This is a genomic window from Streptomyces sp. NPDC001153 (genome assembly GCF_053598315.1).
Window position 1 is genome coordinate 1 of record NZ_JBSFJZ010000036.1, and the last position, 110,045, is coordinate 110,045.

Consider the following 110,045-nt stretch of genomic DNA (forward strand, 5'->3'; position numbering starts at 1 on the left):
AGCTACCTCGCCGGCCTCCACCTCCGTGCCTCGATGATCTGGATCAACGACCTCCTGAAGGCAACTACCTGATCACAACATCACACAGGCCCTAGGGCGGTTGAGGAGTCCGTGCCGGTCCGCGAGGGCCTCGATGATGCGCTGACAGTGCGATCCAGTGCCATCGGACTGTCACATACTGCCTTGAACTGCCGCGACGTCCGTATCCCTGCCAGACAGCCTCTGGCAGAGCGAGGGGGCGACACACCTGCCCTACGCCCTGCCTGCCCGGCCAGGACTTCGAGGCCGTTGCCGCCGCGGGCGGACACGTGGCGAGCACGATGCAGAGGGGCGGCGACAAAGGCCGATCAGCACCCCATCACGTGCTCTTGGATGGCGTGGGTTTGCGTACCGGTCTCGGACGCGCTCGAATGACGGAAGAGCGGAGCCGTCTGCCCGCATCGGTTGGTCGGATGAAGCGGCGGTGCCCGCCAGAGCCCGCCTCGGGCCCTCGGCCCGCCGACGAGGAGCCGACATGGCCAAGGCCGGATCCGCCTGGGCGGTCGGCTGTGAATGAACGCCCTGGCATCCTCCCACTCTCCGTTGCTGCCGGAGATGCTCAGACCGCGGCGACGCCGGTGATCGACGCCCCGCCGTCGCGCCACGTGCGCCGGGCGGCCGATCTGTCGCGGCTGCTCGTCTCCGGCGCCGTGCTGGTGGTGACGGTGCTGCCGGCCGTCGCGGCGCACGTATCCACCCGCAGGATGCAGCAGGGGCTGCTCGACGCGACGACCGCCCTACCGCTGGGACTACGCGATGGTGTCCTCGGGGCGGTGCAGGTGGTTGCTGTCGTCGCGCCGGTGGTGGCCGTCGGCGTACTGGTCGTCCGGCGGCGGGACGACGCGATCTTGCGGGTCGTGCCGGCGGCGGCGCTGGGCGGGCTGCTTTCGTGGTCTCTCGCCTACCTGGCCATGACTCGCAGCAGACCGGGTGTATGGCCACAGGTGCTGGTGGGGCGGGGCGCGCTGGTGGCTGCCGGCTGGCCGCCGGCATCGTATCTGGCCGCCTGCGCTGCGGCGGTCGTGGCGGCAGGCCCGTGGCTGGACACGCGTCTGCGGCGGACATGGTGGACGCTGATCGTCGTATGCGCCGGGCTGAGCGTCGCGGCCGCCGCCATCTTGCCGCTGGAGACAATCGCCGCGCTCGCCATAGGAGGTGTGGCCGGATCTGCCGTGCTGCTGCTGGCCGGAGCCCCGGCGGACCGGCCGGCCCCGCAGGCGGTCGCCGACGCGCTCGTCGCGTGCGGGATCCCGCTCGCCGCGCTGCGGGAGACGCCGTCACCCGATCAGCGCCCCGAGGAGGGGGTCGACTACGGCGCCGAGACCACCACCGGTGCGCGGCTCACGGTACAGGTGCTCGGCCCCGAGGACCGCAACCGCGATCTCTTTCACCGGCTGGCCCGGCTCGCGCTGCTGCGCCACCCCGCCGACACGGACGCGCATACCCCACTCGCCGCGGTCGAGCACGAACTCCTCATGCTCGTGTTCGCAGGCCGTACCGGCGCCCGGGCGGCCGAGCCGGTGATCGCGTACCCGGTGGCCAGGGGCGGCGCACTCCTGGTGACGGTCGAGCACGCCGCCCGTCCGCTGTCCGCATTCCCGGGCGAGGAGATCACCGACCAGATACTCACCGGCGTATGGACGTCCGTGGCCCGCCTCCAAAAGCACCGACTGGCGCACCGGGCGCTCCGCCCGGAACACATCCTCGTCGAGCCGGACGGTGCGTCCCGGCTCATCGCGTTCGCACGCGCCCGGCTGGGCGCCACGCCCGACGCGCTCGGCAGCGACATTGCCGAACTGCTGGCCACCACCGCGACACGCATGGGGGTGCCGCGCGCCACCCAGTGTGCGTTGACCGGCCTCGGCCCGCGGCTGCTGGCGACAGCCCTGCCCTACCTGCAGCCGCTCGCGCTGCTCGGCCCCGCACGACGCGAGGTCGCCCAGTACGACCGGGCCCGCGCTCGTGCGGCGGGAGCGGGTACCAAGCGGCGCGCGGTGCGCCCCGGCGGCCGCCCGAGCCTGCTGCGTGACCTCTCTGCCGCGGTCGTGGAGGCGACCGGTGCCGAGCCCGCTCCCCTCGCGCCCCTCGCACGCTTCACCTGGAAGACCATCTTCGGCCTGGTCGGTGCATTCCTTGTCCTGCACTTGGTGCTGCCGCAGTTCGCCAGTGCCCCGGCGGTGGTGGCCGCGTTGCGAAAGGCCGACTGGTGGTGGGTGCTCGCGGCACTGCCCGTCACCTTCATCTCCCAGGTGTTCTCCACCTGCCTTCAAATGGGCACCATTCCGGCCAGGTTGCCGTTCGGCCCCACGTACGAGGTGCAGTTCGCCAGTTCGTTCCTGAACCGGATCACTCCGAACAACGTCGGCGGCATGGCGCTCAACCTGCGCTACCTGCAGAAGACGGGGATCGAGACCGGGGCTGCCACGGCCTCCGTCGGCCTGCAGAGTCTCCTCAGCGCCGTCTCCAACGCCGTGCTCGCCGCCTGGTTTTTCGCCTGGGCCGGACGACACCACACCGGAGTGCACCTGCACGTGCCGGCGGGCCGGTATGTGCTGCCGGCCATCGCCCTGGCCCTCGCGGCAGGGGGTCTGCTCGGTGTCACCCCGGCCGGACGGCGCTTCCTCCGCGAGAAGGTTTGGCCGTTCCTGCGGGCGGCGGCGTCGACTGTGACGGGGGTCGCCTCCGATCCCGCCAAGCTGGCTCTCCTCGTCACGGGCGCGCTGGGCCTGCCCCTCATCCAGGTCGTCGGACTCGCGTTGAGCGTGCGCGCGTTCGGCGGTGATCTTCCCTTCGTCCAGGCCGGCGCCGTCTACATGGCGGCACGCCTCGTCGCCAACGCGGCTCCTGTACCTGGCGGACTGGGTGCCCTCGAAGCCGGCCTCATCGCCGGTCTCACCGTGCTCGGCGTCACGGCCGGCGCAGCCACCTCGGCCGTGCTCGTCTACCGGCTGCTCACCTTCTGGCTGAACGTCCCACTGGGCGCCCTGGCCCTGCGCGCCGTACAGCGCAAGGGCTACGCCTGACGCTGCCGCCATCGCCGGCCTCGGGCCCCAGTCGGGCGGGTATCCGGTGGATCGCCGTCTGCGCAGATATCGAGTTGCGAGGCCTTCATGGAGCTGGACTGCAGGGGTACTGAGCTGCTGTTCAGGTGCTGACCGAACGAGGGGAGAAGAACAGCGTCGTCATCGGCTCCAACGAATCGTTCGGCTGGACCAGGACATTCACCGATCCGCGGCTCTGCGCGGCCATCGTGGACCACCTCACCTTCGGCGGGAACATCATCGAGACCGGCACCGAGTCCTACCGGCTCGCCAGCACCAGGGCAGCCCGAGAGCAGGACACCACCGCCAGCTACTCGAGCAGCGCGTCGACGTCCGCGGCCGTGGGGTCGCTCCACTCACCGGGGAGCCGTACGCGGATACCCAAGCCGCTCTCATGCCGTCGAGCCACGGCGAGAGCGAGGGACTGCTGTCCGCCGGGCGTCCGGGGCCGGTGACGGGGCGCAGGTTGCGTGATCCCGCCACCCAGAGGACGTTCTGAGCCGCTTTGCCCGATTCGGCTATTGGCCCGGGTCAGGAGGACTGGTGGGCTGGGGAGTCCGGGTGGGGCCGCATCAGTAACAGGTCCTCGCCCCAGGCGACGAACGCCGCGAAATCCAGCGTCACGCCAGGTCCTTGCGCATCAGCGTGCACATCGTCTCGTACCGCTGGAGCGAGCCGTCCTCGGCCTCCACGTCCCAGGAGTCGAGCTCGCGGCCGAAGGCCTGGTAGCCCAGGCGTTCGTAGAGGGCGCGGGCGCGCGGGTTGCTCTCCTCGACGCCGAGTTCGGCGCGGGTCAGGCCCCGGGCGCCGATCCGCTGCTCGGCGGAGCGGATCAGCAGCGTGCCGATCCCGCAGGACTGCAGGGCCGGGTGGACACCGAGTTGCCAGAGCGTGCCGGCGCCGGGCTCGACCGTGTAGTCGATGCCGCCAACCGCCACCGGGAGCCGCACGGGCGTGCACACCTGCTCGGCGCGGCGGAGGGAACGACCCTGCTGATCGACGGAGCGGCAGGCGGCGTCGGGAGCATCGCCGTACAACTGGCGGTGGCGCGCGGGGCCCGCGTCATCGGAACGGCTCGCCCCGAGAGCCACGCGTTCGTCTCCGGTCTCGGCGCGACACCTGTCAGCTACGGTCCGGGCCTGGTCGCGCGGCTGCGTGCGCTCGGCGTCGCGCGGGTAGACCTGGCACTCGACGTCGCCGGAGCGGGCTCGCTGGATGAACTCGTCACCATCACCGGCGAGGCGGCGACGGTGGTCACCCTTGCGGACTTCACCGGACCGGGTCGCGGGGTGCGGCTCTCCCGCGGCCAGTACGCCGGCGAGGCGGACGGACGCCACGGACTCGCCCTTGCCGCCGCGCTCTCCCGCCAAGGACGCTTCCGCGTTCCCGTGCAGGAGACCGTCCCCGCCGCACGGGCCGCCGCGGCTCACGCAGCCGCCGCTCGGAGGCCTCGGCAGGGCAAGATCGTCCTCGACCTCGCCGGGCTTCCCGGTGCAGGCTGACGGCGGCGCGCGGTGGCGCCCTCGTTCCCGTCCTGGTGTTCAACGGAAACGCCCTGCGCCTCGTTACCGGTTCAGGATCCGGGCGGAGAGCAGGTTCGGATCGGTGGCGGTGAAGTAGGCGGCGTTCGCGATGTACACCGTGTCGCCGCGGCGGGCAAGGGAGGTGGGGTTCTGCAGTCCGTCGTCGGCGGTGAGGACCACGGTGTGCGAGCCGTCGGTGCGGACGAGTTCGACCTCGTTGCCCTGGTTGTTGGTGACCAGCACGTCATCGTCGTCGCCGGTGAAGGCGAAGTCGTCCACCGTGCCCAGACCGGTGGCGACGGTGCGGACCGCGCCGGGCCCGCCGTGGCAGCCGATCGGGATGCGCAGCAGTGTTCCCCGGTCCATGTTGGTGACCCAGACCGCGTCGTCGCGGATCTTCAGCCCGTTGGCACCGAAGTTGCCGGGGCCGGCCGCAAGATCAGGGGATTCCTGCCAGACGGTCGCTGCTCCGCCGGTGAGCGGGATGCGCCAGACGGCGCCGAGGGCGGAGTCGCTCGCGTAGAGGAATCCGTGGTGCAGGGCCAGGCCGTTGGGGACACTTGTGCCGGGCATGGCGGCCACCCGGCTCGGGCTGCCGCCAGGCGGGATCCGCCACAGCCCGGTGAGGTCGTCGGTGCCCGCCGAGTACAGGACGTACAGGGTGCCGTCCGGGAGACGGACGATGCCGCCGACGAAGGCGCGGCCAGTGAGCGGCGCACTGGTCCCGTCCGGCGGGGCGGGGAGAGTGGCCAGGACGTCCAGGCCGCCGTCCCGGGTGAGCCGGTCGATCTGGTGGGAGAAGGACATGGTCAGGTCGATGGAGCCGTCCGGCTCGATCGTCAGGTTCTCCGGCTGCCGGCCGGCCGCCAGGTCGAGGTGCCTGACCACCCGGACGTCGTCGAGCGGTGGAGTGGCCGCGGACGCCGGTACGGCGAGGCCCGCGACGGCGGCGGTCAGTGCCGCAGCGAGGATCGAAGTCCTGCCGATGTTGTGCACGGGGTCGTCTCCTTGGTCGTCCCGCGCCCAGGGCGATGCGGGAAGTAATGAGGTGAGGTGGTCGGCGGGTGTCGGCACGGCAGTACCGACACCCGCCGGGCCCTGGTTCGGACGGCATCCCACCCAGTGGGGCCGGTGAGTTCTCAGCGCTTGCCGTGGGCTTCGACCGAGAGCGGCTCCCAGCTGCGCCAGGTCTCCAGCCGCGTCCGGTACTCGGCGGTCGCGGTGGCGAGTGGTCCGTCACCGAGGAAGACCCGCAGCGGCGGCTCGGCCTCGTCGACGAGCCGGAGCACGGCGGCCCGGGTGGCGGCCGGGTCGCCGAGCGTCCCGTGGCGCCGCCGCCTGACCTGCTGAACGTGCGTCAGGAGCTCGGTGTACGCCGGGTGGGGAGTCGCGGTGCGCACGGACGGGCCGCCGAAGTCGGTGGCGTACGCGGCGGGTTCGATCAGCGTGACCTTGATGCCGAACAGTGCGACTTCCTGAGCCAGCGACTGGCTGAGGCCTTCCAGGGCCCATTTCGAGGCGGCGTACATGCCGGTGTTGGGGAAGGCGCAGACGCCGCTGATCGAGCTGACCTGCAGGATGTGTCCCGAGCCCTGCGCGCGCAGGAGGGGCAGCGCGGCCTGCGTGACCCAGAGGGCGCCGAACAGGTTGGTGTCCAGCTGGTCGCGGGCTTCGGACTCGCTGATTTCCTCGATCATGCCGAACTGCCCGTAGCCGGCGTTGTTGACGACGACGTCGAGCCGGCCGAAGTGCTCGTGCGCCGCCCGCACGGCCGCGAAAGCGGCGGCGCGGTCGATGACGTCGAGCCGCTGCGGGAGGACGAGGTCGCCGTACGCCGTGGCGAGGTCGGCGAGTGCGGTGGTGTCCCGGGCCGTCGCGGCCACCCGGTCGCCGCGTTCGAGGGCGGCGGTCGCCCACTCGCGCCCGAAGCCCCTTGCGGCGCCGGTGATGAACCAGATCTTGCTCATGTGTGCTCCAGTTACAGGTGGTGTGCTGGCTCGGGCAGGCCTGCGCCTGTGTCTGGCGGCGCGGATGAATGGCGGCGGTGGGCGGGGCCGGCCGGCCTCGGCGTGTCAGGCGACATCCGCCATGTGCGCGGCCTCGGCCGCCCGTACGGCGTCCGCCGACGCCTGGGTGCGCGCCGTCCACTGGCCGTGGGCCCACATCAGCAGGCCGGCCAGCGGCAGCACCGTCCCGAAGGTACAGACGCCGGACCATCCGTAGGCGGTGTGCAGTGCGCCGGCGACGGCGGAGGAGGTCGCGCCGCCGACGAAGACGGTAGTCATGAAGACGGTGTTGATCCGGGCTCGGGCATCGGCGCGCAGGGCGTAGATCTCGGCCTGGCTCAGCACCTGGTGGCACTGCACGGCGAAGTCCAGCAGCACCGCGGCAACGGCGAGCAGCGGCACGCTGCCGTGCCCGAGCGCGGCGAGCACGAACGCGCACGAGGCGAGCAGCAGCGCGACGCCGCTGGCGGTTCGGCCGTGCCCACGATCGGCGATCCGCCCGGCGACCGGCGCGGCGGCAGCACCGCCGGCACCGACCAGCGCGAACAGGGCGATCTGGACCTGGCCGAAGTGGTGCTCGTCGATGAGCTCGTAGGCGATGGTCGTCCAGAACGTGGTGAACGCGCCGAACATCGTCGCCTGGCACAGGGCCCGGCGACGCAGCACGGGCTCGCTGCGCACCAGCCCGCCCAGGCTGGCCAACAGCGCGACGTAGCCGGCCGCGTGGTCCGGGGCGCGCTGCGGCAGCAGCCGGCGCAGGACGACGGCGAGGGCGAGCATCACGACCGCGGAGATCACGTAGATCGCACGCCAGCCGAGCAGGTCGGCGACCAGGCTCGACACCGTCCGCGCGAGCAGGATGCCGGTCAGCAGACCGCTCATGACCCGGCCGACGACCTTGCCACGCTGGTCGGCTGGGGCCAGGTGAGCCGCCAACGGCACGAGGACCTGCGCGACCACGGACGTGGTCCCCACCAGCACCGAGACGGCGAGGAACATCCCGAACACCGGGCTCGCTGCGGCGAGCAGCAGCGCGGTCGCCGTCACGAGCAGCGTCCGCGTCGCGAGCCTGCGGTTCTCGACCAGGTCGCCGAGCGGCAGCACGAACAGCAGGCCGAGGGCGTACCCGGTCTGGGTCAGTGTCACCACGGTCGTGGCCGCGCCCTGGCTGACGTCGAAGGAGCGGGCGACGAGGTCGAGCAGCGGCTGCGCGTAGTAGAGGTTGGCGACGGTCAGCCCGCAGGCCACCGCCAGTACCAGGGTCAGCGCGGGATTCATCCGCCGCGGTGCGGCCTTCTCGGGCACACCCACCAACTGACGCATATCTGTTCACCTTCCGGACGTTGTTCCGGAAGCAACGCTAGGAAGGCGGCGGCCGACGAAGAAGGGTGTGTTGCACCCCCTCCCAGCCAGGGTGCGACACACCCAGGCTCTCCCCCTGAAGGCGGCGGTACCGTTGCGGGTATGACGAGGGCGAACGAGCTCGGCAACTTCCTGCGCGCCCGTCGCGACCTGGTCTCGCCGGAGCGGGCGGGCCTGCCGTCGCACACCTCCCGCCGGGTCAAGGGCCTGCGACGGGAGGAGGTCGCGCTGCTCGCCGGGGTCAGCACCGACTACTACACCCGCCTCGAGCAGGGGCGCGAACGGCATCCCTCGGAGCAGGTGCTCGGTGCCGTCGCCCGCGCCCTGCACCTCGACGACGACGCCGCCGCGCACCTGTTCCGGCTGGCCCAGCCCGCGCCGCGAACCGCCGCCGGCCCGGTGACCACCGTCAGCCCCGAGCTGCGGCGGCTGATGGACCACTTCCTGGACCTGCCGGCCTGCATCGTCGGTCCGGCACTGGACATCCTGGCCGCCAACCACTCCGCCGGGCAGCTCTTCAGCGGCTTCGCCCGGATGGACAACCAGCTGCGAATGCTGTTCCTCGACCCGGCCGGCCGCCGGTTCTACCGGGACTGGGACCGCGCCGCCCGCGGCCTGGTCAGCAGCCTACGCGCGCAGGCTGCCCCCTTTCCTGATGACCCGCGCGTCGCCCAGGTCATCGGTGAACTCTCGTTGCGCAGTCCGGCCTTCGCCGACCTGTGGGCCCGGTACGACGTCCGGCCGTGCACCAGCGACGACAAACCGCTGTGGCACCCGCAGGTCGGCGAGATGTACCTGCACTACGAGGCGTTCACCGTCGCCAGCGCCCCCGGCCAGCGACTGCTGGTCTACTCGGCTGAACCCGGCACCCCCAGCGCCGACGCCCTCGTCCTGCTGCGCGCTCTCGCCGACGACCCCCGCCCCGGCCGGCCCGCACGAACGGCAGCCAAGGCACCCACCGCGCGCACAACCTGATGACGGAGGGAAAGCTCCTCGCCTGAACTGCGGCCGGTCGGCCCGGAGCCCCCCGGTCGCCATCGATCACCGGGGCTGACGCCTACAACCGCCTGGAGTCGACCGTGGCGGGGCGGCAGGTCGTGAACGAAGACGTGGTCAACCTCCCCAACTGGCTCTTTCTCCGGTTCCGGGCGCGCCGCACGGACGGGACGTGGAGCCCGTGGTTCTCCCCCGGCACGCACACCCTCCTGGACCACCGGCACACCCTGGATCTGCGCCGAGGCACACTCGCACGGTCCTCCCGCCACCGGAACGACGAACTGGGTGTGCTCAACGTCGAGCAGACCCGCCTGGTGCACATGGAGGACCCGCACCTGGCCGCACTGCGGACGGTATTCACGGCCGAAGACTGGACCGGGCAGATCGAGATCGAAAGCTCTCTCGACGGTGATGTGATCAACGGCAATGTGCACCGCTACCGCGCCCTCGACCGCCACCACCTGAACCACGTGCGAACCGGCGCGCAGGAACCCCACACCATCTGGCTGTGCTGCCGCACCAGCACATCGGACATCACCGTCGCCCTGGCCGCCCGGACGACGGTCCGCGCGGACGAGGCTCCCGTCTCATCAGTGCTCCGGCCCACCCGCCACCGCGCCGTCCACCGTCTGGTCGTCCCGATCTCCCGCGGCAGGCCCGTCACCGTGGACAAGACGGTGGCACTGCACACCTCGCGGGACACAGCGATCAGCGATGCCCTCGGCGAGGCCGTCGAGCGGGTGTCCGTGGCGGCGGACTTTCCGGCCTTGTTCGACTCCCATGTCGCGGCCTGGGAGCGGCTGTGGCGACGCACGGACGTACAGGTGCCCGGAGAGGCCGGCCGCATCCTGCGCTTCCATCTCTTCCACGTCCTGCAGACGCTGTCACCGCACACGGCGGAGCTGGATGTAGGCGTGCCTGCCCGGGGTCTGCACGGCGAGGCGTACCGGGGTCATGTGTTCTGGGACGAGCTCTTCGTCCTCCCCTATCTGAACCTGCACCTTCCGGAGGTGTCCCGGGCGCTGCTGAATTATCGCCACCGACGCCTCCCCCGGGCCTGCGCGGCGGCGAGCGCGGCCGGCAGGGCCGGGGCGATGTATCCGTGGCAGAGCGGCTGCAACGGGCGCGAGGAGTCCCAGGAATGGCATCTCAACCCCGCCTCGGGCCGCTGGCTGTCGGACCACTCGCGCCTCCAGCACCACGTGGGTTCGGCGATCGCCTACAACGTCTGGCAGTACTGCGAGGCCACCGGCGACACGGAGTACCTGCACACCAAAGGCGCGGAAATGCTGCTGCAGATCGCCCGCTTCTGGGCGGACCTGGCGGTCTTCGACCATGAGACGCGCCGCTACCGGATCCGCGGTGTCGTCGGCCCCGACGAGTACCACGACGGCTATCCCGGTGCCGCGAAGCCCGGGCTGGACGACAACGCGTACACCAACGTCATGGCCGCCTGGGTCCTCACCCGCACTCTGGTGCTCGTGCGGCGCCTTCCCGCATGGCGGCGTGAGGAACTGTTCCAGCGGGTCCGGCTGAGCGCCGACGTCCTGCCGGAGTGGGAGGAGGTCTCCAGACGCCTGCGGGTGCCCTTCCACCAAGGCGTCATCAGCCAGTTCGAGGGCTACGACGACCTCGCCGAACTCGACTGGGGCGCCTACCGCGCACGCTACGGCACCATCCGGCGGCTGGACCGCGTGCTCGAGGCCGAGGGCGACACGGTCAACCGCTACAAGGCGTCCAAGCAGGCCGATGTCCTCATGCTCGGCTACCTGTTCTCGCCCACGGAACTGCGTGCTCTGTTCCGGCGTCTCGGATACCACCTGGACGACGAGATCTGGCGCAGCACCGTCGACTACTACCTCCAGCGCACCAGCCACGGCTCGACCCTCAGCGAACTCGTCCACGGCCTGGTCCTCGCCAGAGCCAGACGTGCCGACGCATGGCAGTACGTCCACGAAGCCCTGGAGGCGGACATCGCCGACATCCAGGGCGGCACCACGGGCGAAGGGATCCACCTCGGTGCCATGGCCGGAACCCTCGACCTGATCCAGCGCGGCCTGACGGGACTGGAAACACGCGAGGACGCCCTCTGGCTGGACCCGGTGCCTCTCCCAGCGCTGTCCGAGTACGGATTCCCGCTCCACTATCGCGGTCACTGGGGTGTCGGCGTGCGCCGCCGAAGCGGGCAACTGGAGATCGCCGTACCCGACTCGGAAGAGTCGGCGATCCGCGTGGTGCTGGCCGACCGAGCAGTGACCATCGCCCCGGGGGAGACGTGCACGCTCCTTCTGCCGAACGACTGACGCTGCGGCGGTCGCCGGCTCGGCCACCATTAGGATCTCCACTCGCAGTTCGTTCTCCGGTGGCTACGGGCCGGGGCTGCCGCGTCGTTCCGAGTGGCGTGGCGGGGAGCCCGACGTACCGGTATGGAGGGTGATGGCGAGCCAGCACGCCCAACCGACGGGTTGCAGGGCCCAATAGCTGACGGCGCGGTACAAGAGCGTCGCGGCGATCGCCGGGCCGGGCCGGAGACCGTACAGCACGAGCAGTGCGGACAGGCTCGTCTCCACGATGCCGAGGCTGCCCGGGGTCAGGCGCAGGCTGCCGGGGATCTGGGTGAGGACGTAGGCGAGCAGCAGGCTGTGCCAGGGCACGCCGACGCCGAGCGCCCACAGGCTGGCAGCCAGACAAGCGACGTCGAAGACCCAGTTCAGCAGCGCGAACGCGAACGGTCGAAGCCAGGGCCGCAGGCCGGGTTGCAGACCGCGGGCCTGTGCGACCAGCCGGGCGAGTGCCTCCTGACCTTGCTGGATGCGGCGTGAGCGCGTCCCGGCACTCGTCCAGACTCGTCCCGCCGCATGGCGGAAGCCCGAGAAGCGGGATGCCCCGACGACGGCCAAGGCGATCCCCAGGAGCACCAGCGCACCGGCCACGGGAAGCAGAACGGTGCGCAGCCCCGCCGGTCCCGCCGCGACCACGCCGGCGACGAGCAGGACGGCCAGACCGAGTACCGCCAGCGCACCGGCCACCACCAGCACGGCGGCCGCGAGTACCTGCTCCACGCCCCTGCGGCGCAGTTGCCGGAAGACCCAGGCGGCCGAGAACGCCGCCCCTCCGGGCAAGGCACCCGCCACGGCGTTGGCGGCCACCACGATCGCCGTCGTGCGCCGCAGGCTCCAGCAGGTCCCGCCCGCCCCGAGCAGCCAGCGGTACATGGCGGCGAAACACACGATCGACAGCACCTGGCACACCACGGCGCCCGCCATCGGTAGCGGATGCACTCCCGCGATGAGGTGGTAGGCCTGCGCCAGTTCACGCCGCCGCAGGATTGCGATGAGGACCACGGCCGCCGCGAGGAGAACGGCCACCGACCACCACAGCGGGCCTGGTCGCGCGGGACGTCCCTCCGCCCACCGGGCACCGCCCACCGCTTCGGGCTCCTGCCGCCCGGACATCGGCCATCACTCCCGCCAGGCAGCGTGAGGGTTCGGATGCCGAAGGTACGCGACGACTCGGGCCGGCACAGCGCGCCTCGCCGCGGTCACCCGGCACCGCGGTCCCGGTCCCCCGGGCTCTTCCCTGACGTACCCGATGGATCACAGACGCGTCCTCAACATCGCCACACTGATCACCAGGTGCCGAACACGCCCCACCGCATCCATACGGTGCCGGCGGCCCCAGCGGTCGATCGCGTGGCAGACGGGAGCGCACAGCACTCCGTCGGAGACATCCAGTCCGCTGTCACAGCCATTCCGTGCGCGGTTCGCTGCCCAAGCCGAGAACGACGAAATCCGCGTGGAGCACCCATGGAAGAAGTTGCCGTGCCGGAACCGGCTGATCCACGCACGAAGCTCTCCTGCCGGCTTCCTCGCCGCAGTGGGCCGGCACCGGCTCCCCGGCCCACCGGTGTCTCGAGGTCCGACATTCTGATCTCCAGGTGACCGCCTGGCTCAGGATCTGGACACCATGGCTGCACGGATGAGCCTGGTCGCGCCGCTCTCCGCATCTACTGGGCACGGTCGTGAATCACAATCCGCCACCTGCGCCCGGGACTCCGGCTTCATTCCCGAAGTCACCAGGCCCCGTGGCAGGAGCACGGCGCCCGCCGCGCCGTCAACCAGTGCCCGGCCTGGCCATGCGTCTCCAGCATCGCGTGTGGCTCCTCCCGTGAAGACAACCTGCGCCTACCTGCTGTGCGGGGCAGGCAAGTCCGAACTCGCACTGCTGCTGTGCGTGGTGAAGGAGCGCGGTTCTGCCAATCGCCCGCCTCTGGGTCAATGTGGTCGATATCGTCGACTGATACCGGCCGATACGTCACACTGAGCGGCGGAGGGGGACGGGCGCGGCGGCGGTGCGGCGGCATGCCATTCCGGAGTACGCGCTGCCTTGGGGAAGGCGGTGTCGGGATCAGCAGGGGGACGCGTGACACAGTCGCTGCCGGGACAACGGCCTGCCCACGAGCAGGGGTTCACTGGCCGTGCGGGGCTTCCGGTCGTCGTGGTCGGGGCGGGTCCGTACGGTCTGTCGGTGGCCGCGCATCTTCGGGCGGCCGGGGTACCGGTCCGCATCTTCGGTGAGGTGATGGGCAGTTGGCGGCACGCCATGGCCACGGGCATGTTCTTGAAATCGACTCCGGACGCGACCGACCTCTCCGCACCGGAGCCCGGTGGGCGCCTCGCGGACTTCCGCCGGATGCACGGTGAGCCGGAGCTGACCGAGCTGACGCCGATCCCGTGCGACGTGTTCGTGCGGTACGGGATGTGGTTCCAGAAGCGGTACGTCGGCGAGGTGGACCCGGGCCGGGTCGTGACCGTCGAACGGGCCCCGGCAGGTCGAGGGTTCCTCGTCCGGCTGGATGACGGACAGGAACTTCCGGCCGCCGCCGTCGTGGTGGCGACCGGCCTGAACGGGCTCGCCGAGATCCCCGAGGAACTGCGGGCTCTCGCCCCCGAGGGACCTGGTCCGGCTGCCCTGGTCTCGCACACCAGCCACCACACTGACCTGTCTCCTTATGCCGGTCAGCACGTCGCCGTGGTCGGCGGTGGCCAGTCCGCCCTGGAGAGCGCCGCGTTGCTGCACGAGGCCGGCGCCGAGGTACAGGTGCTGGTGCGGGAACCGCGCGTGCTGTGGGGGACTAAGCCGGATCTGGTCCGGCCCTGGACACAGCGGGTGGCCCGGCCGGCTTCGCCCCTGGGTACGGGATGGGTCCTGGCCGCGGTCTGCGCAGCCCCGGGAGGAGTACGCAGGTTTCCCGCGGCCGCGCGCATGCTGCTCTTCCGCCGCGCGTTGGGACCGTCGGGCGGATGGTGGCTGCGGGACCGGGTCGAGAACATGGTGCCGGTCCGTACGTCCACCCGCGTCATCCGGGCGGAAGCGGAGGGTACCGGAGTACGCCTGGAACTCTCCGGGCAGGGCGGGGCGGAGACGGCGCTCACCGTGGATCACGTTCTCGCGGCCACTGGCTATCGCCTCGACCTGGACGCGGTCCCGTTCCTGGCGCCCGCGGTGCGCGCCACCCTGGCCTGCGTCCGCGGCTCGAAGGCACCCAAGCTGTCCGCATGGCTCGAGTCGTCGGAGCCGGGCCTGTACTTCACCGGTTCGCTCGCCGCCCCGATGTTCGGCCCAATGATGCGGTTCGTGGCAGGGACGGAGTTCGTCGCCAGGCGCATCACCCGGCACGCCTCCCGGCTCTCCGTACCCGGCTGATCGACGGCGCCGAGAGCGAGACACGCCGTACCGTCGGGTCAGCGAAAGGCGGAACCCCTCGCACAACCAGCGTTCGCGAGCCGGGCGTCACGATGCCTGTCGTGCCGTGAGGCGCCGACGTACGCCGTAGGCCGCCGCTCCAAGGGCGAGCACCGCCGCTCCCCACGCCACCGACGTCGCGGGCAGGGTGAAGGCCAGGACCAGGCAGCCGGCCAGCCCGACCGCGGGGATGACGCGCGGCGGCTGGTTCTCCTCCTGGGTCAGGGTCCAGGCGGAGGCGTTCGCCACGGCGTAGTAGGCGAGCACGCCGAACGACGAGAATCCGATCGCGCCGCGCACGTCCGTGGTGGCGGCCAGGACCACCACCACGGCGCCCACCAGCAACTCCGCTCGATAGGGCACCTTGAACCGTGGATGCACGGCGGACAGAGCATGAGGCAGGTGACGGTCCCGGGCCATGGCCAGCGTGGTCCGCGAGACGCCCAGGATCAGCGCGAGCAACGACCCAAGTGCCGCCACCGCCGCCCCTACCCGAACCACCGGGACCAGCCCCGGCACCCCGGCCTGCCGTACTGCCTCGGCCAGCGGCGCGCTCTCCCGTGCCAGCCCGTCCGGGCCGAGGACGGCCAGCACGGACACCGCGACCGCCGCGTACACGATCAGCGTGATCCCCAGGGCCAGGGGAATGGCCCTGGGGATCGTGCGGGCCGGGTGCTTCACCTCTTCGCCCAGGGTCGCGATCCGCGCGTACCCGGCGAAGGCGAAGAACAGAAGCCCAGCCGCCTGCAACGCCCCGGTGACGGAGGCGTCCGATCCGATGTCCAGCCGCCCGGTCTGTGCAGTCCTGGAGGTCAGGCAGGCCACCACCACGGCTGCCAGCACGGTCAGGACCACGGCGACGATCGCCCGCGTCAGCCACGCGGCCTTCTGCACACCCACGTAGTTGACGGCGGTCAGCGCCACCACGGCAGCCACCGCGACGGCGTGCGCCTGGGCCGGCCACACATATGACCCCACGGTGAGTGCCATCGCCGCGCACGAGGCGGTCTTGCCGACCACGAAGCCCCATCCGGCGAGGTAGCCCCAGAACTCGCCCAGCCGCTCACGGCCGTACACGTACGTCCCACCGGACTGCGGGTAACGTGCCGCCAGCCTGGCCGATGACGTGGCGTTGCAGTAGGCCACCACGGCGGCGACGGCCAGCCCCACGAGCAGTCCCGAGCCCGCCGCCCGCGCGGCCGGCGCCAGGGCGGCGAAGACCCCCGCACCGATCATCGAGCCCAGCCCGATGACGACGGCATCGAAAACGCCCAGCCTCCGCTCCAGCACAGCAGTTCCACCGCCCTGCGACGCCTGACTCATTCCACACCACCATCTGCCGACATCCGGGACCGCGAGACGATACCTGTCGGGGATGAACAGCAGGTCGCGCGCGTCGTGCTCCTCGACCTGCGAAGATCCGATCGGAGTTGTCCTCGCTCCCGGAGGCAGTCACGAGCCAGACACGAGTCGGCCGGGCATGGTGCTGCTGACCTGTCTGCTCCTGCTGACGGTGGCAGCGGCCGCATGTGCCTGCCGGCTTTACGCTTCCAGTCTCCGGCCGGTGTTACTGCACTCCACGTGCGCTATCGCCATATGCGACCCGGGTCTGTGACCCCGATGCCTGAGTTGCGGCGTGGATCGGGTCCCGGCAGGCTGTAGCTGGCGATCGACCTTGATGACGTGAGGAGGTGATCGGGTTGCAGGACCATGCGCGCCCGTTCAGCCCTCCGAAACGTTGGTGTGGGTGACGTGTGCCGCCCTAATGGCCGGTGTCCCGGTGGGTCCGGTCGTGATTCTGCAACGACCGGTCAAGCCCGGGTATCAACCGGACGAGACCCGGCTTCGCAATCCCCGTCCCGCTCCGGAGCGGATGCGTGGAGTGCTTCTTTGTGAATGCACTGCGGACTCGCCGTTCGATCCGTGGTGTCCGCTGACCATGTGGTCGGCCGTAACCCAGATGGGTGACGTGTACGGCAACGGTCGCCACACCTACCGCCGGCGACAAGGAGCCGCAGAGCATGGGTGGAGAGCAAAAGACACTCGTCATGCTGGCCGGAGCCGCGCTGGCAGCTGGACTCACCAGCCCCGCTTTCGGGTCCGGCGCCGCTCACTCGCCGTCCCCGGCCACCGCGGCCACGAGGTCAGGGACCTCGGTCGTGGAATGGAACCGCGAGCTCATCACCATCCTGGGCGATCCGAAGGCGCAGCCGGCCACCGTCCAGCCCACGCGCAGCTTCGCGCTCCTTCAGGCTGCCGAGTACGACGCGGTGGTGTCGATCACCCGGTCCGGCCCCGCCTACGTGTTCTCGGTTTCGGCACCGCGAGGCGCTCGTCCCGATGCCGCGGCGGACCAGGCAGCCCACGATGTGCTGGTCGCCCTGTACCCGGCCGAACACGCAGGCGTGGACCAGCGGCTGAGCAGCCAGTTGTCCGCGGTTCCGGACGGCCCGGACAAGCAGGCGGGTATGACGGTGGGAGCCACTGTCGCCCGCCGGCTGATCAGCCTGCGGTCCCACGACGGGTCCTCGGCGAAGCCGCCTCGCTTTCGTCCCGGCGACAAGGCCGGTGACTACCGGCCCACCCCTCCGGACTTCCCAACACCGGTGTTCACCAACTGGGGCTCGGTCAAGCCGTTCGTGCTGACGAGCGGACGCCAGTTCCGCCCGGCACCGCCACCGGCCGTGAGCAGCGCCGAATACGCCACCGCCCTGAACGAGGTCAAGAACCTGGGGAGCAAGTCCAGTAGCACCCGCGCCCCCGATCAGACGGCAGCCGCGAAGTTCTGGGCGGCGGCGCCCGTCTGGAACGTCTGGAATGAGATCGCGCAGAACCTCGTCACTTCCCAGAACGCGAGCCTGGACCGGGCGGTGAAGGTCTTCGCCCGGCTCGACCTCTCCCTCGCCGACACCACGATCGCGCTGTACGACGCCAAGTACGCCTACCGCGTATGGCGGCCCGTCAGCGCCATACGGCTCGGCGGTACGCACTACAACCCGCACATCGTCGGCGATCCCCACTGGACCCCCTTGGTGACGACCGCCCCGGACCCGTCGTATCCCAGCGCCCACGCCGCCCTCAGCCAAGCGGCGGCAACGACGCTCACCAGGCTCTACGGCGCGCGGCATCGTCTCGCGGTGACGTCGAAAGGCACCACCCGAACCTATGCCGGCTTCCAGGACGCGGCCACCGAAGCGTGGCTCAGCCGGATCTGGTCCGGCCAGCACACTTCGATCGACAACCGCGCGGGCCGACAACTCGGCTTCCAGGTGGCCGACTTCGTGGCAGGTCACCTCTGACCGTCCGCACCGGGCGACATCGATGCGCAGCACGGCGGCGGCCGGAGGCCGGCGGCAGCGGGAGCCCCGGCACCGTTGGCAGGGCCACGCTGCACATGGGAACTCCTGTCCGGTCCGAATCAGTCAGGGCGGGACGCGGAGAAGGGAGCGCAGCCGTGGCCATCTCTCGTCGTGACGTCCTCAGGCTGTGTGGCGTGTCCGCGCTGGCCGGAGTCGGTACCGGCGGGGTCGCCGACCGCTACTCGCGGGCAGCGACGAGCGCTGCCGTTCCTCCGGAGAAGGCGGACTACACCCTGCGGATCGCGACCGGTCAAGTCGAGCTCGCGCCGGGCACGATCGTGTCGACCACGACGTACAACGGCCAGTTCCCGGGGCCGCTGCTGCGGTTCACCGAAGGCCGCCCGGTCGTGGTCGACGTGCACAACGACACCGGCACCCCCGAACTGCTGCACTGGCACGGCCAGCGGGTTCCCGCCGACGTCGACGGGGCCGCCGAGGAGGGCACTCCGTACATCCCCGCCCACGGGATGCGGCGCCTGTCGTTCACCCCCGGACCGGCCGGTTTCCGCTTCTACCACACCCATGTGGCAGCGCTCGGTGACCTGACCCGGGGCACGTACTCCGGACAGGCCGGCCCCGTCCACATCGAGCCGAAGGCCGACCCCGGCGCCTACGACCAGGAGGTGTTCCTGACGCTGAAGGAGTTCCAGCCCTCCCTCAGCCACGGCGGGGACATCCCGCAGACCTTCCTGGCCGGTTCCCCGGTGCCCGCGCTGAAACGCAAGGGCGAGCAGGCCATGGCCGACTCCCTGGCCCGGGGCATGCCGCGCGGTTACGAGGTCGGCTACCGCGCCTTCGCCGTCAACGGCCGCAAACTCGGCCACGGCACTCCGGTCAGGGTCAGGACCGGACAGCGCGTGCTGTTCCACGTCCTCAACGCCAGCGCCACCGAGATCCGCAGCCTCGCCCTGCCCGGCCACACCTTCAAGGTCGTCGCGCTCGACGGCAACCCGGTACCCCGCCAGGCCGACGTACCAGTGCTGTGGATCGGCACCGCCGAACGCGTCTCGGCCGTCGTGGAAATGAACCACCCGGGTGTCTGGGTGCTCGGAGACACCTCGGACGACGACCGGAACGCCGGCATGGGCACGGTCGTGGAGTACGCCGGCCGCAGCGGCACTCCGCGGTGGAACGCGCCACCCTCATTCACTTGGGACTACCGCACTTTCGCCGACCCCGGCTCCACGAATCAGCGACCCGACCACACGATCGACCTGCTGGTGGAGAAGCGCAACGCCGCCGAGAGGGGATTCAACATCTGGCCCCTCAACGGCGTCCCCTTCTCACTGGACACCGACAGGCCGGTGCTGGACGTCGAGCGCGGCAAGCGGTACCGGATGCGGCTGCGCAACGCCTCCGACGACATCCACCCCGTCCACCTGCACCGCCACACCTTCGAGGTCACCCACATCGCCGGCACCCCCACCCGCGGCCTGCGCAAGGACGTCGTCATGCTCGGCGGCTACCAGACCGTTGCCCTTGACTTCACCGCCGACCAGCCGGGACTGTCCCTGTTCCACTGCCACCAGCAGCTCCACATGGACTACGGCTTCATGATCCTGCTGCGCTGCTCCTGACCATCCCAGGCCGCTGGCCACCCGCCAGAGAGTCAAGGTGCGCACCGGCACGCCGAGTGCTCCGGCCACCGGATCGAGGACGGCGTGCACGACCGGCATGAACCGTCGGAGCAGGACCACCTTGGCGTACCCGTAACGGTCCAGGAATACTTCCGCTTGGCCCGCCCCCGCTCGAAGGCGGTGGATGCGCACTCCAGGGAGAGCGACGCGGCGGAGCGCACGACGACCCGGCTGGCACCACCAAGGTGTCGCCGGGCAGTAAGAAGCCGCCGCTTTGGCCGCCGTTACCGGCCCGCGTCACCCTGCTGCCGACCGGACCGGGACAGCGGCTTCCCGCTGAATCCGGCGACGATCGGGAACCCTCTACGGCAGACCCCTACCGCTGGTAAGGGCCACTCACTGAGCGACGTCCAGTTCCGTGTACATCCCGGCCGCGTAGTGACCCGGGACATTGCACAGCAACTCATAGCGACCCGGTCGCAGCGTGACCGTGGTCCAGGCAGCCGCACCAGAGGCGATGCCGTCTCCAGCGCCACTGCCACAGGTGCGGGACGCCTCGCCAAGGCTGCCGGCTTCCGATACCCGGCCGTCGGAGCCGATGGCACGTTGTCCTGCGGCCTGCCCCGCCGGCAGCGGCAACACGATCGCCTCGTGCGTGAGGGTCCCCGCATTGATGACGCGCACTGTGACCTTTCCTGCCGGAACGGTCGAGGGGTGGGCTACCAGACGCATCATGCTCATGCCGTACCAACCTGGGTGGCCGTTGTTCGGCGCGGGCCAGTTCGGGCCCCGCATCATGCGTCCCGTGTCCCACACGGTCACGTCGACCGCACTGCCTGTCGCGGCCGGCGCGGCGCATCGCGCGCCCTGCGCTCGCCAGGACGCCGGTCCCGCCCTGTGAAAGGCGCCGGACGCAGCCATCAGACTTGTCGTGGCGACACCCAGCACCAGGGCCGCCGCGGCGATGGCGATCGCCGCCCAGACCTCTCGGCGGCTATGCGGATTCATCGGTGCTCCCGAAGCAGCGCGAGCCGGCGTTTGTAGTCGTCCTCGTCGATCTCCCCGCGCGCAAACCGCTCGGCGAGGAGGCTCTCGGCCCGTCGCTCCTGCCAGTCGCCAGCGCCAGGCGGTGGGGGCGAGCCCGGCTGCTGATGACGGGCACCGGCGAGGTAGCGCACGAGTGCGACGAGGCCAACGATCAGGACGGCCCACCATGGTCACTCCTGCCGGTGGCGGGCCCGGCGGAACCTGTCCAGGCCCTCGGACAGGTCCACGATCGGGTCGGGGTAGTCGAGCGCGGCGCGGTCCGCTCCGGACAGCTTCCACGGCTCGTGCACTGCGGGCGCGTCGATATTCCTCAGTTCGGGCACCCAGCGGTGGACGTAGGTGCCGTCGGGGTCGTACCGCTTGGCCTGGACGACGGGGTTGAGGACCCGGTTGGGCCGGGTGTCGGTCCCGGTACCAGCCACCCACTGCCAGTTGAGCTGGTTGTTGGCGATGTCACCGTCGACCAGCCAGTGCAGGAAGTGGGCGGCGCCGATGCGCCAGTCGACGTAGAGCGTCTTGGTCAGGAAGCTCGCGGTCAGCAGGCGGGCCCGGTTGTGCATCCAGCCCTCGTGGCGCAGTTGCCGCATCGCGGCGTCGATCACCGGGTAGCCGGTACGGCCTTCCCGCCACGCCTCGATGTCGGCCTTCGCCGTGCGCTCGGTGCGCCAACGGTCGCCTTTGGTGCGGTAGTCGGCACGGGCGGCGCCCGGGCGGGCGGCGAGCACCTGACGGTGGAAGTCGCGCCAGGCGAGCTGCCGAACCAGCGCCTCGGCGCCCCGTCCGCCGCGGCGACGGGCCCGGTGCACCAGTTCTACTGGGGAAAGGGTACCGAAATGCAGATGCGCGGAGAGCCGGGAGGTGGCGTCTGCGGCCAGGTCATCCCGGGTGTCGTCGTAGGCGTCCAGGCCGTGCCGCCAGTAGGCGGTCACCCGCTTGCGGCCCTCGGTCTCTCCGCCGGGCTGCAGGGCGGGCGAGACCCCGGTGACCTCGCTGCGGGCGGGCACCGGCTCGCCCTTCACCTGGTCGGGCACGTGCACGTGGCGCGGGGCGGCCACAGCCGTGCGCAGGCGGGCCTGTGCCCACTGCCGGTAGTACGGAGTGAAGACGGCGAAGTGGTCCGACAAGGAGGGGGTCACCTCGCCGGGCGGCACGGCCACGGTGACCGCGTCCTGGACGAACAGGCGGCGGCCGCCGGACTCCAGGGCCCGCCGGAGCCGGTGCTCCCGCCGGGTGGCGAAGGCGCTGTGCGCCGCCGCCATGTACACCTCGTCGGCGTCCGCCTCCCGCACCGTACGGCACACCTCCTCCACTAGGTCGCCGGAGCGCACCACGAGGCGTCCGCCGCGCTCACGCAGGGAGGCGTCCAGGTCGGCCAGGCAGTCGGCCAGGAAGGCGCTGCGGTTCGGCGTGGCGAACCCGGCAGCTTCGACGGCCAGGTCGCGCACGAAGAGCGGGACGACCGCGTCGGCGGACTTCAGCGCCGCGTGCAGCGGCGGGTGGTCGTGCAGGCGCAGGTCGGAGGTGAACAGGACGACCGAGACGCGCATGGGCTTCAATTTCTCTCCACTGTCCTCCGGCGGCGCGGCGCTCCCGGAAGCGGCGCGGCCGGCCGTGAGGGGCTCATCTGTGCGGGGCATGATCGTGCTGGGCACGGGCGGCGGCGCGGACGATGTTACGGGCCATGCCTCCGAAGACGACCGCGTGGAAGGGCGAGACGCTCCACCAGTACAGGTGACCCAGCAGTCCACGGGGGTGGAACAGCGCCCGCTGCCGGTATCGGACAGATCCGCCGCCGTTGCCGTCCACGCGCATCTCCAGCCAGGCCAGACCCGGCAGCCGCATCTCGGCGCGCAGCCGCAGCAGCCGGCCGTACTCGATCTCCTCCACCCGCCAGAAGTCCAGCGAGTCGCCCACCCGCAGCCGCCGGGCGTCCCGTCGGCCCCGGCGCAGGCCGACGCCGCCGACAAGGCGGTCGAGCCAGCCGCGCACGACCCAGGCCAGTGGAAAGGAGTACCAGCCGTTCTCACCGCCGATGCCCTCGATGACCTGCCACAGCGCCTCCGGCGCCACATCCGTCTCGCGTTCGCGGATGTCGGCGTACAGGCTGCCGCCTGCCCAGTCCGGGTCGGTCGGCAGCGGGTCGCTGGGGGTGCCCGGCACGGAAGCCGAGGACCAGCGCGTGGCGACCTGGGCCTCCCGAACGCGCTGCAACGCAAGGGCCACTGCCTGGTCGAACCCGAGCGGATGGCCGGGCGGACTGGGCAGGTACCGGTCGATGTCCCGCTCCCGGCAGACCACTTCGTGGCGCAGGGACTCCGTGAGCGGGCGGGCGATCGAGGCAGGCACCGGGGTCACCAGGCCGACCCACTGACTCGACAGACCAGGTGTCAGCACGGGCACGGGCACGATGAGCCGCCGGGGCAGCCCTGCGACGGCGGCGTACCGCTGGATCATCTCCCGGTAGGTGAGCACCTCCGGGCCGCCAATGTCAAAGGCGCGGCTGACGTCGGCGGGCAGACGGGAGCAGCCCACCAGGACGCGCAGGACGTCCCGCACAGCGATGGGCTGGATACGGGTGTACACCCAGCGCGGGGTGACCATCATCGGCAGCCGCTCGGTGAGATAGCGCAGCATCTCGAAACTGGCCGAGCCGGAACCGATGATGACGGCGGCGCGCAGGACGGCGGTCGGCACACCCGAGTCGAGCAGGATGCGGCCCACCTCGGCGCGGGAACGCAGGTGGGGGGAGAGATGCGACTCGGCGACCCCTTCGGGGGTCAGCCCGCCGAGGTAGACGAGGCGGCGGACGCCGGCCCGGCGGGCCTGCTCGCCGAAGACGCGGGCCGCTTCACGGTCGGTCTGTTCGAAGTCGCGGCCGGTGCCGAGCGCGTGCACCAGGTAGTAGGCCACGTCCACGCCGTCCATCGCCCGTGCCACCGACGCGGCGTCGAGGACGTCGCCCTGGACGACCTCCGCCCGGGCGGCCCACGGATGGTCGCGCAGCTTGCGCGGCGTGCGCGCCAGGCAGCGTACCCGGTACCCGGCGTCCAGCAGCTCAGGCACGAGCCGACCGCCGATATAGCCGCTCGCGCCGGTAACCAGACAGGTCGGCGCCTCGTGAGCCGTCGCCCCGTCCCCGGTCGTCGTCCTGGTCGCCTCGTCCGCCACGGGTACCGTCCCTGTACTCGCTCGTGCGCCGGTGCACCGCATCGCGCTCTCCTGAACTTCTACAGTGCTGGCCGCCCGGCCGGATGCGCCTCGTGCGCACGGTGATCGGGTGACGTCCGCAGCCATCAGCGCCACCGGGGAAAGGACCGCCCTGCACGACCGGACCGGCCCATGCATCACGCCGCACCCGGCCGGCACGCTGATCACATGGCGTCCGACCTCAGTACGCCGCACGCGCGCTGCGCACCCCGCTCACGCCGCAGCCCGCCGCCTGGCGTGGGGCCGGCTCCTCCCACGGCCCGGTCCGGGCACTGCTGGCCGTGCCGACCGGCGCGTCTGCGAGGAGATCGCCGCGCGTCACTGGCCGCGCGCGGAACAGGTGGTGCCCCGGCTGAGGCGCAGCGCCGACCACGGGCTCTGTGGTTCGGTGTCGCGACCGGTATGGCCACGTTCGGCGGGCGGACGCGGTGGCAGGCCGCCGTCCGCGCCGTCGCGTCGCCAGCCGTGGCCTCGGCCACCGTGAACACCCTGGCCAAACGGTCCGCGGGGCGCACCCGCCCGCCGCTGGATGGTGTACCGGCGGTGCGGCACCTCCCCCGCCTGCCGTTCACCACATCGTTTCTGCCCTACTACCAGGACGTGTACGACCACGTCCTCAGGGCCACCGGGTGGACCGAATCCCTGCGGCATGGTCACATCCATCATGGAGACCAACCTGACGGTTCAGGGCAACCGCATGAACCTGATCATGAAGAAGGTGACCAGTTGGGCCTCGATTGTGGCCGTACCCACGGCCGTCACCGGTTTCTACGGCCAGAACGTCCCGTATCCGGGCGTCAACAGCCATGCAGGATTCCTCACTTCCACCGGTGTCATAGTCATCGCGTCCGTGCTGCTCTACTGAGCCTCCTTCAAGCGCAAGGACTGGATCTGAGCTCTTGCCGCAGCGAGGGCCCTGCCCGTTCCGGCGCCTTACCCGCCCCGCCGACTTCCGCCACCCGGCGCACCGATGGCGTGCCCTGCCCGAACCAGGGGCAACCGGATAGCGAAGGGACAGGCCGGACCGGGGGCGGCCCGGCGATGACGGCACCGAGGAGGTCGTGGCGATGCAGTGGTGGGGCTTGATGGTCCTCCTGATCGCGCTGGCGGGTCTGCTCACAGCGGCGACGCTGGCAGTCCAGGCCAAACGCCGCGGGGGAACGGTGATCGCGGTGCGCTCGGCCCGCTATCCCCGCCGGGAGGGACCGCGGTGATCACCCTCATTCTCGCGTCGGAACTGACCAAGCGGGTGGTCGTGACGCTGAGCGGCGACGCCGTCGCCCAAGTCCGGGACACCGTGTTCGACGCGCGGGCGGGCCGGATCAGCGGCTTCACCTTGAGCGGGCGCGGTCTGCTCGCCGGCCCGCTCAAGAAGAGCCTGCCGTTTTCCGGGGTGCACGCCATCGGACCGTCCGCCGTGATGATCCCCAGCGAGGCCGTCGTGGAGGAGTCGGACGTGGTCGTGGGCGCCGGCGAAGCCGACCGCGGCCAGGTCATCGGCGCACCTGTTCTCACGGATCACGGAACCGCGATGGGCACAGTGCTGGACGTCGTGATAGAGACCGGCACGAGCGGACGAGTCATCGGCTTCGAGATGGCCAGCAACGAGAATCCGGACCACCGCAAACGGAAGGCGTTCGTCCCGCGCGGCGAGACACTGGCCGTCTCCGGGCGGGCCCTGGTCGTCCCGGCGCACGCCCGCCGCTTCATCGCCGACGACCTGCCCAGCTTCGGCGCCCAGGTCGAGGCGTTCCGCGCGCACACGGCGCAGCCGTACACCGACCCGACCGTCAGCGCGGAAGGGAGCCGACCATGATGCTCTTCACACAGGCCAAGGGCCTTCCCGTGATCACCGCCGAAGAAGCCGAGTCCCTGGGACGGGTGGAGAGCCTGACCATCGACGTCCGCACCGGGAACATCGCTTGCCTGCGGCTGTCCGGTGCATCCGGACACGCCCGGGTCATCGTCTGGGACGCGGTCGAAGGGATGGGACGGGATGCCGTGATCGTTCGTTCCCGTGCCGCCGCCGACCCGAGTCGGCGCGCGCTCCCCGACCATCAAGAGGCCCTCGGGCACCGCGTCCTGACGGAACACGGCGCCACGCACGGCACGGTCAAGGACATCGCCTTCGACGACACGACCGGAGCCGTACTGACGCTGTACACGGCGCTTGGCGACATCTCCGGAGACCGTCTCATCGGTCTCGGCTCCTACGCCGTGGTGGTGTGTGACGAGCCCGTCCCGCAGGAGTGACCGGGGCCATCGCTGCGCCGGACAATGGCGAGCCCGGCCTGCCGGAAGGCCAAGGCGCTGGCCGAGTAGCCCACCCGGCCACGCCCGGCAGGCCGGGGAAGACGTCGAGGGCCAAGGGTGTGCAAAGCCGTCGATCGCCACTCCTGATCGACGGCTTTGCCTCATCGACGGCTTTGCCAGCAGGCTCTCGGAGATCCGGCGGGAACGAGGTGTCGGTGTGGACCGCCTGTCCGGCCGGTCCCGGCCGTTATTCCGTGCTGAGCATGCCTTCGCGCAGGCGTGCCAGGAGCCGCTTGATCAGACGGGAGACGTGCATCTGGGAGATGCCGAGGCGTTCGCCGATCTGTGCCTGGGTCTGTTCCTCGACGAAGCGCCAGTGGATGATCTTGCGGTCGCGTTCGTCGAGTTCCGCGATCAGCGGTACGAGGGCATGGAAGTCCTCGACCAGTTGCAGGGCCTCGTCCTCGTCGCCGATGAAGTTCGCCAGCGCGGCCTCGCCGTCCTCGCTGCTGTTGATCGCCGCGTCCAAGGAGGCCGACTTGTAGCCGTTGGCGGCCAGTTGAGCCTCGACGACCTCGTCCTCCGGAAGGCTCATCAGCTCAGAGAGCTCTTTGTTCGTCGGCGTCCGCCCCAGTCGGGTGCGCAGCTCCTCGTTGGCCCGAGCCAGTTGGGAGCGGGCTTCCTGGAGCCGTCGCGGCACGTGCACGGCCCAGGAGGTGTCACGGAAGAACCGCTTGATCTCCCCCACGATGTACGGGACGGCGAAGGAGGTGAACTCCACTTCCCGGGACAGCTCGAACCGGTCGATCGCCTTGATCAGCCCGATCATGCCGACCTGGACGATGTCCTCCATCTCCTCCGGCCCCCGGCTGCGGAACCGGCCGGCCGCGTAGCGGACGAGGGACATGTTCATCTCGATCAGCGTGTTGCGCGCGTAGCTGTACTCGGGCGTGCCCTCCTCCAGCACGGCCAACTGACCGAAGAACAGTTTCGACAGCTCCCGCGCGTTCTTCGGCGCGACCTTGGACGGGTCCGCGATCTCCGGAACGTCCACCGTCTGCTCGGCAGTCCGTGTGATCGTCGTCGGCGTCATGCGCCCCTCCCGGTCGTTGGGTCTCGTCCTCGCCGGCACATCGTCCGGCAGCACCCGCCTACCCCAGCCGCCGATCAGCACTCCTCGAACCTCCGTCAGTACGGGCCACGGCAGTTGTCCACGTCAGACGGTGAAACGGTCCGGATCGGCGGCCTTCCAGTCGGTCGCCCACGAAGGTGGTGGTTCGGCGAGCAACTGCCCCGGTTCCAGCCACTCCGACATCTCCTCGTACGAGCGCTCGGTGAAGGGGTCGACGCGTCGACGGAGCATGTGAGGACGCAGGTCCGCGGCCTTGCCGGAGAACTCGGCCGCGTCGAAACCGGCGTCCTGCGTGCATCAGCCGAAGTACCCGGTGCCTATCTCCCACACGAGCTCGCCGCCCGGACGCAGGCGGAACTCCGACAGGCCGCCCTCACCGGTGTCCTGCGCGAAACCCCCTGCCGCCGCACCACCGAATGTCGACGCTGCACCGGACACCCACCGCCCACACGAAGGCGAGCGGGAGCGCCGCGAACCACCAGGAGGGCGAGATCCAACCGCCGCGGCCGAAGCCGACAGAGCGGTCACCAGAGTCAGTACGACGACTCCAACGCGTGTCACACCCGGCGCATTGCCCGGATGGCGGTCGCCATGCGCTCTGAAGTCTGGATCCGCCCCCGGCCCTGAGGGCGCCGCCGCTCCGTCCGTCGCCTACTGTCTCTCTCACCACAGCAGCCGGATGTCCGCGCCAGCCGCTTACGACCGGGGCCCCCGGTTCCGAGGACGTAAAGCCATGGGTCCTACCATGAAGCGACGCCCAGGCGGCCCACTTCGATCGGGGTCGGCCGGGAAACGGCTTGCTGCCCCTGCCGTCGGGTACACAGCGAATTGATGAGGGTGACCTCAGGAGCGTCCGATACCCAGTGAAAGCGATGTGTTCGTGACCCGTCTCGACGGCTCTGGCGATGACCGTGTGGAGGGGCCGGGCGCTGGCCCGGACGCCGTCGCGCTGGAGATCGCGGACGCCGTGGAGAGTCTCACGAACCTGTGGTCGCTGGCCGCTCAGGAAGCGCCCCTGCGCCTGTCCCTGCACCAGCTCCGCGCTCTGCGGACGCTGGAGGCGGCACCTGAGCTGAACCTCACCGCTCTGGCCGAGCGGCTGCACATAGGGCTGCCCACGGCCAGCCGGCTGTGTGACCGGCTGGAAGCGGCGGGAATGCTGGAACGCGCACTGCACCCGCGGAATCGCCGTGAGGTACGGCTGAGCCTCACCGCGCAGGGACGACGGGTGCTGGACGACGTGGCGTCGCGCCGGACCCAGGCACTGACGGCTGCGCTGACGGCCTTGCAACCGGCGGAGCGGTCGGCCCTGCGTCGGGGGCTGAAGGCTTTACTCGCCGCTCAGAGAAAGGTATCGCCCGCTCCGGACGATGCGCCTGGCGAGCGGTGACGGGGCTGGTCCAGGAATTCTGGACCAGCCCTGCCGACGGCCCTGCGGGACCTCCGGTCCGCTGATTCCGTCGCGGTCTCGTGCGGCGGGCTCCGCGGGCCGCGCACAGGACCTGGCGCGGTGGGCGCCCGCCGCCGAGGTCCCCGGTCGCCGAGCGGAGGCCGCGGGCGCCGGCTCCCAGGCGGCCGCCAGGCTTCATGTGAGCAGACCGCTCGTACAGGGTCTCTTCGACCATCGCCAGGAGCGGGGCGGCCCGGAGTCGGGCCCTCCGCGGACGGGAACGGTGCAGGGTCATCCCGGGACCGGCATCGGCCGCATGCCGGTCCGTGTCTCCTGTCAGGGGCTCCGGAGCGGAGCGGTGCGGCACAGAAGGACGCACACGTCGTCGTCGCGCTCCGACTCATGGACAAGGGGTTTGAGGAGGGACTCCGCGCTCGCGTCGAGGTCTTCGAGGTCGGGTTCGTCCAATGCTGCCAGGGTCCGGGCGAGCAACTCGATCCCGGCATCGATGCCTTGGGCACGCCGCTCGACCAGGCCGTCGGTGTAGAGCACCAGCGTGGAGCCCGGTTCGATCTCGGTCGTACGGTCCTCGTACTCGAAGGGGATCGGGACGCCCAGCATGACCCCGGGCCTGTCGTCCAGGACGCGCACGGCGCCGCCGGGAGCACGGACCACGGCCGGCGGGTGGCCGGCGGCGGCCCACGTCACCTGGGGATCGTCCGGTCTGAAGCGCGCGATCGTGGCAGTGGCGTAGAGGTTGGGCTGCTGGTGGCACAGCATGCGGTGCAGCCGTGTGAGGATCCGGGCGGGGCTGGTCTCGTCGATCGCGTACGCCCTCAGGGCCGTGCGCAGCTGGCCCATGATGACGGCGGCGTGCAGTCCGTGCCCGGTCACGTCTCCTATGACGGTCAGCAGGCTGCCGTCGGGCTGGAAGAAGGCGTCGTACCAGTCACCGCCGATGTTGAGGCCGCGGGTGGCGGGCAGGTACCGGGCGGCCAGGTGCAGGCCGTCCGCGGAGGGCAGGTCGGTGAGCTGGGCGCGCTGGAGTTCCTCGGCGGTGTCCCGGTGCTGTTCGTAGCGCAGGGCGTTGTCCAGGGCGATGGCCACACGGCGGGCCAGTTCGCGCAGCATGACGCTGGTGTCGGCGTCGAAGCGGTCGCCGGGTGCCGTGAGCGTCAGGACACCCAGGGATCGCCGCACGGTGAGGGGGATGCACAGCAGAGGCCGGTCCGGCGACAGGGCGGAGGGCGGGCGGTCGTCGATGCCGGGCAGGTCGCCAGGGTGCGGTCCGGCGTGCTGCGGGCGGTCGGTGCGGGCGGCGGCCACCGCGGCGGCGGAGTGGAGGTCGTTTCCGGCTGTCTTCTCGTCTTCGTCGAAGAGCCACACGTCGACCTGGCTCGCGTACTCCGGAACGAGGAGGTCGGGCAGGCGGCGCACGATGTCCCGGTGATCGAGCGACGCGGTGACGACCGCGCTGGCGTTGGCGAGGAAGGTCAGCAGGCGTCGTGCCTTCTCCGCCTCGCCGCGCGCGGCCCGTTCCGCGTCAAGCAGTTCCTGTTGGGTCAGCGCGGCGGCGTCCAGTTCGGCGTGCAGGGCCAGCACGCCCTGGTTGGTCTGGTGCAGTTCCTCACGGTGGAGCTGGAGCAGCTTCTCCGACTCGTCCAGCTTCTGCAGAACCGCCGCGGTCTCCTCGTCCGCTGCCAGCAGGGCTTCGGCGGACGCGGTCGCGGTGGCGTCGGGGTGCGCCGGGCAAGGCGGGTCCTGTGTCAGGGGACCGGGGCAAGAGAGGGCCAGGCGCCACGGCGAGGCCTGTCCCGGGGACGGCGTGGCCGGTTGTACGGCAGCCTGTACGCGTACGGGCTTGTCCGGGGCTGATTGCCGGACGGTGAGGGTGAGTTCGGCGCCGCCTTGGCCGAGAGACTTCCGCAACTGTGCGGTGAGGGCGGTGAGGAAGCGCGCCCGTCCGATATCGGGCGCGCCCAGGGAGGCCGTGAGGTGTGCCGCGAAGCTCCGAGCTCGGGCGGCCTCAGTGGGTGTGGTGATCTTCCGGATGTCAGGCGGGATCATGGCGTCGGTCCACGGGGTCGGAGGCCAGGACGGCCACGCTGGTGTCGTCGCGCACTGGGTTGGCGGCACTGCTGGCATCACGCAGGATGGTCGCCGCGACCACTGCCGGTTCATGGGCGAGGAGACCGGGATCGTTCGGCGGTATCCATCGGCTGGGCAGACCGTCGCTGTGCAGGACGAGCAGGTCACCGGGCCGCCAGGGCCGGCGGCGTACGGGCACGGACGCCGGGAACTGGGCGCCGACGATGCCCGGGTGGGAGACCAGGTGGTCCCATGAGTCGCCGGCGTGCAGGCGGGCTCCGATGTTGCCGACGCCGGCGAAGGCCAGTTCTCCGGTGTCCGTGTCGACTTGTGCCACCGCGACTGCCGCGCCGCGGGTGGCCCGAAGGGCCGGGTGCATGTGGCGCAGGATCTCCTCCGGTGGCAGGTGGGCCGAGCGGTGCAGCTCGTCGGCGGCGGCACTGGACGCGTGCGCCGCGTGCGCGCCGTGGCCGAGGCCGTCGGCGAGGATCAGGGTGAGGCGGCTGCCCGCGCGGGCGCAGCTCCAGGCGTCTCCCGAGTGCTCGGCGTGGCCGAGGGGGACGTTGATCCCTCCCGCTCTCGGGCCCTGCCGGTTCCCTTCCCGACGCGTTGCCGGCTCCTGGTCGAAGCGGGCGACCGCGACGGTGCCACGGGAGGTGCTGTACAGGTCGAAATCGCTGGCTATGCGCATGCACGTACCCAGGCCGGCGCCGAGTGACGCCTCGCTGGTCGAGTACCCGTCGCGCAGGGCCGCGGTGATGTCGGGGATGCCCGGGCCGTAGTCGATGGCTGCCACCTGCACGGCGGGGGCGCGGGTGGCTCCAGGCCGGTCGACGAGGTCGATCAGGACCCGACCGCCGCTGGCGTGCTTGACCAGGTTGGTGGCCAGTTCAGTGGCGACCAGGGCCGCGACCGCGGTGCGGTGCGGGTCGAGACGGGCCTGGGCGCTGGCCGCCTCGACCGCCACCCGGACGTCCCGTACGCGGGTGGAGTCGTGCACCGGAATGTCCCAGACGCGTCCCATCACGCCCCCGGCCGTGCCGCGGGTACGCCTGTGGTCCAGGCGATGACCGTGACAGTCGTGCCCCGGCCCGGCTCGGTGTCGATCTCGAACTCGTCGACGAGGCGCTTGGCACCGCTGAGCCCGAGCCCCAGGCCGCCGCCACTGGTGTACCCGTCGGTCATGGCAAGCCCGACGTCGCGGATGCCCGGACCGCTGTCGGCGAAGGTCAGCCGCAGCCCCCGGCTCACGCCTCGGTTCAGTGGCGTGATCTCCACGTGTCCGCCGCCGCCGTGGACCAGGGTGTTGCGGGCCAGTTCGCTTGCGGCCGTGACCAGCTTCGTCTGCTGCACCAGTCCGAAGCCGAGGTCGGCCGCGCTCTGGCGTACGTGCTGGCGCACCCACGCGAGGTCCGCGTCCGAGCGGATCGGCAGGCTTGTCTCGACGGCGGGGTCGGAAGCCGGCATCACGTCGCCCTCTCGCGTGTGTCCGAGGCGCCCGGCGTGGACGTTCCAGCAAGGATTTCCAGGGCGCGGTCGACGTCGAGCGCGGTGGTCAGTCCGGGCAGGGTGAGGCCCAGCTCGACCAAGGTGATCGCCACGGCCGGCCGCATGCCGGCGACGACCGTGCGGGCCGCCAGCAGACTGGCGCTGACCGCGATCTCGGCGAGGATCCGGCCAAGGAAGGAGTCGACGACCTCCACACCGGAGATGTCGATGATCACGCCAGTCGCCCCGCTGCCGGCGATTCGGTGACTGATGTCCTGCTGGAGTTGCTCGGCCATGCCGTCGTGCAGCTCACCCTGAAGGCTGACCAGCAGGGTGTCCCCCAGCGCCAGGACCGGCACTACGGTCGCGTGGCCCGGGAACGGAGCGGTCACCGCATGCTCGCACGGGGAGAGACCTCGATGCCCAGCCGGCTGAGGGCGTAGGCGAGGGCGTCGGCGAGTGAGGCGCGGGTGAGAACGGAACTGAGATCGATGCCAAGTTGCACGATGGTCTGTGCGATGGCCGGCCGGATGCCGGAGACGATGCACTCGGCGCCCATCAGCCGCGCCGCGGCCACCGTCTTCATCAGGTGCTGCGCGACGAGCGAGTCGACCGTGGGCACACCGGTGATGTCCAGGATGGCGTAGCGGGCCCGCTGGTCCACGATGCCCTCCAGCAGGGACTCCATGACGACCTGACTGCGAGCGCTGTCCAGCGTGCCGATCAGCGGTACGGCGACGACGCCCTCCCACAGGCTGATGACCGGCGTGGCCACTTCGAGCAGCTGCTGCCGCTGCCGTGCGATGAGCTCCTCGCCCGAACTCAGCGCCGTCTGCATCACCACCAGCCGCAGGGTGCCCATCAGGGCCGTCAACGCCAGCAGGCCCTCGGCCGCCTCGGGCGTTGAGGGGTCGGAGTACTCGCCCCGCAGCAACTCGGCCGCCGGGGCCCGCAGGGCGGCCACCTCGTCCGCGATCCGGGCCGGACTCCATCCCGCCCGGGTCTGACTACCGGACATGCGTCCCAACTGGTCGCGCACGCCGTCGAAACCGGACGAGGTGATGTCCTCCAGGCGTCCGGACAAGGCTACGTCGGACAGCGCGTCCACCACTGCCTTGCACGCATCCACCGCTTCTTCGCGCGATACGGTGAACACCGTCCGGAAGAGCGGCGCATCGGCCCAGCGCTGAGCGATCTGCTCTCGGCGGCGCTTCAGGAAAATCCCCAGCCGGCGCGCCGTCGACTCGACCGCCTCCTGCTCCGACACCTTCATCGCCTCCTCCTGTACAGGGCCGTCGATCGACCACGCCTGAGACTGGATTATTGCCTCATGGCAAACGTTAGCGTCGACGGTCTGGTGCGAACAACACGGGATCGGCACACATCAAAGTGCCCGGCCGGCGATCCTGCCCGGGGTCAGGTGCCGTGCCAGTCGAGGCAGACGACGAGCGCGTCGTCGTCGGGCACACAACGACCGCGGTGGCCGGTCAACTCCCGCAGGATGGCGCGCGGGACATCGGCGGCCGGCAGCAGCCGAGTGGCCTGGATCGCCCGCGCAAGGGCGACATCGCCGTACGCCTCACCCTTGGGGTCGGCAACCGCGTACACCCCGTCGCTGACGAACACGAGCCGGTCACCGGGCTGGACTTGGAACTCCTGAGCCACGTAGTCGGTCTCCTCGAACATGCCCAACGGAAGCTGCGCCTCGAAGGTGACGTGTTCCACCGCGCCGCCGCGCAGCCGCAGCATCTGCGGCGAGCCGGCGTCCACCACCTCGGCGCGGCCCGTCGCGAGGTCGAAGTCGAACATCAGCACCGACAGGTAGCCGCGGCCCCGGTAGTGGGCGTACACCGCCTGGTCCGCCAGGGCGGCCTGGTCGTCGATGGCGAGCCCGGCGCGGCGGGCGTTGCGCAGGGCGTTGATGGCCAGGTTCGTCAGCAGGGAGGCTTCTATCCCCTCCCCCATGCCGTTGGTGACGTACAGCATCAGGCGGTCGGCCGTGGCGGACCAGTCGAAGTTGTCACCGAAGATCGCGTACGCCGGCTCCAACTGCCCCGCCAGTTCGTACTCGCGGCGGGAGCAGGAGCGTCCGGGCAGCAGCTGCCACTGCATCTCGGCGGCCAGGGTGAGCCGGTCCTTGCGCCGCGCCTGCACGTAGATGTCGGTGTCCCGCTCCGCGACGAGCAGCTCGTGGCCGACCACCTCAGCGATGTCGGAGAGTTCACCGAGCAGTTCCCGGACCCCGCCCCTGTGCGCGAGAGTCACGGACAGCACTCCCAGCCGGTCCCCGCGCACGCTGACCGGCAGGTGCACCCGCACGCGGCCGCCGGAAGCGGATTCGACGACCGGTTCCTGGGCACCGAAAGCACGGCCCGCCACACTGTTGTGCACGGACACCGGCTCCCCGGTGTGGGGCACCGACACAGGCTGAAGCACCGTCAGCCCGTAGTCGGCCATCAGCAGGTCGACGGACTCCGCGCCGTACTGCTCGACCAGCACGCGACGGACGGCGTCGAGCAACTCGTGGGATGCCGCTGTGCGCAGAGCCCGCTCAGCGGTCACGTATCTGTTCACGGTGGTAAACACACCAATCCTTCGGTGGACACGTACCGGCCTCGCTCGCGAGGAGGCCGCTCGGTAGCCGCGCCACGCCGTTCAAACCATCTGTTGCCGTTGCGGGTGCCTAGTACGCTGGCGACCGTCCCAGTGCCTGCGAGAGTGTGACAGTGACCGCATTCCGTCCCCGCCCGGAACCCGTCGAGGTCGCCCGAGTGACCGCGACGGCCGGAGAGTTGCTGGAAGTCCTGTGGGGCCGGGCCACCACCGCGCCGGCGTCGGCGTCGCAGATGCGGGTGCTGTTGACCCTGGAGCACCAGGACGGTATCAACCTGCGCGCCCTGTGTGACGCGCTCTCCTCCGCGCCCCCCGCGACCAGTCGGCTCTGTGACCGGCTGGTCGCGGCCGGCTTCGTCGAGCGCGTGATCGGCAAGGCCGACCGGCGCGAGGTCCGGCTGCACCTCAGCAAGCGGGGCCGCGCCTTCCTCGACGAACTGCGCACGCGCAGGGAGCAGGAGCTGCAGACGGTGCTGAGGCTCATGCCCGTCGGCAAACGAGCGGCGCTGCTGGAGGGGTTGGAGGCGTTCTGCGACGCGGCGACACTGCAGATGGACGACAAAGACGCGCGGACCGGCGACCGCACGGCCTGAACGCCGGGTCGCGCCACCGGGCCTCCCGACCCTCCTGGGCGTCGATGGGTGGTGCGCGGAGCGGTTGCCGTCCGCCGGAACATTCCACATCCCTCCTCGTGCGGTACGGCACGGCTGGTTGGTCGGTCTTCGGTCATTGTTCCCGCATGGCAACGAACGTCTTGGGGGCTTTCACGGCTTCGGATACCCCGAGACCGCCGTCGATCGACCTGCGGACTCACCTGTAAGTGGAACGCGTCTGATCCCGGCCCTGCCGGGTAAGCGGACAAAAGCACCCATTGAGATCGGAGGTGAGTGATGGTGCCCTCCTTCACGGAGGATGTGCACCGGCCCGCCAGGAGTCCTCGAACAGCCGAGGACGCACGCGGTATCACGCGGATCTTCCTGTCCGTCCTGGAGCCCGACGACTCCGCTCAGGCGGAGGCGATACTCCTCGCGGTGTCGGAACTCGTCACGAACGCCATCCGGCACGCCGGCGGAGTGACCGGCTTCGGACTGCGGGCGGACGAGGAAACCGTGACCGTACGGGTGGCGGACGCCAGCCCCACGCCTCCTCACCGGCGCAACACTCCGCTGTGGGAGCCCGGCGGATTCGGCTGGCCGCTGGTCCTGGAACTGGCGCAAGAGGTACGAGTCAGCACACACAGGTCCGGCAAGACGGTAGAGGCCGTGCTCGCGCTGGCCCACTGAACCCGGCTCTCCACACCGCAGGAGGCCGGTGCCAACTCCGCCGCCCTCCAGATCTGCAGCGCCCTCTCCGACGTCGTGCTGCTCGCCGCGACCGGCGCGGCCTTCGCCTCCCTCGGCGACGGCCGACTCCGGTTCCCAGCCGACAGCCTTCCTTCGCCCCACGGGGCCGCACCCATGAACCCCCCTCCGGCCGGCCTCAGGGCGACCGGATACAGTGCGCGAGACGGGAGCCCGGTCAGGGAGGGGAAGCGTGACCGCCACCGGCAGCGCCAGGCCCGCCGAGGGTGAAGCGCAAGCACCGCAGCAGGGCCGACTGCACCGCCTGATGCGCTACATCCCCATGATCGCCCCCGTCCTGCTGTGGGCCGTGCCCTGCTGGGTGCTCCTGTACACCGGCCAGCACTGGCCGCTGCCCGTCACTATGTTCGGCACCGCCCTGTTCGTCCTCGGCCTGATCGGTATGCCGCTCGCGATGGTGAGCGGCCACGGCCGGCGCCAGCTCGCCTGGGGCTACGCCGAGGCCCGCCGCGTGCCGCGCGTGCGCCGCCACGACGTGCAACTCCCTTGGCTGGGTGCCGGGTTGGCCGGTATCCGCGTCGTTCTCATCGCCGACACCCACTACGGTCCCCTCGATCGTGCTCGCTGGTCGGCGCGGGTGTGCTAGGCGGTGAACGCTCTGGAAGCCGACCTGGTCTGCGACACCGGCGACATCGGGGACGGCACGGCCGAACGCCGCCGCGCCAGGCCGTCCCACGGCCGAGGGCTGGGTCGACCTGATGGACGAGCTGGGCTGGGAGCCGCTGCGCAACCGCCATCTGCTGCTCGAACGCGGAGGCGACACCCTCGTCGTCGCCGGCGTGGACGACGTCACCGCCGAGTCCTCCGGCCTGGCAGGCCACCGCGCCCACCTCGCCGGAGCCCTGGACGGCGCCGACCCCGACCTGCCCGTCCTGCTCCTGGCACACCAGCCCAAGTTCATCGACCGGGCGGCAACCGCCGGCATCGACCTCCAACTCTCCGGCCACACCCACGGCGGCCAGATCTGGCCCTTCCACCACCTCGTCCGCATCGACCAGCCCGCCCTCGCCGGCCTCAGCCACCACGGCACCCGCACCCTCCTCTACACCAGCCGCGGCACCGGCTTCTGGGGCCCACCCTTCCGCGTCTTCGCCCCCAGCGAGACCACCCCCGGTGCCGGTGAGGCAGCCGTCGACGAGGTCAGGGCGAAGCTGGATGTGGCGCAGACCTCGGCGGAGGGTGCGTTCCGAGGTGCTCGTCGTCGGTGAAGGCGGTGTTGGCCAGTGGAACGCGCCGTAACAGCGACGAGACACTCTCGACCGGATTCAAGTCCAGTACGTGTGACGGAAGTTGGCAGCCAGTCGTGTGCGGCAGCGTACCCACGCATCCCGGCAGCCCGGCGCGTGTTGAGAGGGTGGTACGCGAGCTGATGCCCGTTTTGCTATTTCGGTTGGGTGCAGATCCCTTCAGGGAACTGCACCTTTACTGATAACTGGAACATCGCAGGTCGCGCTCCCCCGGCGCTGCGGCCAGGCGTGGCAGGTTACTCCTCGTCGATGGTCTGCAGCTCGACGGGCCGGTCGGCCACGTCCATGGTCTGTGGCGTGGCCAGCAGCTTGTTCAGTCCAAGGGTCAACTGCACGACGAACGTGCTCAGTAGGACGGCCAGGGCTATTCGGACCAGGCTGTAGATGGCGTCGACGTTCGCCGCGGTCTCGTAGTCGCCGGGCGTTCGGAGGTTGGAGTTGGTCACGAATGAGAGGTAGAGCGCGGCGAAAACCGACAGGAGCCACGCGCCGTAGGTCCAGACGACTCCGCGGCCGCCTGGCAGGGCCCTGGTCCATCCCAGCCCGATGTCGGTGCGTGACATGGCGTTCGCGTGGCCAGCGCGCGCCCACCGCTGGTAGGCATACAGAACTGCCATGAAGGCTGCGAAGCGCAACATGTTCGTGGTGTTAATCGTTTGGAGTGCGCTGTGCAAAGCCTGCCGGTCATAGCCGTCGTTAGCGGCGGCCAAGGCCCATTGGTGGGCCCGCGTGCGCTCGGCGGAGAACCGCACGACCTCGCTGACGATGGCCACCGCGGCTGCAGCCAGTACCGTGAGCAGTGGGCCCGTCATCGAAACCCGCCCGGGACTTACCTTGGACTGGATCAGCAACGCCGCCTTGGCGTTGCGCCCCCGACGCTGAGGCGGCTTCGACAAGTCGCTCTCCTGCTGACAGACCGGACACAGTCCTTTGATCCCGTCAAAAGCAACTCCACGCTGCCGACACTTTCGGCACGTCAGTAGCATCCCGCGCCCCCTCCTTGCTTGATCGCGGTTGAATTGAGCGCCGCATCCTATTGGGCCCGCCAGAGAGGCGTCGATACCTCTAACGCAGTGAAGATCGAGAATGGGTGCAGATCCCCTGAGGGGATCTGCACCCATTTCGGTTGGTGCGGGCGGCCTGGCCGTGGGCTCGATGGACGGCTACGGCCGCGGCCGGGTGAACAATCCCTGCTCGGTCTCGATCAGAATCCTGCGCTCGGCCAGCCGCTTGAGCTTCAGGCGGACGTTGTTCACGTGGTTGGGCGCGATCTGCACGTCCATCGCCTCGCACACCGCCCGCGCCCGCAACGGCGAGTCGGCCGCGGTGAACACCGCCATGATCTCCCGGTAGGCCGGATGGTCTGGCAGCTTCGGGGCTTGGACCAGCCAGAGAGTGTTGACAGGTCGTCGTAATCAATTGGAGGCCTCTCGGGACGGCCAGGTGCCACCACCACTCCGGTGACCTCTCGTCGGACCGTCCACTAGTGTCGAAAGCGACGGAGCGGTGCCGCTGAATACGTGACAGCGTTGCAGGTGGTGGAGAACGGATTGGCATCGCGTCCTCGTCGCGCCGAAGACCGGCGCGGGAATCGTCGGCACACGTGACCCCAGGCAGAGGCGGCACACCAACCCACGGGCCCCCTCCGATGTACGTCGTCACCGATCGGCGGGGCGAGTTGACGGCTGACGATACGGTGGTGACGGCGCAAGGGCGGCTCCACCTCTGAGACCGCTGCCGGGCGTACGCCAAGAATCGGCTGCCGAGGCCGCCTCATTTCTCCGGGGCTCCCCGGCGGTGCGTCGTCCATGCCTGCCGGATCAGACTGCGCACGGTGGTGATCGCGTCGGCGAGGTCGAAGAAGGCGTCGACGACGGCGGCGCGGGGCTCGCAGCAGCGGGCGAGCCGGTGGAAGGCATTCTGCCGGGCGTGGGTACGTCAGCCGGCGTCCAGGTGCACGGTGACGTCGCCGGGCAGCGGTCCCAGGTCGTCCAGGCGGTCCAGGGCCTCGCAGCCGGCCGCCCGGCCCCGGAGCCTGGAGGCCCGGGGAGGTGACCGTCGCACGGGATCCTCTGGACTCCTACGGCCAGGGGCTCGGTGCGGGTGGGGGCACCACCGCAGGCCGGTCGTCGCAGGTGATGGTGTTGGGGAGTTCCCACGGCGCGAGCCAGGACCCGTTGCCGCCGCGGTCGGAGACGGAGAACTCCGAACCGGCAGGGGTGAAGTGGAAGGACCCGCAGTTGTTGACGCTGACCGCACCGACGTTGCGGGCCTGCACGTCTTCGAAACTCGCCGACCCCGCGGCGCGGGCGCTCACCACGGACGTGCCCGTACCGTCGACTCTGATGTCCTTGAAGTGCACGTTGGTGATCGAGTACTTGTCCTTGACCGGCCAGTCGGCGACGAACATCACCGCGTTGTAGGTGTTGTCGAGGAAGGAGTCGCCCACCACCTCGACGTCCGCGCTGATGTCTTTCTCCAGGGCGTAGAGCCAGATCGCCCCGAGCCCGATGTTCCAGTTGAGCTCGTAGGTACCGGCACGCACGGTGGTGTTGTCGGTGATCCACAGGTGGCCGGTGAAGGCTTCAGCGCCGAAACGGGAGCCGACCTGGACAGCGCTGCCCTCCCGGACAGGGTCCGCGACGAGGTTGCCGGAGACGGTGTTGTCCGTTCCGCCGTATACCGCGATGCCGTTGGCCAGCACCGGGGTCTGCACGGTGTTGTGGTCGAAGACGTCGCCCGCGTCCTCCGTCTTCTCCGACCACATGGCCAGCCCGTCGTCGCCGGTGTTCCGGATGAAGTTGCCGGAGACAAGGGAGTCGGTCACCCCGGCGTGGAAGTTGATGCCGTCGGCGATCTGGTCCGCGATCTGGTTGCCGGTGATCCGCAGGTTGCTCATGGGCCCGTCGAACCACATGCCCACCTTGGTGTGGTGGATGTAGAGCCCTTCGATGGTCGAGTCGCTCAGTGCTCCGCCGATGCCGTTCACCTGATCGGTGTCGATCCGTTCGCGCACGTCGCCCTCGACGGCGAAGCCCGACAGGTGCACGTGGTGGCTGCCGCCCGCCGAAGCGTCCCTGCCGTAGAAGCCGACGCCGGTGTGAACCGAGCCGTCCGGGGCCGGTGCCGCGAGAGTGACCTGGTGGCCCTTGATGATCGTGTACCAGCTGCCGGCACCCTCGATCGTGATGTCGTCGACGATGATGTGACGGTTGACCTGGTACGTCCCCGGAGGGATGTACACCTTCAGGTGTGCCCGTCCGGCGAAGGCCATGGCCTTGTCGATCGCGTCGGCGGAGTCGCGCCGTCCGCTGGGGTCCGCTCCGAAGGCCAGCACGTTGGCCGCGGACGGGTCCGCCTTCGGTGGAGCGACGAGTTGGGAGTCCATCAGGTCGATCACGGTGGTCGCGGCCTCGCTGCGCTCCGGCACGCGCAGCCGGATGTGTGCACCGGCCGGATAGTTACGGCCGAGCAGCAGCCGCTGCTCGTCGTAGAAGTGGTTCGGCCGGAACGGCTTGGGAATGACCGGGGCCGGGGTGGTGGCGCCTGGGACGCAGCCGCACTCGGTGATCCACCAGTCGGGGTGCAGCAGGTCGGCGGTGGGGTCATTGGTGAACGGATACTGGTTGTACAGCCAGGCGTACTGCGAGGTCAGCGTCATGGTGCTGCGGTGGCGTCCGTTCACGCTGACGTCGAGCGGGGCGGTGATCCCGCCGCCGGTCGGGGCGTCCGGGACGCTGTAGCGCACAGTGATGGCGTTGGCAGCACGCGGCAGCGTGAACTCGACGTACTGGCCAGGCGCGAGACTGACCGCACTGCGGCCTGAAGCCTCGGCGGCGAGCGTGTACGCGGTGCGACCCGGCCCGATGACGGTGCCGTCGGTCGGGGCGTGCTCCGCCTCCTGCTCCAGGAAGCCGAGGTCGGCTCCGCGACCGGCGACCAGGGTGGGGTCGAGCCCGGCGCGGGTCACCGGCGTGGCCTGGGTCTCCCCGGCGGCACCAGCCGGTGCCGCCGCGACAACGCCGGCCGGTACGGCGGTGAGGCCTACCGTCGCTGTCACGACCGCCAGGGCTGCGGCGGCTCTTCGCCGCGCGCCGGTACGTCTGCTTGTGCGGTTCACTGCGCCTCGATTCTGTGGTGGAGGGCGATGGGCCCTCGCGCGAGGTGTGGGGAGGGGCGGGCCGCGCCGCTCCCCCCAGGGGCGGCGCGGCCCTGTGTGCGATCAGGGGATGCGTCTGGCTCAGGGCAGGCGCAGCCAGACCGCGGTATCGGTGGGCAGTTGCCCGTCCCTCAGCGGTGCACTGCTCAGCAGGACCTGCCGGTGCGGTGGCAGCGGTGCCGGCTCCGAGCCCAGGTTGACGACGCAGCCGAAGCCGGGGTCGCGGGTGAAGGAGAGGACCTGGGGGCCGCTGGGAAGCCAGGTCATCTGCCCGTCGCCGAGGGCGGTCTCGCTCCGGCGCAGGCGCAGCGCCGTGCGGTACAGGCTCAGCATGCTGTCCCGGTCCGCCACCTGCTGCTCCGCCGTCATCGCCGACCAGTGCCGAGGCTGGGGCAGCCAGGGCCGAGTGCCCTCGGGGCCGAAGCCGAACGGCGGGGCGTCGCCGCTCCACGGCAGCGGCACGCGGCAGCCGTCCCGGCCGGGGTCGGCTCCCCCGGTGCGGTGGAACATCGGGTCCTCGATGACCGAGTGCGGCAGGTCCTCGACCTCGGGCAGGCCGAGCTCCTCGCCCTGGTAGAGGTAGACGGAGCCGGGCAGGGCCAGGCTCAGCAGCGCTGCCGCCCGGGCGCGCCGCGTGCCCAGTGCGAGGTCGGTGGGAGTGCCGTGGGCCTTGGCCGCGAAGTCGAAGCCGGTGTCGGCACGGCCGTAGCGGGTGACGGTCCGGGTCACGTCGTGGTTGGCCAGCACCCAGGTGGCGGGCGCGCCGACGGGCGTGTGTACGGCCAGTGTGGTCGCGATCGCCTCGCGCAGCCGCGCGGCGTCCCAAGGGCAGGTGAGAAAGCCGAAGTTGAAGGCGGTGTGGAGTTCGTCCGGGCGCAGGTAGCGGGCGAAGCGCTCGGGGTCGGGCAGCCAGACCTCGCCGATCAGGGCGCGCGGCGGGGTGTAGGACTCGGCGACCTTGCGCCAGTCCCGGTACACGTCGTGGATCTCGTCGCGGTCCAGGTAGGGATGTGGGTCCGCACCGTCCACCAGGTCGGGAAGCGCCGGGTCCTTGATGACCTCGGCAGCGGAGTCGATGCGGACCCCGGCCGCGCCCCGGTCGAACCAGAAGCGCAGCACCTCCTCGTGCTCCCGGCGCACCTCGGGGTGCTGCCAGTTCAGGTCGGGCTGGGCGGAGGCGAAGCGGTGCAGGTACCACTGGCCGTCCGGGACGCGGGTCCAGGCGCTGCCACCGAACTGCGACATCCAGTTGTTGGGAGGAAGTTCGCCCCGCTCGCCTCGGCCCTCACGGAACCAGAACCGATCGCGCTCCGGCGAGCCGGGGCCTGCGGCGAGCGCCTCCTGGAACCAGCGGTGCCGGTCGGAAACGTGGTTGGGGACGATGTCGACGATGGTGCGGATACCCGACGCGAGTGCCTCGGAGATCAGCTTCTCGGCCTCTCCCAGGCTGCCGAAGGCCGGATGGATGGCCCGGTAGTCGGCCACGTCGTAGCCGCCGTCGGCCATCGGTGAGGCGTACCAAGGGGTGAACCAGAGTGCGTCGACACCGAGTTCGGCGAGATACGGCAGCCGGGACCGGACGCCCGCCAGGTCGCCCACCCCGTCGCCGTCCGTGTCGGCGAAGCTGCGCACGTAGATCTGGTAGATCGCGGCGCCACGCCACCACTCGTGGGGTTGGTGCACGGTAGAAGTCTCCTCGGGAGATGGTGTCAGCCCTTGAGGCTGCCGGCGGTGAGCCCGGACATGATGTTGCGTTGGAAGATCAGGAAGAAGACCACCGTCGGCACGGCGGAGATGGCCGAGGCGGCGATCAGCACGTTCTCCGGCACGCCCAGGGAGAGGGAGTAGATACCGGCGTTGAGTGTCTGCCTGGTCGGGTCGGGCTCGGCCAGCAGCGGCCAGAGGAAGTCCTTCCACACGTTGACCAGGGCGAAGATGGACACCACGCCGATGATCGGCCGGGACATGGGCAGCACGATGGAGAGGAGCGTGCGCAGCGGTCCGGCGCCGTCGATGGCGGCGGAATCGAGGAGTTCCTGGGGCACGGAGTCGAAGAAGCGCTTCAGCAGGTAGATGTTGAAGGCGTTGGCCACCGACGGGAGCCAGATCGCCCAGGGGGAGTTGAGCAGGTTCTGGTGGATCAGCGGCAGGTCCAGCACGGTCAGGTACTGCGGGACGACCAGCACCATGGCTGGGATCATGAGGGTGGCCAGCATCAGGCCGAGGATCGCGTTGCCCAGCGCCGGCCGTAGTTTGGACAGCGAGTAGGCCGCGGCGACGTCCAGGACGAGCTGGAAGGCGAGTGCCCCGAAGGCGTACCAGAGCGTGTTGAGCAGCAGGTGGGCGATGCTGAGGCGAGTCCACGCGTCGCTGTAGTTGGAGGCCTCGATGTGGTGCGGGTAGAAGGTGGGCGGGGTCTGGATGGACTCGGTGGTGCCCTTGAGCCCGCCCGTCACCAGCAGGTAGAGGGGGCCGAGGAAGGCCAGCGTGAAGGCGGCGACGACCAGGATCAGCGTCGCGCGGTAGAGCGTGCGGTTCAGCTGGGCCGGATTGACCAGGGTGCGGGTGTCGCTCATGACTCCAGCCTCCGGTTGAGTCGCACGTAGATCACCGAGAACCCGGCGAGCACCAGCAGCAGGAGCAGCCCGAGGGCGCAGGCGGCGCCGTAGTTGGAGAAGTTGAAGGCGTACTGGTAGATCAGGTAGACGACGGTGGTGGTCGAACCCTCCACCCCTTGGCCGCCGTTGGTGAGGATGAAGGGCTCGACGAAGACCTGCATGGTGGCGACGATCTGAAGCATCAGCATCAGCGAGAGAACGAGCCGGGTCTGTGGGATCGTCACGTGCCAGACGCGCCGCAGCAGTCCGGCTCCGTCCAGTTCGGCGGCCTCGTAGAGCTCACCGGGTATGTTCTGCAGCGCCGCCAGGTAGATCAGCGTGGCGCTGCCCATGTTCATCCAGGTGGAGGCGATGACGACGGCGAGCATCGCCATGTCCGGGGACTGCAGCCAGCCGGAGGTGGGCAGGTGCAGCAGCTGCAGTGACCGGTTGATCGGCCCGTACTCGGGGTTGTACAGGTACTTGAACAGCAGCAGTGAGGACACCGGCGGAAGCATCACCGGCAGGTACACCAGGATTCTCAGGTAGCCGCGCGCGTGCCGCAGTTCGTTCATCACCACGGCCGTGACGAACGGCAGCGCGAAGCCGAACAGCAGGGCCAGGCCGGTGAATTCGGCGGTGTTCCGCCAGGCCGGCCAGAAGCTGGGGTCGTGCACGATCTGGTCGAGGTTGTGCAGGCCGACCCAGGTGGTCCTGCCCGCCTTCGCCTTCTGGAAGCTCATGATCACTTCGCGGACCATGGGATACCACTGGAAGCAGGCGAAGCAGAGCACCGCGCCGATCAGGAAGCCGTGTGCGGTGAGGTTGCGCTGTACGGATCTGCGCAGTGCCCCGGCCCGGTCGGCCGCTTTGGCGGGCGGCGCGTCGGTTCCGGAGGATGCGGTCGCGACCGCCATCGTCGATCTCCTTGAGAGGCTGCCCGTCCCGGGGCCTGGCGGCCCTTGCGACTACTGGGCGTTGGCGAGGACCTGGTTGACCTGCTGCTCAGCGGTGTCCAGCAACTTCTGCAGGTCGGCATGGGGGTTCGTCAGCGTGGACGCCATTGCCGTGTCGAGGATCTTGTAGATGGCCTGGGCGTTGCCGGGCTCGGTGACGCCGGGGACGTTGGCCTTCACGAAGGGCTCGAAGGCCTGTACCGACATGGTGGCGTTGGCGGCCTTGAGCTGGGCGTCCTTGGTGGCGGTGGCACCCTGGAACAGCTGCGGCTGGGGCAGGCCGACCGCCTGGCCGGAGGACTTGGAGCGGGGGTAGTTGTACTGCTGGCCCTGGCCCTCCGTCAGCCAGAGGTAGCTGAGCAGCTGGATCCCGGCCTTGATCTGCTCGGGGGTGTCCTTGACGTTGAACATGTAGTCGTCGCCGCCGGTGAGGGTGCCGACGCCGGGTGCGCTCTGGCCGGGGACCGGGCCCATGCCGAAGTCCTCGTAGTGGGCGCCGAGGCTCTGCACCATGTAGGTGATGTCGTCAGGGGCGGCGATGTACATCCCCAACTTGCCCGCGGCCATCTGCTTCTGGAGGTCGCCCCACTTGTAGAGCTGGGTGCTGCCCATGACGTTGTCGTCGAAGCGAAGCTTGTGCAGGTTCTGAAGCACGGCCAGGCCCTGTGGGTTGTTGAAGGCCGCCTTGGTGCCGTCGTCGCTCACCATCCGGCCGCCCTGGGCGTAGATCTCGGCGGTGAAGTGCCAGCCGCCGTTGTTTCCCGCGCTGTAGTCGCCGTAGCCCGCGATGCCCTTGCCCAGGGCGGCGATCTTCTTGGCGTCGGCCTCGACCTCGGCCCAGGTCTGCGGCGGTTGGTCGGGGTTCAGCCCGGCCTTCTGGAAGAGCTTCCGGTTGATGATCACGCCCATGGTGTAGTTGGTGCGCGGAATGCCGTAGATCTTCCCGCCGGACTTCTGGGTGTCCCACACCGAGGACATGATGTCGTCCTTGACCGGCAGGTTCTCGGAGGTGACGTACTTCGTGATGTCGGCCGCCTGGCCGGCGTCCAGGACCTGCTGCTTGTCCGTGAAGTAGGTGTAGAAGACGTTGGGCTCGGTGCCGCCCTTGAGCGCGGCCGTGAACAGTTCAGGGGTCTCGCACGGGAACGTGTCGATGCTCTTCACCGTGATGTTCGGGTGCAGCTTCTCGAAGGCCGCGATGTCGTCGGCCCACTGCTTGCGCTGCGTCGGGCGGCTTTTCGGCGGGGCGCAGTCGATGGAGATCGTGACCTTGCCGTTGGTCGGCTTGGCACCGCCGTCGGAGGAACTGGAACAGGCGGCAGCGGTCAGGGTGAGAGCGCCGGCGATCAGCAGCGCTGCGGATCTGCGCATGGGTGGAAGACCCCTTCATGGGCGGAGTGCGTGGGGATGTGGCGTGCCTCACTTAAGCACCGACCCCGTCGGCGCCGCAATATCTCGACGGTACTTTGCAAGAAGCCAACGCGAAACCGTGATGGGGCTCGCCACAAACACCGCAAGGGCCGCACCTCGTGGGGTACGGCCCTTGCCGGCGCTGCGAGTTGGCGCTCAGTCAGCGGCTGGGCTCTCTCGCGCCAGACCGGTGGATCCGCGCACCACGAGCTCCGGCTCGAAGAGCAGCTCGTCGTGGGTGACCTTGGCGCCGGCCAGCTCTCCCACGAGCAGCTCCACGGCGGCGCGGCCCATCGCCTCGATGGGCTGGCGGATGGTGGTCAGCGGCGGATCGGTGCAGGTCATGAAGGAGGAATCGTCGTAGCCGATGATCGACACGTCCCGGGGCACATCGAGCCGGCGCCTGCGGGCAGCGCGCACCGTCCCCAGGGCCAGCGGGTCCGAGGCGCAGATGATGCCAGTGACACCGCGCTGCAGCAGGCGCGCGGCCGCGGCCTGCCCGCCCTCCAGGGAGAACAACGCGTGTGCGACGTCCGCCTCCTCGAGCTCCAGCCCGGCCCCCTCCAGTACTGTGCGAGCCGCCGCCAGCTTGCGTCGCGACGGCATGTGATCGGGCGGGCCGAGCACCAGGCCGATCCGCCGGTGGCCCAGCGACAGCAAGTGCCCGGCGCCCTGTTCCACCGCGACCGCGTCGTCGCAACTGACCTGTGGGAAGTCCAGGTCGGGTATGGCGGCGTTCATGAGCACCGTCGGCAGACCGCGGCGGGACAGCCGCTCGTAGTGCTCGTGCGGGGACTCGGCCTGGGCGTACAGGCCACCGAAGAAGATCACGCCCGAGACCTGCTGCTGGAGCAGCAGTTCCACATAGTCGGCTTCGGAGACGCCGCCCGCCGTCTGCGTGCACAGCACCGGGGTGAAGCCCTGCTGCGCCAGGGCACTGCTGACCACCTCGGCGAAGGCGGGGAAGATGGGGTTCTGCAGCTCTGGCAGGACCAGCCCGACCAGCCTCGAGCGCTCGCCCCGCAGCTGGGTCGGGCGCTCGTAGCCGAGCACGTCCAGGGCGGTCAGCACGGCCTCGCGGGTCTGCTCGGAGACACCGGGCTTGCCGTTGAGTACCCGGCTGACCGTCGCCTCGCTGACCCCGACTTTCCTGGCCACCTCGGCAAGTCGTCGTGTCATGGCTCAAGCCTAGGGCATGATCCGCAATCCACTTACGGCCTGGCGTAAAAATTCGTCAGTCTTTGCAGCAAGAACATCGGGACAGCCAAGGCGAGAAAGCTCCACCCGGGGACGATCCGACGCCAGGGGCGGACGCGCCCTCCCCAGGTGGGTAAGGCTTCTCCGTACGCCGACGCGACCACGATGCTGGAGATCGACAACTTGCAAGAAAAAGTAAGCTTGAAACAAACTCTGGTCGGAATATTGCTCGTCTCTGCCCGAGCCAATACGGTGCTGCACGCGCCGCCGCCTGTGCTCGGATCCTCCCGCTCCACCTGTTCGCACCTGCTCCACCTTGCCCGGCCACGAAGGGCCGGCGAAGCGCTGCGTCGTGCCCAAGGGCACCTGACCTCGGGCACCCCACCCGACGGCGGCACGCCTCACGACGGCTTCGGCCCCAAGGAGCAACCCTTGTTCCAGTCCCTACGCACACTCAGACGCGCGGTCGCCCTGGGCGGCACCGGCGCACTGCTGGTCGCAACGAGCGTCCTCCTGGCGGCGCCCCCGGCATGGGCCGCCGCCACCGGCGGCAGCGGTGCCGCCCTGCCCTATGTTGAGGTCCAGGCGGAGAACGCCGCCACCAACGGCAGCGTCATCGGTCCCAGCTACACGCAGGGCCAGCTGGCCGACGAAGCCTCCTACCGCAAGGCCGTGACGCTGCAGGGGGCGGGCAAGTACGTCACCTTCACCACGCCGGTGGCCACGAACTCGATCAACTTCCGGTACAGCATCCCGGACAGCTCGAACGGGTCGGTCTACAACGCGCCGCTGTCCCTGTACGTCAATGGCACCAAGCAGAGCAACTTCACCCTGACCAACGCATACAGCTGGTTCTACGGCAGCTACCCCTTCACCAACAGCCCGGGCAGCAACCCGCACCACTTCTTCGACGAGGCCCATCGCCTCTTCACGCAGACCTATCCGGCCGGGACCACCTTCACGCTGCAGGTGGACCCCGAGGACACCGCAACGTCCTACACCATCGACTTCGCCGACTTCGAGCAGGTCGGTGCCCCGCTGACGCAGCCGGCCGGCTCGGTGTCGGTGACCAGCAAGGGCGCGGACGCGACCGGAGTCAACGACTCGACCAGCGCCTTCAACTCGGCGATCAGCGCCGCGGGCGCCGGTGGCACCGTGTGGATGCCGCCCGGCACGTACAAGATCCCGGGCCACATCGCGGTGAACAACGTGACGATCACGGGCGCCGGCATGTGGTACTCGACGGTCACCGGGTCGGCGCCGGGCTTCTACGGCAACTCCGCGCCGTCGCCGAGCACCGGCGTGCACCTGGAGAACTTCGCGATCTCCGGTGACGTCCAGGACCGCAACGACGGCGCGCAGGTGAACGGCATCGGCGGCGCGATGAGCAACTCCACCGTGTCCAGCGTGTGGATCGAGCACGAGAAGGTCGGCGCCTGGATGGACGGGCCGATGGACGGCCTGACCTTCAGCGGCATGCGGATCCGCGACACCACCGCCGATGGCATCAACTTCCACGGCGGCGTGACCAACTCCAAGGTCACGGGGAGCGACATCCGCAACACGGGCGACGACGGCATCGCGACCTGGGCGGACGCCGGCATCGGCGCGGACGCCAACGACACCATCTCCGACAACACGGTGCAGCTGCAGATGCTCGCCAACGGCATCGCGATCTACGGCGGGCACGACAACACCGTGAGCGGCAACCTGGTGCAGGACACCGGCATCACTCAGGGTGGCGGCATCCACGTCGGGCAGCGCTTCAGCTCCACCCCGGTCGGCACCACGACCATCTCCGACAACACGCTGATCCGCAATGGAAGCCTCGACCCCAACTGGCAGTTCGGGGTCGGCTCTCTGTGGTTCGACGGCAGTCAGGGGGCCATCAACGGCCCGGTCAACGTGACCAACGCGCTGATCCAGCAGAGCCCCTATGAGGGGATCCAGTGGGTCGAGGGCACCGTCAGCGGTGTCCACCTCAACAACGTGACCATCGCCGGGACCGGCACCTTCGCCCTTCAGGAGCAGACCGGCGGCTCGGCGAGCTTCACCAACGTCACCGCGACCGGCGTCAACGGGCCCGCACCCGTCTACAGCTGCGAGGGTGGCAACTTCACGGTGACCGACGGCGGCGGCAACTCGGGCATCGGCGGCACCGCGTACTGCGGCGGGTGGCCCACCCCGGTCTACCCGCCCTATCCGGCCAGCACGGTCACCGCCTCCCCGAGCGCCCTGAGCTTCGGCTCGCAGGCCGGCGGTACGACCAGCGCGGCGCAGACCGTGACGGTCTCCAACCCGACCGGTTCGTCCGCCTCCGTCTCCTCCATCTCCACCAGCGGCGACTTCGCCCAGACCAACACCTGCGGCAGCTCCATCCCGGCGAACGGCTCGTGCACCGTCAGCGTCACCTTCACGCCGACGGCGACCGGCAACCGCACCGGAACGCTGACCGTCAACGCGGGCGGCACCACCAACACCGTCAGCCTCTCCGGCACCGGCACCGCCGCCGGACCCGCGCTGAACGCCAGTCCGACGAGCCTGTCGTTCTCCGACACGGTCGTCGGCTCCACCGCCTCGGCGAAGACGGTGACAGTGACCAACACCGGCACCACCACGGCGACCGTATCCAGCGTCTCGGCGACGGGCGACTTCAGCCAGACCAACAACTGCTCCACCATCGCCGTCGGTGCGTCCTGCACGGTGAGCGTCGCCTTCAAGCCCACCTCCCCCGGATCCCGCACCGGCACCCTCACCGTGTCCAGCAACGCGAACAACAACCCGCTCACAGTGGCCCTCTCCGGCAGCGGCATCGACAGCAGCACCAACGTGGCGGCCGGCCGGCGTCGGCGAGTTCGAGCAACAGCCCGTACGTCGCCTCGAACCTCACCGACTCCGACCCGTCCAGCTACTGGGAGGGCACCAACGGCTCGTTCCCGCAGTGGGCCCAGGTCGACCTCGGCCAGAGCTACAGCATCGGCAAGGTCGTCCTCAAGCTGCCGCCGTCGACGGCATGGGGCGCCCGCACGCAGACCCTGTCACTGCTGGGTTCCACGGACGGCTCCACGTTCTCGACCATCGTGGGATCGGCCGGATACACCTTCGATCCCAACACCAACACCAACACGGTGACCGTCACCTTCAACGCCACCACGGCGCGCTACGTGCGGGCGAACATCACCGCGAACACCGGTTGGAACGCGGCCCAGTTGTCGGACTTCGAGGTGTTCACCAGCGGCAACGGCTCCGGCACCGTCAGCACCGATCTCGCGGCCGGCAAGGCCACCAGCGAGTCCAGCCACACCCAGACGTACGCGTCGTCCAACGTGACGGACGGCAACCAGTCCACCTACTGGGAGAGCGCCAACAACGCCTTCCCGCAGTGGGTGCAGGTGGACCTCGGCTCCCAGCAGAGCGCGTCCCGCGTCGTCCTCCAGCTGCCCGCCGGCTGGGGCGCCCGCGACCAGACGCTGTCCCTGCTGGGCAGCACCGACGGCACCACCTTCTCCACCGTCAAGGCGTCGGCCACCTACACCTTCGACCCCGCCACCAGCAACACGGTCACCATCACTTTCCCCGCGAGCACCCAGCGGTACTTCCGGGTGAACATCACGGCGAACACCGGTTGGCCGGCGGGACAGATCTCGGAGTTCCAGGTCTGGAACAATTGAACTGACCCGAACCCAAGGTGCCGCCGAGCCCCGTGTGCTCGGCGGCACCGTCATGCCGTCAGTTTCGGCAGGCACAGACACCAGCAGGGACGTACCGGTGAGGTGCCGGCCGATTCAGGAGCTCCAGACCTGGAACTCCGAGAGCTGCCCGGCCGGCCACCCCGAGTTCCCCGTGGTGTTCACCCGGAAGTAGCGCTGGGCGGTGGTGGGGAAGGTAATGGTGACGGTGTTGTTGCCGGACGGGTCGAAGGTATAGCTCGCCGACGCCTTGACCGTGGTGAAGGTGGCGTCGTCAGTGCTCCCGAGCAGGGACAGCGTCTGGGTACGGGCACCCCAGCCGGCGGGCAGCTGGAGGACCACGCGGGACGCGCTCTGGGCGGAGCCGAGGTCCACCTGCACCCACTGCGGGAAGGCGTTGTTGGCGCTCTCCCAGTAGGTGCTCTGGTTGCCGTCGGTGACGTTCGACGACGCGTACGTCTGGGTGTGGCTGGACTCGCTGGTGGCCTTGCCGGCGGCCAGGTCGGTGCTGGTGGTGACGCCCGTGCCGGACAGCACCACGGTGGTGGGGCTGTTGGAGGCGTTGCCCTTGATGGTGAGTGTGCCGGTGCGTGTGCCGGAGGCGGTCGGCGTGAAGGTGACGCTGACCGAACAGGAGGCCCCGGCGGCAACGGAGGTGTCACAGGTGTTGGTCTGGGCGTAGTCACCGGAGACGGTGACACCGGAGATCGTCGCTGTCGCCGTGCCGGTGTTGGTCACCGTGACCGTTTGCGCCGCGCTGGTGGTGTGCAGCGTCTGGCCGGCGAAGGTCAGCGAGGCCGGCGAGACCGACAAGGTGGACGACGGGGAGCCGCTCGCCGCGGCGAAGCTGAGGTGGTTGAGATTCCAGCCGCTGTTGTCCTGGTCGAGCGTGAGGACCTGCCGACCGGCCGGGAGTGTGACATTGGCGGTGACCGTGGTCCAGGTCTGCCAGCCGCCGGTGGCGGGGATGTCGACCGCTCCGCTGAGGTTGGTTCCGGATGCGTTGGACAGGTGCAACGCGTCGGTCACGGCGGCGGGAGCCGCGGTCCTCAGGCTGACGGTGTAGGTGCCGGCCGTGGCGACGTCCACGGTGTAGCGGAACCACTGCCCGCTGCTGGTCCAGCCGAGGTTGTAGCCGCCGCCGGTGTCGGAGGTGGTCTCCAGGTCGACGCCGTCGGAGCGGTAGGCAGTGCCGTTGCCGTTGACCGAGCTGACGTTGTAGGCGACGCCCTGACCGCCGGTGTCGTAGTTCTCCGCCTGCACGGTGCCCGGTACCGCGGCGGGAGTGCCGCCGTAGGGACCCTCGGGCACGGGGTTCTGCCAGCTGTTGTCGCTCACCGTCGCGGTGAAGCCGCTGGAATTGTTGGTGAACGCGGTGTTCCCCGAGTGCAGTCCGGTGAGGGTGTTTCCGGTGATCGTGGCGGATCCGCTGGGCGCCGGGTAGTACGGCGGTGCGATCACCACTCCGTTGCGGCCGGGGTTGGTGATCGTGTTGTTCTGCAGCAGCGTGTTGGTCGAGGTGGAGAAGCCGATCCCGTCGTAGAGGGAGTCGGACACGGTGTTGCCGGTGACGGTGACGTGGTCGACGACGCCGGTGTTCTGGCCGTCGCCGCCGTTGCCGATGTGCAGCGCGGGCTGGCCCTGGCTGTAGGCGTTGCCGCCCGACCTGACGACGACGTTGCCGGTCACGGCCGCGGACAGCAGGTCGTTGCCGTTGACGCCGAAGCGGCCGGCGCCCAGTCCGATGTACCGCGCGGTGTCGCTGATGTAGTTGTTGCTGACCTGGTGGCCGCTTCCGCCGTAGATCCCGATGCCCTTGCCGCCCCACGGCGCGATCGCGGTGTTGTCGGTGAAGGTGATGTGGGTCATCGGGTTGTAGTAGGTCGTCGTGCTGCCGCTGGTGTTGTAGTTGACCGAGTTGATCGCCATCGCGTCGTCACCGGTGCCGCGCACGAAGTTGTTCGTGGCGGTCAGGTCGTTTCCGGTGTTCGCGTCGAGCGACACGTTGTTCAGGTTGATCCCGTCGGCCCAGATCGAGGTCAGGCGGCTGTTCTGCACCTTTCCGCCGGTGCCCGAGGCCCAGAAGCCGGACATGGTGTGCTGGGTCCAGATGCCGTCGGCCACCCAGTTGGTGCCGGTGGTGTCCATGGCGCCACCGTCGCCGCCGACAGTGCCGCGGCTGACGGCGTTGGCGTCGATGTGGAAGTCCCGTACGGTGCACGAGGTCAGGGAGAACAGCGCCGCCAGGGGGGTGCTGTTGGGCACCGGCACGTCACGGTAGATCGTGGTGTACCACATCCCGGCCCCGGCGATGGTGATGCCCCGCGCGCGCAGGCCGGTGGTGCCCTTCACGTAGAAGGTGCCCGGCGGAAACCAGAGGACCTTGCCCTGGGACTGCGCCTGGTTGATGCAGTTCTGGATGGCGGCGGTGCTGTCCACCGACTGGGGGTCGGCGGACCCGTTGGTCGGGTTGTCGTCGGACACCGCGCCGCAACTGGTGATGGAGATCGAGTTGGCGGGTTGGGCGATCGGTGCCGGCGGGTTCTCCACGTCGATGGCGTCGACGTCGTAGAACGACGCACCGTTCGAGGAGTCCTTCTGCAGCGAGAATGTGCTGCCGGGGGCGATGGGCGTGCCCACGACGAACGTGTGCGACTCGTCGAAGAACACCCGCGGAGAGCCGTCCGCCGGGTTCTGGTTGTCGCTGGTGTTGTAGTTGTTGTTGCCCTCGTACACCCAGGTCTGCTTGGAGTTGAGGTTCAACGCCTGCCGGAAGGTGCCGTTGACGTACAGGTTCAGCGTGCCGGTGGTGCCGCCGCCCGACGAGGAGTCGGGAATGCTGGCCCGGACGTTGATGAAGCTGATGGGTTGGCCCGTGTTGTTCGTCCACTGCACCGACTGACCGGTGGTGCCCAAGTGGACGTACGCGTGCCCGGACGCCTCGAGTGCAGCGCTCGAGTACTGCGTCGTTGGCGCCGAGGTCAGCGACACCCTGCCGGCGCCCCCGCCCAGGGTGCCGGCTTCGGCCTCATAGGTGGTGAACGGAGTGGTGGCGCCCGCCGGTGTGCTCGCGGCCGGCGCCGCGTCGGCGGCCGACGCCGGTGGGGCAGCCGCGGTGCGGGAGGCGGCGCCGGCCGGCGCGAAGGACATCCACACCAGGCCGAGCGCGGCGACAAGGGCCACAGCCAGGCGCGGGGCGAGCCCCGTGCGACGTAAGGGCCTTGGGATCTCACGCATTGGATGCTCCTTCAGGGAATGTGGGGGATCGGCGCCCCGACCGTACTGAGCACGGCAGGGCATCGCAAGATGCCAATCAATTGGAGAAAATATTCTCTAGAGCGTTGAAAGATGGCGCCGCATACAACGGTGCGGGGGCCGGCCCACGCGGTTGGTGGGCCGGCCCCCCGGGCGCGTTGCCGTCAGGGATTGACGTTGATGGTGAAGGTCGTGGTCGGGTTGTAGACGTCGATGTGGTTGTTGCTCTGGGTCAGGTGGTTGAACGTCGCCGAGCCCACGGCCGGGCCCTGTCCCGATTCGGGCATCGGGTTGGCCCAGATGCCATAGCCGGACTTGGCGTCGTAGGCGTCTCCGCTCTGCTGTGCCCCGGTGATGGACGTGTTGGTGAAGACGGTGTCCTTGACGGGATTGAGCGCCGTGCCGCCCACGTAGTCGGTCTGGAACATGATGCCGGCGTACGTCGGGTCGACGATGTCGGTGTCGTTCACCCGGATCCCCTGGAACGGCTGGGTCGCGGAGAACAGCCAGATCGCGGGGAACACCTGGCCGCCCCAGAAGTGACCACCGTCGCGCACCAGCGAGACGTTCTGGACGGTAGTCGGCTGGGTGCCGAATCCCTGGAAGGGATAGCCGAAGTTCAGCGAGCTGATGGTGATGCCCGCATAGGTCAGCGTGTCGGCCACGTACAGGTTCTGCAGGGTGTTGTTCTCACCGCCGTAGACGGCGACACCGGCCGCCCGCCACGGGGTCAGCGCGGTCAGGTTCTGGAAAGTGTTGTCGGTCAGGTCCGAGGAGTTGTGGTCCTGGGCTGCGAACAGCGCGAAGCTGTCGTCGCCTGTCGATCGGGCCTCGTCGTTGCTCACCAGGTTGTTCTGGCTGCCGTTGGTGAGGTTGATGCCGTCCGCGAAGGTGTCGCGGATCCGCATGTTCGTGGCCTTCAGCCCGTTCACGTGGGTGCCCCAGATGGCGCACACCTGGTGCTCGATCCAGACGTCGTCGACAGTGATGTTGGAGACGTCGGTCAGGTCGAAGACCTTGCCGGGCCCGTCGATACGGGAGGTGTAGTTGCCGAACCAGCCGAAGCCCTGGAAAGTCGAGCCGTTGGCGCTGCTCTGCACCGACCAGCCGACGTCCGAGTTCTCCGACGTGGTGGGCGAGTTGAACTGGGTGTACCAGGGTCCTGCGCCCACCACCTTGACGGCTTTGCCGTAGACGTTGAACTTGCCGGTGGTCTGGTACTGCCCGGCGGGCAGGTAGACGCCGACGAGCTTGCCCGTGGTGTCCTGGCGAACGGTGTCGAGCGCGTTCTGCACGTCCTGCTGGCCGAAGCCGGCCGGGGTGAGGTAGGCGTTCGGGTCCGGGTTGGCGACCGGGGCGACCTGCTCGGTGTTGATGTAGTCGATCGCGTACTGCGAGGTGTTGGACGAGTCCTTCTGCAGCTTGATGACGCTGCCCTGGGGCACGGTCTGGTCGAGCATCACGTGCGCCTCGTCGTAGATGTGACGCGGCGATCCGGCGCCGGGGTTGTTGCCCGGTCCGGTCTCCGCGCCGTACAGCCAGGCGAACTTGGAGTTCAGCGTGATGGTCTGCCGGAAGGTGCCGTCGACATAGAGGTTCAGGGTGGCGGTGTCGCCACCGCCGCCGGGGGCGTCGGGGATGGAGAAGCGGGTCACCAGGGTGTTGGTGCTGGCCCGGGTGGTCCACTGGACGTAGGAGCCGGTGGTGTTCAGGGTGACGGCCTTGCGCCCGGACGCCTCACCGGCCAGGTCGCCGATGGTGCGGTTGGGGCCGACCACGGCGGCGCCGCCGCCGATCTGGCCGTCCTCGCCCTGGTAGACGTCATAGGGCATGTTGGCGCCGCGGCCGACGAACAGCGAGGTGTCGCTGGTGTTGTTGGCCTGTTTGACCGACAGCTCGTTGGGGTCGACGGCGACCACGGTGTGCACCGTGTACTTGCCGTTGACGGCCGTCCAACTGCCCAGGTTCACGGAGGGAGCGCTGGCGCCGGCGGCAATCGTGCCGGAGTAGGAGCCGGTGAGGGTGGTGAGCGTCTTGCCGGTGCTGTCGAGCAGGGTGAGCGTGACGCCGTGGGAACCGCTGCCCGAGGCGATCGTGCCCTGGTTCCTCAGCGTCACCGAGAACTTGACGTTGTTGCCCGCCGAGGGGTTGTTCGGGGTCCAGTCCACGGTTCCGACCAGGTCCGAGCTCTGTACCGGCGCGACGACGAGGTTGTCCGGGTTGGTGTAGGCGTTGTTGTCGTAGCCCAGCTCGATGAAGCTCTTCGCCTCGTCCACCTTGGCGGTGAGCTGGTACGAACCGGCCGTCTGCGCGCCGATCACCGCGGACACCCTGGCGGAGGCGCCGGCCGCCAGCGCGCCGACGGGGGCGGTGCCGACCTTGGTGCTGCCCAGGTAGAAGTTGACGTTGGAGGCCGGAGAGGCCGCGGTGCCCACGTTGGCGACCGTGGCGGACGCGGTGACCGAGTCGGTCTCCACCGGGGCGGACGGGGACCACGAGGACGCGGAGACCGTCAGGTCGGGGTTCGGGGACGGAGTGCCGATCACCTGGAGCTCGCCGACCTGGCCGCCGGGGGCTCCGCTGTTGCTGGTGATGCTCAGCTCGACGTCCGCGACCGTGGCGCTCACCGGGATGGTGACGGTGTTGTTGGTACCGGGGTCGAAGGTGTACGTCTGCGCGGCCGAGATGCTGGTGAAGTCCGTCGCGCTCTGCTCACGGCCGAGCACCTGGATGGTCTGGGTGCGGGTGGACCAGGCCGAGGCCGGGTTCAGCTTCACCACGACGGAGGTGACGTCGGCGTTCGCGCCGAGCTGCACGGTGAGCCGGCTCGGGTACGAGGAGCCCTCGAAGTACGTGGTGAGGTCGCCGTCGTTCGCGTTCGCCGGGGCGTAGGTGTACGTGTACGGGCTACCGGTGATCGGCTTGTGCAGCGCCAGGTTGGTGCCGCTGCCGCCGGTGCCGGTGCGGGTGACGGTGTTGCCGGCGGGCGAGACGTTGCCGGCGGCGTCGCGCGCCTTGACGTAGTACGACACCGTCGCCGTGCCCGGCTGGGAGTCGGTCCAGGTCAAGGTGGTGCCGCCGACGCTGACGGCCAGCGCGCCGTTGCGGTAGACGTCGTAGGCGGTGACGCCGACGTTGTCGGTCGACGCTCCCCACGACAGGGCGATCTGACCGGCCTGCGGCTGGGTGTAGCTCAGGGTGCCGGGCGCGGTGGGGGGCGTGGTGTCGGCGGTGCTCGGCCCGTACACCTGGAACCCGGAGATCTGGGCCGCCGGCCATCCGGTGTTGGCCGTGACCAGCGTCCGCAGGTAACGGGTACCGGTCGCCGCGAAGTTGATGGTGACCGTGCTGTTGGTGGACGGATCGAACGTGTACGAGGCGGACGCCACGATGGTGGTGAAGTTGCTGCCGTCGGTGCTGCCCTGGACCGACAGCGTCTGGCTGCGGGTGGGCCAGTTGTTCACCGGCACCTGGAGCACGAGCTGGTTGACGCTGGTGGTCGAGCCCAGATCGACCTGGAGCCACTGCGGGAAGGCGTTGTTGGCGCTCTCCCAGTAGGTGGCTTGGTCACCGTCGTTGGCGTTGGCCGGTGTGTAGGTCTGGTTGTAGCTGCTGGCGCTCATGGTCTTGCCAGCCGCCAGGTCGGTCCCGGCGGCGTGGGCGGGTACGGCCTGCAGCGCCGCCAGCAGTGCTGCCAGCATGCTGAGCACCGCGACGACGGCGGTTCGCTGCCGGCCTGACGCGGGCAGCGCGGGGGATCTTCCGGTGGTTCTCATCCTCGTCCTCGGCTCCTTGGAGAGGTGGGGGTACGGATGCGAGGGGTGACGAACTCGGCGAGCTGGTGACTGCGCGAAAATCTCGGTGTCGATCTTGCGAGATTGCCCATGATTCGATGAAAAAACTGCAACCTAGACTGAAAGGAAGCTACAGAGCGGCCATGCACTCGTCAATGAATGTGACAGCGCGGGGAGTTGCCGCCCTCGTGACGAGCCGGACTGCGACCGCGCCGGGCGTTCCCCCGGCCATGACGTGCACCGGTCCGGCCGGCTTCAACGCCCTGCCGACGCCAGACTGAAAGTCGTCACCACCGGCATCCAGACACCGCGCATGAACTCCATCACGGAGCGCTGGATACGGCCCTGCCCACGCGGACACGTCGACCGCACCACGATCTGTGACCGGAGCCACCTGCTCCACGCGCTCCGCGAGTTCGAGACCCGCTACAACGAGCACCGGCCAACCGAGACCTGAAGCAAGTCGGGCCGCTCCGCCCACTCCCCCAACGGATCAACGAACCACGGCACATCAGACACCTGGAGGTCCGCCTTGAGCAGGCACTGCAAAACGTCGCCGCGCTGGAGAATCCCGACCTCTCCAGCGATGAACCGGGCGAGATCGACAAGTACTCCACCGACGGCGGCGTCGACCTCCGGCGGGACGCCCGCACCAGCGACCTCGGCCGGCCGTCGCCGGGCTCGTCCGGTGCCACCGGCCGGACGCGCAGCGCTCAGTCAACCTGAACAATGCACCACGGGTGCGGCCGGGACGGGGTCAAACGCTCACGTCGTGCCCGGCGCGCCGAGCGGCTCCGTGCCGACCACCGGATTGGACAGTGTTCCCACGCCTTCGATCCGGACTTCGACCCGGTCCCCCGGGACCAGCGGGCCCACGCCGGCGGGGCTGCCCGTGAGCAGTACGTCACCTGGCTGCAGGGTGATCCAGCGGGTGACGAAGGCCAGCAGTTCACCCACGCCGAAGACCATGTCGGCGGTGGAGCCGTCCTGGACCGTACGACCGTTGACGAGGGTGTCCAGCCGCAGCGCTCCAGGGTCGGCCACGTCCGTCTCGATCCATGGCCCGAGCGGGCAGAAGGTGTCCGCGCTCTTGGCTCTGGTCCACTGCCCGTCGGCGCGCCAGTCGTCCGCGGTGATGTCGTTGGCACAGGTGTAGCCGAGTACGTAGTCGGCGAACGACGCCGCGGGAACGTCGCGGGCGGTGCGGCCGATCACGACGGCGAGTTCTCCCTCGTACTCCAGCCTGCGCAGTCCGGCCGGGTGGACCACCGCCGCACCGGGGCCGACCACGGCATTGGGGGCTTTGAGGAACAGCGGCGGCTGGGTCGGCCACGGCCGCTGCTTCTCCGCTATCTGTCCTGCGTAGTTGCTTCCCGCACAGACAATGACCCGCGGGTCGCAGGGCGCGAGGAGCTCCACTTCGTCGAGCGAGGCGATCCTGGGGCCAGGCCGTGAGCTGCCGAGCGAGCTGTCGCCCATCTCGTGGATGTACTCGCCGATCAGCGCACCACGTCCGGTGTGCTCTGCCTTGCGATACCTGACCAACCGCACCGCGCATCTCCCTTGTCGGCCCCTGTGGACCGTTCCTGTCCTGAAAGTTGTCGAAGCCGGCTCCCGCACCTGTCGGGCCTGTGTGCCGGGCGGCCGGAATCCGGCCGCCCGGCACACAGGGGACAGGTCGAGAAGGGAACTGTCAGGCAGGCCTGACAGCGGGTGGTCCCTCCGCTCCCTCCGTTTCGGTACCGATGGGCGGGACACTCGTCGCCTCACGCAGCTTCTTCCGCAGCGTCAGGACGAGCAGCGCCGCCACCGCGAAGACCGCGCCGAAGAACACCTGAGTAAGGGCGTATCCCCCGCTGACGTCCTTGAGCCATCCCCCGATGTAGGGTCCGAAGAATCCACCGAGGTTGCCGACCCCGTTGATGATGCCGATCCCCGCACCCGCGGCCGCCACCGGCGTGAGCTTGGTGACGGTGGCCCAGAACGGTCCGTACCAGGCGATCGACGCCGCGGTGCCCAGGATCATCGCTCCCAGCACGAGCCACTTCTGCTGCGCCGAGATCAGACCCGCCCCGGCCAGGACCACGGCTCCCACGCCGAGGACCGCGACCATGTGGGTGACGTGCCTGCCGCGGCGGTCCGCGGACCTGCCGATGAAAATGATCGCCGCGCCGGCTGCGATCTGGGGCACCATCGCGACCACACCGACTTTCATGTCGGTGTGGAAGGCCGTTTTGAGCACGCTCGGCAACCACATCGAGAGCCCGAGCAGACCCAGTTGGGTCAGCGTGTAGATGAGGGCGAACAGCCACACGATGGGGCTGCTGAACGCCGCCTTGAATGACCCCTGGTTCTTGAGCGGTTCGCCCTCCGCAGTGCGGGACTTCTCGATGTAGTCCCGCTCGGTGGCCGAGAGCCACTCGGCTTTCGCCGGGGTGTCGCGGATGATGACGAGCCATGCGACAAGCCCGAGTACGAGTGGGGCGCCGCCCTGGATGATGAACATCCAGCGCCAGTCCGCGTACGTCAGGATGATGCCGGAGAACGGGGCGGCGACGATTGCCGCGATCGGTGTGTACAACTTGAAGATCGCGTATGCCCGGCTGCGTTCGGCGAACGGGAACCACGACCGGATGGTGGACATCAGCGCGGGCTGCACGCCGCCCTCGGCCACCCCGAGCAGGAAGCGGGTGAGTACGAGTTCGGTGTAGTTGTGAGCCAGCCCTGAGGCCACCGCGGCCGCGCTCCACAGCACCATCAGGATCGCGATCCACCGTTTCGCGCTCCACCGCTCGGCCATGTATCCGCCGGGGACCTGCAGCAACAGGTAACCCCAGAAGAAGACGCCGCTCGCGAAGCCCTCCTGGGCCCCGGTGAGGTGCATGTCCACCTCGAGGTGGGGCAAGGCGAAGCTGATGTTCGTTCGGTCTATGTAGCAGATGATGTAGACGAAGACGATGACGGGCAGAATTCTGGTCCATCGCTTCATATGGGATCGATGCCGCAAAAGGGATGTCGGCGTTGCCAACGACCTACCTCCTTGTAGGTGCAAACTGCCGGATGTCTCAGCGCACTGACTGCACGCGAGACTCGTGGGGCGAGCTGCGTCGTCTCCCTTCTTGATGTGCCTACCGCTCGGCGGTCTTCGCGCAGGGCGCGGCCGAGGCCGGGCGGGCAGTGACACGTCATACGGATGTGCGGGCCCCGGCGGCGGTGCTGAGCATCGTGTGAGCCCCGCCTTGGGGGAGGAATTCAGCCGGGATCGCCCGGTCTGTCAGGTGGTGTGGAGTGCGGAGCGGACGAGTTCCACAGGGTGGAGGGCGCGGCGCCCGCCGCCGTGGGAGATCTGCTGCCGGCAGGACACACCGGTCGCTACGACGACAGTGTCGGGGGAAGCCGCTTTGATGGCTGGGAAGAGGCGGTCGTTGCCGACGGTCATCGACAGGTGGTAGTGCTCGGATTCGTATCCGAAGGATCCGGCCATGCCGCAGCATCCGGCGTCGAGTTCGTCGACCGTCACACCGGGGATCCGCTTGAGGAGCGCGATGGTCGCGGCGGTCCCGACCTCGGCCTTCTGATGGCAGTGGCCGTGGTAGAGCAGCCTGCGCCCGGCGAGCCAGGAGTCCGCACGCAGCCGTAGCCGTCCGTCGTCGATGGCTTCGGTCAGCAGCTCTTCCACCTGCTTCACCCGGCCGGCGACGTCCTTGACCGCCGCGTCGTCGGGCAGCAGCGCCAGGTGCTCGTCGCGCAGAGTCATCAGGCAGGACGGTTCGCACCCCACGATCGGCGAGTGCGGTTCCCCGCGAGCGGTGAGCACCTGGGCGAGTGCGCGCGCCTTGTGCTTGGCGTCATCGATGAGCCCTTTGGACAGACTGGACCTGCCACAGCAGCCGCCGGCCTCCAGGTGGACCTGCCATCCTGCCAGTTCCAGCAGTTCGATCGCCGCCCGGCCGATGTCCGGCTCGGTGAAGGCGGTGAAGGAGTCCGCGAGGAAGACGACCGTTCCCTGGGTGGCGGGGTGTGCCGTGGGCGTGCGGCGGCTGAACCAGCGCAGCAGGTTGGCCCGCACGAACGTCGGTAGCGGCCTGGCGGGGGTGATGCCGATGAGCCGGTCCATCAGCCGACGCACCGATGGGATGCGCCCGGGCAGGTTGGACAGCGGTGCGGTCGCCGAGCCAAGGCGGTTCAGCGAACGGATCGTACCGAAGATCCTGGATCGTAGCGGTGTGCCGTGCAGGTCGTGGTGGTGTGACAGCGTTTCGGTCTTGAGCGCGGCCATGTCCACGCCGAGTGGGCATTCGCTCTTGCACGCCTTGCATCCCAGGCACAGGTCCATGATGTCGTGCAGCCGGTCATCGCCGAGAGCTGCCCGGGGATCGGGCTGTGACAGGGCGTTGACGAGCGCGTTCGCCCGGCCGCGGGTGGAGTGCTCTTCTTGGAGTGTCGCCATGTACGAGGGGCACATGGTGCCGGTGACGCTCTTACGGCAGAGCCCGATGTTCATGCACCGGTCCGCCGCGCCGCGCATGCCACCGACCACCTCGAAGGACAGCCGCGTCCGCACCGGGGTGGCCGGTGGCAGTGCCGCGTCCCGCAGGTTGTCCGTCATCGACGGGGCGTCCACGATCTTGCCCGGGTTCATCCGGTTGTGCGGATCGAATACGCCTTTCACCTGGCGCATGGCCTCATAGAGTTCGTCGCCGAAGAGTTCCCGGTTGAACTCGCTCCTGGCCAGCCCGTCGCCGTGCTCGCTGGAGTTGACGCCGCCGTACTCCCTGACCAGGTCCTTGATCTCCTCCGCGACCGAGCGCATCGTGAGCACCTGGGCCGGATCGGTCAGATCGAGGAAGGGGCGGATGTGCAGGCAGCCGACCGAGCAGTGCCCGTAGAACCCGGTCGTCAGGTCGTGTCGGTCCAGGATCGCCTTGAAGCGCCGGGTGTACTCGGCGAGGTGCGCGGGATCGACCGCGGTGTCCTCGATGAAGGCCAGCGGACGGCGTGAGCCGACGCTTGCGGCCATCAGCAGACCGAGGCTTGATTTGCGCACTTTGAGCAGAGCTGCCCGCTGGTCGGCGGTGACGGCCTGCAGCGTGTGATAGCCGTGGCCGTGGCGCTGCCACAGCGCGGTCAACCGCTTCAGCCGTCCGTGAAGCCCACGCTCGTCGTCCCCGGTGAAGGTCACGAAGAGCAGCGCCTGGGGGTCGCCTTCCAGGATGGTGCCCAGCGAGGCGTATTCGATCTTCTGCCGGGACAGGTCCAGGATCGTACGGTCCATCAGCTCCACAGCGGCCGGATCGCAGGCCAGCGCATCTTCGGTGGCCGCGATGGCGGCGGGCGTGGAGGTGAAGTGACCGACGGCGATCACCGTATGAAGCGGCTTGGGCACGAGGTCGACCAGGGCCTGGGTGGCGACCACAAGCGTGCCCTCGGAGCCCACGACGAACTTGGCCAGGTCGAACGGTTCGTCCCCGGCGAGCCGGTCCAGCCGGTAGCCGCCGGCGCGCCGCCAGAACGTGGGGAATCCCTCGGCGATGGAGGAGGCGTTCTGGTTCAGGATCTCGGGCAGCCGCCGGTAGAGATCGCCCTCGAGGGTGGCTGCCTGTGCCCGGCGTGCCCGCTCTGTTTCGTTCACTGGTGCCAGGTGGGCGAGGCTGGCGTCGCTGAGCACCACGTCCAGCTCTCGTACATGATCGATGGTCATCCCGTAGCGGACCGACCCGCTGCCCGCCGAGTTGTTTCCGATCATGCCGCCGATCGTGGCGCGGTTGCTGGTCGAGGTGTCGGGGCCGAACATCAGCCCCTGCGGGGCGGCGGCCCGGTTGAGCTGGTCCTGCACCACGCCCACCTCGACGTGGGCCGTACGGTTGTCGGGGTCTATCTGAAGTATGCGGTTCATGTGCCGGGACAGGTCCAGCACGAGGCCCGGCCCGATGGTCTGGCCGGCGAGGCTGGTGCCGGCCCCGCGCGGGACGACGGGCACTCCGTGTTCGGCGGCCGCCGCGACCGTGGCCGCCACATCCCCGGCGTGGCGGGGGAACACCACGCCCATCGGAGTTATCGAGTACATGCTCGCGTCGCGCGCGAACAGGTGCCTGGTGTAGTCGTCGAAGGCGACCTCGCCGTCGAGTTCCCGCCCAAGCTTGCGTATCAGGTCCTGCGTGATGACGTGTTCGCCGACGGGCCCTGAACTCCTGGCCGTGGTCACTGCTCGTTTCCTCCTTACCGGTGTTGCACCGCGCTGTTCACTCGGCGCGCAGCAGCTCCAGTGCGGCACTCAGGCCGGCCGGGTTGATGTCCACACCTGCCAGTTCGAGCCCCATCTGAACGCCGGCGAGCGTTCCGGCCAGGGTCAGGTCGTTGAAGTGACCGAGGTGGCCGATCCGGAAGACCCGTCCCGCGAGCTTGCTCAGGCCGGTGCCCAGGGACATGTCGAAGCGGCCCAGGATGATGTGACGGACCTTATCGGCGTCGTGCTCCTCGCCCAGCAGTACCGCGGTCAGGACACTGGAGTACTCCCGCTCGTCGGCGCACAGCACCTCCAGGCCCCAGCCCTGGACGGCGGCCCGGGTGGCCTCCGCATGACGGTCATGCCGTGCGAACACGTTGGGCAGGCCCTCCTCTTCGAGCATGATCAGGGCCTCGCGCAGCCCGTACAGCATGTTGGTGGCGGGGGTATAGGGCCAGTAGCCGTGCTGGTTGGCCTCGAGAATGGGTGTCCAGTCCCAGTAGGACCGCGGCAACCGCGCCCGCCCGGCGGCGGCGAGCGCCTTCTCGCTGACCGCGTTGAAGCCGAGCCCCGGGGGCAGCATCAAGCCCTTCTGCGAGCAGCTGATGGTGACGTCGACACCCCACTCCTCGTGCCGGTAGTCGATCGATCCCAGCGAGGAGATCGTGTCGACCAGGAGCAGAGCGGGATGGCCCGCCTCGTCGATGGCCGCTCGGATCTCCGGCACACGGCTGGTGACGCCGGTGGAAGTCTCGTTGTGGACGACCATCACCGCCGCGATGGAGTGGGCCTTGTCGGCGGCCAGCCGCTCGGCGACGACCTGCGGGTCCACGCCGCGCCGCCAGTCGCCCGGAACGAAGTCCACTTCCAGCCCGAGGCCTTCGGCCATGCCGCGCCACAGGGTGGCGAAGTGGCCGGTCTCGAACGCCAGCACACGGTCGCCGGGGCTCAGCGTGTTGACCAGCGCCGCTTCCCACGCCCCGGTCCCCGAGGAGGGATAGATGACGACGGGACCGCTGGTGCCGAACACCGGCTTGACTCGTTCCAGGACGTCCAGTCCCAACTCGGCGAACTCCGGCCCCCGGTGGTCGATGGTCGGTCGCGCGATGGCCTGCAGTACCCGGTCGGGGACGCTGGTCGGGCCAGGGATCTGCAAAAAATGCCGCCCAGTATGCGTCGTCACTTGTGATCACTCCAACTTCTGTGCCGTAATGCGGCACACCGTTCCGTAAAAAGGTACGGGGAGGTTAGGGACGAGCGATCAGGGAGTCAATGGAGATGCAGAACGTTCTCAACGCTTTGCGAGTCCTTGAAGAGGTCGCAAAGCGGCAGCCGATCGGCGTCGGCGAGCTGTCACGCGTTCTGGGCATGCCCAAGAGTTCCGTCCAGCGTGCACTGCGCACGCTGGGCGAGGCGGGGTGGATCCGTCCCGCAGGAGGCGAGGTCACCCGCTGGGTCGTGACCACGAAAGCGCTGGACGTGGGCCGGCACGCCAGCGGCGACCTCGGTCTGCGCGACGCGGCCGTACCGCTGATGGAAGAACTGCGCCGGCGCACCGACGAGACGATTCACCTGACCGTTCAGGAAGGGAACAAGATGGTGCTCATCGAGCGGCTGGAGACGTCCAAGCCCGTGCGCACCAGCATGTCCCTGGGACATTCCCTGCCCCTCCACGCATCCGCCAACGGCAAGGCGGTACTCGCGCACAGCCCTGCCGAGGTGATCGGCCGGCTGCTCGCCGAGGGGCTTCCGCGCTACACCGACACGACCATCACCGACCCCGACCGGATGCTCGCCGAGCTGGAGCGGATACGAGCACAGGGCTATGCGACCAACAGGGGCGAGTGGCGGTCCGACGTCGGCTCAGTCGCAGCGGCCATCAGGGGTGCAACCAAAGAGCCGATCGCGAGCCTCAGTGTCAACATCCCGATGACCCGATTGACTGACGAGTCCGAGTCCTTCTTCGGCGCCGCGGTGAGCGAGGCGGCGAAGACCCTCTCGGCGCGCCTCGGGCACTGATACGGCCCCACCCCGCCCGCATCCGCATGACGTCAGGCCGTGGTCTCTCGCCTCAGTAGCTCCCGGCCGAAGCCGCTACGCCGACCTGATTGCTGACTGCATCTCCTGTCGATCGCCTTCAGAAGACGGTGGACCGGGGCAGCCTTCGACGCGAAGGCGAAAAGGGCAGGTCAGGGAGGTTTGCTCGCCTGTAGTCCCGAGGCACTGGCAGTGCGAGCCCGGGTGCCGCCCCGTCACGGACGGGGCGGCAGCGATGGCAGGACGGGTCGTGGCGGAGGACATGCGGGCTGGCATCGGCGTGGCTCCTCACATCCGGCGACCGTTGCATGCGCGGTGTGAGGGGTGCGGGGCACGCCCCGGCCCCCCTGACACACCGCGATGCCCGCACGCCGACGGTGGGAACCGGGGGTCAGGACGCTCCGGTCGTCGTCTGCGCCGGCTGTGTGGTGGAGGCGGGAGCGCCGGCCCGGGGCTGCGGGAGGCTGCGGGAAGAGTGCCCAACCGCATCGGACACCGGTCCCGGGTTGCTCGGCAGCATGTGGGCGTAACCAACCCCGAGCAGAAGGGCTACGGCCGTCGCAGCGGTGGCGGTCCGGCGGGTCGTGGTGCCCACACGCCGAAGTCCGCGTTCGCGCCGCCGCACCGGGTCGGAGTCGTGTGTGGGTCCAGGCATGGACATGGGCCGGCCTCCTTCGGGCGAAGACAGCGCCGCGAGGCGATCCTCCGGCTCGCGTACGCCATGTCATCAGCTTGCGTCGCGCCACATCGGAGAGCCGTTCAGGAAAGCTTCAGATGTGGCAAAGCCAGGCGGATACGGCGGCGGCTCCTGCGTGTGCCTTGCCCATCCGCCGGCCCGGAGACTCGTCCACGTCGTCCTAGGCTTGGTGCTGTGGAACAGAAAACCGGGCCCAGGGCGGATCCCGACGCGCTCACGGTGCTGGTCGTCGAGGACGATCCAGGGCTCGCCAGGTCGCTGGTACGCGGCCTGGACCGAGCCGGATACCGGGCGAGCAGCGTCGGCTCCGGACGCGGTGCGCTCACCCACGTACCGCCGCCCGATGTGGTCCTGCTCGACCTCGGTCTGCCGGACATGGACGGCATCGAGGCCTGCCGCGTGCTGCGGCGCCAGTCCGACATGGCGATCATCGTGGTGACCGCCCGCGGCGAGGAGGGCGACCGGGTCGCCGCCCTCGACGAAGGCGCCGACGACTACCTGGTCAAGCCCTTCGGCCTGGCGGAGCTGCTGGCACGCATCAGGGCCGTACTGCGCCGCATCCGCCCTGCCGGGCCCGAACTGCTGACCCACGGCCCGCTCGTCGTCGACCCACGCACCCGCAAGGTGACGGTCGGCGGCGAGGACGTCGCGCTGACGCCCAAGGAGTTCGACATCCTCCAGTGCCTCGCCGCCGATCCGGGTCGGGTCGTGACGCGTCAGGAGATCCTTGAGCGCGCCTGGGACGCCCACTGGTACGGGCCCACGAAGGTGCTGGACGTCCACATGGCCGCGTTGCGCCGCAAGCTGGGCGTGCCCGGACTGGTCGAGACCGTCTACGGGCGCGGCTTCCGCCTTGGCGAAGTCGGCTGACGCGCCGTGACCCGCCGTATCGCGCTCAGCGTCCTCGCCCTGATCACCGCGGTACTGGTGCTGGCGGTGGTACCGCTCGGGCTGCTCATGACCCAGCGCGAGCAGACCTCGTTCCGGGAGGAAGCGGCCGCGAAGACGAGGTCGATCGCCTCCGCTGCCGAGGAGTACCTGTCCGATCACAAGACGGATGCGGTGGCACCAAGCCTGGTCGAGGAGGCCCACAAGAGGGGCGACTGCGCGACCGTCTACGACAGTGCGGGCCATGTCGTGCTGTCGACCGCGTGTTCCGACGTGGCCGGGGACGACTCCAAGGGGCTGGTCTTCTCCGTGCTCGCCCACCCCGACAGCCGGGTGCGCCAGGACGATCAGTGGCTGACCACCGCCGTACCGATCGGTGACACCTCGGACCCCGTCGGGGTCGCCGTCCTGAGCCGGTCCGCCGATCCGCTGCACGACCGGATTCTGGCGATGTGGGGCTGGCTCGCGTTGATCGGAGTCGGTGGCCTGGGTGCCGCCGTGCTGATGTCGGTGCTGCTGGCCCGCTGGGTCGGTCGTCCGCTGCGGGTGCTGGACGAGGCGGCACAGCGGCTGGGCGAGGGGGCGCTGGACGCGCGGGCGCCGGCCGGGGCAGGGCCGCAGGAGGTGCGGCGCCTCGCGGCGACGTTCAACACGATGGCCGGGCGCACCGAGGCCCTGGTGCACGGTCACCGGGCCGTGGTCGCCGATGTGTCGCACCAGCTGCGCACCCCGCTGGCGGCCCTCCGGCTGCGGCTCGACCTGCTCGCCGCCGACGCCGAAGGGGACACCGCGGCGGAACTGGCCGACGCGCAGGGCGAGATCGCCCGGCTGTCCCGGCTGGTGGACGGCATGCTGGCGGTGGCTCGCGCCGAGCACGCGGTGCCGCGACCGGTGCCGGTCCGGGTGGACCGCGTCGTGGCCGAACGCGTTGCCGCCTGGGAGCCCGTCGCCGACGCGGGCCAGGTCCGGCTCACCGCCGACTGCCGCCCCGGGCTCACCGCCTTCCTCGGCGAGGGAGATCTCGAGCAGGTACTCGACAACCTGATCGCCAACGCCCTCGACGCGGTCCAGGAGGGCGGCCGGGTGCTGATCACCGGTAAGCGGCACAACGGGTCGGTTCAGCTGCGGGTCGTCGACAACGGCCCCGGGATGACCCGGGCCGCGCGGGAGAGCGCGTTCCGCAGATTCGGCAACCCCGAGGCGAGCGGTACCGGGCTGGGCCTGGCCATCGTCCACCGACTGGTCACCGCCAACGGCGGCACCGCCGACCTGCTGGACTCGCCTGGCGGCGGTGTGACCGTGGTGCTGTCGCTGCCCGCGTCCCGGCGCTGACGCGACCGCAGCAGCCAGTCCGAGTCCGGCGCTGCGCGGACCATCGACGCCTGAGCCGCCCCAGGACCGTTCCGAACACCCGCCGGCCTCTCCGGGACACCTCGCATCACCGTCCCGACCAGCATGTTTGCTGATCTTTGCGGGTTCTGAAGGATTCCTGAACCGGTTCCCGACAGATGCCCGCGCAGGCTGGTGGATGGATACCCACAGGCGTGGCCGCAAGGTGTCGAGCGCTTCACGACGGCACATCGACGGCCGAGGAGGAACCATGTCCCACCCCGACCACCCCACATCGGCCGGTGCCGTGCGTCGCCGGGAGCGCGGCCTGCGCCGGGTCGGAAGCACCACCCGCTGGGTGGCCGCCGCGGCCGCGGCCGGCTCCGTGGTGCTCGCCACGGGGTACGCCCAGGCTCTGCCCGGGAAGTCCTCGTCCGCGCCCGGGAGCACCTCCCGGCCGTCGACGCCCGCATCCGCCCCCACGTCGAGCACACCTACCACCCCGCGGACTCCGTCGCACTCGGCGGACCCGTCCGGGACCGCCACCTCGACCTCCCGCCCGGCCCCGCATACGACCGTGCCGAAGCAGCGGACGGCGCCCGTCCTGCCGTCCGCCACCCGTCCGTCCGCCCCCGCATCCGCGCAGATCACGACGAAGCCCCCGGCACCGGCTCCACAACCGTCGCACACCACGTCGGGTGCGTCATGACCGCCGCCACACGTCCGGCATCGGTCTCCTTCCCTGCGCTGGGTACCACCGCCTCGCTTCTCGTCGCCGACCCGGACGGGATGGACGCGGCACGGCAGGTGCTCGAGGCCGAACTCTCCGCCGTCGACGCGGCGTGCAGCCGCTTCCGGCGCGACTCGGAACTCTCGCGCGCCAATGCCGCGGCGGGTGCCCCCCGTCACGTGAGCGCCCTGTTCGCCGAGGCACTGGACGTGGCGCTGCTTGCGGCGGAGGTGACCGACGGCGTCGTGGATCCCACCGTCGGAACCGCCGTGAACGCGCTCGGCTACGACGTCACGTTCGCCGCGCTGCGACCGCAGGACGTAGGCCCCGTACGCCTTGCGGGAGCGACCGCGGGCTGGCGGGCGGTGGAATGGGACAGCGCCGCCCGGCGGCTGCGGATGCCGCCGGGCATCGCGCTCGACCTCGGCGCGACCGCCAAGGCCCTCGCCGCGGACCGCGCCGCCCACCGCGCCACCGAGGTGGCGGGCTGCGGCGTCCTGGTCAACCTCGGCGGTGACCTCTCCGTCGCGGGCCAGGCGCCACCGGGAGGCTGGCGCGTCGCCCTCGCCGACGATCATGCGGCGCCCGGCACCGGAGGCCGGCCCACGGTGAGCGTCACCGGGGGCGGCCTCGCCACCTCCGGCACCACGGTGCGAACCTGGCGCCGAGGGGGCCGCCGGCTGCATCACATCGTCGATCCCGCCACTGGCGACGTACCCGCCCCGGTCTGGCGGACCGTCAGCGTTGCCGCCGTCAGTTGCGTGGCCGCCAACATCGCCAGCACCGAGGCGGTCGTCCTCGGTGAACGCGCCTTGGGCCGGCTGCGCCGGGTGGGGCTGCCCGCGCGGCTGGTACGCGTGGACGGGACCGTCGAGCGAGTGTGCGGCTGGCCCGAGGACACTGCGGGAGGCGCCCGATGACCGGAATCGTCCCACTCGCCGCCGGCCCCAGCCCGCTGTGGTACGCGACCCGGGCCGGCGGCACCGTCGCCCTGGTGCTGCTCACCGCGACCGTCGCGCTCGGTATCGCCGTGGGCGGCCGGTACACACCTCGGCGGCTCGCCCGCTTCGAGGTGAGCGCGCTGCACCGCAACCTGGCGGTGCTGACCCTGGCCTTCCTGGCCGTGCACATCGTCACCGCGATCCTCGACACCTTCGTCCACCTGGGCTGGCTGGTGACGGTGGTGCCGTTCACCGCCTCCTACCGGCCGCTCTGGCTGGGACTGGGCACGGTCGCGTTCGACCTGCTGCTCGCGGTCGCGGCCACCAGTGCGATACGGCTGCGCATGGGGCAGCGGCGGTGGAAGACCGTGCACTGGCTGGCCTACGCGGCCTGGCCGGTCGCGCTCTTCCACGCCGCGGGGACCGGCACCGACACCCGGCTCACGCTGCAACTCGCCTTGTACGCCGCATGCGTCGCCCTCGTCGTCGCCGCCGTCTGGTGGCGGCTGTACCGGGCGGGCCCGGGCCGGGTCGCGATGCGGCTCTGGACGGGGGTCACCGCAGCGGCGGTTCCCGTGGTGCTGACCGCGTTCCTGAGTTCCGGGCCGCTGCAGCCGGGTTGGGCGCACCGCGCGAGAGGCCCCGCGCCAGCAGCCACGGGCGCCGTACACCCGGCGCCCGCGCCGACCGATGACGCCGGAGGGCCCGAATGACAGACGCAATGACGGACGGACAGCCACCCCTGCTGACCGGCGACGGGCGTGACGGCATGATGGGCCCGTACGGCTCCCGGCTGCTGCACGGCTGGTACGCCACCGGTGGCGCGGCCGACCTGAACGAGCACCTCGGCCGGTACGGTCCACCACCGTCTCCCCGCTCCGCCGACGCGGTCGACCGACTGGTGCGCGCAGTGGAGGACGCGGGACTGACCGGCAGGGGCGGCGCGGCCTTCCCCACCGGCCGCAAACTGCGCACGGTCGCCGGCGGCAGGGGCACCGCCGTGGTGGTCGCCAACGGCATGGAGAGCGAACCGGCCAGCCGGAAGGACGAGACGCTGCTGGACCTCGCCCCGCACCTGGTGCTGGACGGCGCCGCACTGGCCGCCGCCGCGGTGGGCGCCGACGTGGCGCACCTGTGCCTACCGCGCACCAGGCAGGACCAGGCACGGGCTCTGCGCGAAGCAGTCGAGGAACGCCAGAGGCGGGGCCTCGACACGGTGCCGGTGATGGTGCACGAACTGCCCCACCACTACGTCTCCAGCGAGGAGACGTCGCTGGTGCGCTGGCTGAACGGCGGTGACGCCCGCCCGCTGGCGACCCCGCCGCGCCCCTTCGAGAAGGGCGTCGGCCGGCGCCCCACACTGATCGACAACGTCGAGACCCTCGCCCACCTCGCACTGATCGCACGCTACGGTCACGGCTGGTTCCGGAGTGCCGGGCGCCCCGACGCCGCGGGCACCACGCTCGTGACCCTCTCCGGCGCCCTGCGCACGCCGGGCGTCTACGAAGTGCCGATGGGCCGACCGATCGGTGAGGTACTGGACGTCGCGGGGGGAGCCTCGGAGCCGCTCGGATCCATCCTGCTGGGCGGCTTCTTCGGTAGTTGGCTGCCGGTGGACCAGGCCCTGCGAGTCCCGTTCGCCAAGCAGGACCTGGCGTCACTCGGTGCGGGACCCGGTGCCGGAGTGTTCGTGGCGCTTCCCGCCCGTGCCTGCGGTCTGGCCGAGGCGGCCAGGGTGCTCGGATATCTCGCGGCGCAGAGTGCACGGCAGTGCGGACCGTGCCGACTCGGACTGCCGGCCGTGGCCGCGGACTTCGCGGATCTCGCCTGGGGCAGTCCCGACCCTCGGCTGAGGGAGCGGCTGGAGGGCCGGGTGGGACTGCTCGCCGGGCGCGGCGCCTGCCGGCACCCCGACGGCGCGTCACGCTTCGCGGCGACCGCCCTGCGCGTCTTCGCCCACGACGCACGGCACCATCTGAGCCTCGGCCCGTGCGCCGCGGCAGGCCACGAGCCCGTTCTGCCGGTTCCGGACACAGTGGTACCCGACGAGCGGGAATGGAGGTAAACGGCATGTCAGGCACACACTCCCTCGGGATCGACCGCATCGCATGCGACGGCTACGGCCTGTGCGCCGAACTCCTACCGGAACTCGTCGAGTTGGACGAGTGGGGCTACCCGATCGTGGGATCGGCCCCCCTTACGGGTCAAGCCCTCGGGCACGCTCGGCGCGCGGTGGCCGCATGCCCGGCGCTGGCACTCCGCCTGGACCGGGCGCAGGATCGCGCACCGGACCGGCAGTCGCCCCAGCGGACGTGAACGAGTTCTTGACCCCACGTCAGACATGCTTCTGCCAGCTCCAGCGCACCGCGAGGGAGTTGCGTCAGCACTGCCATCCGGGCTGCGCGGGGCCTGATCACCAGGAGGACGGACGAGTGACCGTGAGCGACGGCAGGGCTCTGGTGGACGGCAAGTCCGAGTGGCCCGGCACGATGTCCGGGGGGCCGGCGGGAAACGAGCGGCTGACCGCAGTGACCGGGGCGGTGCTGCTGGTTCTGTTCGCCGTCGAGGGCGTCACCATCCTCTTCCTCGGGCAACTCCTCACCCTGCACTTCTTCATCGGGCTGCTGCTGACCGGCCCGGTCTGCCTGAAGATCGGCTCGACCGGCTACCGGTTCTACCGCTACTACACGGGAGCGCCCGCGTACCGCCGCCACGGGCCGCCGGCACCGCTGTTGCGCGTGCTCGGCCCCCTGGTCGTCGCCACGAGCGTCGCCGTCCTCGGCTCGGGAGTGGCACTTGCCCTGCTCGGCCCCGACACCGGTCCGCTTCCGGTGCTCCTGCTGCACAAAGCCAGCTTCATCTGCTGGATCGCCGTGATGGCCGTGCACGTCCTCGCTTACGTCTGGCGCCTGCCGCGCCTCATCGGAGCCGACCTGCGCCGCCATCCGGCACGCCACGGGATCGCCGCCCCGCAGCGCGCCGGACGGTGGGCTCTGCTGGCGGTCGCGGTCGGCGCGGGACTGATCGTCGCACTCGCCGGAGTCCACCTGGTCTCCGCCTGGAGCAGATAGCGCCGCCGCTCCAGTGAACCAACCGTGTTCCAGGTCAGAGAGCAGACGCCGGCTTGCCACCGCATCCGCACCCACGCGCCACCCCTGTTCCGTGTGAAAACCTGGTTCGGACTGTCGCCCAGGCCGTTTCTCTGCCTGCGGTCAGGCAGCTTCCTGGTACTCGTCGACCTCACGCTTTCGCGAGTTGACACATCCCCCAGGTGAATTTCGCGCCCCCCGTCGCGGATGACGTGGGTGAAGTCGTAGGCACGCTGACCGAGTTGCCATATGAGCTGTCGGGCCTGCCGCGTGGCCCGGACGGCGGTGGTGTGGACGGTGACGCCCGGGACATGCACGGTGCGGGTGCGTGCCTCCATGACGAACAGGGCGTGCAGCCGCTGCGGGCTGATGGTGTCGACATGGAAGAGATCGGTGGCGAGCAGGCCGTGGGCCTGGGTCTTGAGGAAGGCGGCCCATTCGCCGCGCACCGGATGCCGGCACGGGGCTGGGCCGAGGCCGGCGGCGCGCAGGATCCGGCGGACGCCGGCCGGACTGACCCTCTGCCCCAGCCGACGGAGTTCGCCGTGGACGCGCCGGAAGCCCCATCGTGGGTTCTCGGCGCCGAGCCGGATGATCAGGTCGCGCAGCTCCTCGGGCACAGGCGGGCGTCCCGACGAGGCGGGTTGCGTCCACTTGTCCTTGATCAGTCGACGGTGCCAGGCCGTACGCGGGGATGTTCGGCTCGCTGACCTGGCCGGGGTTACGGCGCTGGTGCTGACGACAGCGCCGGTCCGCCGACTTGTCGCGAGGGTGAGCCGCACCTGGCGTGCTGCGCGGTGGGTGGGCAGATCGCGTCCCCACCGGCGGCGAGGTCCGGCACCGCGGCGGCGTCACCGAGGGCGCCCAGCACCGATCCAGCATGCGGGGGACCAAGCCGGCAGCCGGCCCTGCGCCCTCACCGACCCACCTGGCGCTGCGCGATGACGGCCTGGGCGCCGTGCCTGGCGGCTGCGAGCGGGTGAACGGCGGTGCCGTCGGTGCGGGAGCCGCGCACGGTCTTGCCGTCCACCGCGAGCCCGATCAGCGCGTCATCGAGCTCGTCGGCAGGGTCGGTGCAGTGGCGGTCCAGCCAGCTCCCGACCAGTCGTCGACCGCGTCGCCGTCCAGCCGGGCCAGTAGTCGCCCCAGGGTGGAGGCGTTCGGGGTTGCCTTGACCGGTCCGAGTGGCTGGTACAGGTCCGGGTCACAGTCGGCGGCGAAGCGGGCGATCTGGGCCAGGGAGCGCGCTCCGCCGAGCACGGCGACCAGGCACACGGCCAGCAGCGATCCTAGCTGGTATCGACGGCCCCGCGCCCGACGCGGATACGGCACGGAGCTCAACACCCCGGCCAGAGTGGGCAGTTGCTGCTCGGCAGTAGGCAGGCGCGGCGGGTCGGCGCCCTTGCAGTGGCGCACGAGGACGTCAATCAGTGAGGATGACACGCGAACGCGGCCTCAGCTCTTGATCTTCGGTCTCAACAACCTTGATCATCTGATGCCGCATCCACAGCTACTAATCGGGCGAAACACCCGTCCCGCGTCACTCCTGGACGGTCCATTCATCTCGCCGACCCAGCGGTCAGGTGCTCGATCTGCGGCGGAGTTCACTGGCCCGGGCCACGGCTTCGTCGTGCCGTGGGAAGCCCCGCCGAACTGCGGCGCTCAGGCCCGCTGGTCCGTCGCGCAGCCGTTGAGAATGAGGTCGAGGAGGCGTTCGGCCTGCTGGCGTTGTTCGGGCTTTCCCGAGGCCAGGGCGACGCCCGTGAGGGCGACGAACATGTCGGCCGCGCCGATGTCCGACCGGATGGTGCCGGCGGCGGACCCGGCGTTCAAGAGTGAGGTAAGGGCGGTCATCATCAACTCGCGGCTGTGGCCGCAGGCGTTGAAGCCGCAGTCGACGAAGGTACGCAAGGTGTCGGCCATCCCCAGTCTGGCGGTGGCGTAGTCGACGAAGCGGCCCATCCAGACGCGGAGTGCCTCGTGCGGAGGCAGGGTCGCCAGGAGTTCGGGGACAAAGTCGCACAGCCGGCTCAGTTCGCTGCGGTAGGCGGCCTCGATAAGGACTTCCCGGGTCGGGAAGTTCCGGTAGAGAGTGCCGGTTCCCACGCCCGCTTCCTCGGCGATGCGATGGAGGCGCGCGTCCAGTCCCTGTTCTGCGAAGACGCGTATCGCGGTGGAGAGGATCTTCTCTCGATTGCGCCGTGCGTCGGCCCGAAGGGGGCGCCCGGTGTCTGAGGTCATGGGACGGCTCTTTCGTCGTGCACGTGTGCCGAATGCCTAACGCCCTGATGACGGCCGTCAGGCGAGGGTTCCTGTGGTGTGGACGATCTCGCCTCCCACCACGGTGAGCTCGGAGTAGAGCCCGGGGATACGGTCCTCCGGCACGGCGAAGCAGTCCTCGCTGAGAACCGCGAAGTCGGCATGCGTGCCGGGTCTCAGACGCCCGCGAGTGTTTTCCTCGTAGCTGAGCCAGGCGCTGCCCGTGGTGTAACACTCCAGGGCACGCTCCCGGGACATCCGGTGGCGAGCGGCGCGTCGCGGTATGCCGTCCGCGGAGTTTCCCGTGATCAGCCACCACAACGACAACCAGGGGTTGTGGGAGGAGGCGCGGGTGGCGTCGGTACCGGCTGCCAGGGGAATCCCGGCGGCGATCATGTCCGCGATGGGCGGTGTTGCGGTCATCGAACCGTCGCCCCAGGCCGCCTCCGAAAAGCCGGCCTTGAAGACCTGGTGGTCGTCCAGCACCACACCCGCACCCAACGCGGCGAGCCGGCGCAGGTTGCCCGCGCTGATGCGGTCGGCGTGGGACAGCGAGAACCGCAGCCCCCGCAGCGGGATCCGCTCGTTCACCGCTTCCCAGCAGGTCAGGATCCTGTCGATGGACTCGTCGAGCACCGCATGGATGTTCATCGGCCAGCCCTGTTCGGCGGCGCGGTAGGAGATCCGCTGGAGCTCCTCGGCGGCGTCGTCGGAGATCGAGAACTCCTCGAGCCCTTCGAAGTCGTGGCAGCCGTAGTGCACCACCTCACCGATGCCCGCGAAGCGCAGCATCGGGTCGCCGAACCGGGGCGGGGTGTGCCGCATCCACTCCTCGAGTTGCTTGTATTCCTGCCCGGGGTCCGCCGCGGACAGGAACAGCCGCATCCGCATCGACAGACCGCCGTCGCGCCAGAGCGCGAACAGCGGCTCGTACCGCTGCGGCGGCATGCCGAACCCGCCGGCGTCGACGATTCCGGTCAGCCCGAGGGCGTGCAGGTCGGCCAGCATCGACGCGGTGGAGCGTCGTTCCCTCTCCGGTGCGACAGGTGCAATGGCGCCCAGGACGCGGTTGAACGCGCCCATGCCGAACACCCTGCCGGTGAGCTCGCCGGTCACCGGGTCGCGCTCGAGGTGACCGCCGTCGGGGTCGGGGGTGGCGGCGTCGATGCCGGCCGCGTGGAGCGCCGCCGAGTTGAGCACCGCCACCTCGTACAGCGCCTGCACGTACACCGGGTGGTCCGGAGCGAGTGCGTCCAACTCGGCACGCGTGGGCTCGCGCAATTCGGCGAACTGGCAGGGGTGCCACCCGCCGACGACCCGGATCCATTCCCCGGGGCGCGCCGTCTCGACTGCGGCGCGAAGCCTGGCGAGCGCCGTCGGCAGGTCGGGTACGTCCGTCCAGCGCAGTTCGCTCGCCCAGGTCGCGCCGCCGCGCACGGCGTGCATGTGGCCGTCGATCAGGCCGGGAATCACGCGGCGGCCACGCAGGTCGACCGTGGCCGACCGGCTGCCGGACAAGGCGCGGATCTCCGCGTCACTGCCGTACGCCACCACCCTCCCGTCGCGCACGGCCAGTGCGGTCGGTTCGGGTCCCACCTGTCGGGCACCGCCCGGCCAGACCAGCCCGTTGAGGAAGATCTGATCGGCGGGAGCGGTGTCGGGTGATGTGTCCATGAAACAACCTCGTCGTTGTCGATCGCGCGTCGCCGGGGTACGGGTCAGGCGCGAGGCTGGGCCGCCGATGCGGCCGTGGAGCGGGGGCCGGACCAGGACTCCAGAAGGCGGTCCCGGGAACTGTGTGCGCGTCCTCGTACAGCCCGCAGGTCGTGCCCGGATATCCGTCCGCCATGCTTGACCACCTGGCCTGCGATCAGCACGGTGTCGACGTTCTCGTTGTCGGCGAGGGTGATGGCCGCGGACACGCTGTTCACGGGCGACAGGTTCGGCCGGTCGGTGTCGAGCAGGATGATGTCGGCCTGCTTGCCGGGGGTCAGCGACCCGATCCTGCTTTCCAGCCCGAGGGTGCGCGCGCCTTCGATCGTGGCCATGCGGACCACGTCCCGGGTGCTGATCGTCAGCTCCGACAGCGTCTCGTCGCGGGAGAGCGCGGCATGGTGCTGCCAGCCGCGCTCGGCTTCGAGCGTGCCGCGCATTTCGGCGAAGAGGCTGCCCCCCACTCCGGAGACCACGTCGATGCTCAGGCTCGGCACCACCCCCGCCGCGCACAGCCGCCCGGTCGCCGGATAACCGTGACCCATCTGCATCTCCACGCGTGGCGAGATCGAGGCATGTCCCCCGGTGTCGGCGATCAGCCGCAGTTCGGCGTCGGTGCAGGTGTTGCAGTGGACGTAAATCAGATCGGGGCCCAGCAGACCGCGTCGGTGCAGTTCCGTGATCGACCGCTGCTTGCCCAGTGCGCCGACGCCCACGTGCATCGAGGCGCGGATGCCCAGTTCGCGGGCCAGTGTGAGATCGGACAGCGTGTCCTCGACCGGCCCGAACTCCGGACCCATGCTGGCCAGCGCGAACGTGACCAGTCCGCCCTCGGAGGAGAAGTAGCGCTCCGCCACCCTTGTCACGTCACGGGCGTACCAGTCGGCGGGCGGCCCTCCGGGGTTGCCGTAACCGAACACCGCCCGGATGCCGGAGTCGACGAGTCCGCGTACGGCCTCGTCGGCGTGATCCGGGCTGCGCATGATGTGGGCCCAGTCCATGACGGTGGTGACACCGGCATCGATGGCCTCCATCGCGCCGAGCAGTTCGGCCACGTACACGTCGTCCGGGGAGAACCTCGGCCCCAGTTCCAGCAGCATGTGGTCGATGTACTGGCCGAGGGTCCAGTCCGCCGCGAGCTGCCGCAGCGCGGCCTGCCACAGATGCCGGTGGGTGTCGATCAGCCCCGGCAGGACGATCCGGTCGGTGGCGTCGATGATGTGCGCATCCGTCGCCGGGATGTGCTCGGCCACGGCCATGATCGTGTCGTCTTCCACCAGCACGTCACCGCGGGGCAGTTCCCCGATGTCGGGATCGACGCTGTAGATCGTGCCACCCTTGATGAGCGTTCTATGAGTCATCGTTGACCTTTTTCGTTACTCGGACGGCCGTGTCGTCAGCGCCAGATACGGGTGTCGGGCGGCACGTCACCGATGGTGAGCACCGTGCCGGCGGTGACGATTTCGAAGGCGTCTGGGACGAGGTCGGCGACGGCCTTCTTGAGCGGGAATCCGCTGCAGTGCATGGGAGCGAGCAGCCGCGGCTCGTAGGCGGCGAGGGCCTTGGCGGTGTTGTCGATCCGGTTGGCGCTGATGCCGGGGTGTCCGGTGTGGAATCCGCCGAGGACGCCGTAGAGCGTGTCGGTGCCGGTGAGGGCTCGCATGTGTTCGATCGAGCTGACGACCCCGCGGTGTCCGCACGGGTCGATGACGATCAGCCCGTGACCCTCGACGTCGATGCCGAGGACCTGGTGGTCGTTGATGTTGTCCGCCTCGACGCGGCCGTCGGCGTGGACGCACAGCCGTCCGGCGGGGGCTTCGAACTCGAAGTCTGCGGTGGTCTGCATCTCGCCCGAGGTGAGCAGGCCAGGGCCGAGCGGGATGGAGTTCCGTGCCTCCATCAGGTGGCCGCCCGATGTCCGGATTCCCTCCCGTGTCAGCCCGATGTTGATCATCGGCAGGGTGGTGTGCGGTTTGACGATCATCCGCGGGTCGAACGCGTCGGGATGTGCGATCACCGGGGTCGGATGGCCGATCGCCTCGAGTACTCCGTTGATGCCGCCGAAGTGGTCGGGATGGCCGTGGCTGAGCACCACCGCCTCCACCTCGTGCAGGTCCACGCCGAGGTGGTGCGCGTTGTGCAGCACGACGTCGGCGGTCAGCCCGGCGTCGAAGAGGATCGTCGTGGAGCTGCCCTCGGTGAACGTCTCCACGAGGAAGCACAACCCGTTCTCGGCGAGCAGTTCGCCATACCGGGAATTGAAGTGCTGATCCATGTTGTAGCGGCGTACGCGGGGGGTCGACGGCAGAAGGATGTCGATGAAGTTCTCGTCGAGAACGGTGATACGGGCGCCGGCGCAGCGCGTCATGGCGTCGCCTTTCTCAGTGGTCGTGGGCGGCCTCAGGGAACGATGACGACGCGGCCGGAAACCTGTTCCGCCACCGCCGTGTAGGCCTTGTGTCCCTCATCGAGGCCGAACTGGTGCGCGACCGGCAGTGGCCGGAACTCGCCGCGCTCGAAGTAGGGGGTGAGAACGGCCAGACGCTCGGCCGACTCCGTAACGTCGAGCTTGCGGCTGTCCGCACCCAGCATCCGGGCCTCGCGGTGGTAGAAGTCCGGCAGGTTGATCTCCACCGTGGGTGTGCCGACCGCGCTGATGACCACCAGTCTGCCCCGCTGGGCCAGCGAGGCGAGGGCCGCGGCGGTGGTGACGCCGCCGACTGCGTCGTAGACGACCTCGGCTCCCCGGCCGCCGGTGTGCGCGAGCAGGGTGCCGGCCACGGCGTCCGCGTCGGGGGTGAAGGGAACGAACGCGTCGATGATCTCCGCTGCCGGAGTGCCGTCGGCGGGGGGAACCCGGTCGACGCCGAGCACCCGGGCCCCGCGGGTCCGCGCGATCTGGGCGACGGCGCCGCCCACCCCGCCGGAAATGCCGAAGACGACGACGGTCTCACCCCGGCTCAGGTGCGCGATCTCGACGGCACCGAGCCAGCCGATCACGAAGTTGACGCCGACCGCCGAGGCCTCCTCGAAGCTCAGTGCTGCCGGCTTGCGGGCGAGTGCGGTGACCGGCACACGGATGTACTCCGCGTGCGAGCCGTCCAGGGTGAAGCCAACGTCGCCGCCGGTGCCCCACACCTCCACGCCGCGCCACTGCGGTGGACCGTCGACGACGATGCCGGCGAAGTCGCGGCCGGGCACGCGGGGCAGCACCGTGCCCTCCATGATGCCGGCGACGTTCTTCAGGTCGGAGGGGTTGACCGAGGCTGCCCGGACGGCGACCACGGCCGTGCCGTCGGTGGCCAGGGGATCAGGCAGTTCGGCGACCCGCAGGACGTCGGGGCCTCCGAACTGGTCGAAGCGTAGCGCGCGCACGCAGGTGTCCTTTCTGGGCTGATGATCAGCGGGTGGTACGTCCGGTGCGGGGTGGTCACCCTCGAGCCGGGGCGAGGGTGAAGGTCCACTCGACGGTCTGGAAGGGCTCGGACATCACGGTGCCGTGCGGCGCGGTCTCGCCGGCCTCGTGCGGGACGAAGTCGGCGACCAGCGAGCGCTTGGCGCCGAAGACAGCGTCCCGCTCCAGGTACGGGTCGTCGCCGCGGAACAGCATGGTGACCAGCGGTTCGTAGCCTTCGGCGTGGAGCCAGAAATGGATGTGCTCCGGCCGCATCGGCGAGCGCCCGGCGGCGCGGAGGATCTCGCCGCAGGGTCCGTCGGTCGGGACCGGGTAGTACCGCGGCACGATCGAGCGGTACCAGAACCGTCCGTCGTCGTCCGTGTCCAGTAGCGCCCTCATGGCGGGCTCGCCGTGCAGCTTGTCCGCCTGCTGCACGTCATAGAAACCCTCACTGTCGCTGTGCCAGGTGTCCACGTCCGCGCCGACCACCGGCCGCCCGTCCGGGTCCACCACCGTGCCGCTGAAGAACAACGGCATGCCTGCGACACCGCCGGAGATGTCGGCGCCGTTCTCCGCGCGTGGCCGGCCTTCCACATAGAACGGGCCGAGCAGGGTGGAGTCGGTGGCAGAGCCGTTGCCGTGGTTGATCTGGTCGACCAGGACGCTGAGCCCCAGGATGTCCGAGAGCAGCACGAACTCCTGCCGGGTCGGACTGGAGATGCGACCGACCCGCTCCAGGAAGTCGACCGCGGTGAACCATTCATCACTGGTGAGTCGGACCTCGCGGGCGAAGTCGTGCAAATGCTGGACGAGCGTCACGAAGACCTCGCGCATGCGCTCGTTCGTGCACCCCTCAAAGGTCTGCTGAACGGCGTCTGTGATCGTTTCCTCGGTCAGATCGATGGACATCGCTCGACTCCTTTCTGTCCGCGTCCTTGCCGAAAAGCATCAGACGGGAGGCTTCATCTCGTCTAGCGAAAGCTTTAGATGGTCAACATCTCGATGTGAGATATTGAGAGGATGGAGCTACGTCAGCTGGAGTACTTTGTCGCCGTCGCCGAGGAACGCAGCTTCTCTCGGGGTGCCGAGCGGGCCCATGTCGTGCAGTCGGCAGTGTCGACGGCCATCGCCAAGCTGGAACGCGAACTCGATATGCAGCTTCTCGACCGGGCCGGGCACCGGATCACGCTGACCCCCGCCGGTGCCGCATTCCTCACCGAGGCCCGCAGCACCCTGGCCGCAGCCCGGCGCGCGAGGAATTCGGTCGCCCCGTACCGGGAGCAGATCGGCGGCAGCGTCGACCTCGGGATCCTGATGTCCTCCGGGCCCCTCGACCTGCCCGCTGCGCTGGGCCGCTTCCACACCCGCTATCCTCTGGTGTCGATTCGGCTGCACCAGGGCGTCACCGGCACAGCCGCGCACCTCGCCGCCGTCGTGGACGGTTCACTCGACCTCGCCCTGGTCGCGGCCACCACGGCATCGAGGCAGGTCACCCTTCAACCGGTCGCCCGCGACCCCATGGTCCTGCTCTGCCGACCCGACCACCGGCTCGGCGACCGCAGCCAGATCCACGTGGCGGACCTTGCCGAGGAAACGGTCGTGCGCTTCGCCGCAGGCTGGGGTATCCGCCTAGAGACCGACGATGCCTTCGCCGCCGCAGGCATCTCCCCGGACGCCCCCTACGAGGTGGCCGACTACGACACCGCGGCCGGTCTCGTCCGCAACGGGCTCGGCATCAGCCTGATGCCCGCCACGCCGGCCGGCCGCTACACGGACCTCCGCGCCGTTCCGATCAGTCCCACCATCACGTGGACGCTGTCACTGGCCACCACGGCGGAACTCCCCATATCTCCCGCGGCGGTGGCGATGGCCGACACCCTGCTCGAGGCCTGCCCGCCTTCCTGATGGCCGAGGAGCCGTTCCGTGAGGGTGTTGCCGTCACCGGCATACGGGGGTGAGGCCTCGCAGCGCTGCGAGTCCGGCGGCCGGCCAGGTCGGGCGGGAATTCTTCGGCGACCGGTGACCGGTGCCGTCGCTCGTCGCCCGGCGCGGCCTGGATCTCACCGAGCGCGGTCCCACCGCGTTCGGCGGCGCCGTCGGCACCAAAAGCGTCCGCCTGGCCCCGTCGACTCATCGCCGCTCGCCCCGGCCGACTACCCCTCCTGACCGGCACTTTCCTCGGCCGGTCCCGTGCGCTGGTGGGCGCCTCGCGGAACAGCAGCCGAACCGGGATCGCCAGCAGCCGGCAGCACTTGGCGAGGGTCGGCGAGAAGAACGCCACCGGGAGCGAGCCGGCGAAAACCAGGGCCATCAGGAGGCTGCGGCGGACCGCCTCCCTCAGCCGCGCGGGCGCAGCATGCGACGCCGCCAGCGCGGGCCTGGCCAGGAGGCGCAGATACGTCCCGCAGAGGAGGGCGATGCTCAGGGCAATCGCCGCCGCATAGAAGGCGGTTGCCGTCGCCGTGCCGCCGTACTCGCTGATCAGCCGGGTCGGGAACGGGAGCGTGGCCACGACTGCGAGGAGGGCGAAGCAGAGGTAAAGCAGCCAGCGGTCGAGCGTCGTGATCAGATGGAACGGGGCGTGCTGGGCCGGCCAGAGCGCGCCGATGACGGCGAAGCTGAACAGATACGCGCCGACGGTGGGCATCACGTCCCGGCCGGCGTGGGCGACATGGGATTCGGGCAGGCCCTCAGGGACGGTGATCTCGAATGCGAGCAGTGTGATCGCGATGGCGAACACGGCGTCGCCGAGCATCGCGAGTCGTTCGGGTCCCACGACGAGGTCGCGGCGGAGGAGGCCAAAAGAGAGCATCGTGCGCGGAAAGCTGCGCGGGGCCGCGCTGCTGGGTCAAAGCACGGGCATCGGCGGCGAGTTGGGCGTAGACGGCGGGTGCGGGGGCTTCGTCGAGGGCCAGGGCCGGCGGGCGGGCGATCTGCGGCGCCCGTCGCATTCCGCGCCAGGGCCAGCCGCACGGGGCGGGGCGGGCGGCAGGGCCAGGACCGCGCCGGGGCGCACCGAGGCGCCGGGGCCGTGCGGAACTACGCAGAGGGCGGCGCCAGGGTCTGGCATGAGGCCGCGCGCAGGGTGTGTCGAGAATCGTGCTCATCAGCGAGCATCTGCACGACGGAGGGATCCAGCGCGGCCAGACTCGCCAGTGGAATCGTCCATCTGCCTTGGTGGAATGCCTCGGTGATCAACCGCACGGCCTGAGCTGGTTCGGCTGCTTTGGCCAGTTGCGCAAGCGTCCACGCTTGCTGATCAGGTTCAGGAATGGCGTGGGCGAGTGTCTCGGCACGGCCGTGGTCGCCGGTCGCGTCACCGCCTCCACCAGCGCCGTCAAGGCCTGGACGAGCAGATTTGTGTTTGTGGCCAAGGAACGGAGTTCCTCTACCATGTCGGCCAGTTCCGCTACGCGATCATGGTCGTCGGCCGCGGCAGCTGCCTCGGCAATCTTCGCCAGAACCAGTGCCTGCTCACCGGTGTCGATTGCGGGCGCGGTGACGAGTACATCGCTGGCGGGAACGCGCACCTCTACTCCCATGAGGGCGGCGGTGCGACCGCGCTCGGAGGGATTCAGCCGCAGCCGTTGCCGCACGGGGAGGACGGGACGCTCGACCTCACGCGGATCGAGGCAGCGGTCAAGCCGGACGATCCGCATTTCGCGCGGACCCGGCTGCTGTGTCTGGAGAACACGTTCGGCGGCACGGTGATCGAGCCCGAGTATCTGGAGGCAGCCACGGCTGTGGCCCACAAGCACGGGCTGGCGACGCACCTGGACGGTGCCAGGCTGTTCAATGCCGCGGTGGCCGGCGGCGGCGATCCGTACAACGGGGCCCGGAAGATCGCGGAGCGTTTCGACAGCGTGTCGGTGTGCTTCAGCAAGGGCTTGGGAGCACCGGTGGGCTCGGTGTTGCTCGGTTCGCGGGAATTCGTCGGCGAGGCCCGGCTGTGGAGGAAGGTTCTGGGCGGCGGCTTGCGGCAGGCGGGAGTGCTGGTTGCGGCCGCGTCGTACGCGCTGGACCACCACGTCGAGCGGTTGGCCGAGGACCACGCGAACGCCGCCCTGTTCGCCGAGGCCCTCGACGGCGTGCCGGGGCTGGAGGTCGCCGCGGCACGCACCAATATGGTGTTCGCACGGGCCATTGCGGGCGTCACGCCGCAGGACCTGGTGGGGCGGCTGGCGGCAAGGGGTGTGCTGTGCACGGGCGGACCGCAGTTCCGCTTCGTGTTTCACCTCGACGTCTCGCGGGAGGATGCGGAGCGCGCGGCGATCGTGGTGCGGGAGACCCTGGCCGGGTGCACCGCCTGATGGGGTGCAGCGGGGGCAGCCATGCGCGCGGCTGCACTGCCGCGAGATTCCTGGAGTCGGAACGCGCCCAGTGACATACCGTTGCGCGCGATCGGGCTCGCGCTGCAATCGGTGAGCGTTGTGAAGGTCACCCCATTCAGAGAATTTGCTGCTGAATGCGTTCGCCTTCTTCTATTGGACCCCTGGCTGCTGCTCAACGACGCTGGGTTGTGCCGACGTCGCCGCAGTCCCGTAGCTCAGGTATTGGCCGGCATCAGTTCCGCCTGAAAGTCGAAAGAGGTCTCGAGTACATGCACACTCGCCGAATCGGTGACACCGAGGTCAGCGCGATCGGCCTGGGCGGCATGCCCATGTCGATCGAGGGTCGCCCGGAGGAGGCACGCTCCCTCGCCACTGTGCACGCCGCGCTCGACGCCGGTGTGACGCTGATCGACACCGCCGACGCCTATCACCGGGACGCCGGTGAAGTCGGTCACAACGAAACCCTGATCGCCAAGGCTCTCGCCCGCCACGCGCTGGGTGCGCAGATCCTCGTCGCCACGAAGGGCGGCCACCTGCGCCCCGGAGACGGCAGCTGGACGCTGGACGGCTCCCCCAAGCACATCAAGGAGGCCTGTGAAGCCTCCCTGCGCCGCCTTGGCGTGGAGGCCATCGGGCTCTACCAGTTCCACCGTCCCGACCCCAGGATTCCCTACGCGGAGTCGGTCGGTGCGGTGCGGGAGCTCCTCGACGAGGGCAAGATCCGCATGGCCGGTATCTCCAACGCCAACCCGGAGCAGATCCGGCAGGCCAACGAGATCCTCGGCGGCCGCCTGGTCTCCGTCCAGAACCAGTTCTCGCCTGCCTTCCGCTCCAGCGAGCCGGAGCTTCGGCTGTGTGAGGAGCTCGGCATCGCGTTCCTGCCGTGGAGTCCTCTGGGCGGCATCTCCCGTGCGCGCGAACTCGGTTCGGCTTACGCACCGTTCGCGCGGGTTGCCGAGGCTCACCGGGTCAGCCCACAGCAGGTCTGTCTGGCCTGGATGCTCGCCAAGTCGCCGACCGTCGTTCCGATCCCCGGCGCGAGCCGACCGGAGACCATCCGCGACTCGGCAGCGTCTGCGGACCTGCAGCTGACGGACGAGGAAATCGCCGAGCTGGACAGCGTGTGACACGGTGCAGCTTGCGCTTCACGCCGGCTCGGCCACCGAGTCCGCGTCGCACGAGGGCTCCAAGGAATGCGCACATACCCGTCGGGTCACGACGCGGAGTGGGCCATGGCGGCCCGCGGGGCCACTGCCTCGGCCGCATGGTCGTTGCCGCGCACGATCTCGTCGACACCACGGCGCCCCTGGCGCAAGCGGAACTGATCGCCGAGTTCCACGGGGCGGCGGAGCCGACAGCGGCGATCACCTCACGTCGGCACCCAGATGGACTCCCCGGCCCCATGTATGAAGGAGCGGACACGTGAGCGCGGCACCCGTACGTTTCGGCATCGTGGGCAGTGGCTGGCGCGCTGCGTTCCTCGCACGGCTGGCGCGGGCGCTGCCGGAACGGCTGACAGTGGCCGGCGTGGTAACGCGCTCGGCCGCACGGGCCGCGCAGGTTGAGGCCGCGTGGGGGGTACCCGCCTTCGGCACGGTCGGCGAACTGTGCAGCATCGGGCCGGAGTTCGTGGTCGCGTCGGTGCCGTGGGACGTCACGCCCGAGGTCGTAAGAGAACTCGTCGAGCGCGAGGTACCGGTCCTCGCCGAAACGCCGCCGGCACCCGACGTTGTCGGGCTGCGGGAGTTGTGGGGCGCCGTCGGGGGCGCGACACGCGTCGGCGGCGTTGCACTCGTCCAAGTTGCTGAGCAGTACCCGCTCATGCCGGGCCACGCCGCTCGTATCGCGCTCGTGAGGCAGGGCCTGATCGGCGAGGTCACGTCGGTCCAGGTGTCCTCGACACACATGTACCACGCGATCTCGCTGATCCGGCACACGTTGGACGTCGGTTCCAGGCCCGCGACGGTGACGGCCCGGGCCTTCACCGCCCCGCTCGCCGACCCGCTGTCCCCCCGCGGCTGGTCGGACGACCTGATGCCCAAGGACGCCGTCACCACCCTCGCTTTCCTCGACTTCGGCGCAGCCCGCACGGGCCTGTACGACTTCACGGACAACCAGTGGTGCAATCCGCTGCGAGCCCGCCGCGTCGTGGTGCGCGGCTCACTCGGCGAGATCGTGGACGACACCGTGGTGCGGATGGCCGATCCACGTAGCCCCGTGGAGTCCCCTCTGATGCGGCGCCGCACCGGCACGGATCTCAATCTGGAAGGCGCCGAGGTGCACCACATCTCCTTCGACGGACGGGTGATGTGGCGCAACGACTATCTGGGCGCGAGCCTGTCCGAGGACGATCTCGCGGTAGTGGATCTGCTGTGCCGCACGGGCGCATGGGTGCGGGACGCCGGCCCGGAACCGTATCCGCTGGCCGAGGGCTGCCAGGACCATCTGCTGGCGATGGCGGTCGAGGAGTCGGCTCGGACGGGGGCGCCGGTGACGACAGCGGTGGAAGCATGGGCGGCCCGCTGACACCGCCGGCCCGCTGGGCGCTGCAGGGCCCGCCCCGGCCCTCGCCGCGACACTCCCTCGACGGCCTAGACACACACCACCGGACTCACCCGCCTCCGCCCGCAGTACGCATGCGCGCCACCCCCGGCTCAACCTGCTCCTCAACGGGCCGCCATCCCCCCCGATGTCACAAGTCCCATCGCTGCCGCCACTGCGCGGCTGCGTGTTCAGACATACCTCCTCGCGCCCCGTCACCCGCAAAGACGGCGTGACAGACGTCACCGACATGTGCTGATCAATCTTGGAATGCGACGCCTCCTCCCGCTGCTGCCCTCAGGGGGCTTGCATCGTTCTGGGGTTGCGCAGGGCTGGTCACGGGGCCGGAGAGGACCCCAGGCACACCTTCCTCCATCCGTCCCCGGACCGCTGTCTCGAAAGGTTCCCCTACGCCATGCCACTGGCTCTGCTGGCCCTTGCTGTCGTCGCGTTCGGCGTCGGCACGACCGAGTTCGCCACGATGGGGCTGCTGCCCCAGATCGCTGACGGGATCGGCGTGTCCGTGCCGCACGCCGGCAACCTCGTCTCGGCTTACGCGCTCGGCGTCGTCGTCGGCGCCCCCGTGCTGACGGGCATCGGGGCGCGCGTATCCCACAAGCGGCTGCTGCTGCTCCTGTCCGGGCTGTTCGTGGTCGGCAACACCGCGTCCGCGCTCGCTCCCGACTTCGGCCTGCTCTTTGCCGCGCGCTTCCTGGCAGGTTTGCCGCACGGAGCACTGTTCGGCGTAGGCGCCGTCGTCGCCTCCCGGCTGGTCGCCCCCGAACGGGCGGCACGTGCCGTCTCGAGGATGTTCCTCGGACTCACCATTGCCAACATCGTCGGTGTACCGGCCGGCACGGCCCTCGGCCAGCAGCTGGGCTGGCGGTCCGCCTACTACGCGGTCGCCGTCATCGGTCTCGTCGCCCTTGCCTCGCTGGCCTTCTTCATTCCTCACCAGCCACGGGGCCAGCAGTCCGGCATCCGGCACGAGCTGCGGGCGATGGGCAACAAGCAGGTGGCGATCGGCCTGGCCACGGCCGTTGTCGGGTTCGGTGGCTTCTTCGCCGTCTACAGCTACCTCGTGCCCATGCTGACGCACCTGACGGGCATCTCCGACTCCTCGACCACCCTGGTCCTCGCGCTCTACGGCGTCGGCATGACCCTCGGCACTCTGGTTGCGGGCCCACTCACGGACCGCGCTCTGCGGCCGACGCTGTACGCGGGTCTTGCTCTGCTCGCCGCAGCGCTGGTGACGTTCTACTTCACCGTCCACAGCACCGTGCCCGCGCTGGCGACGATCACCTTCATCGGCGCGCTGGGTTCCCTCATCACCACGCCCGTCCAGATGCTGCTCATGGCCAAGGCGCAGAACGCTCCGACGATGGCGGCGGCCTCCAACCACTCCGCCTTCAATCTTGCCAACGCGGGCGGCGCCTGGCTTGGCAGCCTGGTCATCTCGGCGGGCTGGGGCTGGGCCTCGCCCAACCTGATCGGCGCGGCTCTCGCGATGGCCGGTCTCGGCCTCGCCTTCACGGGCGGCCTCATGGACCGGGGCAGTCGTCGCTCCGAGGTGGTCGCTTCGTCCGACGCGGAGGCCGGACAAGTCACGGCAGCCCAACGCATGGGCGCACCTACTCCCTCCCCCCGGCCTCCGGCAGCCCTCGGGGATCGGGGGTAGGCGCCCGGGCCCCGGTGGCCTGCTGGGGCCGGCCCTACCTGAAGTGCTCGTGGATGTCTTGGCCGAACAGCCGCACCGGCAGAGCCCGGTGCGCGAGCGGCCGGCCGCGCCGGCGGTCGTTTGGACGCCTGCACGGATCCACCTTCTGACTGTCGTCACCCAACAAGGGCGTCGATCCGGCCCGGAGAAACTCCCCCGTACCACTCGTCTCCACCGGTCGCAGCGGGCGTCGGGATCATAGGGCGAGGAGAGCCCGGCGTCTGCCCGGCGGGAGGTCTTTGCCCTCCCCCCAGAGCACATCCTCGCCGTCGCGGTGGTACCGCTCCACCCAGGCCCGGCGCAGGACCTGGACAGCGGGGACTTCCCGTAACCACGCTGGAACCTGAGGTGCCCAGACGGCCTCCAGGATGGTGAAGCCGTCCCGGACGACCTGCTCGGCGGCCCACTCCTGGCGGATGTTGTCGCCCTTGGGGAAGGGGTAGGAGCCGTTCCGGGTGCCGTAGCGTCTGGCACTGCCCGTGCTGGGATCCGTCGGGGTCGGACAGGCCGACCGCCACCCACGCCTGGGGAGTCTCGGCGAACGGGTAGTAGAAGGCGACGGACGGTGCATCGCCGGAGCCCTTCTTGCATAACGTCAGTCGGAACGTTGTGCGCAGCGCCCCCTCCATCGCGGTGAGCGCCACCTCACCGTTGCCCATGGCCATGTGCGACTCGCCCGTGGAGAACAGCGCGCCTTCCGAGAACACCGGAACGTCAGCGCGGCCGCCTCGGTGCCGGGAACGACGACGGTCTGCTCGTCCGGGCGGTGAAGACGTTTGAGAGGGCATGGGGCAAGGCCGGGTAGTTAACGGATTTGCGCTGGTGGCAAGCCAGTTGACGTGGCTTGGGCATCAGACGGGAACGTGAGCAACGGAGCCCCGTTGAAGCAGGTAGTCCGCTGGCAGGGGCGCAATACGGCTTCCGCCTCACGGAAGGCTGGTGGAAAGTGCCTGGTCGTCCGGCGCATTCGTAGCAGGAGTGCCGCGTCGGCTTTTTGTCAGCCGAGCTTGCGTTGCAGCTGCAGGACGTACAGCAGGAGGAGCGAAGGCGCGATCAGGGCGGCCGCGACGCAGGAGACTCCGAGCAGTACCCACAAGCTGGCCGACGGAGCTGCCGCATGCTGGATGGTCAGGTGGGTGCCCAGAAGGTAGGGGTACTGGGCGACTCCCCATCCCGCGACGACGGTGGCGATCGCGAGGGCGGCCAGGGTGCGTACGACGGGAGGGCGGCCTTTGCGTAACAGGAGAAGCGCGGCGAGACCGCACAGGCCCGAGGCGGCCAGGAGCGGCGCGCCCAACGTGCTCAACTGGTGGAACAGGTGCGGGGAGTCCGAGTGCAGGACGAACACGCCTGCAAGGACCACCAGTCCCGCGACTACGCCCGCCCCGAAGGCCCGGCGGCGGAACGCCTTCTCCAGGGGGGTGTCCGCTCGACGCCGGGCCTGCCCCGTGAGGAACACGGCGGCGAGGTAGGCACAGACGGTGACCGCAAGGACCCCGCCGAGAAGGGAGGTCGGATTGAGCCAGCTGGACAGCGCGTCACCGTGCCCCGTCGAGGGCACGCGGCCGGAGGCGATCCCGCCGGCGATGGTGCCGAAGAAGAACGGGGTGGATACCGACGAGCAGGCGAAGGCGACACCGCTGATCCGCTCCCCCTGCCTTTCGGCCAGCGCATGGCGGAAGGCGAAGCCCGCTCCCCTCGTGACGATACCCAGCGCCGCCAGTCCCAGGGGGAGGTACAGGGTTGTGGTGATGGCGGTGAAGACTTGTGGAAAGCCCGTCCAGATCGTGACGAGACAGAAGATCAGCCACGTGTGGTTGGCCTCCCACACCGGGCTGAGGGAAAGGTTGATCAGCTCGCGGATGCGGTGTCCTCGCGTAGTGCCCCCGGCTGTCAGATCCCAGAAGCCGGCCCCGTAGTCCGCCCCGCCGAAGAGGGCGTAGGCGATGACTCCGACGAACAGGACTGCCGCGATCACCGTGCTCATGCCGGGGTGAACGTGGAGCACGACGAGTGGATCGCCTTTCCCCGCCGCTATCTCCCCGAGGGAAGCATGGACACGATCTACAAAGATCAGATCGACCTCGCTACACCACCACAGGGGACATGACCGCCATCCACACCAGACGAGTCTGTCCGAATACGTTTAGTGGTCGTAGGCGGTCAGTGAGCGGCTTACCGCCTGGGCGGTCTGGAAGTTGTTCCAGACCGCGGCGGCGAGTGCCAGGACGCGCTGGGCCACGCGTACGGTGACGCCTTCGACGGTGCGCGCCCCGTGTTGTTCCAGGTCGAGCTGGCCTTTCGGCGCGGCACCCTCCGGCCCGGACGATCCGCTGGCCACCGCGGGGCAGCGCCTGCTCGACGCGTTCACGGCGGTCCTGAGCGGCTACGAGACCGCAGAGTCCGACTGGAACCACGCCCTGCGCATGCTCCGCAGCCTCTGCCACGACTTCGCCACGTTGCAGGCGGCAGGCGGCTTCCAGTGGAGCGCCGACATCGACGAGAGCTTCGAGTGGCTGATCACCTTCGCTGACCGTGGCCGAATGCTGTGGCCGTCGACCGCTTCGACATCAGCGGCGCCCTGGTCGGCCTCGTCGGCATGGCCGTGATCATGTGCGCTACAGGGCACTGACCAGCGGACGCGGGAGCATTCCGCAACGTGCGCGATGGTCAGGATGACGCGCGAACCAGTGCCGATGTGTCCGCGAGTCCTCAAGTCCGAAGGTAGGAGGCGCCATTGAGATCGAGTACCGTTCCGGACGACCAGGCGGCTTCCGGTGAGGCCAGGTAGAGCACCGCGGCCGCGACCTCCTCGGACGTCCCAACCCGTCCGAACGGGCTCTGGCCGCGCAAGGTCTCGCCACCTCGGCCCGCCATCTTCGGGGCCTGCCGTTCGGTCGCGATGAAGCCTGGCGCCACAGACGTCACCGCGATGCCGTGGGGTGCCAGCGCGATGGCCATCGACTGCCCGAAGGCGTGCAGTGCAGCCTTGCTCGCACCGTACGCGGGAAAGTCGGGTTCGCCCCGGAAAGCACCGCGCGAACCGATGTTGACGATGCTGCCTGTACCGGCGCGGCCGATGAGGTGCCGGGCGACGCAGTAGGTCACATTCGCCGCGCCGAGCAGATTGACGTCGACCATGCGGTGCCAGACAAGCTGCCAGTCCTCATAGGACACGTCGGCCACGGAGTGCCGGGTGCTGTCGGACGGTGCGGCGGCGGCGTTGTTGACCAGCACGTCGACCCCGCCCAGCCTCTCCACGGCACCGTCGACGATCTCCCGCGCCGCTTGCGGATCGCCAAGATCGCCCGCGAGTAGGGCGTGACCGGAACCGGGCAGTCGCCGCAGCGTTTCCTCGGCGTCCGCGCGGTTGGTCGCGTAGTGCATTCCCACGCGGTCCCCGCGCTCAGCGAACGCAAGGGCCACCGCCCGGCCGATCCCGCGCGACGCCCCTGTGACCAGCACCCGCCTCATCGCGTGAAGACCTGGGACTCGTCGCGGAACGCCTTGAACTCCAACGCGTTGCCGGCCGGATCGTGGAGGAACATCGTCCACTGCTCCGCCGGCTCGCCGGAAAATCGGAGGTAAGGCTCGATGACGAACTCGGTACCCGCCGCACGGAGTCGCTCGGCGAGCGCATGGAAGTCCTCGGTCGACAGCAACAGCCCGAAGTGTGGGACGGGCACCGCATGCCCATCGACCTCACTGTTCCCAGCGGGCACAGAGCCACCGGGGACCACATGAGTCACCACCTGGTGGCCATGCAGGTTCCAGTCGATCCAGTGGCCAGTGGACCGTCCTACGCTCAGCCCGAGGACATCTCCGTAGAACTGGCGTGCAACGTCAAGGTCATCGACCGGTATGGCCAGATGGAAGGCGGGGCGCACAGGCATGTGAACACTCCTTCGGCTCGGTGCGCTCCGACCTCGCAACAGCCGAATGTCGAATCACCGGCAACAAGGGGCCCGGGGGGCTTCGCGGTGGTCGGACTGAGATCCCGAAGATTCAGGGGTGGGTCAGCACCAGGGCAGGGGCGACAGGAGGATGCCTGGCCCCTCGGCTTCACGAAGCGGGCCAGGTCTCCGGGAGATGGTGACCGCCGTCCGCCACCAGGACCGTGCCGGTGACGAAGGAAGCCGATTCATGCGCCAAGAACAGCACGCACGCCGCGATCTCCTCCGCCGTGCCGCTGCGTCCAAACGGCCCCGCCGCGGCGGCCGCGGCCTCGAACTCCAGCTGTGAACCGGTCGCCACATAACCGGGAGCCACGATGTTCACCGTCACGCCATCCCTGACGACCTCGAGGGCGAGCGCCTGGGACAGCCCCACCAGGCCGGCCTTCGCCGCTGTGTAGGTGGCCTGACCTGGCATCGCCGTGACCGTTCCCGTGGTGGAGCCGACCGAGACGATCCGGCCGTATCCAGCCGCCCTCATGGCGGGCACCACGGCACGGCACATCAAGAAGGCCGTCGTCAGATTGCGGGCCAGGGCCGCGTTCCAGTCCGCCAGTGACAGGGCGGCGACATCCCCGTCAGCGTCCCAGCCCGAGGTCACCGAGGTCATGCCCGCATTGTTCACCAGCACATCGACCCGACCCCATCGCTCGAATGCGGCGTGCAGCATGGCATCCGCGCTTCCTTCGACTGTCAGGTCGGCGACCACACCCACAGCAGCCTCGCCCAATTCCGCGGCACGCTCGTGGATCCGCTCGGAGGTCGCGCACAACACGACCCGGCCGCCCTCCGCGACAAGTCCCCGCGCCACCGCGGCACCGATCCCGTCCGGAGCTCCTGCGCCCGTGACGATTGCCACCCGGTCCTGAAAACGAGTCATGCGATCCAGCCACGTGTGTGATTCGGATGTGCGGAGGGAGCGGACCGTCCGTCGAAAGGGGCCGCCGTTGTGGAGTGCTGCTTCCCCAGCTGCCTCATTCGGCTGTGAGGAGGCAGGGGGCGTGCTGTTGTGACGCTTCACGGAGACCGGCTTGGAGGCCCGAAAGGTCGCGGCTGCCGATCACCGCAATGGCGTCGACGCCTCAGGGGCGGCGCTGTGGCACATTGTCGTGGACCCGCTTGGGGTCGGTGACCGCAACCGGCTCCAGGACCTCCTCGATGCGGGCCGTGAGGTCGGCCTCCAGCACGACACCGGACGCCTTGGCGTTCTCCTCGACCTGCTCCGGACGCGAGGCACCGATGATGGCGGCCGAGACGTTGGAGTTCTGCAGCACCCAGGCCACGGCCAGTTGCGCGAGCGACAGACCGGCCTCGGCGGCCAGCGGCTTGAGCCGCTGAACGGCCTCCAGCACCTCGTCGCGCATCCACCGCGCGATCATGTCGGCCCCGCCCTTGTCATCGGTGGCCCGCGAGCCCTGCGGGGGACGGCGACCGGGCTCATACTTGCCCGTCAGCACACCCTGCGCGATCGGAGAAAACACCACCTGACCCATGCCCAGTTCCTCGCAGGTGGGCACGACCTCCCCCTCGATCACTCGCCACAAGGCGTTGTACTGGGGCTGATTGGACACCAGAGGGATGTGCAGTTCCCGCGCCAGCGCGTGAGCACGCCGGATCTGCTCCGCGGGCCACTCGGAAACACCGATGTAGTGGGCCTTGCCGGAGTGGACGATGTCGGCGAACGCCTCCATCGTCTCCTCCAGCGGCGTGGCCACGTCGTACCGGTGCGCCTGGTACAGGTCCACGTAGTCGGTCCGCAGGCGTCGCAGCGACCCTTCGATCGACTCCATGATGTGCTTGCGCGAGAGCCCCCGATCGTTGCGACCCGGTCCGGTCGGCCAATACACCTTGGTGAGGATCTCCAGTCCCTCGCGGCGCTCGCCCTTCAGCGCATCGCCCAGCACCGACTCGGCACGCGTTGCCGCATAGACATCGGCCGTGTCAAAGGTGGTGATGCCGAGGTCCAGCGCCGCGCGCACGCACGCGATCGCCGCGTCCGCCTCCACCTGCGAGCCATGGGTCAGCCAGTTCCCGTAGGCGATCTCGCTGATGACCAGACCACTGCGGCCAAGATGACGGTATTCCATAGGGGCAGTCCTTTGTTGTCATGCGCGAGGCAGTCGACACGGCCCGGTGCAGGCGCACCACGGTCTGCCGCAGGCTCGGCACCCAGGCGGTTACCGGAGCGACGCTTGGCAGGGACTTTCATCAGATCATTTCGTGGGCCCCGGCAACAGCACTTGCCTACTGCTGCTGAACGTACCCCGGACAGGGTTACCCAGCCGCCGGTCGGCCTCGTGCCCCGGCGACCCGGGTGTCTTGGCCAGAGGTGGGCCGAGACACCCCGGATGGCGACCTGGATCCACTGTCTTCCGGCGAGGCGGTGGGCGAGGCCCTGGCACCGCACGCACATGGTGGCGGTGAGTGACATGTCCCGGCGCGGGAGAACGCGGCAGTCGTGTTTCCCTGCCCCTCCGCGACTCCGTCAGCCCTTGACTGCCATTTCCCCGAGCAGGGACCAGTCATCCTGCTCCAGGGCCGCGTTAACGATTCTCGGCGTCTCGACCAGGTGGGGTGGCAGGGTCTGCTGTGCCGACTTGAAGTGGTCGGACTGGACATGCGCGGTACCGGCCTCACCGTCCCGGAACGCCTCGACGAGCACATACTCGGTCGGATCGTCGAGGCTGCGCGACCAGTCGAACCACAGACAGCCGGGCTCACTGCGAGTGGCCTCCGTGAACTCACGGGAGATCTCGGGCCACCTCTCCGCGTACTCCGGCTTGATCCGGAACTTGGCCGTGATGAAGATCATTTCCCGCTCCCTTCGCATGTGATCTTCACCCATCGTAGGACGACGGGCGACCACCGCGCGGTAGCGTGAGGAGCCTGGCCCCATCGAGATCCTCCTCTCCGTCAACCAGATCGCCATGGCATGAGCCGGGCCGTGAGCTCCCAGGCCCAGCTCCAAGGCCGCTACCTCGACGGGCGGCCACCCTACGGCTACCGGATCGCCGACGCAGGCCCCCACCCCAACCCGTCCAAGGCCGCCACCGGCCAGCGCATCCACAAGCTCGAGCCCGACCCAGCCGCCGCACCCGTCGTGCAGCGGATCTTCCGCATGTACGTGGACGGCATGAGCTACAGCGCCATCGCCACCCAGCTCACCCGGGAACGCATCCCCTGCCCCTCCGCCCACGACGCGACCCGCAATCCCCACCGCAAGAAGACCGCATGGCAGCAAGGCGCCGTACGCGCCATCCTCCTCAACCCCCGCTACACCGGCCACGAGGTCTGGAACAAGCAACGCAAGGAAGAACGCCTCCTCGACATCGACGATGTCACCCTCGGCCACCGCACCCACATGACCCACAACCCGCCTGATGAGTGGATCCACTCCAACGAACCCGCCCACGAAGCGATCACCAGCCCCACTCTCTTCGATGCCGCCCGCACCGTGCGCACACAGCGCGCCCGCAACCAAGGGCGGCAGGAGCGCGCCGGCAAGCGGGGCGCGCGCCCCTACGCTCTACGCGGCCGGGCCCGGTGCAGCCTGCGCGGGCGCAAGATGCAGCCCTCCACCATCCGCAACCACGTCTACTACCGCTGCGAGTTCAAAGAGGAAGAAGCCGCCCGCTACCCCGATCTCACCCACCCACGCACCGTCTACCTGCGCGAAGACATCGTCTGCCAGGCACTGGATGAGTGGATCGCCCGGGCCTTCGCCCCGGACCGGCTCTCCGCCACCATCGAAGCCCTCACCCACGCCAGCGCCGCAGCAAGCACCGCAGAGCCCCAGACCCCCGAACAGGCCCAAGCACGCCAGGCGATCAAGGAATGCGAGCGGCGCCTCGCCCGCTACCAGGCCGCCCTCGATGCCGGAGCCGACCCCGCCGTCGTCACCCAGTGGATCAACGACGCCCAGCGAGACAAGGACGCGGCACAGAGGAAGCTCGACGCACACCCCGCCGTCCCTCGAAAGAAGCAATCCCCGCTCGACACGCGGCAGATCCAGCAGATCACTGAGAGTCTTGAAGATATCGCACAACGCATCCAGACCGCCGCCGTCGAGAAGAAAGGTCCACTCTACGACGCCCTGGGCATCACCATCAGCTACGAACACGCAACGAGGGCCGCGACCGTAAGGTCGAGGCCCTCGTCACCGTATCGTCAATCGTTGTATCCGAGGACCGACGCAGGCAAGGGACACGTAGAGATGCGCTCACGGGGCGTTGTGGTTGGGCAGCCCATGTCAATCCCTCGCGAGGGTGGCCGCGATCGCGTCATCTCCGCAGCTGGCCTGACCTGCATGAGGCCAATGCGGAAGCGGCCGCCACTCGGCCAAACCACCTCATTGAGCCAATAACTCTGATCACCCTTCAAATCACCTCTAATAGTGAATCGTTCCGCTTGGAGAGCATGCACACGAACCACACCCGACTGGAGAGGGACTGCCAGCATGTCCGACTGGAAGCGCATCGACGGGTCATTAGCGCGGATCGCCGTGGGATCCAGGACCAACGTCTGGGGCGTCAACGCCGCCGGCGCGATCTACCGCTACACCAACAACGACGCCAACCCCTGGATCAACATCCCCGGGAACCTGTCCGACATCGGCGCGGGCGCTGACGGCACCGTCTGGGGCTGCAACGCAGCCCATGAGGTCTACCGCTACACCGGCGACCAGGACAGCAACAACTGGAAGAAGATCAACGGCTCGCTGGTGCGGATCACGGTGGGCTCCAGGACCAACGTCTGGGGCGTCGACCCCGCCGGTGCGGTCTACCGCTACAGCAACAGCGACGCCAACCCCGCCAACCCGTGGATCAACATCCCCGGGAACCTGTCCGACATCGGCGCGGGCGCCGACGGCACCGTCTGGGGCTGCAACGCAGCCAATCAGGTCTACCGCTACACCGGCGACCGGGACGCCAACAACTGGAAGGGCCTCAACGGCTCACTCAAAGCGATCGACGTCGGCTCCCGCACCGCCGTCTGGGGCTGCGACCCCGCCGACGCGATTTACCACTACAGCTACAGCGACACCACCCCAGCCAACCCCTGGCTCAACATCCCCGGCTCGCTGTCCGACATCGGCGTAGGCGCCGACGGCACCGTCTGGGGCGTCAACGCCGCCGGCGCGATCTACCGCTACACCGGCGACCTGCCCGGCTGATCCCGTCCCCTGAGGCGAACCCTGGTGCGCCACACAAGGCCCGCCTGTGGCAACGACCTCTGAAACGCCGAAGGGCCAGTCTCGAGGGAAACCCTCCCGAGCTGGCCCTTCTCTGTGCCCCGGCAGGATTTGAACCTGTGGCCTCATCCTTATCAGGTCCGGTCACGGTGCGCCCCGGCATAGGTCGACCGCCCACTATTCCTCAGGAACGCATGCGCTGGGGGTCTGACCGCACGTGATCCGTTTCGCCTTCGCCGTACGCTGTTCCACCGAGGACCTCCGAGACCCGGAGGCCTCCAGAAACTGGCAGCTCTGCGGGTGCCGATAAATCATCCGTGCAGGTCGCGGCCTTGAGTGCTGATCTCCGACTGTGCTCAGCGCTCGCGCCGACGTCTTCATCTGCGCAGAGCACCCGGGGCATCATGATCTGTCGTGCTGCTGCGCCTGGCCTATCTTGGTGCGACCAACACCATTGCGTTCCTGCGCGTGCTGCCGATGAGCAGCACGGAGAAGGACATCGAGATACTGGCGCTGAGGCACCAACTGCTGGTCCTGCAGCGCCAGGTCGGCAAGCCCAGGTTCGAGGACACCGACCGCGCTGTCCTCGCCGGCCTGCTCCACCACCTCCTCGTGGAGAAGTTGCGGCAGCTCCTTCTGTTGGTACGCCCAGACACGATCCTGCACTGGCACCGTAACCTGCTCAAGCACCGCCATGCCGCGACCTGCGTCCCGAAGCGACACGGACGCCCACCTACCGTTCTATCGATCCGCGCCCTGGTCCTGCACCTCGCCCGCGGCAACAGCTCGTGGGGGTATCGCCGGATCCACGGTGAACTCGCAGCCCTGGGCATCAAGGTCGCCGCCTCCGCCGTGTGGGAAATCCTCAAGGAGCACGGCATCCCACCCGCCCCCGCATGGCAGAGCACGACCTGGGCCGACTTCCTACGCAGCCAAGCCGATGCACTGCTCGCCTGCGATCTGGTGACCGTTGCGGAGCTGGGCGAGGGCGAGCAAAGCCTGATGCCCGAGCGGGTGGCGCCGAGCGCGTGTGGAGCGGCGAGGAGGCTTGGTCGCCACCGAGCCGCGCACCCAGCGTGCGGAACGGCGAAGGCGGCTCCTTGGAATGCGGCGACGGAGAATGCGTGACTATGCTGGATTTAGCTTCATCGGGGGCTTGAACCAGGGTGTCGACTCCACTGGCCGCCCCACAGCCCGAGCGCACCGCGACGCTCTTCAGCGTCCTGCGCTCGTCACCATGCGCTTCTCGCACTTCCCAGGGAGTATTCCCATGGCTGCTCAGACCGCCTCAATCGTTCTTGAGCCCGAGGCACAGGAGCTCGCCGACGCGACCTCGCACCATCCGTTCCTGTACGAGCTGGATCCGACCGCAGCCCGCAAGGTCCTCGACGACCTCCAGGCCGCACCGGTCGACAAGCTGCCGGTCGACGAGGAGTGGGTCACCGTACCGGCCACCGTGGGCGACGTACGGGTACGCATCGTCAAACCGCAGGGCGCCACCGGAACGCTGCCCGTCGTGTTGTACATGCACGGCGGTGGCTGGGTACTGGGCAACGCCGGCACCCACGACCGCCTGGTGCGCGAGTTGGCGGTTGGCGCACGTGCGGCGGTGGCCTTCGTCGAGTACACGCCGTCACCTGAGGCCCACTACCCCGTGGCCATCGAGCAGGGCTACGCCACCGCGCAGTGGATCATCCGCGAGGGAGCGTCCAAGGGACTGGACGCACAGCGCATGGCAGTGGCCGGGGAATCGGTCGGCGGGAACATGACCGCTGCACTCGCCCTCATGGCCAAGGAACGCGGCGACGTCAAGTTCGTACAGCAGTCCATGTACTACCCGGTCACGGACGCAGCCATGAACACTGGTTCCTACGACCAGTTCGCCACCGGCTACTACCTGAGCCGCAAGCTGATGGAGTGGTTCTGGGACGCCTACACGACCGACCCGAACCAGCGCGCGGAGATCACCGCGTCTCCCAACCACGCCACCACCGAGCAGCTCACCGGCCTGCCGCCCGCCCTGCTGATCGTCGACGAGGCCGACGTGCTGCGCGACGAAGGTGAGGCGTACGCCGCCAAGCTCCGAGCAGCCGGCGTGCCGGTGACCACCGTGCGCTACGACGGCACGGTCCACGACTTCATGTTGCTCAACTCCCTCAGCCAGTCCAAAGCCGCCCGCGGAGCCATCGACCAGGCCACTCTGTTCCTGCGCAACGCCCTCGGAACCGGCCAAGCCTAAGGTCTGCGACCACGGAAGCTTTACTCCTGAACTGCATGGTGGAATACGGCCGCGGCGACCGCGCCCGCCAGATGCAATACGTATCCATTCGGTATACCGACCGGCTCACCGGCATCGGCGCCGCCGCATCAGTCGGCTCGGTGGCGGACTCGTATGACAACGCCATGGCCGAGGCACTGAACGGTACTTTCAAGGCCGAACTGATAGAGATGCAGGGCCCCTGGACCGGCTTCGACCAGGGCGAGCGGGCGATCTTCCAGTGGGTCACGTGGTACAACGAAGAACGCCTCCACTCCGCGCTCGACTACGTCCCGCCCGCCGAGTACGAACGTGACTTCTGGCGAAGCCAGGAGTGCACTTCGCAGTCCGCCTGAAACAAGATCACCGGACTCTACGGAACTCGGGGCAGCTCATCCTGCCTCCCTGTCCGGGCATGTCCACGGTAAGGCCGGGCACGACGGCTGTGAGGAGGCGCCCATGATGACAGCGTCGCACCAGACGGTCGGGCACACCCATGATCCCGCTGCAGCCCAGGCTCTCGTAGCGGACTGGGCCCGCAGCTGGACTCCCTGCTCCTCCCCTGCTGGCATGTCGCCCGCCAGTGGTACGCGGTTTGCGTTCTACGGCCGGGTGTCGACCGAGGATCATCAGGACCCGGACACGTCACGGGCCTGGAAGTGTTGCGCGCCCAGGCTTTGGTGTCCGGACACGGACGGATCGTCGCGGAGTTCTTCGACACCGGGCGCAGCCGCACCATCCCCTGGGCCCGCCGACCTGAGGCGGCGGCCCTACTCGCCGCGATGGCCGACCCCGACCGGGACTTCGACGCAATCGTCATCGGTTCCAGTGAACGCGCCTTCTACGGCAACCAGTTCGCGACCATGGCCCCGCTTTTCGACCACTACGACATCGAGGTGTGGGTGCCGGAACTGGGCGGGGCCGTGGATCCGCAGACCGCAGGGCAGGAAGAGCTGATGATCCTGCTTGGCATACTGTCCAAACGGGAGATCGCCCGCGCCCGGATCCGCGCCCGCGCCGCGATGACCGTGCAGACCCGCGATCAAGGCCGATATCTCAGCGGCCGACCACCCTACGGCTACCGTCTGGTCGATGCAGGCCCGCACCCCAACCGGGCCCTCGCGCTTCGTGGCGTGCGCCTGCAGCGTCTGGACACCGACCCCGAGTGCGAGCCGATCGTGTCCTGGATCTTTGCCCAGCGCCTGGACGGACACAGCGTCGCGCGCATCACCCGCGCCCTGAACGACGCCGGTGTCCCCTGTCCGGCAGTCGCCGACCCCGCCCGGAACCCGCACCGGGAAGGGCAGCGCTGGGTGCTGAACACGGTCCGGGCGATCCTCGCCAATCCCCGCTACACCGGCCGGCAGGTCTGGAACCGCCAGCGCACCGACCACGACCTCCTCGACCCCGCCAACACCACCCTCGGCCACCGCGACGTCATGCGCTGGAACACCCCCACCGACTGGATCATCTCCGCCCGGCCCGCACACCCAGCACTGGTCAGCGAGGCCGACTTCATCACCGTCCAGAACCTCCGCCCCCACCGGGAAACCGTCCCTGGACTGCCTACCTACTGGCAGGGCTGCTCTGCTGCGGTGTCTGCGGCCGGCGCATGGAGTCCCACTGGACTCACCACCGTCCTGGCTACCGGTGCCGCCACGGCCACACCAGCGCTACCCGGCCCGACCCCGGTCGCACTCCCAACGCCTACCTGCGCGAAGACCAGGTACTGCCGCACCTGCCGGCCCTGCATCTCCGCCTCACCAGCGGCCTGGATCCTCCGGGGTCAGCACCCGTGAGCCGTGACCCGGCGCCACCGACACCGGCCCAGACAATCGCCCACCTGCGCAGCGAGGAGATCACCCTGACCTACGACCCCGCGACCAGAACCCTGACCGCGGACAAGCCCCAGGCAGAAAGGATCACCATCACCTGACCGATGCCCACCGAACCGCCGACGAAGGGGAGAAGGCAGGCCGGAGACCCCGCAACGACGAACACCCGCCCCGGCCGAGAGCCGGAAGCGGGTGCCGATCTCCCCTACTTAAGAACAGGGCGCCGTGGGGTAACTCTGTGTCCGAGGGGGAGTTGACCGCTGACGATACGGTTGCGGTGGCGCAGGGGAGGCTCTGCCTCCAATGAGGTGTGCCGGGAGACAGGGTGATCCGTAGGATGGCGTGACGTGGCACCTGGCTGCCGGGCGAGGGTGTCTGCTCACGTACTCGGCCGACGGCGTGCCGGGGTGGGGGCACACTCGGTGTCGGATGGGCTGGACGCGTACGCCGGCTGCCTGGGCGCTCGATCGGGCTTCGGTCATCGTCTCGCCGATCAGCGAGGGTGCCGCGACCCGGGAACGAGCAGGGGCGTGGGATCCAAAGATGACGTAGGTGCACACGGCGGCCGCCAGCAGCACCATCGCCCGGAGTGCCCGGCGGATGCGCCGTCGGCGCACGGGGCGCTCTTTCCGGGGATCCCGGGGCGGCGGTAGCCAAGTGCCCAACAGTCGCAGGTGACACCGACAGCGGCGAGGTGACCGCCGTGGCACGGCCTGCCAGTACCTTGCCGATGGCATCGCGTATCTCTTCGTCACTCTGGTACCGGTCCGCACGATCCCTTGGCCAGCGCGCGCAGCACCAGAGTGTGGTACGCGGCAAGGCAGTTGCGGGGCCAAACAGCGAGTCAGGCCCGCGGCGTGGCTGGGCGGCGACGCCAGGGTCCCGTGCGGAATCGCGTCGACAAGGAGCACGAGCTGGGTGAAGCCGTGCCGGTTGCCTCCGGTCAGCAGGGCGGCGAGCGGGGTACCGTACACATCGGTGATCAAGCCTTTCGGTCCGGCATCTGCTTGCGACCCGGGTGGCGAGAGCGGCGCTCGCGGTTGGCTTGCTGCGACACCCGGGAAGGGAAGTGGGGTACCCGGCAGGCCTTCGCCATCAGCTTCGAGGTCCGCCATGCCCACCGACTTGTCCCGGCGACCTCGATCCGGCCAACACCTCCGCCGCCACACTCGTCGGCATGGGCTGCCGCGTCTGCGTACGACTCGTCCCCTTGACCGACAAGGAGTGGGCAGCACTCCGGCCCGCCCCTCCGAGAAGGTCAGGACCTTCCATGTCTTAGGCCGGACACCATCGTCCGGCGCCATCCGACCTCGTGTTGGGCTTCCTCGACCGCTATCTGCACATGCGCAGCCGCGTACTGTGGAGGGTCGACAAGCTCTCCCCCTAGCGGCTGCAAGCAGCCGCCTGTACACGTGGCGTGCTACGTCACTTCGCTCGCGGCTCGGCAGCGGCCGGCCGCTCAGCCTGCGAGAGCGCACCGACCCATGGCCATCCGTACACTGCGCACCGGCCCGTCCAACACAGCAAACGCCCCCCAACGCCTCCGCGAGGTGTCCGCCGAGCAGCGAGCCGAGCCGCACCAGCCTTATGGTGACGTCCGCAGGCATGGTCCTGTCCTCCGTGGCAGTGGCCGTTTCACCACTCGCACGACTGGGACGGGCGCGTCGAAAACGAAGTCGAAGGGCAACGGTTCGATCTCTGTGCGCGCCAGGGGCTGACACCGGAGTCCCGGTACGCGGTAACGTGCGCGCCCGGTCCGATCATCGTACTGTCCGGGGACTGTTATGCCTGATCCTTCCACGCCGCCGGACGACCGGCAGGTGTCACCCATGACCGCCCGTGTGACGGCCGAGTCGCGAGGCAGGTTCTTGAGGCGGCGTCAGGTGCTGTGGTCCGTGCTGCCGCCGGGCGTGGTCGCCGTGACCGGTGCGGTGGCCACCGCGCGGGTCGGCGATGGCCACCTGGACCGGGCGGACCAGGGCGCGGTGTTGGCCGGCCTAATCCTCATCGGTGCCATGGCGTCCGGGATCGCGGGCGTACGGGCTGCAGCGGAGGCACGAGCAGTCACCAAGCACTGGGCGGAGTTGTCCCGCGCGGCCGACCGGAACCGTGCCGAACTGGCCGAGCTGACCCGTACCACAGCCGAGGGCAGGGCCGAACTGGAGTTGCTGTGCCGCCGGTTGCGGGCTGGGGAGCGGGCCCTGCGGCGCCGACCGGAACTGCCGCCGCAGACCGGCCCGGACGAACTCTCCCGCCTTGGATTCGAGATCGCTGCGGCCCGGCACGAGGCGGAGGCAGCCCTGCTGGAGACCGCCGCCGGTGCGGTCGGTGCGGAGCACAACTCCCGGCTGGAGCAGTTCGAGGTGTTCGCCAACCTGGCGCGCCGCCTGGAGTCCCTGGTGCACCGCGAGATCGGCCTGCTGGACAACCTGGAGAACGAGGTCGAGGACCCCGAACTGCTCAAGGGGCTGTTCCGGGTGGATCACCTGTCCACCCGGATCCGCCGCTACGCCGAGAACCTGGCCGTGCTCGGCGGCGCGAACACCCACCGCCAGTGGGCCCGCCCCGTCGGCCTGACCGACGTGCTGCGTTCCGCCGTCGCAGAGATCGACCAGTACGCCCGGGTCAAGCTGGTCCCCCCCATCGATGGAACGGTCAGCGGCCACGCTGTGGTCGACGTCGTCCATCTGCTGGCCGAGCTGCTGGAGAACGCCACGGTCTTCTCACCGCCCCAGACCACGGTGCACGTGCGGGTGGAGCCCGTCGCCGCGGGGGTGGCGATCGAGGTCGAGGACCGGGGCTTGGGCATGTCCCCGGCCGAGCGCAACCAGATGAACACCGTTCTGAGTGCACCCGACAAGGTCGCCCTCGGCGAGCTGCTGCAGGACGGCCGGATCGGCTTGTACGTGGTCTCCGCCCTGGCTCAGCGGCACGACATCGCCGTGCAGTTGCTGAGCAACGTCTACGGCGGCACGCAGGCCGTCATGGTGCTGCCCAAGGCACTGCTCGGCCCGCAGCCCGCAGCTCCCACGCCAGTCCTCCACACCGTCCCGGCCCCTGACGCGGGGCCGCAGGACCCGGTGGAACCCGAGACGGCGGACTCCCGTGCGACAGCGGTGGGCGTCGTTGCGGATCCGCTCGTGTCCGAGTCCGGAACCCAGCCCGCCCCGGTGCCCTCCGACGGCGACGACCGTCCGCGGCTGCCTCAGCGGCGCCGCCAGGACCACGGCGCCGAACGGCCGCACCCGGTCCCCAGCGCCCGTGCCGCCGAGGACATCCCACACGACCCGGGCCTGATGGCCGCGTTCCAGACCGGACTGCGCAGAGCCGAGGAAGCGGAGACGCACTGACAGCCGAGCCGCCCTGAAGGCCCGGGGCCCCGTCCAGCAAGCCGTTTCCTTCCGTCGAAGAGGAGTACACGATCGTGGCGAGCGAAGACCTTTCCTGGCTGTTGACAGGTCTGGTGAACCGGGTGCCACACACCCGAAGTGCCTTGTTGCTGTCCTCGGACGGGCTGGTGAAGGCAGCGGAGGGACTCGACGCGGACGCCGCGGACCAGCTGGCCGCCCTTGCCAGTGGGCTGTACTCGTTGGCGCGCAGCGCGGGCCGGCACTTCGACGACGGCGGTGACGTGCGACAGATCGTGACGGAACTCAGCACCTCGCTGCTGTTCGTCTCGGCCGCCGGGCACGGCGCGGTGCTGGCGGTGCTGGCCGGACGCGAGGCGGATGCAGCGGTGCTGGGCTACGAGATGGGGATGCTGGTGAAGAGCGTGCGCCCGCACCTGGCCACACCGCCCCGGCACCCGGTGGGGTAACCGATGACGCCGGTCCTCCCAGACGGACCGCTGATCGACGAAGCGGTCGGGCGGCTGGTCCGTCCCTACACCGTGAGCGACGGCCGGACCAGGGCCACGTCCCACTTCACGCTCGTGACCGTGGTGCAGGCCACTGGCGCCCAGACGCAGGGCGCCTTCGGACTGGATCATGCGCAGGTGCTGGCGCTGTGCGAGCGGCCTGTGAGCGTCGCCGAGGTCGCGGCCCGGATGCAGGTGCCCGCCGCCGTGGTCAAGGTGCTGCTGTCCGATCTGGCCGAGGGAGGCGCGGTGGTCGCAGGTGATGCGCCCTCGCCTCCCCCGGGCCACTCCGCACGACCTGATCGAGACCTCCTGGAAGCGGTACGCGATGGCCTCCTCAAACGACTGTGATCCGCTGCCCGCCAGAGTCCTGCCGGTGGGAATCAAGGTGCTCATCGCCGGCGGGTTCGGAGTGGGAAAGACGACCTTCGTCAACGCGCTCAGCGAGATCGAGCCGCTGAGCACCGAGGAAATACTGACCGCCGTCAGCGCGGCCACGGACCGGCTGGACGGAGTGGAGAACAAGGCCACCACCACGGTGGCCCTGGACTTCGGCCGGATCACGCTCAGTCCGTCCCACGTCCTGTACTTGTTCGGCACGCCAGGACAGGAACGCTTCTGGTTCATGTGGGACGAACTCTCCGAGGGAGCGCTCGGGGCGGTGGTCCTCGCCGACACCCGCAGGCTGGAGCACTCCTTCGCAGCGGTGGACTTCTTCGAGCGGCGTGGCATCCCCTTCGTCGTTGCCGTCAACGAGTTCGACGGCGCCCACCGCTACCGCGCGGAGGAGGTGCGGACCGCTCTCGACCTCAGGCAGGAGGTGCCGGTCGTGCTGTGCGACGCGCGCGTCCAGAGCGCGGGCATCCGCGTACTGCTCGAACTGATTCAGCATCTGCTCACGACAAGGAGTTCCCATGGCAGCGACACCGACCAACTCCTCCGGGCCTGAGTCCGGGATCGCCCTGCGCCACCTGCTCCTTCCCCCGGAGGACCCACAGGTGCGTACCAGAACCGAGCGGCTGCGCGAGCTGGGCATCGAAGCCCGTCCGGATACGGAACTCGACGCCTTCGCACGGAAGCTGGCACACCGTACCGGTGGCTGCTACGCCGGGGTCAACTTCTTCCTCGACGCCGACCGCCAGTACTTCGCAGGGTTGTACAGCGTCGCACAGGACACCACGGTCCACGTGGGACCGCCGTTGCTGAAGGACCCGGTGCCCGGCCGCGTCATGCCCCGCGACATCGACATGGGCATCTGCCCGCACGTGGTCAAGCGCCGCCGGGCGCTGGTGCTGGAGGACATCCGGGACTTCCCGCGGTTCGCCGGTAACCCCGTGGTCGACGCGATCGGCGTCCACTCCTACCTGGGCGCACCACTGATAGACAGCACCGGCGTGGTGCTCGGCACGATCTGCGTAGTCGACCAGGACCCGCACCCATGGGGGCATACGGGGCTGGAAACGATCAAGGCCATGGCAGCGGAACTGGTCGAACGAATCGAGGAGTCGGCGCGCCGTCGGAACTGACCGGCGCTGCCGAACCCGCACGCGGCCGCCCCCGGAAGGTGCCCGGCGCGGCCGTCCAGCACCCGCCCATGCCGAAAATCTCGGCCAAGGGATCCCAGCGGTCGGGCGTTCGCGATGCCCTGATGCTCGCGGTGTGCAGGGGCCCGCTCCCCTGCTGCGGGCGGCTGCCGTCGCTCGCCCTTCGGACCAGCGTCCGTCCCGTGCCGGCCTCGGCAAGACGACCAGTTGGTGCTTTGGAACCCGAGGTTGATGCCCGCGTCGGCCGGATCGGGCCAGCGGGTCGTCACCACCTTCCCTGGGAGGGCCGCCCGGCCGCCTTTGCCGTTGAACTTGAATATGCCCGGGCACAAGAGCGCTCAGGGCCGGCCCTTCGAAGGCTCTGGTCAGCGGACGAAGGAGAACTCCGGGTATTTCTTGTCGGGGCCGTCGAACAGGGTGCTGTGCCGGTGGCGCAGTTCCTGGTCGAAGAAGGCGGCGAGGTAGACGCGCTGGATCTCGATCGCGCGGTTGGGGTCGATCGTGCCGTACACCTGCTGGAGCTGGGCCGGCGTGAGTCTGAGCAGGATCGCCTCCTGCGGCGCCATCGCCTCGTCGTCAACGAACGACACGTGCGCCGCGCCGTGGAGCTGGATGTCGACCCGGTCTCCCTTCAGATGCGACCACAGCGTGCGCCACGACCCGTCGTTGTCACGGTTGTGGGTGGCGGAGCTGAACAGCATGAAGGGGCGGTCCAGGTTCTTGCTCGGTGCCGGGCCGAAGAACTGGCCATCCAGATTGGCGCCGGCGGCGATGCGGTGGTCGAGCTGCATGGAGGTGTCGACCGCCGCGCCGCCCAGCGAAGCGCCGAACATCCCGATGCGGGACATGTCCACGGCGTGCGACAGCCCGGTGGGGAGCCTGGCGTGATCGACGTCCGGGTTGGAGCCCTTGCTGATCGCGCCGAGCTGGTTGATGACGAAGCGGATGTCGGCCGCACGCACGTTGAGCGTGTCGGAGGAGTG

Annotated in this window: 84 protein-coding genes and 14 pseudogenes; 47 read left to right on the forward strand and 51 right to left on the reverse strand. The window is 69.5% G+C overall.

The window, feature by feature from the left end:
- Positions 1-617 precede the first annotated feature (617 nt).
- Entirely contained in the window at positions 618-3,062 is a 2,445-nt protein-coding gene (locus ACWDEN_RS33575) for a flippase-like domain-containing protein (protein WP_450861606.1), read from the forward strand.
- 84 nt (positions 3,063-3,146) lie between these two features.
- Positions 3,147-3,388: pseudogene (locus ACWDEN_RS33580) on the forward strand (ATP-binding protein); the annotation flags it as partial.
- A 312-nt stretch (positions 3,389-3,700) separates the two neighbouring features.
- On the opposite strand, the pseudogene ACWDEN_RS33585 reads toward ACWDEN_RS33580, so the two are convergent.
- Positions 3,701-4,042, reverse strand: a pseudogene (locus ACWDEN_RS33585) (GNAT family N-acetyltransferase); the annotation flags it as partial.
- Positions 4,043-4,123: 81 nt separating this feature from the next.
- On the opposite strand from ACWDEN_RS33585, the gene ACWDEN_RS33590 reads away from it, so the two are divergent.
- A complete protein-coding gene (locus tag ACWDEN_RS33590) occupies positions 4,124-4,582 on the forward strand; it encodes a zinc-binding dehydrogenase (protein ID WP_450861608.1) in 459 nt (152 codons plus the stop codon).
- 63 nt (positions 4,583-4,645) lie between these two features.
- Here ACWDEN_RS33590 and ACWDEN_RS33595 read toward each other — a convergent pair whose 3' ends face one another.
- The 3 genes from ACWDEN_RS33595 to ACWDEN_RS33605 all read right to left on the reverse strand — a co-directional run bounded on the left by ACWDEN_RS33595 (position 4,646) and on the right by ACWDEN_RS33605 (position 7,932).
- Positions 4,646-5,599: a hypothetical protein gene (locus tag ACWDEN_RS33595; protein WP_450861610.1), complete on the reverse strand. Its 954-nt coding sequence runs from the start codon at positions 5,597-5,599 to the stop codon at positions 4,646-4,648.
- 143 nt (positions 5,600-5,742) lie between these two features.
- Positions 5,743-6,570 carry an SDR family NAD(P)-dependent oxidoreductase gene (locus ACWDEN_RS33600; protein WP_450861612.1) on the reverse strand — a complete coding sequence of 276 codons (828 nt, stop codon included), beginning with the start codon at positions 6,568-6,570 and terminating at the stop codon, positions 5,743-5,745.
- Between the two features lie 105 nt (positions 6,571-6,675).
- Positions 6,676-7,932, reverse strand: a complete 1,257-nt coding sequence (locus ACWDEN_RS33605; protein WP_450861614.1) for an MFS transporter — start codon at positions 7,930-7,932, stop codon at positions 6,676-6,678.
- Between the two features lie 141 nt (positions 7,933-8,073).
- On the opposite strand from ACWDEN_RS33605, the gene ACWDEN_RS33610 reads away from it, so the two are divergent.
- Together ACWDEN_RS33610 and ACWDEN_RS33615 are read left to right on the forward strand one after the other, a co-directional pair.
- On the forward strand, positions 8,074-8,946 hold the full coding sequence (locus tag ACWDEN_RS33610; RefSeq protein ID WP_351605353.1) for a helix-turn-helix domain-containing protein: 873 nt from the start codon (positions 8,074-8,076) through the stop codon (positions 8,944-8,946).
- A 74-nt stretch (positions 8,947-9,020) separates the two neighbouring features.
- Positions 9,021-11,270: pseudogene (locus tag ACWDEN_RS33615) on the forward strand (glycoside hydrolase family 65 protein); the annotation flags it as partial.
- A 63-nt stretch (positions 11,271-11,333) separates the two neighbouring features.
- On the opposite strand, the gene ACWDEN_RS33620 reads toward ACWDEN_RS33615, so the two are convergent.
- Positions 11,334-12,422 carry a lysylphosphatidylglycerol synthase transmembrane domain-containing protein gene (locus ACWDEN_RS33620; RefSeq protein ID WP_450861616.1) on the reverse strand — a complete coding sequence of 363 codons (1,089 nt, stop codon included), beginning with the start codon at positions 12,420-12,422 and terminating at the stop codon, positions 11,334-11,336.
- Positions 12,423-13,464: 1,042 nt separating this feature from the next.
- On the opposite strand from ACWDEN_RS33620, the gene ACWDEN_RS33625 reads away from it, so the two are divergent.
- A complete protein-coding gene (locus tag ACWDEN_RS33625; RefSeq protein ID WP_450861725.1) occupies positions 13,465-14,673 on the forward strand; it encodes an FAD-dependent oxidoreductase in 1,209 nt (402 codons plus the stop codon).
- 87 nt (positions 14,674-14,760) lie between these two features.
- Here ACWDEN_RS33625 and ACWDEN_RS33630 read toward each other — a convergent pair whose 3' ends face one another.
- On the reverse strand, positions 14,761-16,035 hold the full coding sequence (locus tag ACWDEN_RS33630; RefSeq protein ID WP_450861618.1) for an APC family permease: 1,275 nt from the start codon (positions 16,033-16,035) through the stop codon (positions 14,761-14,763).
- Between the two features lie 698 nt (positions 16,036-16,733).
- Between ACWDEN_RS33630 and ACWDEN_RS33635 the strand changes: the two genes are divergently transcribed.
- Together ACWDEN_RS33635 and ACWDEN_RS33640 are read left to right on the forward strand one after the other, a co-directional pair.
- Entirely contained in the window at positions 16,734-18,011 is a 1,278-nt protein-coding gene (locus tag ACWDEN_RS33635) for a vanadium-dependent haloperoxidase (RefSeq protein ID WP_450861620.1), read from the forward strand.
- 155 nt (positions 18,012-18,166) lie between these two features.
- On the forward strand, positions 18,167-19,648 hold the full coding sequence (locus tag ACWDEN_RS33640) for a multicopper oxidase family protein (protein ID WP_450861621.1): 1,482 nt from the start codon (positions 18,167-18,169) through the stop codon (positions 19,646-19,648).
- Between the two features lie 396 nt (positions 19,649-20,044).
- Here the strand turns inward: ACWDEN_RS33640 and ACWDEN_RS33645 are convergent, their stop codons facing one another.
- From ACWDEN_RS33645 to ACWDEN_RS33655, 3 genes are all read right to left on the reverse strand, one after another.
- Positions 20,045-20,656: a sulfocyanin-like copper-binding protein gene (locus tag ACWDEN_RS33645; protein ID WP_450861623.1), complete on the reverse strand. Its 612-nt coding sequence runs from the start codon at positions 20,654-20,656 to the stop codon at positions 20,045-20,047.
- A 209-nt stretch (positions 20,657-20,865) separates the two neighbouring features.
- Complete coding sequence (locus ACWDEN_RS33650) at positions 20,866-22,242, reverse strand: cryptochrome/photolyase family protein (protein ID WP_351605371.1); 1,377 nt, start codon at positions 22,240-22,242, stop codon at positions 20,866-20,868.
- Positions 22,243-22,315: 73 nt separating this feature from the next.
- The gene (locus tag ACWDEN_RS33655; RefSeq protein ID WP_450861625.1) at positions 22,316-23,863 is read right to left on the reverse strand and encodes an SDR family oxidoreductase; all 1,548 of its coding nucleotides are present in this window, start codon (positions 23,861-23,863) and stop codon (positions 22,316-22,318) included.
- Positions 23,864-24,551: 688 nt separating this feature from the next.
- Between ACWDEN_RS33655 and ACWDEN_RS33660 the strand changes: the two genes are divergently transcribed.
- The 4 genes from ACWDEN_RS33660 (at position 24,552) to ACWDEN_RS33675 (ending at position 26,155) form a co-directional block, all read left to right on the forward strand.
- On the forward strand, positions 24,552-24,767 hold the full coding sequence (locus tag ACWDEN_RS33660) for a CorA family divalent cation transporter (RefSeq protein ID WP_351605373.1): 216 nt from the start codon (positions 24,552-24,554) through the stop codon (positions 24,765-24,767).
- A 202-nt stretch (positions 24,768-24,969) separates the two neighbouring features.
- Positions 24,970-25,116, forward strand: coding sequence for a hypothetical protein (locus ACWDEN_RS33665; protein WP_450861628.1), 147 nt, complete (start codon positions 24,970-24,972; stop codon positions 25,114-25,116).
- Positions 25,113-25,718 carry a PRC-barrel domain-containing protein gene (locus ACWDEN_RS33670; RefSeq protein WP_450861630.1) on the forward strand — a complete coding sequence of 202 codons (606 nt, stop codon included), beginning with the start codon at positions 25,113-25,115 and terminating at the stop codon, positions 25,716-25,718. The genes ACWDEN_RS33665 and ACWDEN_RS33670 overlap by 4 nt, the downstream gene beginning before the upstream one ends.
- Positions 25,715-26,155 carry a PRC-barrel domain-containing protein gene (locus ACWDEN_RS33675; protein ID WP_450861632.1) on the forward strand — a complete coding sequence of 147 codons (441 nt, stop codon included), beginning with the start codon at positions 25,715-25,717 and terminating at the stop codon, positions 26,153-26,155. Before ACWDEN_RS33670 ends, ACWDEN_RS33675 begins: the two co-directional genes overlap by 4 nt.
- Positions 26,156-26,402: 247 nt before the next feature.
- Here the strand turns inward: ACWDEN_RS33675 and ACWDEN_RS33680 are convergent, their stop codons facing one another.
- The 3 genes and pseudogenes from ACWDEN_RS33680 to ACWDEN_RS33690 form a co-directional block, all read right to left on the reverse strand.
- Positions 26,403-27,248: an RNA polymerase sigma factor SigF gene (locus tag ACWDEN_RS33680; protein ID WP_351605381.1), complete on the reverse strand. Its 846-nt coding sequence runs from the start codon at positions 27,246-27,248 to the stop codon at positions 26,403-26,405.
- Positions 27,249-27,371: 123 nt separating this feature from the next.
- On the reverse strand, positions 27,372-27,518 hold the full coding sequence (locus tag ACWDEN_RS33685) for a hypothetical protein (protein ID WP_450861731.1): 147 nt from the start codon (positions 27,516-27,518) through the stop codon (positions 27,372-27,374).
- A 6-nt stretch (positions 27,519-27,524) separates the two neighbouring features.
- A pseudogene (locus ACWDEN_RS33690) lies at positions 27,525-27,698 on the reverse strand (FMN-binding glutamate synthase family protein); the annotation flags it as partial.
- A 469-nt stretch (positions 27,699-28,167) separates the two neighbouring features.
- Here ACWDEN_RS33690 and ACWDEN_RS33695 point away from each other — a divergent pair.
- Complete coding sequence (locus ACWDEN_RS33695) at positions 28,168-28,677, forward strand: MarR family winged helix-turn-helix transcriptional regulator (RefSeq protein WP_450861634.1); 510 nt, start codon at positions 28,168-28,170, stop codon at positions 28,675-28,677.
- Between the two features lie 336 nt (positions 28,678-29,013).
- On the opposite strand, the gene ACWDEN_RS33700 is transcribed toward ACWDEN_RS33695, so the two are convergent.
- From ACWDEN_RS33700 to ACWDEN_RS33725, 6 genes are all read right to left on the reverse strand, one after another.
- Entirely contained in the window at positions 29,014-30,744 is a 1,731-nt protein-coding gene (locus ACWDEN_RS33700) for a SpoIIE family protein phosphatase (RefSeq protein ID WP_450861636.1), read from the reverse strand.
- Positions 30,731-31,789 carry a SpoIIE family protein phosphatase gene (locus tag ACWDEN_RS33705; protein ID WP_450861638.1) on the reverse strand — a complete coding sequence of 353 codons (1,059 nt, stop codon included), beginning with the start codon at positions 31,787-31,789 and terminating at the stop codon, positions 30,731-30,733. Before ACWDEN_RS33705 ends, ACWDEN_RS33700 begins: the two co-directional genes overlap by 14 nt.
- Complete coding sequence (locus ACWDEN_RS33710) at positions 31,789-32,232, reverse strand: anti-sigma regulatory factor (RefSeq protein WP_351605392.1); 444 nt, start codon at positions 32,230-32,232, stop codon at positions 31,789-31,791. The genes ACWDEN_RS33705 and ACWDEN_RS33710 overlap by 1 nt, the downstream gene beginning before the upstream one ends.
- A complete protein-coding gene (locus tag ACWDEN_RS33715) occupies positions 32,232-32,645 on the reverse strand; it encodes an STAS domain-containing protein (RefSeq protein ID WP_351605394.1) in 414 nt (137 codons plus the stop codon). The genes ACWDEN_RS33710 and ACWDEN_RS33715 overlap by 1 nt, the downstream gene beginning before the upstream one ends.
- A complete protein-coding gene (locus tag ACWDEN_RS33720; RefSeq protein WP_351605397.1) occupies positions 32,642-33,526 on the reverse strand; it encodes an STAS domain-containing protein in 885 nt (294 codons plus the stop codon). The genes ACWDEN_RS33715 and ACWDEN_RS33720 overlap by 4 nt, the downstream gene beginning before the upstream one ends.
- A 143-nt stretch (positions 33,527-33,669) precedes the next feature.
- The gene (locus ACWDEN_RS33725) at positions 33,670-34,815 is read right to left on the reverse strand and encodes a PP2C family protein-serine/threonine phosphatase (RefSeq protein ID WP_450861641.1); all 1,146 of its coding nucleotides are present in this window, start codon (positions 34,813-34,815) and stop codon (positions 33,670-33,672) included.
- 158 nt (positions 34,816-34,973) lie between these two features.
- Between ACWDEN_RS33725 and ACWDEN_RS33730 the strand changes: the two genes are divergently transcribed.
- The 3 genes and pseudogenes from ACWDEN_RS33730 to ACWDEN_RS33740 all read left to right on the forward strand — a co-directional run.
- Positions 34,974-35,459: a MarR family winged helix-turn-helix transcriptional regulator gene (locus ACWDEN_RS33730; RefSeq protein WP_351605403.1), complete on the forward strand. Its 486-nt coding sequence runs from the start codon at positions 34,974-34,976 to the stop codon at positions 35,457-35,459.
- Positions 35,460-35,756: 297 nt separating this feature from the next.
- A complete protein-coding gene (locus ACWDEN_RS33735) occupies positions 35,757-36,149 on the forward strand; it encodes an ATP-binding protein (RefSeq protein WP_351605405.1) in 393 nt (130 codons plus the stop codon).
- 250 nt (positions 36,150-36,399) lie between these two features.
- A pseudogene (locus ACWDEN_RS33740) lies at positions 36,400-37,336 on the forward strand (metallophosphoesterase); the annotation flags it as partial.
- Here the strand turns inward: ACWDEN_RS33740 and ACWDEN_RS33745 are convergent.
- From ACWDEN_RS33745 to ACWDEN_RS33790, 10 genes and pseudogenes are all read right to left on the reverse strand, one after another.
- Positions 37,337-37,578: pseudogene (locus ACWDEN_RS33745) on the reverse strand (IS630 family transposase); the annotation flags it as partial.
- Positions 37,579-37,710: 132 nt separating this feature from the next.
- Positions 37,711-38,370, reverse strand: a complete 660-nt coding sequence (locus ACWDEN_RS33750; protein ID WP_450861643.1) for a hypothetical protein — start codon at positions 38,368-38,370, stop codon at positions 37,711-37,713.
- A gap of 267 nt (positions 38,371-38,637) precedes the next feature.
- Entirely contained in the window at positions 38,638-38,814 is a 177-nt protein-coding gene (locus tag ACWDEN_RS33755) for a hypothetical protein (RefSeq protein ID WP_450861645.1), read from the reverse strand.
- A gap of 433 nt (positions 38,815-39,247) precedes the next feature.
- Positions 39,248-39,478: pseudogene (locus ACWDEN_RS33760) on the reverse strand (IS5/IS1182 family transposase); the annotation flags it as partial.
- A 76-nt stretch (positions 39,479-39,554) separates the two neighbouring features.
- Positions 39,555-41,534 (reverse strand): glycosyl hydrolase family 28-related protein, encoded by a 1,980-nt coding sequence (locus tag ACWDEN_RS33765; RefSeq protein ID WP_450861647.1) that lies wholly within the window; start codon positions 41,532-41,534, stop codon positions 39,555-39,557.
- 180 nt (positions 41,535-41,714) lie between these two features.
- Positions 41,715-43,316, reverse strand: coding sequence for a glycoside hydrolase family 13 protein (locus ACWDEN_RS33770; protein ID WP_450861649.1), 1,602 nt, complete (start codon positions 43,314-43,316; stop codon positions 41,715-41,717).
- 26 nt (positions 43,317-43,342) lie between these two features.
- A complete protein-coding gene (locus ACWDEN_RS33775) occupies positions 43,343-44,209 on the reverse strand; it encodes a carbohydrate ABC transporter permease (protein ID WP_450861651.1) in 867 nt (288 codons plus the stop codon).
- Complete coding sequence (locus ACWDEN_RS33780) at positions 44,206-45,147, reverse strand: carbohydrate ABC transporter permease (RefSeq protein WP_450861653.1); 942 nt, start codon at positions 45,145-45,147, stop codon at positions 44,206-44,208. Before ACWDEN_RS33780 ends, ACWDEN_RS33775 begins: the two co-directional genes overlap by 4 nt.
- Positions 45,148-45,198: 51 nt before the next feature.
- Positions 45,199-46,557, reverse strand: coding sequence for an extracellular solute-binding protein (locus tag ACWDEN_RS33785; RefSeq protein ID WP_351927891.1), 1,359 nt, complete (start codon positions 46,555-46,557; stop codon positions 45,199-45,201).
- 195 nt (positions 46,558-46,752) lie between these two features.
- Positions 46,753-47,775, reverse strand: a complete 1,023-nt coding sequence (locus ACWDEN_RS33790; RefSeq protein ID WP_351234296.1) for a LacI family DNA-binding transcriptional regulator — start codon at positions 47,773-47,775, stop codon at positions 46,753-46,755.
- A 183-nt stretch (positions 47,776-47,958) separates the two neighbouring features.
- Here ACWDEN_RS33790 and ACWDEN_RS33795 point away from each other — a divergent pair.
- Both ACWDEN_RS33795 and ACWDEN_RS33800 read left to right on the forward strand, forming a co-directional pair.
- Positions 47,959-50,538: pseudogene (locus ACWDEN_RS33795) on the forward strand (choice-of-anchor D domain-containing protein); the annotation flags it as partial.
- Positions 50,529-51,464 carry a discoidin domain-containing protein gene (locus ACWDEN_RS33800; protein ID WP_450861727.1) on the forward strand — a complete coding sequence of 312 codons (936 nt, stop codon included), beginning with the start codon at positions 50,529-50,531 and terminating at the stop codon, positions 51,462-51,464. The pseudogene ACWDEN_RS33795 and the gene ACWDEN_RS33800, both read left to right, overlap by 10 nt.
- Positions 51,465-51,578: 114 nt before the next feature.
- Here the strand turns inward: ACWDEN_RS33800 and ACWDEN_RS33805 are convergent, their stop codons facing one another.
- Both ACWDEN_RS33805 and ACWDEN_RS33810 read right to left on the reverse strand, forming a co-directional pair.
- Complete coding sequence (locus ACWDEN_RS33805; RefSeq protein WP_450861656.1) at positions 51,579-54,719, reverse strand: carbohydrate-binding protein; 3,141 nt, start codon at positions 54,717-54,719, stop codon at positions 51,579-51,581.
- 182 nt (positions 54,720-54,901) lie between these two features.
- On the reverse strand, positions 54,902-58,513 hold the full coding sequence (locus ACWDEN_RS33810) for a discoidin domain-containing protein (RefSeq protein WP_450861658.1): 3,612 nt from the start codon (positions 58,511-58,513) through the stop codon (positions 54,902-54,904).
- A 331-nt stretch (positions 58,514-58,844) separates the two neighbouring features.
- Between ACWDEN_RS33810 and ACWDEN_RS33815 the strand changes: the two genes are divergently transcribed.
- A complete protein-coding gene (locus ACWDEN_RS33815; protein ID WP_450861659.1) occupies positions 58,845-58,988 on the forward strand; it encodes a hypothetical protein in 144 nt (47 codons plus the stop codon).
- 308 nt (positions 58,989-59,296) lie between these two features.
- Here ACWDEN_RS33815 and ACWDEN_RS33820 read toward each other — a convergent pair whose 3' ends face one another.
- The 4 genes from ACWDEN_RS33820 to ACWDEN_RS33835 all read right to left on the reverse strand — a co-directional run bounded on the left by ACWDEN_RS33820 (position 59,297) and on the right by ACWDEN_RS33835 (position 65,940).
- Positions 59,297-60,082, reverse strand: a complete 786-nt coding sequence (locus ACWDEN_RS33820; RefSeq protein ID WP_450861661.1) for a fumarylacetoacetate hydrolase family protein — start codon at positions 60,080-60,082, stop codon at positions 59,297-59,299.
- A gap of 142 nt (positions 60,083-60,224) precedes the next feature.
- The gene (locus ACWDEN_RS33825; protein WP_450861663.1) at positions 60,225-61,520 is read right to left on the reverse strand and encodes an MFS transporter; all 1,296 of its coding nucleotides are present in this window, start codon (positions 61,518-61,520) and stop codon (positions 60,225-60,227) included.
- Positions 61,521-61,805: 285 nt separating this feature from the next.
- Positions 61,806-64,736, reverse strand: coding sequence for an FAD-binding and (Fe-S)-binding domain-containing protein (locus tag ACWDEN_RS33830; protein WP_450861665.1), 2,931 nt, complete (start codon positions 64,734-64,736; stop codon positions 61,806-61,808).
- Between the two features lie 37 nt (positions 64,737-64,773).
- Positions 64,774-65,940, reverse strand: coding sequence for a pyridoxal-phosphate-dependent aminotransferase family protein (locus tag ACWDEN_RS33835; RefSeq protein WP_450861667.1), 1,167 nt, complete (start codon positions 65,938-65,940; stop codon positions 64,774-64,776).
- A 95-nt stretch (positions 65,941-66,035) separates the two neighbouring features.
- Between ACWDEN_RS33835 and ACWDEN_RS33840 the strand changes: the two genes are divergently transcribed.
- From ACWDEN_RS33840 to ACWDEN_RS33880, 9 genes are all read left to right on the forward strand, one after another.
- A complete protein-coding gene (locus tag ACWDEN_RS33840; RefSeq protein WP_450861669.1) occupies positions 66,036-66,776 on the forward strand; it encodes an IclR family transcriptional regulator in 741 nt (246 codons plus the stop codon).
- A gap of 889 nt (positions 66,777-67,665) precedes the next feature.
- Positions 67,666-68,361, forward strand: coding sequence for a response regulator transcription factor (locus ACWDEN_RS33845; protein ID WP_228620834.1), 696 nt, complete (start codon positions 67,666-67,668; stop codon positions 68,359-68,361).
- A gap of 6 nt (positions 68,362-68,367) precedes the next feature.
- On the forward strand, positions 68,368-69,711 hold the full coding sequence (locus ACWDEN_RS33850; RefSeq protein ID WP_450861671.1) for a sensor histidine kinase: 1,344 nt from the start codon (positions 68,368-68,370) through the stop codon (positions 69,709-69,711).
- Between the two features lie 268 nt (positions 69,712-69,979).
- Entirely contained in the window at positions 69,980-70,417 is a 438-nt protein-coding gene (locus ACWDEN_RS33855; protein ID WP_450861673.1) for a hypothetical protein, read from the forward strand.
- Positions 70,414-71,358, forward strand: a complete 945-nt coding sequence (locus ACWDEN_RS33860) for an FAD:protein FMN transferase (RefSeq protein WP_450861675.1) — start codon at positions 70,414-70,416, stop codon at positions 71,356-71,358. The genes ACWDEN_RS33855 and ACWDEN_RS33860 overlap by 4 nt, the downstream gene beginning before the upstream one ends.
- Positions 71,355-72,092, forward strand: a complete 738-nt coding sequence (locus tag ACWDEN_RS33865; protein WP_450861677.1) for a ferric reductase-like transmembrane domain-containing protein — start codon at positions 71,355-71,357, stop codon at positions 72,090-72,092. Before ACWDEN_RS33860 ends, ACWDEN_RS33865 begins: the two co-directional genes overlap by 4 nt.
- Entirely contained in the window at positions 72,089-73,444 is a 1,356-nt protein-coding gene (locus tag ACWDEN_RS33870) for an NADH-ubiquinone oxidoreductase-F iron-sulfur binding region domain-containing protein (RefSeq protein ID WP_450861679.1), read from the forward strand. The genes ACWDEN_RS33865 and ACWDEN_RS33870 overlap by 4 nt, the downstream gene beginning before the upstream one ends.
- A 5-nt stretch (positions 73,445-73,449) precedes the next feature.
- A complete protein-coding gene (locus tag ACWDEN_RS33875; protein ID WP_450861680.1) occupies positions 73,450-73,695 on the forward strand; it encodes a ferredoxin in 246 nt (81 codons plus the stop codon).
- Between the two features lie 116 nt (positions 73,696-73,811).
- Positions 73,812-74,450: a hypothetical protein gene (locus tag ACWDEN_RS33880; RefSeq protein WP_450861681.1), complete on the forward strand. Its 639-nt coding sequence runs from the start codon at positions 73,812-73,814 to the stop codon at positions 74,448-74,450.
- A 551-nt stretch (positions 74,451-75,001) separates the two neighbouring features.
- On the opposite strand, the pseudogene ACWDEN_RS33885 reads toward ACWDEN_RS33880, so the two are convergent.
- The 8 genes and pseudogenes from ACWDEN_RS33885 to ACWDEN_RS33920 form a co-directional block, all read right to left on the reverse strand.
- Positions 75,002-75,250, reverse strand: a pseudogene (locus tag ACWDEN_RS33885) (hypothetical protein); the annotation flags it as partial.
- Between the two features lie 259 nt (positions 75,251-75,509).
- Positions 75,510-75,911 (reverse strand): transposase family protein, encoded by a 402-nt coding sequence (locus ACWDEN_RS33890; protein WP_450861683.1) that lies wholly within the window; start codon positions 75,909-75,911, stop codon positions 75,510-75,512.
- 219 nt (positions 75,912-76,130) lie between these two features.
- Positions 76,131-76,709 carry a TetR/AcrR family transcriptional regulator gene (locus tag ACWDEN_RS33895; protein WP_351231994.1) on the reverse strand — a complete coding sequence of 193 codons (579 nt, stop codon included), beginning with the start codon at positions 76,707-76,709 and terminating at the stop codon, positions 76,131-76,133.
- A gap of 57 nt (positions 76,710-76,766) precedes the next feature.
- Positions 76,767-78,401, reverse strand: coding sequence for an amidohydrolase (locus tag ACWDEN_RS33900; RefSeq protein ID WP_450861686.1), 1,635 nt, complete (start codon positions 78,399-78,401; stop codon positions 76,767-76,769).
- 44 nt (positions 78,402-78,445) lie between these two features.
- A complete protein-coding gene (locus ACWDEN_RS33905) occupies positions 78,446-79,801 on the reverse strand; it encodes an amidohydrolase family protein (RefSeq protein WP_450861688.1) in 1,356 nt (451 codons plus the stop codon).
- A gap of 35 nt (positions 79,802-79,836) precedes the next feature.
- Positions 79,837-80,808, reverse strand: coding sequence for an MBL fold metallo-hydrolase (locus ACWDEN_RS33910; protein ID WP_450861690.1), 972 nt, complete (start codon positions 80,806-80,808; stop codon positions 79,837-79,839).
- A 32-nt stretch (positions 80,809-80,840) separates the two neighbouring features.
- Positions 80,841-81,815, reverse strand: a complete 975-nt coding sequence (locus tag ACWDEN_RS33915; protein ID WP_351929448.1) for a quinone oxidoreductase family protein — start codon at positions 81,813-81,815, stop codon at positions 80,841-80,843.
- Positions 81,816-81,870: 55 nt separating this feature from the next.
- The gene (locus ACWDEN_RS33920) at positions 81,871-82,746 is read right to left on the reverse strand and encodes a dioxygenase family protein (protein WP_450861692.1); all 876 of its coding nucleotides are present in this window, start codon (positions 82,744-82,746) and stop codon (positions 81,871-81,873) included.
- Between the two features lie 111 nt (positions 82,747-82,857).
- Here ACWDEN_RS33920 and ACWDEN_RS33925 point away from each other — a divergent pair, with 111 nt between their 5' ends.
- Positions 82,858-83,742, forward strand: a complete 885-nt coding sequence (locus tag ACWDEN_RS33925) for a LysR family transcriptional regulator (RefSeq protein ID WP_450861694.1) — start codon at positions 82,858-82,860, stop codon at positions 83,740-83,742.
- On the opposite strand, the gene ACWDEN_RS33930 is transcribed toward ACWDEN_RS33925, so the two are convergent.
- Complete coding sequence (locus ACWDEN_RS33930) at positions 83,642-84,649, reverse strand: TMEM175 family protein (protein WP_450861695.1); 1,008 nt, start codon at positions 84,647-84,649, stop codon at positions 83,642-83,644. The two genes, ACWDEN_RS33925 and ACWDEN_RS33930, sit on opposite strands and share 101 nt — an antisense overlap.
- 607 nt (positions 84,650-85,256) lie before the next feature.
- On the opposite strand from ACWDEN_RS33930, the gene ACWDEN_RS33935 reads away from it, so the two are divergent.
- From ACWDEN_RS33935 to ACWDEN_RS33950, 4 genes are all read left to right on the forward strand, one after another.
- Complete coding sequence (locus ACWDEN_RS33935; RefSeq protein ID WP_450861697.1) at positions 85,257-86,147, forward strand: GntG family PLP-dependent aldolase; 891 nt, start codon at positions 85,257-85,259, stop codon at positions 86,145-86,147.
- Between the two features lie 290 nt (positions 86,148-86,437).
- Positions 86,438-87,295 carry an aldo/keto reductase gene (locus ACWDEN_RS33940; RefSeq protein ID WP_351929442.1) on the forward strand — a complete coding sequence of 286 codons (858 nt, stop codon included), beginning with the start codon at positions 86,438-86,440 and terminating at the stop codon, positions 87,293-87,295.
- A gap of 295 nt (positions 87,296-87,590) precedes the next feature.
- Complete coding sequence (locus ACWDEN_RS33945) at positions 87,591-88,694, forward strand: Gfo/Idh/MocA family oxidoreductase (protein ID WP_450861699.1); 1,104 nt, start codon at positions 87,591-87,593, stop codon at positions 88,692-88,694.
- Between the two features lie 430 nt (positions 88,695-89,124).
- The gene (locus tag ACWDEN_RS33950) at positions 89,125-90,387 is read left to right on the forward strand and encodes an MFS transporter (protein ID WP_450861701.1); all 1,263 of its coding nucleotides are present in this window, start codon (positions 89,125-89,127) and stop codon (positions 90,385-90,387) included.
- A gap of 1,036 nt (positions 90,388-91,423) precedes the next feature.
- Here ACWDEN_RS33950 and ACWDEN_RS33955 read toward each other — a convergent pair.
- Together ACWDEN_RS33955 and ACWDEN_RS33960 are read right to left on the reverse strand one after the other, a co-directional pair.
- Positions 91,424-92,413, reverse strand: a complete 990-nt coding sequence (locus ACWDEN_RS33955; protein WP_450861703.1) for a cytochrome d ubiquinol oxidase subunit II — start codon at positions 92,411-92,413, stop codon at positions 91,424-91,426.
- 159 nt (positions 92,414-92,572) lie between these two features.
- Positions 92,573-92,728 (reverse strand): annotated as a pseudogene (locus ACWDEN_RS33960) (IS982 family transposase); the annotation flags it as partial.
- Between the two features lies 1 nt (position 92,729).
- Between ACWDEN_RS33960 and ACWDEN_RS33965 the strand changes: the two are divergent.
- A pseudogene (locus ACWDEN_RS33965) lies at positions 92,730-93,035 on the forward strand (TetR-like C-terminal domain-containing protein); the annotation flags it as partial.
- Between the two features lie 103 nt (positions 93,036-93,138).
- Here the strand turns inward: ACWDEN_RS33965 and ACWDEN_RS33970 are convergent.
- The 5 genes from ACWDEN_RS33970 to ACWDEN_RS33990 form a co-directional block, all read right to left on the reverse strand.
- Entirely contained in the window at positions 93,139-93,900 is a 762-nt protein-coding gene (locus ACWDEN_RS33970; RefSeq protein ID WP_450861705.1) for an SDR family NAD(P)-dependent oxidoreductase, read from the reverse strand.
- Positions 93,897-94,319, reverse strand: coding sequence for a VOC family protein (locus tag ACWDEN_RS33975; RefSeq protein ID WP_450861707.1), 423 nt, complete (start codon positions 94,317-94,319; stop codon positions 93,897-93,899). The genes ACWDEN_RS33970 and ACWDEN_RS33975 overlap by 4 nt, the downstream gene beginning before the upstream one ends.
- A gap of 169 nt (positions 94,320-94,488) precedes the next feature.
- A complete protein-coding gene (locus ACWDEN_RS33980) occupies positions 94,489-95,259 on the reverse strand; it encodes an SDR family NAD(P)-dependent oxidoreductase (RefSeq protein WP_450861729.1) in 771 nt (256 codons plus the stop codon).
- A 202-nt stretch (positions 95,260-95,461) separates the two neighbouring features.
- Entirely contained in the window at positions 95,462-96,466 is a 1,005-nt protein-coding gene (locus ACWDEN_RS33985) for an aldo/keto reductase family protein (protein ID WP_450861709.1), read from the reverse strand.
- Positions 96,467-96,864: 398 nt separating this feature from the next.
- On the reverse strand, positions 96,865-97,191 hold the full coding sequence (locus tag ACWDEN_RS33990; RefSeq protein WP_450861710.1) for a putative quinol monooxygenase: 327 nt from the start codon (positions 97,189-97,191) through the stop codon (positions 96,865-96,867).
- A gap of 132 nt (positions 97,192-97,323) precedes the next feature.
- On the opposite strand from ACWDEN_RS33990, the gene ACWDEN_RS33995 reads away from it, so the two are divergent.
- The 13 genes and pseudogenes from ACWDEN_RS33995 (at position 97,324) to ACWDEN_RS34055 (ending at position 109,044) form a co-directional block, all read left to right on the forward strand.
- Positions 97,324-98,742, forward strand: a complete 1,419-nt coding sequence (locus ACWDEN_RS33995; protein ID WP_450861712.1) for a recombinase family protein — start codon at positions 97,324-97,326, stop codon at positions 98,740-98,742.
- Between the two features lie 93 nt (positions 98,743-98,835).
- On the forward strand, positions 98,836-99,552 hold the full coding sequence (locus tag ACWDEN_RS34000) for a tectonin domain-containing protein (protein ID WP_450861714.1): 717 nt from the start codon (positions 98,836-98,838) through the stop codon (positions 99,550-99,552).
- Positions 99,553-99,984: 432 nt separating this feature from the next.
- A pseudogene (locus ACWDEN_RS34005) lies at positions 99,985-100,551 on the forward strand (integrase); the annotation flags it as partial.
- A gap of 289 nt (positions 100,552-100,840) precedes the next feature.
- Positions 100,841-101,809: an alpha/beta hydrolase gene (locus tag ACWDEN_RS34010; protein ID WP_228626701.1), complete on the forward strand. Its 969-nt coding sequence runs from the start codon at positions 100,841-100,843 to the stop codon at positions 101,807-101,809.
- A gap of 35 nt (positions 101,810-101,844) precedes the next feature.
- Positions 101,845-102,183, forward strand: a complete 339-nt coding sequence (locus ACWDEN_RS34015; RefSeq protein ID WP_450861716.1) for a transposase — start codon at positions 101,845-101,847, stop codon at positions 102,181-102,183.
- A gap of 666 nt (positions 102,184-102,849) precedes the next feature.
- A pseudogene (locus ACWDEN_RS34020) lies at positions 102,850-103,305 on the forward strand (recombinase family protein); the annotation flags it as partial.
- A gap of 134 nt (positions 103,306-103,439) precedes the next feature.
- A pseudogene (locus tag ACWDEN_RS34025) lies at positions 103,440-103,496 on the forward strand (hypothetical protein); the annotation flags it as partial.
- Positions 103,497-103,622: 126 nt separating this feature from the next.
- Complete coding sequence (locus tag ACWDEN_RS34030) at positions 103,623-103,763, forward strand: hypothetical protein (protein WP_450861733.1); 141 nt, start codon at positions 103,623-103,625, stop codon at positions 103,761-103,763.
- 1,728 nt (positions 103,764-105,491) lie between these two features.
- Positions 105,492-107,012, forward strand: coding sequence for a sensor histidine kinase (locus tag ACWDEN_RS34035; RefSeq protein ID WP_450861718.1), 1,521 nt, complete (start codon positions 105,492-105,494; stop codon positions 107,010-107,012).
- 74 nt (positions 107,013-107,086) lie between these two features.
- Positions 107,087-107,479, forward strand: coding sequence for a roadblock/LC7 domain-containing protein (locus ACWDEN_RS34040; RefSeq protein WP_450861720.1), 393 nt, complete (start codon positions 107,087-107,089; stop codon positions 107,477-107,479).
- Between the two features lie 3 nt (positions 107,480-107,482).
- Positions 107,483-107,869 carry a DUF742 domain-containing protein gene (locus ACWDEN_RS34045; protein ID WP_351622991.1) on the forward strand — a complete coding sequence of 129 codons (387 nt, stop codon included), beginning with the start codon at positions 107,483-107,485 and terminating at the stop codon, positions 107,867-107,869.
- Positions 107,847-108,467, forward strand: a complete 621-nt coding sequence (locus ACWDEN_RS34050) for a GTP-binding protein (RefSeq protein ID WP_351622994.1) — start codon at positions 107,847-107,849, stop codon at positions 108,465-108,467. The genes ACWDEN_RS34045 and ACWDEN_RS34050 overlap by 23 nt, the downstream gene beginning before the upstream one ends.
- Positions 108,433-109,044, forward strand: a complete 612-nt coding sequence (locus ACWDEN_RS34055) for a GAF domain-containing protein (RefSeq protein WP_351622997.1) — start codon at positions 108,433-108,435, stop codon at positions 109,042-109,044. Before ACWDEN_RS34050 ends, ACWDEN_RS34055 begins: the two co-directional genes overlap by 35 nt.
- Positions 109,045-109,427: 383 nt before the next feature.
- On the opposite strand, the gene ACWDEN_RS34060 is transcribed toward ACWDEN_RS34055, so the two are convergent.
- Positions 109,428-110,045, reverse strand: a 618-nt coding sequence (locus ACWDEN_RS34060) for an alpha/beta hydrolase (RefSeq protein ID WP_450861723.1), incomplete at its 5' end; no start/stop codon positions are given.

Bases quoted from the DNA above. Each gene is read 5' to 3' on its own strand.
- ACWDEN_RS33785 (WP_351927891.1), bottom strand. From the start codon at position 46,557: ATGCGCAGATCCGCAGCGCTGCTGATCGCCGGCGCTCTCACCCTGACC.
- ACWDEN_RS34055 (WP_351622997.1), top strand. From the start codon at position 108,433: ATGGCAGCGACACCGACCAACTCCTCCGGGCCTGAGTCCGGGATCGCC.
- ACWDEN_RS33970 (WP_450861705.1), bottom strand. From the start codon at position 93,900: ATGAGGCGGGTGCTGGTCACAGGGGCGTCGCGCGGGATCGGCCGGGCG.
- ACWDEN_RS33635 (WP_450861620.1), top strand. From the start codon at position 16,734: ATGGGTGGAGAGCAAAAGACACTCGTCATGCTGGCCGGAGCCGCGCTG.
- ACWDEN_RS33825 (WP_450861663.1), bottom strand. From the start codon at position 61,520: ATGAAGCGATGGACCAGAATTCTGCCCGTCATCGTCTTCGTCTACATC.
- ACWDEN_RS33940 (WP_351929442.1), top strand. From the start codon at position 86,438: ATGCACACTCGCCGAATCGGTGACACCGAGGTCAGCGCGATCGGCCTG.
- ACWDEN_RS33865 (WP_450861677.1), top strand. From the start codon at position 71,355: ATGACCGGAATCGTCCCACTCGCCGCCGGCCCCAGCCCGCTGTGGTAC.
- ACWDEN_RS33645 (WP_450861623.1), bottom strand. From the start codon at position 20,656: ATGAATCCGCATAGCCGCCGAGAGGTCTGGGCGGCGATCGCCATCGCC.
- ACWDEN_RS33705 (WP_450861638.1), bottom strand. From the start codon at position 31,789: ATGGGACGCGTCTGGGACATTCCGGTGCACGACTCCACCCGCGTACGG.
- ACWDEN_RS34035 (WP_450861718.1), top strand. From the start codon at position 105,492: ATGACCGCCCGTGTGACGGCCGAGTCGCGAGGCAGGTTCTTGAGGCGG.
- ACWDEN_RS33860 (WP_450861675.1), top strand. From the start codon at position 70,414: ATGACCGCCGCCACACGTCCGGCATCGGTCTCCTTCCCTGCGCTGGGT.
- ACWDEN_RS33780 (WP_450861653.1), bottom strand. From the start codon at position 45,147: ATGGCGGTCGCGACCGCATCCTCCGGAACCGACGCGCCGCCCGCCAAA.
- ACWDEN_RS34050 (WP_351622994.1), top strand. From the start codon at position 107,847: ATGGCCTCCTCAAACGACTGTGATCCGCTGCCCGCCAGAGTCCTGCCG.
- ACWDEN_RS33685 (WP_450861731.1), bottom strand. From the start codon at position 27,518: ATGCTCCGTCGACGCGTCGACCCCTTCACCGAGCGCTCGTACGAGGAG.
- ACWDEN_RS33950 (WP_450861701.1), top strand. From the start codon at position 89,125: ATGCCACTGGCTCTGCTGGCCCTTGCTGTCGTCGCGTTCGGCGTCGGC.
- ACWDEN_RS34000 (WP_450861714.1), top strand. From the start codon at position 98,836: ATGTCCGACTGGAAGCGCATCGACGGGTCATTAGCGCGGATCGCCGTG.
- ACWDEN_RS33675 (WP_450861632.1), top strand. From the start codon at position 25,715: ATGATGCTCTTCACACAGGCCAAGGGCCTTCCCGTGATCACCGCCGAA.
- ACWDEN_RS33810 (WP_450861658.1), bottom strand. From the start codon at position 58,513: ATGAGAACCACCGGAAGATCCCCCGCGCTGCCCGCGTCAGGCCGGCAG.
- ACWDEN_RS33975 (WP_450861707.1), bottom strand. From the start codon at position 94,319: ATGCCTGTGCGCCCCGCCTTCCATCTGGCCATACCGGTCGATGACCTT.
- ACWDEN_RS33600 (WP_450861612.1), bottom strand. From the start codon at position 6,570: ATGAGCAAGATCTGGTTCATCACCGGCGCCGCAAGGGGCTTCGGGCGC.
- ACWDEN_RS34010 (WP_228626701.1), top strand. From the start codon at position 100,841: ATGGCTGCTCAGACCGCCTCAATCGTTCTTGAGCCCGAGGCACAGGAG.
- ACWDEN_RS34015 (WP_450861716.1), top strand. From the start codon at position 101,845: ATGGTGGAATACGGCCGCGGCGACCGCGCCCGCCAGATGCAATACGTA.
- ACWDEN_RS33775 (WP_450861651.1), bottom strand. From the start codon at position 44,209: ATGAGCGACACCCGCACCCTGGTCAATCCGGCCCAGCTGAACCGCACG.
- ACWDEN_RS33895 (WP_351231994.1), bottom strand. From the start codon at position 76,709: ATGACCTCAGACACCGGGCGCCCCCTTCGGGCCGACGCACGGCGCAAT.
- ACWDEN_RS33905 (WP_450861688.1), bottom strand. From the start codon at position 79,801: ATGACTCATAGAACGCTCATCAAGGGTGGCACGATCTACAGCGTCGAT.
- ACWDEN_RS33710 (WP_351605392.1), bottom strand. From the start codon at position 32,232: ATGCCGGCTTCCGACCCCGCCGTCGAGACAAGCCTGCCGATCCGCTCG.
- ACWDEN_RS33610 (WP_351605353.1), top strand. From the start codon at position 8,074: ATGACGAGGGCGAACGAGCTCGGCAACTTCCTGCGCGCCCGTCGCGAC.
- ACWDEN_RS33630 (WP_450861618.1), bottom strand. From the start codon at position 16,035: ATGAGTCAGGCGTCGCAGGGCGGTGGAACTGCTGTGCTGGAGCGGAGG.
- ACWDEN_RS33990 (WP_450861710.1), bottom strand. From the start codon at position 97,191: ATGATCTTCATCACGGCCAAGTTCCGGATCAAGCCGGAGTACGCGGAG.
- ACWDEN_RS33700 (WP_450861636.1), bottom strand. From the start codon at position 30,744: ATGATCCCGCCTGACATCCGGAAGATCACCACACCCACTGAGGCCGCC.
- ACWDEN_RS33620 (WP_450861616.1), bottom strand. From the start codon at position 12,422: ATGTCCGGGCGGCAGGAGCCCGAAGCGGTGGGCGGTGCCCGGTGGGCG.
- ACWDEN_RS33980 (WP_450861729.1), bottom strand. From the start codon at position 95,259: ATGACTCGTTTTCAGGACCGGGTGGCAATCGTCACGGGCGCAGGAGCT.
- ACWDEN_RS34045 (WP_351622991.1), top strand. From the start codon at position 107,483: ATGACGCCGGTCCTCCCAGACGGACCGCTGATCGACGAAGCGGTCGGG.
- ACWDEN_RS33720 (WP_351605397.1), bottom strand. From the start codon at position 33,526: ATGAAGGTGTCGGAGCAGGAGGCGGTCGAGTCGACGGCGCGCCGGCTG.
- ACWDEN_RS33855 (WP_450861673.1), top strand. From the start codon at position 69,980: ATGTCCCACCCCGACCACCCCACATCGGCCGGTGCCGTGCGTCGCCGG.
- ACWDEN_RS33935 (WP_450861697.1), top strand. From the start codon at position 85,257: ATGGTCGTCGGCCGCGGCAGCTGCCTCGGCAATCTTCGCCAGAACCAG.
- ACWDEN_RS33735 (WP_351605405.1), top strand. From the start codon at position 35,757: ATGGTGCCCTCCTTCACGGAGGATGTGCACCGGCCCGCCAGGAGTCCT.
- ACWDEN_RS33840 (WP_450861669.1), top strand. From the start codon at position 66,036: ATGCAGAACGTTCTCAACGCTTTGCGAGTCCTTGAAGAGGTCGCAAAG.
- ACWDEN_RS33660 (WP_351605373.1), top strand. From the start codon at position 24,552: ATGGTCACATCCATCATGGAGACCAACCTGACGGTTCAGGGCAACCGC.
- ACWDEN_RS33815 (WP_450861659.1), top strand. From the start codon at position 58,845: ATGAACTCCATCACGGAGCGCTGGATACGGCCCTGCCCACGCGGACAC.
- ACWDEN_RS33910 (WP_450861690.1), bottom strand. From the start codon at position 80,808: ATGACGCGCTGCGCCGGCGCCCGTATCACCGTTCTCGACGAGAACTTC.
- ACWDEN_RS33790 (WP_351234296.1), bottom strand. From the start codon at position 47,775: ATGACACGACGACTTGCCGAGGTGGCCAGGAAAGTCGGGGTCAGCGAG.
- ACWDEN_RS33665 (WP_450861628.1), top strand. From the start codon at position 24,970: ATGCAGTGGTGGGGCTTGATGGTCCTCCTGATCGCGCTGGCGGGTCTG.
- ACWDEN_RS33605 (WP_450861614.1), bottom strand. From the start codon at position 7,932: ATGCGTCAGTTGGTGGGTGTGCCCGAGAAGGCCGCACCGCGGCGGATG.
- ACWDEN_RS33875 (WP_450861680.1), top strand. From the start codon at position 73,450: ATGTCAGGCACACACTCCCTCGGGATCGACCGCATCGCATGCGACGGC.
- ACWDEN_RS33805 (WP_450861656.1), bottom strand. From the start codon at position 54,719: ATGCGTGAGATCCCAAGGCCCTTACGTCGCACGGGGCTCGCCCCGCGC.
- ACWDEN_RS33650 (WP_351605371.1), bottom strand. From the start codon at position 22,242: ATGCGCGTCTCGGTCGTCCTGTTCACCTCCGACCTGCGCCTGCACGAC.
- ACWDEN_RS33985 (WP_450861709.1), bottom strand. From the start codon at position 96,466: ATGGAATACCGTCATCTTGGCCGCAGTGGTCTGGTCATCAGCGAGATC.
- ACWDEN_RS33930 (WP_450861695.1), bottom strand. From the start codon at position 84,649: ATGCTCTCTTTTGGCCTCCTCCGCCGCGACCTCGTCGTGGGACCCGAA.
- ACWDEN_RS33870 (WP_450861679.1), top strand. From the start codon at position 72,089: ATGACAGACGCAATGACGGACGGACAGCCACCCCTGCTGACCGGCGAC.
- ACWDEN_RS33755 (WP_450861645.1), bottom strand. From the start codon at position 38,814: ATGGCGGTGTTCACCGCGGCCGACTCGCCGTTGCGGGCGCGGGCGGTG.
- ACWDEN_RS33900 (WP_450861686.1), bottom strand. From the start codon at position 78,401: ATGGACACATCACCCGACACCGCTCCCGCCGATCAGATCTTCCTCAAC.
- ACWDEN_RS33955 (WP_450861703.1), bottom strand. From the start codon at position 92,413: ATGAGCACGGTGATCGCGGCAGTCCTGTTCGTCGGAGTCATCGCCTAC.
- ACWDEN_RS33680 (WP_351605381.1), bottom strand. From the start codon at position 27,248: ATGACGCCGACGACGATCACACGGACTGCCGAGCAGACGGTGGACGTT.
- ACWDEN_RS33920 (WP_450861692.1), bottom strand. From the start codon at position 82,746: ATGTCCATCGATCTGACCGAGGAAACGATCACAGACGCCGTTCAGCAG.
- ACWDEN_RS33925 (WP_450861694.1), top strand. From the start codon at position 82,858: ATGGAGCTACGTCAGCTGGAGTACTTTGTCGCCGTCGCCGAGGAACGC.